We start from the raw sequence: 115,343 nt of genomic DNA on the forward strand, positions 1-115,343 counted from the left end.
CTGCAATCATTATAATTATTAAGGAAATTATAATTGACTTTCTTCTTTTTTTCACCTTACAAACCTCCATTTCTAAAATTATCAATTTTCTTTATACCATAAATCATAAATATGAATGCCACTATTGCAAATAAAACAGTAACTAACAAATTATTAATTTTAGGTATATACATAAATATAACTCCCATGGTATTAAATAATATATGTGAATACATACATAAGTATATTGATTTTGTCCTTACATAAATATACCCTAATAAAACACCTAATAAAAAACCATTAATAAATTGAATACCATTTAGATGCATTATTCCAAATAGTAGAGCTGAGATTATTATTGATTTTTTAACTGAATATTTCTTTAATAATCCAGTAAGGATTACCCCTCTAAATACAAACTCTTCCATAGCAGGTCCAATAATGCAAACATATATAAAAAATGATATTTCAATAGTTTCACTGACAGCTTTTAGCATAAATTTTGGCATCAATACTTTACTAAAAGGTGCTAATATGAAGATTGTTAAGTAACTAGAAATTATTCTAAATCCTAATAATGCTATAGTTATATAAAAAACATTTTTTATAGTAATTTTTTTAGGAGTTTTTTTACAAATATTTTTTTCATCTATTATAATTGAATACCAATAATAAAATAAATTTATAAGTACAGTAAATATAAGTAATATCTTAACTCCATTAAATATAAAAATCTTTAATGAAAATCCAGCTTTATCCTTCATAAATAAAACCGACATGAATATTGTGGCAATTACATAAAAAATCATAACTCCTATAGCATTTATAATATCCATCTTTTTGAACTCTGCTATTCCATTTTCAATATATGATATTCTTTTAAAAGGATTTATATTAAGCATAGTTGCCTCCCCCTAAACCTATATTAACAAATCGCTTAATAAATATTATATCATTCTAATATTGAAATTCTTACACTTAATGGTTATACTATACAAAAAAACAGTTTAAAAGTACAAATTTAATACTGAATTGCAAAGTTATTCCTAATGGTATTCCTCACAGGCAAACTTCATCTGAGTCTAAGAATCACTTGATTTTTGTGTAAAAAAATGCTGTTTTTACCTTATCAATTAATTCTTCATTATACTTATATAACTTGAAATAAAAAGTACCTTTAGTGCTTATATTTCAAAGCTTTAAAGGCACTTCTTAATAGTTTTTTGCTTCTTCTCTTGTCAGCCAAAAGTGAATGCCTGTAGTAGAATCCATCCATCGGTTCTCATTAAAATCTTTTACTTCTACCCACTCACCTACACGATAAACAAAATTATCATCTACTAAAGACCAAGCTTCCATATAACTTTCTTTGTAGTCAAAACTTTTGATTGTAAGAACTTTTGCTTTGCTGCAGCGGCAAGAAGGTAATGTAGCTGAAGTACGCTTTGCATCTTCTGGTATGAGAAGCTGTACTAAACGATTATTAAAACACTTCTTATATCCAAGAAAAGCTCCCTTCTCTGGACAACGCAGCCTAAACCATTTTGTATTTTCATCAGAAATAATACCTTCTAATTTAGCATACTCAAGCACTGCACCATATAAATTTGCATCCTCAATGTTGCAGCCCCGCATATCTGCATATCGAAGCGCTGAACATTCTAAATTTGCATGTCGAAAATCTGTGCTGCGTAAAGTACATTCATCAAACAATGCATTGCAAACACTACTGTACTCTAAATTTGCCTCATCAAACCTAATTCTATGAAATGCACTTAAAGAAAAATCAATGTTAGATAAATCCCAACCTGTAAAATCCATATCAAAAAGCTCTATCTCTCTTAAAACAAGTCTTTCTTTTGATTTCCTATTTTTTAATATATCCTTAAATTCCTCTTGCGATAATTTATACACAATATTTACCTCCCCAATTATAGATGGGTAATTCTATGTATTTCCACTCATTTAAAATACAAATAATCTTTATATTTCAAGTATACTATTGTACTATCTAATTTTCAAAGATCATTGTTCATATTCTTTTATCCGATAATATCAACAAATCCCATTCATATATTTTAACTCTGAATAAACCTCTTTGAATTATTGGATCTTTTTCAGCAATTGTTTTTGCCTCTTCTAAATCCTTAGCCTCGAACATAATCATCCCACCTGATTCATTGGCAAAGCCTCCTCCAACAAAATATCTTTCAGCAGCAACACCCTTTAAGTACTCTACGTGATCCTGAAAATCTTTTGAAGTGACTTCTTTTTCACTATTCTTATAATCAATTCTTACAAATAATTTATCACCTTTTTTCATATCAATTACTCCTCCATTTATATTTTTAACTATTTCAACAAATAATCTTTTAATATTTTAGAACACTTGTTCGTAATGATAATAGCATATATTTCTACTAATGTAAATAAGCTTTCATTTTTATTGAATATTACAAAAGCACTGCAAAATTCTAAATTGAGTACTGCAGTGCCTTTGTTATCTTATTTATTTCTATACCTACCATATGAATGGAATTAAGTGATATCTCACCTTTTCACAAAATTCATCATACCCTAATAAATTTTTAAATAAATATACAGTAATCAATATTGTTGAAACAGCAAAAGTAAGTAAATAAACCCATGCCTGAAAGTAAACAGGTGTCCATGCAGGTAAAAAAATCATTATTCCCATGATAACTATAAGCATTATAAAGCCAGATATAGTTTTTCCAATTATATTATCCATAAAATCACCCCAATCATCAACACTTTATTTATAATTATATATCATAGATAGCACTAAAATACATATAAAACTTTAACTTAATATAACAAGTAAAGTTCTAAAGATTTGATCTAACAACTTATCTAATGTGTCATATTATAGCCTATAAAAAATTGATTTGTCATAATAAAAATACCACATATCATTTAGAATGCGGTATTTTATTAGCTTTATATTTTGTTATGATTTAAGTTATTTATTATTAAATAACATAGTATATTCTATCTCATTTGTTTCTTCATTAAAATGTTCGTCCAAAACCTTAAAACCATTTTTATTATAAAAATTAACTGCATTTTTGTTTTTTATAAAAACATCTAATTTAAGAAACAAATATTTACACTTACAATAATCTATTAAATTCCTACCTATGCCTTCTCCTTGATATTCCTTTTTCACAAAAAGTCCTGCTATATAATTTCCTTCTGTAATTCCTATAAAGCCTTTTATAACATTATTTTCTTCAAATATATAAATATCAGCTGAAGGAAGCATTTGTTTAACCAAATCATAATTATTAATCCAGTACTCTTTTGGTATAAAATCATGTGCCTCTATATTAGTATCAATCCAAATTTTCATTACTGAATCTAATTTACTTAAATTAAAATTTTTAATCATACTCTTCTCCTTAATTTCTTAGAATATTAAAAATTAGAGCAGCATCCACTCATCAAGTTCACCCTTTCTTCTAAATACAATTATATTTTCCTTACTTATTCCACAAACTTTGTTTCAATATTTGAACTGTAAAAACTTAAGTACATACTATGTTAAAGTTCAACCACTGTAAAACTCAAACTGTGAAAAATTTTTTAAAAGTATTTCAATTTGCTTAGAAATAACACTTCCATTATAGATGTAGAAAGGTCTGTTATATTGCATCATCAATTTTTTAATAATATCTAAATTATTTTCCATTCACTAAATTTCCCTAAATTCACTATTTGTATGAATCTAAAAATATAAATTGTAATCACATTATCTTATAATTTATATGCAAATTATATCACAGCATCTAAATATATTCACTTAAATCTAATCCTGGAAAGTTTTCTTTAACAAGTTCTAATAGACTTATCCAACTCTCAAAATCACAGTTTTTGGCGTAATCTATTTTCACAACATCCACCTCTCTTTTTATATCTAATTCTTTTATTTTATCATAAATACTGTATTATTTAATTTTCAACCCTAAAATGAAAAACTAAATTCTTGTTTGAAAGGATAAATTCATATATGATGATTTTAACCCTACAAAATTATGCTTTCTCTAAAATCAAGAATTTAAATTTTCATTTAACGTTATTTTTAAATTGTAATATTAGTACAAAATTGTTTATATAATCCAGCTTTTAAGGAGGTAATCATATTAAATGAAAAATTAGATCGATATCATCTAATAATGCAACAGTTATAAATAAAAAAGTACTCTTAATGATTGTATACCAAAGCTTTAGGAGTACTTTATTTTGTAGGTTTATAATAATCAACTTAAAATTGAAACTTTATCTATTTTCATTTTACTCACAAGTTTTACATAACATGAAGATCCAAAAATTCTAAAGTTATGTTGTTCTCATAAATTTTTCTTATATAAAATCTGGCTGTTAAATCACTGAGTTCACCATTTAAGGGAACACAATCATAATGCACCATTCCTATAGTACTTTCATCTTTAAAGTTCCAATCATGACTTACTTCAATACTATTTATTATTTTATCTTTTTCTTTATTATCAAAAATAGAAGTAATTTTATAATCCTCAGGACCAAACATTTCTTTTATTTCTTCGCGAGTATAACCAACAACACCATAGCCATATACAGCTTGTTCTAATAGCTCAGGTGTCCATTTAACTTCCAAATTATCAGAAAGAAACATAGAAAGTGCTTCCTCATATTTCTCAGCAGCTAAAAGTTCATTCCACTCAATAACCAGATTTTTAATTTCTTCGTCACTTGCACCAATAGGTAATGTCTTCATTTTATAGCTCTCCCCTCAAAATATAAAAATCTTTGTGTAAAATTTACTATTTATAACTCTTAACCAAAAATTGAAATTTAATAATCACTTTCTATTTGGTTTTCTTTTGATAAATAACAATTTTTCCATGTCTACAAATAAGGACGTATCTGTTAATTCAAACATCATCCATTTTCCGTCATGGTAAGTCTTTGATTCATCATAGATTTTTTGCACTTCAATGGAATAGCTTTCTTTATCTTCCTCAAATTTTGCTCGTTCATTTTTTCCAAAAATAATCATAAAACCAACACAATTCTCTTTTGCATATAATGCACAAAGTGTTTTTCCACCTCTACGATATTTATACTCGTATTTCCATGCTTTACCTCCATTGTTCCATAAATATTCCATGTCATATTTTTCTTCAATCATGTCACATAATGCTGTCCAAACTTCAAATAATGGTTTTCCAATTAAATCAATTAAATCCTCGCTTGTAGGTACTTTATATAACATCTTTATGTCTCCTTTCAAATTAATATTTAAAATTCATCATAAAATTACTATTTGTTACATTGTTTTAAATATTTCATTGGTTTACTTGATTAATATCTAAGAATATAACAAACCAACTCCGCTTCATGTAATTCCTTATACTTCAATGTTATGGCTTTCTTGCCAAATACAAAACAATAGTATCATAAAGCTTTATATTATTACCAAAACTCAAAATAGCATCCTTGATGCCTGAATAAAATTTTGATTTATATGGTTCCTGTAGGGTTATATGATCAGCATGTGTACTTATCCATGAGACGTACTCATCAGCATTAAGTACTCTTGTTTTGTGATACTCATAGTATTCAACATTAGCAAATCCATATTTTTTGATATTCTTATAATTTAAATGGCATGTATATTCTGTTTCTGGATGAAAATATTCAGCATATACTTTCTGTATCTTCAAATATAAGGCTTCATTATCACTTTTTTCATCTGTTCGAGTTAACATCATTGCAAATGTTCCATTACTTTCTAACATATCATAAACTTTTGGAAAACCAATTTTCTCTGGTATCCATTGAATGGTAGCTGCTGAATAAACCAAATCAAATTGATTATTACCAAAATCATATGTTTCAAAATCATCATTTACAATTTGAAAATTATTATATGAACTAAATTTTTTCTTTGTATATTCCGCAAGGTTTTCACCTAGTTCAATGGCTAAATACGAACATCCCGTTTTCAATATTGGTTCGGTAGCCTGACCTGTTCCAGGACCAATTTCAAGAACTGTTTTGCTACAATCTAACTTTGAATACTCTATAACATCAGCGAAAAGTTCATCACAATAACGAGTTCTCCATTCATCAAACTTTTTAGGAATTCTATCAAAAACTTTCCTAAAGTCCATAATAATACCTCCCCAATATAAATAATCATTAGTTCATAGTAATTTACATTTCCGACTTAGTCATGTGAAAATTATATCATATTTGTAATGTTATTACATCTAATTTTGATTTCTAAAAATTCCAATAAAAAAGTGCTTTTAAAGCATATGTTTCAAAGCTTTAAAAGCACTTTATTTTTAAATGCGGCTGGTAAAATTGATGATTATGTTTTTCTATTTATTGCAATATATAAAACTAAAACGCCTTTAATTTTTTCATTAGCCATGCCATATTTTCACCCAAGTTTTTCATATTTTTCATACCTTCCTCATCTTTTAAAACATCGCCAATATCTTTTCCATAGACCATATTCCAGTAAGTAGATCCTACCAGTAAAACCTCTTTATTTAATAAAAAATGATTTAAAGTATCTACGGCGGTCATTCCACCACCGCGTCGAACTGCTGAAACAGAAGCACCTACTTTATATTTAATTAGTCCAGGATTAACTGAAATAATAACACCTGATCGTTCAAGAAAAGCTTTCATTTTGGATGATATATCAGCTGAATAAACTGGTGATCCCAAAATAATTCCATCTGCTTCAATCATTTTCTTAAAACATTCATTAAAGGCATCTTTCTGATGCATTGTCTAAAATAAAATTCTATAGTATTTCAATATCATACTTGTCACTAAATTTTACTTGAATATCTTCAGCCCATGTACATGCTTTTATATCTTTTAATGTCTGTCTAATATACTCTTCATAATTCTTTGGAATAGAAATTTTCAATATATTTATTTTTTCTTTTAAAGACAAATTTCTTTCAGATTTATAGCGTCTTACTTCACCTATGATTTTTTTAATATTTTCACCAAACTGCAAAATATTTTCATCGTTATTACCTAATTTCATGCTCCACTGCGTTTTATGAATTGAAATGCTGTTTTCAAAGTTTCTATAAAATGATTGATAAATTTCCTCTGTAATATGTGGAACATATATAGAATACAATTTCAAAATTTCCAAAAGAGTATTATATAAAGCATACTGTCCTGATAATTTCTCCTCTTTTCCATGTATTTCCGGTTTATAAAGCCTATCCTTTATTATTTCCAGATAATTATCACAAAAATCATTCCAGAAGAATTCGTCTATATCGTGCCTGGCAAGACCTATTTCATATTGATTTAAATTTTCTATAGTGTTTTTTTCTAAGATTTTAATTTTTTCAAGTATCCACTTATCTATTGGCAGCAATTTAATTGGGTTTGATCCATCATAATCTTCTAATTGCATAATACAAAATGATGCTGCATTCCAAAGTTTATTTAAAAATCTTTTGGATGTTTTCAATTCTGCTTCTGAAAACATGGTATCTGTTCCAAGTTTAGCACTAGAAGCCCAATATCTTAATGCATCTGCCGAATGTCTTTCTATAAGCTCCTTTGGAGAAGAAGGTGCATTATTTTTTGATTTACTTATCTTTTCTCCCTTTTTTGCTAAAACAAAACCACATAACATAATATCTTTCCATGGAATTTTTCCAGTGTGGAACAGACTTCTTACAATTGTATAAAATGTCCAAGTTCTTATTATCTCATGTGCCTGTGTTCTCATTCCCATAGGAAGAAGTTCTTCTGTCATATCCTTATCTGTATTCCACTTTGAATTTATAAGTGGAGTAAGTGAAGATGTGGCCCACGTATCAAAAACTGCTGTTTCTGGTATAAAGTCTGTACTTCCACAACTACATGGCTCAGAAGGATTTGTTTCAATAGGATTTATAGGAAGTTCTTCATCTTTTGCAAAAATAGGCTTTCCGCACTTTTTACAGTACCATATAGGAAATGGAACTCCAAAGTATCTTTGTCTTGAAATACACCAATCCCATTTTAGATTTTCTACCCATGTTATATATTTATTTTTCATAGATGCTGGGTACCAGTTTATTTCATCAGCAGCTTTAAGATATCTTTCTTTCTCACTTAAAATATCTATATACCACTGCTTTGAAGGTATTATCTCTATTGGCTTTCCACATCTTTCATGAATTGAAACCGAATGTGTTATAGTTTCACTCTTTATTAGGAGATTATTATCTTTAAGCAGTTGTATAATTTTTTCTCTTGCAGCTAAAATTCTAAGCACACCAACAAATGGTATACCTTCTAATATTTTACCATTTTCTTCTATAGTCTTCCTATATGGCAGCTTATATTTCTCGCACCATTCTGCATCTGTGGTATCTCCAAAAGTAGCACACATTACTATACCAGTTCCTTTATCCATGCTTACTTTTTCATCTGAAAGGATAGGTATTTCATAATTATATAATGGTACTGATGCTCTTTTTCCCAGGTATTTTAAATATCTCTCATCTTTTGGATTTATAAATAAGCATACACAACTGTTTAAAAGCTCAGGTCTTGTAGTTGCAATAATCAACTGACTATTTTCACACATAAAAGGTATATAGTTAAAAGTAGTTTCTTTATCTGCATTTTCAAGCTCTGCTTGGGCTATTGAAGTTCGGCATGTTGTACACCATAATACTGGCGATTCTTTTATATATGCTTTTCTGAGCTTTGCCATATCCAAAAATGCCTTTTGAGATATTTTTCTTGCCATAGGACCAATAGTCTTATATTGAAGGCTCCAATCTACACTAAAGCCCATTGACATCCATAAATTTTTAAAATCTTCTTCATACTTTTTAGTTGTAAGCATGCATTTTTCAGTAAACTCACTTCTTGGTATGGAATTTGCTCGTATATTTTCCTCTTTTTCTATTAGTCTTTCAGTAGGAAGACCATTGTCGTCAAAACCAAAAGGATAAAATACATTTTCACCTTGCATTCTATGAAATCTTGCAATTATTTCAGCCTGTGTATAGGAAAATATATGCCCTATATGAAGGCTTCCACTTATTGTTGGCGGCGGTGTGTCTATTGAAAAAGTCTTTTTGTCACTTGTAAAATCATATTTGTATATGTCATTTTCCTGCCAAAATTTTTGCCATTTCTTTTCATTTTCTATTAAATTATATTTTTTATCCAACATTTTTTTACCTCCTAAAAATTAAAATTTTTCTAACTACGCATTTAAGAAAATAAAAAAGCCTTCATCCTAATAAATAGGACGAAGACTGTAACTCCGTGGTACCACCTAAATTTGTACAAAAATACACACTCATTATAGTACGGGTATAGCTACCGATACTACTTCCCTTTTAATGGTGGGAACTCCATTAAAGCCTACTCATATATAATATTTTCGGTTTAAAGCTCCAAGGCTACCTTCATCGCATCCATCACGGAAAATTTCCACCATCATTCCCTCTCTTTATTTCAAGCCTGCAATTACTCTTCCTCATCATAACTAATTACTATATTTTATTTTATATATTATAATTTTTTCCATCTTGTGTCAATATAAATAATAAAAAAATTTATTTAACTTTGAATTCTTAATATTATTATATATATTTTTTCTTATAATATGTAATATCACTTAAAAAAATGACAAATTTAACAGAGTTATTTTCTAATACAGTAACACATGCTAAATAAAAAGGGCTTTCACACTAAAAAAATTAAATAAATATATCGGTTTTCATGTATACATCTTATATTAAAGTTTAACAGTATTTATAAAAAAAACTATTTCTTTTATATACTTTTCTGGTTCTTCATCAGGAATCATATTCCCAGATTTAGAAAACTCAACTACTTCACAAGATGGTATTTCTTTCTTATACAATTGTAAAGTTTCATCTGATATATCAGATGGTATTTTGGCTTCTTTATTTTTATCAACAAATAGAGTAACTGAAATGTTGTTCAACTTTGATATTTCAGAAGAAAAATCAACTTCTCTTGCTTCTTCTTCATCTCTGTCAACTAATACATTTAAAATGTGTCAGTAATTTATCCAACTAAATTTTCTCCATCCTTAAAGGCTCTTAAAGATAACTCCTCAAATTTTTCTAAATCAGGATTAACACTAGTTCCACAGTAATGAATACTATCCTCTATTTTCCAACCATATGTTTCAAAAATGTTAGTAACAAATTTAATGCCTTCTTCAGCTATTTGTGGATTGGAATTACCTTGAGCAAATATTGTTATTGCCTTTTTACCAGAATGTCTTGGTGCAAAATTTTCTCCAAGCATTGGAAAAGTACGATCTAACCAAACTCTTGCTTGACCTGTAACTTGATAATAGTAAATTGGAGAGCCAAATACAATAGCATCAGCTTCATCAATGGCCTTATACATTGGTTGAAGATAATCATTAACGGCACAACCATCATGAGTACGACAATAGTAACATCCTTGGCAGCCGCGAATACCAGGATCATTTAAATCAAATTCAATAACCTCGGCACCTTTAGATTTAGCACCCTTTGCCACTTGTTCTAATAGTTTTGAAGTATATCCATTCTTTCTTGGACTACCTTTAAAAATAACTACTTTTGACATTTCACATCTCTCCTTTAAATATCTATTTACTAACTTTATTATATTATGTATAAAATCCTACAAATACAGTTTAGGTTCCTTTATAATTCTATTTTTAATTGTTAATATTTTTGAAACCAAAAATTTCGGTTTATAAATAATTTTTCTTGCTTTTTTAGGACACCTTTTAACACAACAAAAACAACGTAGGCATTGTTCTTCATCTATTTTTAAAGTTTCCTTATCAATGGCACTCATAGGACATAATTTTGCACATACATTACAATGACTGCATTTACTCATATCTACAAAAGGAGTTTTGGTAAATAACCTAGCACTATTTTTAGGAACTATTTTTGCCATTAATGGTAGTTTACCTTGAGGAATTTTAAGCGAAATATCCTTTAAACTATCAATATTTTGTATTTTCTTCATTATGTTTTTTCCAAATTCTTCGGCCCTATTTAAATCATCATTGTTAGGACGATTTTGTGCAATAGGCATTTCTTCTGTGGAAAATGAGTGTTCTCCTATAAATGAGCCTGCTGCTACTACCTTAAGGCCTGACTTTTTAGCTATAAAATCAAGTTCATTTAGAACTATACCATCACCAATATTTCCATAAACACCAACGAGTACAACTGGATTTCCATTGCCTTTTAAGCTTACTAAAAAAGGATATACTATTTTGGGAATTCTTTCCTCATAAACAGGTACTCCAATTATCACTATGTCTCCATTAATTAATGGAACACCAGCTTCTCTTACTTTAGGCAAGGTTAAATTAATTATTTTATTATTAACTATTCCCATTCCTTTTACAATGGAATTAATAATTTTTTTAGTTGTACCTGTTGGTGAAAAATATATCGTTGTTACTGAACTAATTAACATAATTATTATACCTCTCATTTACCTAATATAATGCTTGTACAATATTTTAATCTTATATGCTCATAATAAAATTCTTAGCTAAATACAGGAACTATCAATTCCATCTAAAATAAATTTATCTTGAATTACCAAAACTATAATTTTCATTATAACATATAAATAAAGCTATGAGATGACAAAGGATTTTTACTAGTTTCCTTTCAAATTGTTAATTTTTAATTCCTACCATGATTCCAAAATATTAAACTACAAATCTTTTGGTACAGCATTAGCTATTGCTTAAAAGCAAGCTAATATTGGCTGTACCAATCAAACAGCAGTTACAATTATAAGATCATTCTATCTAACTATAGAAGATAAAATTGCTAACAATCTTCTGTGAAAACTTGGCTGTGCTTGCTCACGAAGCTGACGCCTAGCATAGAAGAAAATAGCTACCTGCCCTATTCCCGCCAATGCCCAGGTTACTGGATAGCAGGCAAAGAGCATAACCTCTGTGGGATACCACTTAAAGATTGTAGACAGCCAAAGAATTCTCATAAGGCAAGCTCCTACCAAGGTGGAAATCATAGGTAGTATAGAATATCCCATAGCACGTGTCAATCCAGGATACACATTCATCATTCCACAGGTAAAAAATGCAATCATCATGACATTGATACGCAGCATACCAAGCTTAATGACTTCCGGATCAGAGGTGTATATGCCAAGCAGTGACTTTCCAAAAAACATCGTCATACCACCCATGAGAATCCATGTAGCAAAGATCAATACTGTACATACCTTCGCAATGGTGTCAATTCTATCATATTTCTTCGCACCCATGTTCTGCCCAGTAAAAGAGATTGCTGCATTATAATATGCATTCATTGTGGTACCTATATAGTTTTCAACATTACTGGCAGCAGCACTGGCTGCCACCATTGTAGAACCAAAGGAGTTAACTGCTGACTGGATGAGCACATTAGAAATAGAGAACAATAATCCCTGCATTCCTGCTGGCAAACCAATCCTTACAATGTCCTTTAGCTTACATCTATCAATACGCATCTTACGTGGCATAAATCGTATGGCTCCATCGCATCTAGACAGACATATCATAATAAGCATCACCGAAAGATACTCAGAAATAACAGTAGCAAATGCAACGCCTGCCACTCCCATATGAAGTACAATTACAAAAAATAGGTTGAATATAACATGTAATATACCTGTAACAATAAGATAGTACATTGGACGACGGCTATCACCTGCAGCACGCAGAATAGCTGCTGCAAAGTTGTATACCATGTTAGCAGGCATACTAATAAAGTAGATTTCCATATACACTACAGACAATCCAATTATATCTTCTGGAGTCCCCATCATCTCCAGCAGAGGCTTACAAAGGAGTATACCCAGCACCATGACAATCAATCCACCAATAATGCTTATGGCAATTGATGTATGAACGGATCTACTTACAGCATCTGGTTTATCTGCGCCATAATCTTGAGCCACAACGACGGTAGTTCCTACTGATAACCCCATAAATAAAGTTATGATAAGGTTAATGAGTGAACCTGTAGCTCCAACTGCAGCCAATGCTTTGCTGCCTGAAAAATGTCCAACCACCACCATATCAGCAGTATTGAACAACAGTTGCAGAATATACATTGCCATAATGGGCAAAGCAAAAATAAACACCTTGCTGAACAAGGGGCCATTACACATATCTGTATTACGTTTTCGAGAACTCATATTAATATTCGCTTCCTTTTCATTCATTATTTTGATATAAATAATATCTTATAAAATTTTAATATGCTTATTTAAAGAAAATAAACTGCATGAATTTTATGCAGCGCTAAATATTATATCACAACTTCATAAAATGTAAATAGCAACAAAAACTGTTTGAAATTTCAATCAGTTTCTATTGCCATTAATAGTATTTTTCAATTTTTTACACGCACAATATCTAGGTAATAATATTAGTTACTCAACTTTCACCATTAATTCTTCATTCTTAACTATTAATTAAAAGCACCTCTACTTTATTTCTAAATCTTTTCCCTTTAATCTTATATACACCTCTTTACGAAGTAAAACGTAAGCTACTGAAAACATGGGAATGAATATAATCATTCCTGCCACCCCAGAGATTTTACCTCCTAAAGTAATTGCAACTAATACCCAAATGGCTGGAAGTCCTACAGACTCTCCCACAACCTTAGGATAAATAAAATTATCTTCTATCTGCTTAATCAATAAAAAAACTATTAAAAAAACACCTGCTTTTATAGGATTAACCATTAAAATTAATATTACACCTAAAGAACATCCAATAGCTGAGCCTAGCACAGGGATTATTGACAAGGAACAAATTAATACACTAATCATCAGAGCATATGGCATACTTAACAGCATCATTATTATAAAAAACATTATTCCTAAAATTGCAGCTACAATACATTGTCCTGTAATAAAATTTGAAAATGTAAGATTTGTAAGTTTTAATATTTCTAAAATTGAATCCACTTTTTCTTTTTTCATAAAAGCGTATAACAGCTTTTTAAACTGAATACCTAAGCTCCTCTTTTGGGCCAATATGTATATAGCAAATATAACTCCCAATATAAATTCTACAGTAGCACTTGCCAAGGTAGTTGCTGCTGCTAGGGTTGATAGTAACATTGAGCCTGCACCATTAAAAATAATTGACTTTGCCTTATTGAAAATGTTATTCCAATCTATACCCATGTTGTTGATCAAATTGACAACATTGTTAGATAGCTTAGTATTGCCATTCATCCATTTTTGAAATGCTCTTGCTGAATTATCAAAGGTCTTTGGCAATATTGCAGCAGTTTCAATAATATTAGGTATGATAATGGATGAAATTAAGACAAAGATTCCTACTATAGCAAAGAAAGAAATTACTATACTAATGCCTGTACTATGTTTTTTAATTATTTTTCCAATGCCTTTGTCACTACAGCTTAATAGTTTTTTGGATATAAATCTAGCTGGAATGTTAAGTATAAATGCTATACATCCTCCTAAAATAAATGGAAAAAGCAAATTATATACTTTAATAAATATTGCTACAATATTATTCCAATAATTAAATCCTATATAAAGTCCGAATGCCAAAACTATTAAAATGGCAGTTTTACCTCTGATTTTCTTTTCTAATTCCAATATACTGTCACCTCAACTTTTAATCTTTCATTAGTAGTACTAATTTATATTATAATCAAATTTCTAAACAACTGCACTAAATTTTTCTATAATTTTAGACAAACAAAAAATGGCTGTCGCACTAAAAAATTAATGCGACAGCTTTTTGCCTAAAAAAATAAATCTCCCACTCTGAAGAGTGAAAGATTTATGATAAAATTAATATATGAATAAATACATTAATTTATATAAAAACTATACTTCAAATCGTGGAAATTATTAATTAAAACTTCCACTAAATATTGAGTACACGATTCTAAATAAATTCTTCAATAATTTTTTGAACAAAATTAATATTATACTGCATATCAATTAGCGGTTTTCCACTAGATAAAACTATGTTTTTCTCGTGAAAAGTACGCTTTTGCTCTTGATAAATAACGCCAATTGGAATTCTATCACCATATTCCATTGATTTTTGTATGGCTACGGTTTTATTGTGATTATCATAGCTGTCATCCAATCTATAGACACGTTTTTTGTAATAAGCAAATGTATTTACTCTATTAAAACTCACGCATGGTTGTAAAATGTCAACTAATGCATACCCTTTGTAAAGTATGGCTTGTTTCATAATGGAAACTAAATGCTCCTTGTCTCCGCTAAATGCTCTTGCTACAAATCCAGCGCCAGCGGCAATAGCTAGAAGAACCGGATTAAGCGGCGCATTTATACTTCCTGTTGGTTGAACATCTGTAATTTGTCCCTCACTTGAAGTTGGGGAAGCCTGTCCTTTAGTTAAACCGTAAATCTGGTTGTCATGAACAAAATGTGTGATATCTACATTCCTTCTAATGTTGTGAATAAAATGATTTCCGCCTTCTCCATAGGAGTCACCATCTCCAGTATCTACAATAACTGTAAGGTTTTTATTGGCAATCTTTGCAGCCACAGCAGCGGGTAGGGATCTTCCGTGTAAGCCACAAAAACTGTTGGCGCTGATGTATTGAGGGGTTTTTGCTGCCTGTCCTATTCCAGCTACCATTAATACTTCATAAGGGTCCATATCCAATTCTTCCAACGCCTTTTTCAAGCATTCCAGAATGCTGAAATTTCCACAACCTGGGCACCATGCAGTTTCATAGGTGCAAAATTTATCTGTGCTCATAGTTCAACCCCCTCTGAATTTTTTCCACAATTTCTTCTCCAGAAATCTGTCTGCCATCATATTTCAATATGCTAGCTATACAAGTGATACCTGTCTGCTCTCGAATAAGATCCGCAAGCTGTCCTGTGGCGTTCTGTTCAATATTAATGATTTGTTTTACTGATGAAGCCTTTTCTTCTAAAAGCCTTCGTGGCAGTGGATAAACATCACCAAAAATCAAAGCGCCATATTTACCATGCTGTGCATTGTTAAGCAATTTCACTGCTTCAGCAATAGGTCCATAAGTTGAACCCCAACCTACAAACAGGGTGTCACAGGTTTCGGATCCCAAAAATTCTGGTTCTTGCAGCTCAAGCTTAAGTTTATCTAGTTTTCTCATACGTTTATCCATCATATTATTTCGTACTTCAGATGATTCTGTAATCCATCCTCTTTCATCATGTTCATCACTGTCAATACTTACAAAATGCTTAGTTTTCCCCGGAATTAGCATAGGGGATATTCCATCATCAGTAATTTTATATCTCAGATATTCGCCAGTTACATCTTCCGTCTGATGAAATTTATATTTTTCTATAAGGTTTAAATCATATGGCTTCACAGTTGCTGAAGAGTCACCCAGATATTGATCGCTTAAAATAATAACTGGAATCTGATACTTTTCTGATAAATAAAATGCTCTTACAGTCTGATAAAACGAGTCTTCATGGTTTCTTAATGCAATTACCATTCTAGGAAATTCTCCCTGTGAAGCTGAAATTACAAATTTCAGATCGCTCTGCTCTGTTCTTGTTGGAAATCCTGTTACAGGACCCGGTCTCTGAACATCTACCAAAACCAGTGGAATTTCTGCCATACCCGAAAGCCCCAAAGCCTCTACCATCAGTGAGAAACCTCCTCCAGAAGTTCCAGTCATGGACCTAGCACCTGCAAAGGAGGCCCCAATTGACATATTGATAGCTGCAATTTCATCCTCAGCCTGTTCTACAACAATATTTGCCTCATCGCCCTTGAAAGCAAGATACTCCATAATAGCTGTAGATGGAGACATTGGGTAAGCAGCGTAAAATTTCAGTCCTGCTGCTATTGCTCCTAGAGCCAATGCTTTACTTCCAGTAAGAATTATGTAATCACTAAAGTTTCCATCAAGATGAGGAAAGCGTTGTTCAACATTATTGTAACCTTCCTCAACAGCCTTCAAATTTATTTCAAGATATTGCTCCTTTACAAAATCCTTTAGTACATCTTTTACAAAATCCAGAGATTCACCAAATAACTTCAAAATAGCTCCTAAAGCTATACTGCCGGATACACGTGGATTTCCAAGTTTTTTTGCCATATTATCCATATTAATTTTGATTGCCCTAGGATCTTCTGTTTTTAAATTACTGTCACAAAGTATAAAACCATTTTCATTTAATTGTTTTTTATGCTCCTCCACGGTTTCATCATTTAACGCTATGATTCCATCAAATCTGTTACTATGTGAGCTAGTTTGCTCATTTCCAAAACGGATCACAGAAAAATTATGACCACCACGAACACGAGACATGAAATCTCTCATTGTAAAAATATTATAGCCAGATCTTTTAAGTAATTTTTCCAATATTGCAGCTGTTGTTTCAATACCCTGGCCGGCTGCTCCGCCTATTAAAATGTTGTACATGTTAAAGCCCTCCTTTGGGTTTAATAGTTTTCTGTGAACATTTCAAAATAGGCCTTTGGATGAGCGCATGCTGGACAAAATTCTGGTGCAGAAGTACCCTCATGTATATACCCACAATTACTGCACTTCCATAAAACTGTTTTATTTTTTTCAAACACAATTCCGTCCTCAATATTTTTAGCCAGTTTTCTATATCTAGCCTCATGTCTTTTTTCAACTTCAGCAATATTTCTATAAACAAATGCAATATCAGAAAAGCCCTCATCTTCTGCAACATTTGCAAAATGAGGATATAGAGTTGTCCACTCTTCATTCTCACCAGCAGCAGCTGCTAATAGATTTCCCTTTGTATCTCCTAAGAAAACAGGATAACCAGCATCATTAATAACAACAGCTTCACCATTTAGATTACTATCAGCTAAAAATTTAAAAAATCTCTTTGCATGTTCTTTTTCATTATCTGCAGTTTCTGTAAATATTTCTCCCATCTGAACGTAGCCTTCCTTTTTAGCTATTGAAGCATAATAGGTATACCTATTTCTTGCTTGAGATTCTCCTGCAAAGGATTTTAAAAGATTTTCAGCAGTTTTGGTTCCTTTTAAACTTTTCAATTTTAACCCTCCTTGTGAAATATTAATTTAAAATTTATTCAAATATTAATGGTTATAAAATGTCATATTTTATGATTTCCATAATCCGTGCATATTACAAAATTCTCTTGCATATAAAACTTCTTCCTCTAAAAGAAATAGAGCTTCAGGTTTATCTTCAGGTTTTAAATATTTTCTGTATATTTTATTTTTAGTTTGAATTTCTATCCACTCAATATAATGTTTTTCTAACATAGGATGTTCAATTTCACCAACTTTTACAAGAACTCCACCTTTTACTTTTTCTATAATTGGTACATGTTTTTCCTTTGCTGCATCCACATTATTTTCAACTTGTAATGTCATTGTCTGACCACAACAAACTAGAGTTCCACCACTTTCATGTAAAACCTCTACAATATTACCACAGAGTTCACATTTATAGACTTGCTTAAGCTTTGTCATAACAATACCTCCTAAATTTTTATTTTTTTATTTTATCTATTATTAATAATTATTATCTTTTTACAAATTTTAAACTAGGATTAAGGCAGTATTTATGAGGGGGATATATACCCTTGCCATTAGTTCATTATCAAGCATAAGAATGATTCTTCCATCATTCTCAAAATTATTTTATATTAAAATTCTTCTCTTATTCCAAATTCAGCAGATTCAACCCACTCATCAGCATGATTAATAAGTAAAACTAATTCATCAAGTATTGCAAAATGGTCTTCTTCTTCTTTAATTAGATATTCAAATATCTTTTTTTCTTTATCATCAGTTGTTTCAGATAAAAATTTTTTATAAAGCTCAATACTTTGTTTTTCCTTTTCTAAAGCATTCCTGTACAAATCTAATTGATTAGGAATTTTCTTGATTTCATTTTTAAAATCCCCAATTCCTTTAAACACATCTTTAAATTCAGAAAGTGTATTATTATCTTTTAGTTCATATGATAATTTATTTAGTTTATTTTGAAAAATTTTAGCATGATTTTTTTCATCTTTTGCCAACCTAATAAATATAGCATTTAACTCATTTCCTTTATTTATTTCTGCCTGTTCCATGTAATATTTTTCACCATCAAGTTCCATATTTATTGCAAATTCAAAACTATTCATAAATTGCTCTCCTTTATTTTAAATTTAGTCAAATATTAATAATTATAAATATTATGTTTTATATTTTATTTGTAGATGATTAATATTTGTAAATAATTAATATTTGTTAATATAATATAAGTATACCACATTAGTCAAAAATTACAAACAAAATTTAAAAATTTTTATTACTAAAAATAAAACAGCAATTTATCAATGTCATAATAATTCATAAAACAGTAGTTATACTCACTAATAATTTAATATAAGATTCAAATAATTGAAGATGAGGATAGACATATTATTTAAAATATTGTAATCATACACAGTATGAGATTATGTGATAAGTCTCAGCAATTGATACATAAGAGGTCATATTACAACTTACTAACAGTATGAGAAAACAGAGTGCTAATAAATGAAACTTTAGAGAAAATGCTTATAAAATCTCAAAGTTCTGGTACTAAGCTTGCAGTGAAATGCTTTGATTATACAGTAAAGAAGATTAGACAGCTTAAGAAGCTAGAAATATATACACTAATTCCTTCAGAAGTTCTTTTAACAAAACCTTTTATAGTTCCAATACTTTTGACTAAAACTCTTACCCCTACATTTTCAAGTTCTGTTCCATACAGAAATGTAGATTTAAACCAACTTATGAGATTATAGGTTATAAATACTATCCATAAAAATCCATAAAAATCCGTAAATGCCGTAAAACTTTGAAGTTTTCAGGTTTTTTATATGGTATACATTCCTGGGCATTTTAAAGAAAGCCTTTATGGTTTGACATTTGTTGTAAAAAGTAAATATCTCTACTGCGCTCATATCCTTGCTGTTTATATTGGTTATTAGTAGCGAATGTTTTAGATTTCCTTTTAAAGATAGGGTCTGAACTATAATATTTCTAACTTCATTGTTTTCTGGAAGTTCATAAACCCAATCAGCCTTATTGGCCTGAGTGTATTTTGAGTAAAGATAAAATTATTTATAGGATAAATACTTGCCTTTCTTAATTTTTATCGACAAAGAAAATTATACTTAAAGGCTTAATATTATCCATTATTTATTTTTGTGAAACTACAATATGGAAAATACTAAAGTTTTGTTTGTACAAAACTTAGGTAACTAAGAATTCGTAACAAAGACTGTAATCAGTTTGACAAAAAAATTAGATTTAATGGTAATAGCTGAAGTTGTAGAAACTGCAAACCAAGCTAGTTTTATAAAGAAGTGAAACTGTAATATGGAACAAGGATTTTTATTTATCAAACTTGTACCAGGAGAGGAGTTTGTAAGATTGGTCAGTAAGATACTGGCATAATATTATAAAGAGGTATCCCTATGATAGAAATACCTTTTTATAATATTATACTTTAAAAGTATTTATGCTTGTTCAAATTGGTCTTTACTCACACCGCATAAAGGACATACCCAGCTATCAGGTATGTTTTCGAAAGCTGTTCCAGGATTCACTCCGTTATCAGGGTCTCCTTGTTCTGGATCATAGATGTATCCACAAACTGAACATACATATTGCTTCATAATTCTTCCTCCTTAACAATTAAACTTATTAGTCGCTTGCGGAATTCCGCAAGCGTTGATTCGCCTAACTTTTTAGCCGTTAGACTTTTATATTTTCCTCCACTATGAAATAATAAATGTTACCACATAAAATAATAAAACACAGAGGAGGAGAACAAACTTGTTTTGGTTTAATAGAACTAAACAACTCATTGAATTTCTTGATTTGCTTGCTAATAATTTTAATATTAACACCTTTTCCAGCAAAAAAACAGTCCATATAAATTGGAAGGTTAGACAAATATTTTTGAATTTCTAAAATGACTTTATATAGGTTTCTTTTAGTTCTATTAAATCTTGTTATATCACCAATATTAGAAAATAAATCACTATAGTTCTTTTTAACAAAGTTAAACCATACTTTTTCAGTATTATAATAATTGAACTCTAACATAATTAATCATCTCCTTATTATAATTAGTTTGGTAATTTAATTATAACTGTGGATGATTAATTTTTGTTAGAATTTTTCTTATAAAGATTAACTAGCACACGCGTTAATATAATGAATAGCTATTTTTGAAGCACATTAAGCAACAATTTCTTCTTTTATATTATGAGTATTCCATGTAAATGACAAGAAAAATATTGCTAAAACACATGAAATAATTAACATTATAAATCCACCATCCCAAATGAATTTATCTACAATACATTACATGTCCATTTCAGCTAAAACTTCGCCACCCATGTATCCAAATAATCCTGTGAATCCAGCTGCTGTTCCTGCTGCCTTTTTCGGAACAAGGTCTAAAGCACTAACTCCTATTAGCATAACAGGACCGTATATTAAAGCACCAATTGATGCTAAAGCACAATTATAGCTAAGGGGGCTTGTACTCTTCCAATATACAGCAGTTGCTATTGGAGCATGTCTACCATGGAAAATATGGTCACTAATCAATCCAACTATTATGGTACCTGGGATTACAACATATTCAAATAATGCAAAGGCTATAGTTGAATTTTTTGTACTAAAGTGTCTTACTTCCTGAAGATATGTTGGAACCCAAATATCTCATAAGCAATCAATGTTTTATTTAGTTTGATGGTAACATGTATAGATAATTATGTCAATAATCATAACATTGGTTACTATTTAAGTTAAAATAGGGGAAATATAAATTTATTTATTAATTTCTGAAGTTGTACCTGCTAAAGTTACTATATTCAAATTGGGTGAATAATTGTAGTTTTAAAAATTCCATATTGACAATTGACATGATGAAACATAATTACTATGATTGTAATAATCTTATATGATAGTTACAATATATCTATATATTAAACATTTTAATATAATATATTCTTATCAATAGAGGTAGAGGGACTGGCCCTATGAAACCCAACAACCGGCATTTATATGTATCGGTGTTAATTCCAGCAGAATAGATTTTACTATTCTGGAAGATAAGAAAAATAAATAGTTTTGTGAAATCAATTTTTCTAAAATGGGCTGTCGTACTAAAAAAATAAATCTCCCACTCGGAAGAGTGAAAGATTTATAGCAAAATTAATATATGAGAAAATACATTAATTTACACAAAAAATCCATACTTGCGGTAACCGCAATAGTTATTCCAAGACAGATAAGGATGCAACATTTATGAGAATGAAAGAAGATGCCATGAAAAACGGTCAGTTAAAGCCAGGTTACAATATCCAGCATGGAGTAGATTCCGAATATATAGTATGGCTTACTGTTGGCGATCAGTTCGCAGATACAACAATATTGATTCCATTTATAAAAAGCATGGAGGATTTCTTGTATTTTAAAATTGTTGCAGATGCAGGTTATGAAAGTGAAAAAACAATTTATACTTCTGATGACTGCAGTAACTGTGTTCATAAGAGCAAATGCATAAAAGGACATAACTGCAAAACACCATTAGAAGAAAGAGTTAAAAATCTTGAAACTTCAAAGCTATTCAACATGCTTCGCAAAGAGAATCTTGAAAGAATTGTAAATGAAGAAGGCTACGAGTTGAGAATGAATCGAATTATTCAAGCCGAAAGCTCTTTTGCAGAGATAAAACAGGAACACATCTTTTCACACTTAAAAAGAGCGCTTAATTTTAAGATATTAAAAATTTGTAAGTTTAAAAAAATTAATATTTAGGGCTTATTAAAGTGCGCCATTTTTTAAGTATTAAACTCATGTGTACTTAAATCATCATGGCAACTTCTATGAAACACCTGAAAAAACGCTGTCGCGTTAGCATATTTTTTTATGCTAATGCGACAGCCCCTTTTTTTACTTACCTGGCAACGACCTACTCTTCCACAGAGCCTCCCCTGCAGTACCATCGGCACTATAAAGCTTAACCATCGTGTTCGGAATGGGAACGGGTGTTACCTTTATGTCATTATCACCAGATGACCAGATATCCAAAATATTCTATTTTGTGATAGTCGTTAAATATCATTTAGATATTTAACCTCCTCAGCTATGCTGTGGAGTTTCATTATTAGAGATTTTGTTATCTCAAAATTGCACAGTGAATTATTTGGTCAAGCCCTCGACCTATTAGTATCAGTCAGCTGAACATGTTACCATGCTTACACCTCTGACCTATCAACCTTGTGTTCTTCAAGGGGTCTTACTAGCTTACGCTATGGGAAATCTAATCTTGAGGTGGGTTTCACGCTTAGATGCTTTCAGCGTTTATCCCGTCCCGACATAGCTACCCAGCCATGCTCCTGGCGGAACAACTGGTACACCAGAGGTCAGTCCATCCCGGTCCTCTCGTACTAAGGACAGCTCCTCTCAAATTTCCTACGCCCGCGACGGATAGGGACCGAACTGTCTCACGACGTTCTGAACCCAGCTCGCGTGCCGCTTTAATGGGCGAACAGCCCAACCCTTGGGACCTACTTCAGCCCCAGGATGCGACGAGCCGACATCGAGGTGCCAAACCTCCCCGTCGATGTGGACTCTTGGGGGAGATCAGCCTGTTATCCCCGAGGTAGCTTTTATCCGTTGAGCGATGGCCCTCCCACGAGGAACCACCGGATCACTAAGCCCGACTTTCGTCCCTGCTCCACCTGTATGTGTCGCAGTCAGGCTCCCTTCTGCCTTTGCACTCTTCGAACGATTTCCAACCGTTCTGAGGGAACCTTTGGGCGCCTCCGTTACTTTTTTGGAGGCGACCGCCCCAGTCAAACTGCCCACCTAACAATGTCCCGTGACCAGTTTCATGGCCGCCGGTTAGAATCCCAATACTGTCAGGGTGGTATCCCAAGGATGACTCCACAGAAGCTGACGCCCCTGTTTCGCAGTCTCCCACCTATCCTGTACAGACAATATCGAAACTCAATGCTAAGCTGCAGTAAAGCTCTACGGGGTCTTTCCGTCCAATCGCGGGTAGCAAGCATCTTCACTTGCACTACAATTTCGCCGGATTTGTTGTCGAGACAGTGCCCAAGTCATTACGCCATTCGTGCGGGTCGGAACTTACCCGACAAGGAATTTCGCTACCTTAGGACCGTTATAGTTACGGCCGCCGTTTACTGGGGCTTAAGTTCATACCTTCGCTTGCGCTAAGTATTCCCCTTAACCTTCCAGCACCGGGCAGGCGTCAGCCCCTATACTTCAGCTTTCGCTTTAGCAGAGACCTGTGTTTTTGCTAAACAGTTGCTTGGGCCTATTCTCTGCGACCTACTTTCATAGGCACCCCTTCTCCCGAAGTTACGGGGTCAATTTGCCGAGTTCCTTGACAACAATTCTTCCGATGGTCTTAGGATTCTCTCCTCATCTACCTGTGTCGGTTTGCGGTACGGGCACCAACATCCTCCATAGAGACTTTTCTTGGCAGCGTGGAATCAGATACTTCGCGGCATAAAGCCACTCCCCATCACACCTCAACATTAACCAGACGGATTTGCCTGTCTGATCTGTCTAAGTGCTTAGACACACATCCAATAGTGTGCACATCCTATCCTCCTGCGTCATCCCATTTGTAATAACGTCAGTTGGTGGTATCGGAATATCAACCGATTGTCCATCACCTACGCCTTTCGGCCTCGGCTTAGGTCCCGACTAACCCTGAGCGGACGAGCCTTCCTCAGGAAACCTTAGATTTTCGACCAATAAGATTCTCACTTATTTCTCGCTACTTATGCCAGCATACTCACTCCTGTACAGTCCACCGCTCCTTTCGGTACGACTTCACTCCATACAGGAAGCTCCTCTACCGCTCTTTCGAGCCCATAGCTTCGGTGGTAAGTTTTAGCCCCGGACATCTTCGGCGCAGGATCTCTTGACTAGTGAGCTATTACGCACTCTTTAAATGAGTGGCTGCTTCTAAGCCAACATCCTAGTTGTCTTAGAAATCCCACATCCTTTTCCACTTAACTTACACTTTGGGACCTTAGCTGATGATCTGGGCTGTTTCCCTTTTGACTACGGATCTTATCATTCGCAGTCTGACTGCTGAGATACAAGTATATGGCATTCGGAGTTTGATAGGGTTCAGTAACTGTTGTCAGCCCCTAGCCCATTCAGTGCTCTACCTCCACTACTCAATCTCAACGCTAGCCCTAAAGCTATTTCGAGGAGAACCAGCTATCTCCGAGTTCGATTGGAATTTCTCCGCTATCCACAGCTCATCCCATGGTTTTTCAACACCAACGTGGTTCGGACCTCCACGGAATTTTACTTCCGCTTCATCCTGGCCATGGATAGGTCACCCGGTTTCGGGTCTACGACATGCAACTTTTCGCCCTATTCAGACTCGGTTTCCCTTCGGCTCCGTACCTTAAGTACTTAACCTTGCTACATACCGTAACTCGCTGGCTCGTTCTACAAAAAGCACGTCGTCGCACATAAAAGTGCTTCGACCGGTTGTGGACACACGGTTTCAGGTTCTATTTCACTCCCCTTCCGGGGTTCTTTTCACCTTTCCCTCACGGTACTGCTTCACTATCGGTCACCAGTTAGTATTTAGCCTTGGGAGGTGGTCCTCCCTGCTTCCCACAAGGTTTCACGTGTCTCGTGGTACTCTGGAGTAGATCTGACTGCTATTTCCTTTCACTTACAGGGCTGTTACCTTCTACGGCGGAGCCTTCCAGCTCTCTTCAATTAAGAAATCACAGTATTTATGATCTATCCGCAACCCCAGGAACAAGTTCCTGGTTTGGGCTCTTTCCCTTTCGCTCGCCGCTACTTAGAAAATCGATTTTTCTTTCTCTTCCTCCGGGTACTTAGATGTTTCAGTTCCCCGGGTTTACCTCCATAAACCTATGTATTCAGTTTACAGTACAATGCGTTAGCATTGTGGGTTTCCCCATTCGGAAATCTCTGGATCTCAGGCTATTTGCGCCTACCCAAAGCTTATCGCAGCTTATCACGTCCTTCTTCGGCTTCTGGTGCCAAGGCATTCACCATGCGCCCTTTGTAGCTTGACCATTCATGTGAAAATTATCTTTCAACAATTTTCTTAGTTAAAATCTACAAAGGTTTTTTTACTTATATAATAAGTAGTTTTACCTTTAGCTTTACTTTTAATTTAAAAGTTATATTCACTGTGCAATTTTCAAAGAACAATTTGAAGAATTAGATTCTTCAAAATTAAACAGAGCTATTAAATAAACCTTCAAAGTAGAATTACCTACTTTGTCGACTCCTTAGAAAGGAGGTGATCCAGCCGCAGGTTCTCCTACGGCTACCTTGTTACGACTTCACCCCAATTACTAACCCCACCTTCGGCCGCTGGCTCCTTACGGTTACCTCACGGACTTCGGGTGTTGCCAGCTCTCATGGTGTGACGGGCGGTGTGTACAAGGCCCGGGAACGTATTCACCGCGACATGCTGATTCGCGATTACTAGCAACTCCAGCTTCATGTAGGCGAGTTTCAGCCTACAATCCGAACTGAGATGAGTTTTAAAAGTTTTGCTCCACCTCACGGTCTTGCATCTTTCTGTACTCACCATTGTAGCACGTGTGTAGCCCTAGACATAAGGGGCATGATGATTTGACGTCATCCCCACCTTCCTCCCGGTTAACCCGGGCAGTCTCACTAGAGTGCTCAACTTAATGGTAGCAACTAATGATAAGGGTTGCGCTCGTTGCAGGACTTAACCTAACATCTCACGACACGAGCTGACGACAACCATGCACCACCTGTCTCCCTGCCCCGAAGGGCTTCCCTCATTACAGGTAATTCAGGGGATGTCAAGTCTAGGTAAGGTTCTTCGCGTTGCTTCGAATTAAACCACATGCTCCGCTGCTTGTGCGGGCCCCCGTCAATTCCTTTGAGTTTTAATCTTGCGATCGTACTTCCCAGGCGGAATACTTATTGCGTTAGCTGCGGCACAGAAGGAGTCGATACCTCCTACACCTAGTATTCATCGTTTACGGCGTGGACTACCAGGGTATCTAATCCTGTTTGCTACCCACGCTTTCATGCCTCAGCGTCAGTTACGGTCCAGAGAATCGCCTTCGCCACTGGTGTTCTTCCTAATCTCTACGCATTTCACCGCTACACTAGGAATTCCATTCTCCTCTCCCGCACTCTAGATATCCAGTTTCAAATGCAGTTCCCAAGTTAAGCTCGGGATTTTCACATCTGACTTAAACATCCGCCTACGCATCCTTTACGCCCAGTAAATCCGGACAACGCTCGCCACCTACGTATTACCGCGGCTGCTGGCACGTAGTTAGCCGTGGCTTCCTCCTTGGGTACCGTCATTATCGTCCCCAAAGACAGAGCTTTACAACCCGAAGGCCTTCATCACTCACGCGGCGTTGCTGCATCAGGCTTTCGCCCATTGTGCAATATTCCCCACTGCTGCCTCCCGTAGGAGTCTGGACCGTGTCTCAGTTCCAATGTGGCCGATCACCCTCTCAGGTCGGCTACGCATCGTGGCCTTGGTGAGCCGTTACCTCACCAACTAGCTAATGCGCCGCGGGCCCATCTCAAAGCGGATTACTCCTTTAATTAGTATTTCATGTGAAAAACTAATGTTATGCGGTATTAATCTCCCTTTCGGAAGGCTATCCCCCACTTTGAGGCAGGTTGCCCACGTGTTACTCACCCGTCCGCCGCTAATCCATCCCCGAAGGGATTTCATCGCTCGACTTGCATGTGTTAAGCACGCCGCCAGCGTTCGTCCTGAGCCAGGATCAAACTCTCAATTTAAAAGTTTAATCTGTACTCAAATTCTTGACGTTAAACTTGTTAGTTTAACTAATACTGGCTTATTTAAAATAAGATTTATATCTTACTTTCACTCTGTTTAATTTTCAAGGATCTTGCCGCATCTCAGCGACTTTTATATCTTATCATGTTTACCTTAGCTTGTCAACTAGTAATTTATTACCAATTTAACAGCAATAAACTTAATATAAAGATATATAATGAAGATTAAAAATAATATCAAGCAAATTAAATCGCCATCTATACTTTTTGGTTGCGGAGACAGGACTTGAACCTGTGACCTTCGGGTTATGAGCCCGACGAGCTACCAACTGCTCCACCCCGCGTCATCATTCATTACATTGAATCATACTTTGTTTCTGTTTACCGCTCCTTCAAGCGACAAGTAGTATCTTACCATGTATATGAATATAAATAATTATCCTAGTACATGTTCATTGTAGATTAATCAGTTAATGCTCAAGTATCCTCTAGCATACTACTTATTTAGCATAATGACACACCTGACTATGTTTCTTTTGTTTTATATTAAAAAGTTTTCTAATAACCTCAAAATTCAAACATGAATACCGAGGTGTTCTAGTAAATTATTTGATTTTTATCATTTAGTTGCCAAATGCGAGTTTTGTGACATTCTTCCAAGCATATACCCAAACATTAATGTTGTATAATTATTTCCACCCATCATACTGTTTAAGCCCAAAAATCCATTATACATGGAATCAATACCATTTCCATTTAATGCTGAAATCATACTCTGTTCTGCAGAAATTCTCATCATTCTTGCCATCTGCTGAGGCTGTAATGAAAGGCTCTCAAGACCATCTGTTGATTTAGCATTGCCATTATCTTTTACTTTACTCTTTTTTGGTCTATTTTTAACAACACTACTATTATTATCCTTCAGCATATTATCTAACATACTTGAAAACAAGACTTCTGAACTATTACTAAATAATCCTTCGTTCATATTGGATAGATTTTGTAAGGCATTATATCTCATAATTTGAGACATATTGTCAATCTTTATACTCATTCCTCCCTTATTTGTAATTATAACCCAACAGATAATGCATGTCTACATTTACAATTATATATATTTTAAAACACCACATAATGTCATGAGTTAAAACGCTGTCCATAAAGGTTAAAACCTTAATACTAATAAACCGAATTAATCCATATATTAACAATACTTATAAACTAATAACCAATTGTCAGCAACCAGATTTGATGAAAAGTATAAATAGCAAAAGATGCTTTAGAAAAATAGCCAAAACTATAATCCAAGTAGTTAAATTATTAAATACTGAAAATAATAAATCAATTCCAAAGAAAATATTCTTAAAACTTATCATATAAATCATAATCATTCATACAATAAAAAATGTAACTGCTAAAATTATTAAAATCAATCGTTTATTTTCTAATAATTTCACAGTCCTATTAGTGCTTAAAATTAGATATCATAATACAAATGGGTATTTACTATTTTTCCTTTTTAAAGATATTAACAATACTTGTTCTTTTAGCTAATGAAACTTTGAGTTTATTGCTTCTATATCCTTTATCTCCTAATATTTTTACTGTGGCATTGCTTCAACCAGTTTGAATAACAACTGCTTTATCATCAACATTTTCTTTCACTAGTTACAATAAATCATATCCTTATTATAATTTCTTTTGTTAATTTAATTATAATTCAGATGATATTAATTTTTGTTATGTTTTTTTATAAAATATTAACTGACACAATGCATTAATTTAATATGTATATCTGTTGATGATAGTATGCTAAAACTATTAATATAGTTTTAGAAATTTTATGTTATTTGCGCTTATGCTATAATATAAATATTAAATCACTTACTATACTTCCATAAATTTTAGGTAAATGTAAATTAGAAAACAAATGTTCTATAAGCTTAAAGAAACTTCCCAATAAAAACTTACATCAACTAAAACTAGATTTCTATTAAAAGAAAAATCAACTAAAAAAATCGCAATATTTTATAATCATGTAAATTTACATTATAAATGATATAAATTCTATTACCTTAATTAATATTTATACATAAGTATCTATTGATTTTTCCATTTCATCTTTTCTATTAGTTTTATCATTGTCTTGAGTATCTTGTTTATTTGATACATCTGAATGGTTATGTTTGCTACCTGTTTGCTTAATGTTATCATTTATTTGGGCAGTTTCTTTATTTATTATTGTTTCTATAGAATTGGCACGACCTTCATCACTTGCAGCTTCATTTAGTTTCTTTTTTATAATAAAGGCAGCATTTCCAAGTTTATCTCTATCTTTATCTAGTTTAGCCTCTTCAGTTATAATATTAGCCGAATTTTTGCTTGATTTCATGATTATATTTAATCTTTGAATATTGTTACAGTTGTTACAGTTTTCTAATATCAATTGATCTTTATTTTTAGTTTCTGAGCTGTTGTTATTATTCGAAGATGTAGATTTTTTGTTAGTATTTCGATTGGTATTTTTTTCAATTTTTTTCATCTGTATTTGCTGAATATTTGAATCAATTTGTTCTATTTGCTGTTTTAGTTGCTCAGTTAATTCATCTTTATCTTTTTGCGACGCCTTCCCACTGTTTATTTCTCCAATTTGCTTTTCAATTTGAGATTTTTGTCCCTGAAGAGTCTTTATTTCTGCATCTAGTGCATCTGTATTATTCGAATTACTTGCCTTTGAATTTACATTATTATAATAATAAGTTGAGTTAGGTGAAACTGAATTTACCATTTTATATTGTACCTCCTAATACATTCATATCCAAAAATAATAATGCAAAAGTATTTTTATATTACTTTTGGAATAAATTTTCTTGCTTTATATTATCGTATTTTATTGGCAAGATATTACCCTAAAATATAAAATGTGGATAAAATTTAAAGTTCCAAAGCCTAATATGATAATTCAATCTCTAGTCCATATATCTCTAGCATTCTATACAATAAAATTTTCACAACATACGTTAAAGCATTAGCAAACTATATTAATAATTTTTCCTAGATTAGGAGACACATTATTACTTTTACAATCTTTTAATATTTTATCTTCAGTAATTTTTTAGACTTTGCTACAAACTTACTTATTCTTAAATTGTTATAATCCAATTTTTACACATTTTAGCAAACTCCATATTACAAAATATTAAATTCTAAAAAAGCAAAAAGTTTATTATAAAACCATTTGTTGAAATTAAGGAGTGAAGCTTTAGATCAAAATAAGTTTCTTTTTTAAATCAAAATAATTATATCTTGATATATATTTAAACATCTTGCCAAAATAAGATAGATCAAATTTGTATACAAGTACAGGCATACTATCAATTATTCTCATATCATCATTTTTAAATATTGGAAGATTAGATAAACATTTTTGAATTTCTAAAATAACTTTCTATAGATTTTTTCTTGTTATATTATTAATCTAAGTAAATAAGTCACCATGCTTTTCCAAAGGCTATTGTAGCAGCTTCACTCACAATACTAATTGTTATAATTTCTGAATTTGAAAGTTTGAAATCAAAAATGTTTCTCCTGTTTTTTATAGAATCAAATATTCTTTCATTGTAAATATCATCTATCAAAACAAAATCAACTCTAAAAAAGTCTTTTTAATTATCAATTTTTTCTGTATTATAATAAGCAATTTCTAACATAATTAATCATCTCCTTATTATAATTTCTTTTGGTAATTTAATCATAATCCAGATGATTGATTTTTATTATGTTTATTCTTATAAAATATTAACTAGCACAATGCGTTAATACACTCATTTTGCTTATTTCATATTATTGTGATATTGACAAAATGTACTGACCAGTTTATTATGAAATAAATATATCAATGAAAGGACTAATTGCAATGAACTTGACAAAAGGAGAACAAACAAAACAAAATCTAATAGAAACAGCTGCTAAACTCTTTTTAAAAAAGGGGTATTCCAATACAGGAATAAATGACATATTACAAGAAGCAAAAATCTCAAAGGGGTCCTTTTACTTTTATTTTTCTAGTAAAAAGGAACTTGGATTTGAAGTAGCAAATTATTATGGAGAGATAGTATTACATAATTGGCTGGAACCTCTTTCAAATAACCCCTGGGATGTATTTATAAATAAGATGGTATCCTTTATAAAAAGAACTGATAAAGCAGGCAAGTACTTCGGATGCCCAATAGCTACATTAGGTTTAGATATAGTATTTGTTGATAATGACCTTTCAAATGTATATGCAAATGGAATTAAGAAATTAATTGATATTTTTTCCAACTCTCTGCAAATATCTGGCTTAACAAAAGATAATGCAGATATAGTTGCCAGAAAAGCTTTTGCTCTTTACGAGGGTCATACACTTTATTATAGAATAAGTAAAGATAAAAGTGCATTTGATTATATGCTTAAAGACTTATTATCATTAGTATAATCTAAATTTATATTTACTTTCATTAAATTGTTTTTGTTAATATTGAAGCTTAAGAAATTTTTTTGCTTTTAATAAACCAACTGGTCTATTATGTAAAAAATTAACTTATAATATCAAATAATGAGGAGTGTAAAATTATGAGTTTAATAACATTAAATAAAGAAAAATGTATAAAATGTGGAGCATGCGTAATGGAATGTCCTATAAGCATTTTAAGAATGGGAGAAAATGGTCCTGAGGAAATTTATGAAGACAGATGTATGAGCTGCGGCCATTGCGTAGCTGTTTGCCCTAAAGAAGCTATTGATAATAAAAAATCTCCACTATCAATGCAAGTGAATGCAAAAAATTTAACTAGATTAAATGCAGAGGAAGCAGAAAATTTTATAAGATCTCGAAGGTCTATTCGCTCATTTAAAGAAACAAAAGTTCCTAGAGAAAAGTTGATAAAGCTTACTGATATTGCTCATTTTGCACCAACTGCCAGTAATCTTCAAGGTATATCTTATATGATAATTGATGATAATGAAGTAATAAAATTAGCAGCTGAAGCCTCAATGAACTGGTTACAAAATCATCCTTTATATAAGAGAGCTTTTTTCGGAATGATTAAAACATATAAAGAAACTGGTATAAACAATATTTTAAGAAATGCGCCTAGCATTATTTTAGCTATGTCAAATAAAAGATTTAGATTGGGAAGAGAAAATACCATTCTATCATTATCATATCTTGAACTATTTGCACCTTCACTTGGTCTTGGATCCTGTTGGGCTGGTGTATTCGAGCGATGTGCATTAGATGAGAGTTCACCAATACCTGAAATATTTAAGGTACCTGAAGGCAAAAAAATAACAGGAGTTGTTATGGTGGGATATCCTAGATATAAGTTTAATAGATTAACAGATAGAAACCCATTAGATGTTGCTTTTTATGAAAAGTAACAAATGACGCAACTGAAATTTTAATGTGCATCTTTTGCTTTAGTGGTAAAACTGATATTGAAGAATACTTAGAATATGGCAAACAACTTTTAGAAAGATATGCTAATGGAAAAGATATTAAAATGAAAATAATTGAATAGAATTTTAATATGTACAAACTAGGAACTGCTGCATTAAGAGTAAATAACAAAATATTTAATGCAGCAGTTCCTACAGTATTAAATCAATTTTATTAACACATATATACTGGAATTACTTATTTTTAATGATATTATCTAATGAAAATGCACTATTCAAAATAGAAGATGGAACTGCGCCTTCCCCGCCAAGTACATTAAACTTACTTACTAAAGAAGTTTTATTTTTCATGTAATTATTCACTAGAGTTGAAGAATCATTGCTAACTAAAATAATTGGTGAAGCACTTCTAGCTGCAATGGCTGTACCAGCTAATGCATCAGGGAAGTTTTCTCCACTTGATATAAAAACAGTACTCCAATCTGCATATTTACCAAATTCGCTTATTACAGCTTGATTTCTCCCGTATTTTGTTGAACCCAATATTCTGTAAACATTAGGAAACTGATTTCCAACATTATCACTTACTATTTCAGAGCCTCCAACTATATATGTCTTTTTTATATTTTTATTTGTCAAATAAGTTTTAATGCTATCTGGAATGTTATCTTTAGGTACAAGCAATATTGGCATTCCTTTATTTGCTGCAAAAGGTGCAATTGATAAACCATCTGAGTAATCATCGCCAGTTACCACAGCTAATTCTGTTGGTGTTCCTAGCTGTTCTGCTATCTTTACTGAGGTTTCATATCTATCTTTGCCTTGAAGCCTTACATAGCTTATTCCTATTTTACTCAATTCATTCTCAATATTTGAGGATATAACTCCTGTGCCTCCAACAATATATACACTCTCCACCTTCAGTCTTTTTAACTCTGAAACTGTTGCCTCAGTCATTTTATCCTTGTCTGTAAGTAAAATAGGCGCATTATATTTCTTAGCTAAAGGTGCAGCACTAAGTGCATCAGGAAAACTGTTACCCGAAGCTAAAACAGCATATTTAGATTGGTCACTGCATGCATATTTACTAATCTCAACTGCAGTGCTGTAACGATCATTACCTGCTAGTCTATTTAATACAGCCTTTTCATTAGGTTTATCTGTCATATACCCTTCATATAATTTCATATATGCCACAATATTATCTATTGCTTCTTGTTTCATATCTTTTGCAAGTGTTTTATCATTTAAAACGTTTTCTGTATTGAACCAAATCATTCCCCAACTTCCATTATCCAGAACAGCTTGTCCTTTTAAAACACTTCTAATTATTGCAATTGTGAAACTAGTATTATTTTTTTCATAAGCTTTATCCATTAATGTCAATGCCTTGTCAACATGAAAATAATCATCTAGAGCCATCATATAGCTTATGCAAAAAGTTTCATCTCCGGATAATGAGTCTATATCCAATTTGTCCATATCCTTTGAATACACTAACTTAACATAACTTTCTGCATTGCTTTTACCCTCAATTTTCCATCCCAATGCATTAATAACTGCTGCTTTAACGTCAATAGGATTTTTACTTGAGTGCAAATAATCAGCTATTTGTTGATCTATAACTCCTTTTTCTGAAGCTGTTTTTACAATATTGACATCAGTATAAGCCTTATAAAAGTCAGTAGATGTTACTGGTGAATCCGCAAATACAGTAGTTGGACCCATTAAAAAAAATATTGCTCCCATGACAAATAGACTAAAAATATACTTTTTAATACGCATTTATTTCCCCCTCTTTATACCTATTTTACATATATTATACATTGCAAATAGTAATACTACAATCTTTTTTTAATTAAAAAAGTTAGTGATTCCAATGGTATCCAAATCATCCATAAATGATCACAGATATTAGAAATTTATGGGTACCCCCCCTAAAAATATTAATAGCTTACGTATGATAAATACGTATGATTAAAATTCCATTTTATTTTTTAATTCATTTATAAAGTGAACCTTTTACCCAACTGACGGAATAAATCATCAAATAAAAAATATATCAGTCATAATGTGTTAGGAGAGATTAAATTTATGAAAAATACAAAACATCTATTGATAGTAGCATCAATGGCAGCTGGAATAACTTTAGCAGGGGAATCTGTACATGCTCAGCAATTAACAACTACTAAAATATCCAAGATAACTACATATAACTATGCTGAATGCTCTACAGTAACTATTAAATTAAACAATAAAAGCGATATTGTTAAACATATACAAGTCACTTTAAATTTATATTTCGGATCTGGACTTGCAGAAGATGGAGTATATGGAAACTTTACAGAAGATGCTGTTAAAAGTGTACAGAAAAAATTAGGCATAAATGTTGATGGCATCTTTGGACCTAAAACGGCTAAAGCCTTACTAAAGTATGTTAATAACACTTCTATTGACGACAAAAATGGGTTTACTCCAGTGTCTGTTAATATTCAAAAGCAACTTATAGATTTAGGTTATAAAATAAATGCAAATGGGAATTTATCTAGTTATGATACAATGCTAGCTATAAGACAGTTTCAAAAAACAAATAATTTATCTGTAACTGGAAAAGTGGATATTAATCTATTAAATAAACTTAATAAACAATATAACATAAAACCTGATGAAACAGAAAAGTTCAAATCTGATACTGATTATTATATATCAGTAAACTCTTCTGATAATTTATGTAGAATTTATCAAAAAATAAGTGGTAAATGGAAGGAAATTAAATGTTTTGATATTCTTTCAGGAAAGGTTGTTACGGGGGATTATGTATCCGGGCTCCGAGGTGAAGAAATAAAATTTAACATAGTATCAATGAAGAATTTTACTCAAATAGATGGTCTACATGTTTTTTATTCATCCGAAAAGGACTCAGGATTTGGTTTAAGAATTTCTGACGAAAGTGCTAAATTTTTAAGTAATATACCATATAAAACGGCTATTAAAGTATTTTAAAACTTATAGTTTTCATTGCAACTTCTGAGCATATCAAGTGATTCTTAGACTCAGATGGAGTTTACTTATAGGGAATACCTCTTACCTGAGCAAAAGCTCGTAAAATGCCATTTAGGCATTTTACCCATCTGAATCTTAGAAGAACTTATCCAGGGGCGTGTCAGCCGTTATGCACAGCATAAGAACTCTAAATCGCCGAAGCTCAAGAGTTCTAATATCTCCCACCTTAAGAAAAGCAGATATCCCAAATCTATGATTTGGAGATAGTCGCTTTCACAGAGTGTGATGGGAGTGTTACGGATGGTAGCCATCGGATAAATGATTTTTTGGCAAACTGAAGAGCAGAAATAAACTGCTCTTGAAGTTGCACAATATATTACTAAGTCATTAACTTGTCTCCTAATTTCAGTAGTTATGTGTAACTTAAAATCTTAGTCTTTGTACCACTATAATGACAATTCAGATTTAAATGCTATTACTGCATTTCCAGAAACTTTAACTTCTATAGGCTCCATATTTTCTATTCTCACCTCAACTTCAATAACACCTGCTCTTTTTATTGCTTCACCCTGTAAAGCCTTGAATTTAAATGAAGAATTGTTATGGTGAACAAGATTATGATGAATAAGGTATGCTCCAAGAGGACCATTTGCATTACCAGTTACAGGGTCTTCATTAATACCTATTGCAGGAGCAAACATTCTGCCATGTACCAAAATATCACTATCTTCTTCATTAACTGTAAAAACATAATATCCATTACACTTAATGCTCGCACTTAATTTAGAAAGTGCAGTATAATCTGGCTGCAGTTCATTTAAAGTTTCGATACTCTTTATACCCACCATAACCTTAGAATGGCCTGTTGAAACAATCTGGATTTTATAGTTTTCCAGTAAATCACTGTTTTTCACATTAAGCGCTTTTAAGAGTTCTTCTTTATTTATACCATCAATAATATCGCTAAATTCAATTTTCCCCTGTGTCATGACAATTTTATAATCCTGATTTTCCTTTATTATATCAACAGGCAAAATTCCAGCTCCTGTTTTATGATAAACCCTTGAAGTATCAAGATTATTTTCAATAGCACGTGCATAATGAGCAGCAATAGTAGCATGTCCACAAATTGGAACTTCATTTGTTGGAGTAAAAAATCGCACATGAACATCGTATTCATCATCATTATTTGAAGAAAATATAAAGGCTGTCTCTGAATTGTTAAGTTCCCTAGCTATTTTCTGCATTTCACAGTCAGTTAATCCATCTGCATTTGTTATTACCCCTGCTGGGTTTCCTGTAAATTTTTCCTTTGCAAATGAATCAATTTGATATAAATTGTATTCTTTCATTGTCTTTGCCTCCTAATATATATCAACTTTCACAGTTTAAAAATATTGCAAGACAACCTTTTCAGAGGACAGAGAACAATTGACAGAGGACAGTGAAGGATGATTTTTCTTCGCTTCACTGCGAAAAATCTTTAATTTTAAAAAAACTCACATTTTTTTGTTTTTAAAAAATGATTTCTAAACAAGCAAAGTTATCTGAAAATCATAGATTTTAGCTTCCTGCTAAAGCGATATTTTGCTTTAGCAAAACAAGCGTAAAAATAAATTAGTTTTCTGACATAAGGAGGAAAACTCACCTTCATTGTCCTCTGTCCTCTGTCAAATGTCCTCTGAAAAGTTGTGTCTGCAAGATTGATCTTGTAATCAATTATAATATTATTGGAAGCTAAACACTAGTATGCACTTTTTAGTTAGATACTTACCATTTGGAAAGAAAAATCAGTGTTAAAAGGATATGAAAAATAAATCTAATAAGATTTCGTCAGTAATCTGTTGAACTTATTTTAAGGGATGTGCTAATAAATTATGTTTTTATTCATTTTTCTCAATGATATAATCAAAATATAATTTATGAAATTCTGTAATCCTATACCTCTCCAGATCCATTAAAGCTTTTTTAATTTGTTTATCAAAATTATTTTCAACTAACCAAGTTAAAGAATCTCCGGTAAATACATGTTCACCATTTTTATATACATGGATATAATATTGACAATCAATTAAGTCATCTATATCATTTGGTTCACACTGGAAGCAAACGCCTTCTGTAATTATCTCATATTTTCTTTTATTTATGTCTGTAGTATATGTCATATGATATTCTTTTACCTTTGTCATATAAATACACCTCATTTTATTTAAATTTTACAAACATATTGTATTATTTACAGAATATTCTTGCTTTTTATATTGTTAAAATCATATCACAGCTTTTTATGTTTGTCAATATAATCCTATTTTTCAATTTATATTTTATTTTGTGTAAAAGTTCATGTAAAAATGTATAAAATTGCAATAAATAAGCTGATAAAGTACTTTTACCCATCAGCTTATTATCTTTATTTTATCAAAATATACATTAAATATCATGTAATTATATTTTGATTATTTTTACTTAAAAAGTAATTCATAAATATTTTCATAGTTTGATTTATTTTTGTGTCTTTTTTTACAATAAATCCTATATCCCAAACGGCAGTTGAAGTATTGATTGGAACACAGCATAATTCATTATAGTTAGCCACGTTAGCCAAAGAATTCACAAAAACAAATACTCCTTTATTTAAAGCTACAAAATCATATGCTATTAATAAATCAAAAGCACATTTTGTATAAACATTAGGTTCAAAGCCTGCCTCTAAAAAATGCTCCATTATTAAGGATTGTATTCGAAAGGTTTCATCTAATAAAATAAGTTTTTCATTTCTTAAATCTATAAAACTTATGCTTTCTTTTTTAGCAATAGGATTATTTTTATTTACTACAGCTACAAAGTAATCCTTTTTTAAATGATAATATGAGAAATCAATTGCATTTCTTGGATTTATAGTACATGCTATATCAAGATTTCCATTTAATACACTAGCTTCACATTCCATATCCTTATACTCATATATAACAATATCTATCCCTAAACAATCTTTACTGAACTCAACTATTTCTTTAGTGCCTAGTGTACGTAAGGTTCCTGGTGCAAAGCCTACCTTTAATTTTCTCTTTTTCTTTTTTACCCTGTTGTAAATATCATCTTGAAAGATATTAAACTCTTCTATAAGCTTATCAGCTTTAGGATAAACATATTCAGCTAGTTCAGTTAATTCAACGCCGCGAGAAGTTCTTTTAAAAAGCGAAGCGCCTAACTCCTTCTCCAAGTTGCTAATTATCCTGCTAAGTGCCTGCTGCGTTATAAAAAGTTCTTTAGCTGATTTAGTAAAATTTTTATCCTGACATACTTTTATAAAATATTTTAAAGAAGTTATATCCATAATACCTCCAAAATGATTAAATTTTATATAGGATAGTAATTTTATTATACATTTCTATCCTATATAAATAAAGATTTTATGTTATCACTACTATTTGCAAATCAAAGCTTCACAAGTTAATAATGAAGGATGATTTTTTGTAGTGTAACGGAGAAAAATCCACATTAACTATTAACTCTTCATTATTACTTAGTAACTAAACATATTGCTTACTTATAATTATCATAAATATCTGCAAGAATCACTTGAATTTCTTCTTTAGTTAGTTGCTTTGGTACAAAATTATAACATGCATCAGTTAATACCATATCTGCTATACTTATTAAACCTTCTTTTGCTATTCCTTGTTCCTCTAAAGATTTAATACCTACTTTTTTAGCTAACTTACGTATTTCTGCTGCTACTATTTCACCAATTTCTAAATCTGTTTCTTTTCCATTAAAGCTGATACCCATAGCTTCTCCAACAACTTTAACTTTATCTGCTTTAATTCCTGAAACATATTTCATAACTTCTGGTAATCCAAGTGCACATACCGCTCCATGAGGAATATGAAATTTAGCACCAACTGAATGAGCAATAGCATGTCCTAAATGTACTAAGGAATCATTAAAAGCTAATCCTGCAAAATTACTTGCTAACAATAGATTTTCTCTTGCTTCAATATTTTTACCATCCTTCATAGCTGTTTCAAGAGAAGCAAATACTTTCTTTATAGCATCTGATGCTAAAAGTTCTGACTTAGGATTAGGGTATTGTGCTGTGATTGATTCTGCTGCATGTGAAATTGTATCCATACCAGTGTTGGCTGTTACATCTGCAGGAACAGATGTAGTTATTTCTGGATCTAGTATACCTAAAGTAGAATTACAAATAACAGAATTTTTAGCATTATTGATTGTATCTGTTATTACTCCAATAGATGTACTTTCACTTCCTGTTCCAGCTGTTGTAACTACCATTATTACAGGAACTCCCGGAGTATAAAAAGGATTTCCAAAATATTGATTTACAGGTGCTGGATTATTAATTAATACATTTATACCTTTAGCTGCATCCATTGGACTTCCTCCACCAATGGCAACTATACCATTTATTTTTTCTGTTTTAGCAATTTCTCCACCCTCATTTATAATATAATCTGGTGGATCAGCAATTACTTTTTTAAATTCCACTATTTCTATACCTGCATTTGTTAAGCTTTCTTTTGCTTTAGAATATCCATCTAATTTTGCAACAGTTTCATCTGATACTATCATTACTTTTGTACAACCTAATTTTTTTGTTTCTTCACCTAATAAACTAATTGTTCCTGCTCCACAAATAATTGGACATGTTTGTGCGTATCTTCCCATAATATTACTCCTCCATTTGTTTATTTTTATAGATTGTATGCATTTACAAAACCAGTTTCCATTGCATTTCTAATTTTACCTGGCTTGCATGCATCACCTAATATTTTAACTATGTCAAAATTAGCATTAACATCTTCTAATAACTCAGCATTAGGTCTAGTTCCTAAAGAAACTACTATATTATCAAAGGAATAATCCTTAATTTCATTACTTTCCATAAGTTCAAAGGTTGCTTTTCCATTTTCAATTTTAATCAATTTGTGCTTAGGATAAAGCTTTACACCATACTGTGAAACTCTGCCCATTATATCAATTAGGTTTTGGAAAAATAATCCCGGTCCTATATTATCAGCCATTTCAAATACAGTAACTTCATTACCCATTTCAGCTAATAATTCTGATGTTTCAAGTCCTGTCATACCAGATCCTACTACACCAATCTTCTTTCCTTTTAATTTAACTTTTCCACTTAATATATCTACAGTTGATAAAACTTCTTTTCCATCAATACCTGATATAGATTTTGGCATTATTGGGTTTGAACCTTGAGCAACAAATACTGCATAAGGATTTAATTTCTTTAAATCAGCTATGGTAGGAGTTGTATTCAATCTTATCTCTATTCCTAATTTTTCAGCCTGTATTCTTAAATAATCTATAAGCCAAGTTATTTTTTCTTTCTTTGGAGGCTTATTTGCAAATTCTAATTGTCCCCCTATTTTATCTGATTTTTCAAATACTACAGGTTTAAATTTTCTCATTGCAAGAACTCTTGCTGCTTCTAAACCTGATGGACCTGCACCTATTATAGCTACAACTCTTCCGTTTCCATCTTCTCTAAAATTGCTGTAATCTAATTCTCTACCACTTTGAATGTTAATACCACACTGACAAGGTGATTGAGTAATATCTGCAGACATTAGTGTTTCCATACAATGAAGACAGGATATACATTTTCTGCATTCATCTGCTCTTCCTTCTTTAGCCTTAATTGACCATTCTGAATCACTTAGATGTTGTCTTGCAGATCCAGCAAAATCTACTTTTCCTTCTGCTATAATACGATCTGCATACTCTGGTTCTCTAATAACTGATACCCCAATTACAGGAATACTAACTGCTTTTTTTATGGTTTCAGGTAAATATATTTTCCAACCTTGATCAAAGGAAGTAGGTTCCCATGCTGTATTCATAGTTTCATAGGTACCTGAACTAACATCTATTGCATCTACCCCTAATTTTTCTAAGTGCTGTGCTATCTTAACACCATCTTCAAGATGTAAACCTTCTTCTGGAAGACCTATCTTTTCATAAAATTCATCAACTGATAATCTTACAATTAGTGAAAAATCCTTTCCACATCTTTCTCTTATTCCAATTATTATTTCATCTAGAAATCTTAATCTATTTTCAAAGCTTCCACCATATTTATCATTTCTATGGTTTGTATGTGGACTTAAAAATTGATTTACCAAGTATCCATGTGCTCCATGTACTTCAACTCCATCTATTCCAGCCTTTTGAACTCTTACTGCTGCAGCTACAAAGTTTCCAACCATTTCTTCAACTTCTTTTGTTGTCATCGCTACTGTTTCCTGATGTACACATTGACATTCAATTGCACTTGGTGCAAGCATTGGCAAGTTTCCATTGATGATACTTATACCTTGTCTTCCTGGATGATATAGTTGAATTACTATTTTACTATTATACTTATGAATCTCATCTGCTAATTTTTTTAATCCAGGTATATGTTTGTCATGAGCTGCAGACATTTGCTTACAATTCCCTCTACCTCTGGATTCTTCAACCATTGTAACCTCTGTAAATATAACCCCTACTCCACCTTTTGCTCTTGCAGCATAAAAGGCAACGGTTTCATCTGACATAGAACCATCTTCATTGCCCAAATGAATTCCCATAGGTGTCATCACAATCCTGTTTTCTGTTTCCATAGAACCTATTTTTCCTTTTGAAAATAAATTATCAAACATATAAATTCCTCCTACTACACAAATTAAAATATTCTGATTACTTTCACTTCTTGTTAACATTTTAACAGCTGTCCTTATATTTATAAAACGCCTATTCATTGTAGGAGCCACAATAAAAATTGATGAAGGAATTAATAATTTAATTATTGGAATATGTATACAAGTATCTATAAAATATATAAACAAGTACGTTAATTCTTATTGAACCACTGTGTACTAAACAGTATACACAGTAATATGAGAATAGCTGAATAAAATAATTATTCAGCTTCTACTCAATTTAGCTTGCTGAAGCATTATCTGTGCTTTCAACAAACTGTCTATTTTTTAATTCATTTTTTCTCTTCTTATCACTGAATAATGCAAAAAGTATACCTGGTAAAAGAATCACAGCGCTCACTTTAAATGTAAAACTAAAAGATTTAACGGTATAGGTCAAAAAGGTATCTTGGATATAAGGTACTATTTTCTTTGTTTCTTTCTTTTGAGCTTCAAAACTTTCTTTGATGCTATCTTTATAAATCGCTGAAGATGAGTCTAACACAGCAGCTTCTTTTTCATCAATTGTGTTTAATATTTCTGATAGACTAACATTTTTAGCACTACCTGCTTTAACAGAAGAAATCATGTTCAGCTTGGTTTTATTATCAAATACAGTGTCATTTTGTATTGTTTGTACAGCAGAGTCTTTAGCATAAGACATCTGGGTAGTCATATTTGATGTAAATATAGTTAAAAACAAGGCAACCCCAAGTACAGTTCCAAGTGTTCTTGTCATGTTATTTATTCCAGAAGCTATTCCTATTTTATCTACAGGAACATTAGCCACTATAGAACCTATTATTGTTGCCATACTTAAGCCCGTACCAGAACCAGCAACAATTAATCTTAAAATAATATCTATATTTGAAGAATTCTGAGTAAGAGAACTATTTAAGTAGCAAGAGGTAGAAAGTAAAAGAATACCCAATGCACTAGTAACTCTGCTGCCTAATTTTTTTGTCAAAATAGTAGCTAATAATGAAAAAAACATTGAAGTTAAGGACATAGTTGAAATGATAAGTCCTGCTGACAGTTGTTCTAATCCTTTAACCTGAATTAGGAAAAAAGATAGCAAATAAGTACCAGACATCATACCAAGTCCCAGTAAGAATAGAGCAATGGAACCATTCGTAAATGGTGAAGATTTAAATAAGCTAAGTGGAACCATGGGCTCCTTAACTTTTAGTTCAATAATAATAAATAGTATAAGGGCTATAGCAGAAACTGCAAACAAGGAAAGGATAAAGCTTGAGGTCCAGCCTTTTTCAGTAGCCTTCATTAATGCGAAAGTTAAACAAAACATAGCAATTGAAATTGTTATAATTCCCCCAAAGTCTATACTTTTACTTGCAGTTGGGTCATATGATTCCTTTATGAATTTCATAGTTAATAGTATACAAATGCAACCTATAGGTACATTAATAAAGAAAATATATCTCCAATTAAAAAATTGAGTTACTATCCCCCCAATGGATGGTCCACTTGCAGCAGCAAGACCAGAAAAAGCTCCCCAAAGTGCCATAATATTTCTTCTCTTTTCTGGTGGGAATATTTCAAGAGAAAGAGGCGCTGAAATAGTCACAACAAAAGCTGCAGCTAGCCCTTGAATTGTTCTAAATAATATAAGTGCTTGAAGTGAATTTGAAATACCACATAGTAGTGAAGATATAGTAAATAAAAATACTCCTGCAATAAACAGTTTTTTTCTGCCAAATTGATCCGCTAACCTCGAAACAGTTACTAGAATAACTGCAGTAGCTAGATTATAGGAATTTACTACCCAAGAAATATGATCCATAGTAGTATTAAAGTATTCAGCCATTTTAGGCAAAGTGATATTTACTACAGTTGTATCTAACAATGCCATAAAAAACCCTAAAATAATAGCTAGAAAAGAAATGATTTGATGTTTTTTGTTCATAATACAAACCTCCTAAATAGTACAAAATATATTAGTGTATAATAAACTACTATAAGTTATAGTAGTTGGGCGAAAAAAATGTCTCTCAATATAAAGACTTATTTAGAGACATTAAATTATTAATTATAATAATCAAAAACTTTTTCAGCCCATTTTTCTAAAATGGTATAGAATTCGTTATATAGATCTAATATAAGAACTTCAGAACCAGATTTTTCATTGTGCTGTTTTGTGTAATTATAAATTGGCTCCACATATGCCCTACGTTCTGCCGCCTTATCTTTGAAGTTTTTAAGGTATTCTTTCCTTTTTTCTTCTGGTAAATTTTCTATATTGACTAAAAATGCATTAAAATCCAAATAAAGATTTCCTATATGCTTTGAACTTTCTTCCATTAATTCATTGAAATATGCATTTCCTTTTTCATTCAGTGAATATAATGTTTTTTCGGGCATTTCACCTTCTTTAACAGTTCTTGAATTTAAATATCCATTTTCACATAATTTAATTATATTTTTATAAATTGACGGGTTACTGATTTTTAGCCACTTAGTAAGATTCCAGACATCAAATTCTTTAACCATTTCATAGGCACTTTTCTCTTTGTTCTTCAAATAGCCAAGTATTATTAAATTTATTGAAGACAATTTAATCACCACCATTTATTATACTACTATAAAGTATAGTAGTATATGATATATTTGTCAACATAGAATTTGGTAAAACTATTTTCTTTTGTTAATTGTAAAGTAACTTAATAAAGTTTAAAGAATAAATATTGTAAATCTACCTAGCCCCTAAAGCATTTAAACTATAAAATACTCATTGTTTACATCATCTTCCTTATATTTTACAAACCCACATTTTTGCAGCACTTTTTCAGATGCAAAATTATCTTTTTCAGTTAAAGCTATAATTCTTGAAATGCCTTGCTCTCTTAATGCCCATTTAGAAATTATCCCTACTGCTTCTGTCATATATCCATTACATCTATATTTTTCATTAATACCATAGCCAATTTCAACAGCACCGCTTTCATCAGCCTGTCCCATAAAGCAGGCACTTCCTATAGAAACATTCTCTTTCTTCAATATTATTTGCCAATTTGTATACCATAGATAATTTTCCTTATGTTTTTCGGCTTCTTTATAAAGCCACTCCATTGCCTTTTGAGTATGATCATCTAAAATTTCATATGAATTATTTAACCCCAATACATTCTCCATTTTATCCATACCCTTTAACATCAAATTAAATTGTTCCAAATTTAGCGGTATTATAGTTAGTCTTTTAGTTTCCAATTTCATCATTAAACCTTTCTCCTTAATATCAATATTTTAACTATGAAAATTATACTATTTATATTTGCATTAAATAACCGCCAAAACCTTTCATAATTAAAAATTCGCCATAAAGCATTTTCCTGCTAAATGACGAATTTTAATTAATCTATTTTCAATTTGACCTTTGATAATATTTTTTCTATACTTTTAGGACACAAGTAATACATTTCAGAAAGAGAGTCTATAGATACTCCTTTTTTATATTCATTATAAATTTCTAAGTTTCTATTGGAATTCTCATCTCTGCTTCCTGTCAATTCTCCCCATGCTTTCTTATTACATTGTTTTCTTGGTATATAAACATATTCACCATCAATATAATCCTGAATTGCAGATATAAGTTCTGCTGGTAATATATCTAATGCTCTTTTATAGCCCAACTCTGTGCTCCTCCTAATTTAAAACTTATTTTAGGATTTGCAAAGGCTATTTATATTACTAATTTGTAATGTATATACAATAGCCTTTGCTATGCACATACAATCAACATTAACACAAAAATAATCTCCCTTCATTTTTAGATTTAAATTAGGTTAACACCATAATATTACTTTCATTATAAGCTTTAACTTATTTAAAATAAAGGAATTTATCAAAAATATCCTTAAGACAAAATGTAAGCTTTTTAATTTTATTCTACCAATTCATAATAAGGAATGATAAAAGTTTCTTTAAATCCTAAACTCTTTGCTAATTTATACGAGCCAGTGTTTTCTCTTTTACAAGCCCATATTGGTAGATATCCACTTGCTTTGCAATAATTCAACATAGTACTGCAAACAGCTTTTGCAAAGCCCTTGCCTCTGTATTTTTCTGATGTTTCTATACCAATTTCTAATTCATTTTCAATCTTCCATGAGGAAAATGCTGCAGATACTATATTATTGTCCTTCATTAACGCATATCCTTCTCCATTTGCTAAAAAATCTTCCTTGGACTTCCAAAAATATTTCGGGATCACAGTACCTTCTATGCCATCGTAAATATCAGAATTTATTAATTTTATGCTATATTCAGGTTCAAGCTTCATATTTTCATCAGTGTTTTTGTATGCAAAATTTACTCTAGTCCACTGAATTATATGGTTCTTTTTATTTTTTTTAAGAAAAATTTCAAGTTCTGATTGAGAATACTGCTTTGATACCTTTGAATACTCTATTATTTTATTATTTAATATCTCTCTCAACTTATCATTCCATTTTTCAGGATAGACCTGCAACCATTCAGATTTCAATCTACGACCATCTGTATTTAACATATAATCAGCAAGGCTTGTATTAAACTCTAAATTTTCAGTATCTCCAAAAAGTAGAGACATACCATATAGAGTAGAAATAAGAACAGTTCTAGGTTTATCTAGGTTATCAACAAACACTTTTCCAGGAGCCTTTAATTGCAGCACACACCTTGCAAATAAAGTATTATATGGAATCCCATGTATTTTTTTCAATACTTGTCTATATTTATTTTCTTTTAATAATTTCATTATATCCCAGCTTTCATAAAACTAATTTTTCAAATTAAAGAGTTGTATTGTATTCTGCAGAACACATTAAATAATGTTTAAACTATTATAAATTAAGTATATAATTAAATAATTAGTAGTTCAATTTTGATATATTTAATCTGTACTACTACAAAATTAGTCTGAGGTGTATTATGAAAAAAATAAATAAGACTGATATAGTAAAAAAATATATATTTAAAGAGATTAAAGATGGAAACATAAAAAAGGGTAATCGTCTTCCTAGCTGCAGAAAAATAGCATCTGAACTTTCTATTAACAAAATCACTGTAAATAAAGCCTACAATGAACTTGAAAGAGAACATAAATTATTTAGTATTCCCCGAGGAGGCTTTTATCTAGTTGATTACGAAGAAGATTTAAAGATAATTCAAAAGGAAGTGGATTTTAATACAGTAAAACCTGATGATAAACTAATTCCTTATAAAGAGTTTACTCACGTAATCAATAAGGCTGTAGATCAATATAAAAACACTTTGTTTGGCTATGGGACAACAGCTGGATTATCACCCTTTAGGGATACTCTTAAATCCATGTTTGAAAAGGATGGTATTTATACAACTTCTAAAAATATTGTTGTAACACATGGTGCTCAACAAGCCATAACTCTTGTACTTCAAGCAATTTTTCAAAACAATAAAGGAAATTTACTTGTTGAAGTGCCTACATACAATCTTGCATTAGAATTTGCAAAGTTCTTAAAGATAGAAACTATAGGTATTGAAAGGAAATTTAACGGATATGATTTTAATGAATTAGAAAGAATCTTTAAAAACCAAAATGTTACTGCATTTTATATAATTCCAAGACATCATAATCCCACTGGATATACACTTTCTGAAAACAGTAAAAGAAAAATCTGTGAGCTTTGTAATAAATATAATGTACTTATTATAGAAGATGATTATTTAGCAGATTTGGGCAATGAAAATAGGTCCATGCCTATTCATTATTATGATATTAATAAAAGTTCTATTTACATACGGAGTTTTTCAAAAACTTTTATGCCAGGAATAAGAATAGGTGCAGCTGTATTTCCTGAATCCATTATTAAATCTGTATTAAATTTTAAGTATCTAAGTGATCTTAGTACCTCCCAGCTTACGCAGGCAGCTTTAGATATTTTCATAAAATCAGGCATGTATGAAAAACATATAAAAAAAGTGAAAAAATCTTATGAAATAAAGCTAGCAAAAGCTAAAGAAATTTTTAAAACATTGAGTCCTGAAGAACTTGTATGGCATGTTCCAAAGCATGGAATATTCATGTGGCTAGAGCTGCCAGAGTATGTACATGCTATGGAACTTGAGAAGAAACTCTATAACCACGGAATTTTGATAAAAACTGCTGAAGAATTTTTTCTAAAAGAATATAATACAAAGCATACCAATTGTTTACGGCTGTGTATATCTGGTGTCTCAGAAAAAAATATAAGTAGTATTGCTGATGTAATTTTAGCAATTAGAAGCTTCAAATATTAGTAAAAAGGATATACTATTTATACCCAACATATCCTTCTTACTAATATTTTTAATTCATGTACTATTTAAAACTTTAAAAAATTGGTTTACTATCTAAATTATCCCCTTCGCTGCCATTGGGATTGCTTCTCAAATACTCCCTACCATTTTTTGCTTTTCCAACATTCACTCCCTCTATTAAATCGTCCTTTGCCATCATTATTGCTTCATCTATTGAATATACATTGCCATTTTCAAGCATTACATCGGTTATATCACCTTGAGGATTTTTCTTTACCTTCATAACTTTTGATTTATCATTCATAAATAACACCTCAACTATATTTTCACATCACTTTGTGAATTTTTTCTTAGATATTATTTGTAATAATATTATAAATTATTCTCATAGATTAAAGCACATCAGTTCAACACTATAAATTGAAATTTATAGTCCATCAAACCTAATTAAATTAGCTTAGCCTAAAAGAGTTATCATAATATCACATAAAATTAACCTCACATATTCTGATAAACTCATTTATTATTTTGCTTTTCCATTTATTTTTATGCATAAGTAACTTTAAAAACAATTTTTCTTCATTTTCTTTATCTTTCAAATGCAGGCGTTTTATCCTTGGATTTTCATTCACTACTAGTTCAGGCAAATATGTTATTCCAAGGCCATTAGCTACAATTTTAATAATGGCCTCTGTTGATGAACTTTCCATTAATATGTCTGGCTCAATTCCATTTCTTTCAAAAAATGATTCTACTATTTTTCGATATTGACAATTTGATTCTGTCAAAACAAATCTCTGTTTCTTTAAATCCTCCAAACATACATCCATAGATTTCAGTGGCGCATCCGCTGCTATGTAAAAACCAAGTTCAACTTTTTTTTCTAATAAAGAATGTAATTCATCGGATGGTTTGTTAAAATCTAATACAAATGCAATGTCAGCCAGTCCATTTGTGAGAAAATGCTTCAATTCATTAGCAGTACCCGATATAATTTTAATATTAACTTTAGGATAAGCTTGTATAAATTGATTTAAAATATTTGGCAGAATTGTCATGCAGACAGAATCTACTGCCGCAATCCTTATAGAACCTGATATATCTTTTTCTTCATTCATTTCATCTAAAAATCTTTCTGTAATTCTAAAAATCTCATTACTATACTCTAATAATTTTTTACCCACATCTGTAATATGAATCATATTTCCATATCGTTCAAATAATTTTACTCCAAGTTCATTTTCTAACAGCTTAATCTGTGTAGTAACTGTTGATTGAGCATATCCAAGCTGTTCTGCAGCTTTTGTAATACTATTTAATTCACATACTCTTTTAAATGTATAAAGATTCCTATTTTCCATACACACCTCATCAATAATTTTGATATCTTCTTTCAAATATATCAATTATACAAATATCTAATACCATGGTAACATATAGTAAATAAAACAACAATATGAAAAGTGAGGAGATTTAACATGAAAAAAATATTAGTGCTAACTGGAAGTGGACGTAGACATGGAAATTCCGAAAAACTTGCTGATGCTTTTATTAAAGGAGCAACACTACATAACAAAATTACAAAAATTACATTAGCTAATAAGAAGATTGCACCATGCTGCAACTGCAACTACTGTCAAGATCATAATGGTGAATGCGCCATCCATGATGACATGTCTGAAATTATTACTGCATTACAAAATAATGATATCCTTGTGCTTTGTTCACCAGTCTATTACTTAGGTTTCAGTGCACAACTCAAAACTGTCATCGATCGAACTTATGCTGAAAGTGCAATAGGAAGAAAGATTAAAAACACCATTCTTTTATCTGTTGCCGGGAAAGAAGATGTATTTGTTTCAAATTGTATGATTAATGCTTATCAACAATTATGTGATTATCTTGGTTTTGAAAATTTAGGAATTATCTCTGCCAAAGGATTTGAAAATCCTAATGACATTGAAAATTCCAAAATACTAATTGATGCATTTGAACTTGGGAAATCTATCATTTAACTAAATAAAATCTATTATAATACCAATATATTTTTAGATGGAATTCTTTTTACTTCATTACCCGCCATATTTATCTCCTCTACAAATTACTACAATTTGTAGAGGATATGCAATCTTACGACTTAAATATATCTTCTAAATTTATAGACATATCTAGAAAAGCCGTACTTATATAGTTATCATTATTTTCAAAAATTATTCCCATCTAAAAAATCTGACAGAAACAAATATACAGATTATAGCAAGTACAACCATTATAACTATAGGAAAAATAACACCATTCACAGGCAAACCAAGAGAAGCAGCTTTTAAAAGTTTTATTCCCTGCGTCAGAGGCAATATGTCAGCTGATTTTTGAAGTGCTTTCGGCATTACTTCATAGGGTAATGTGGCTCCAGAAAAGATTAGCATTGGAAAATACAAAATACTCGCTATAACACTTGCCATTTTTGTATTCGGCGCAATACCTCCGACCATAATACCAATGCTAAACATAGAGAGCATTACTAAAAAATATCCACCTGTAAATTGAAGCCATGAACCGTTTAACTTATAACCAAAGAAAATTGCTGCAACAGCATAAACAAGCACTAATGAAATAAGTGAATAAAGAGTATAAATGACTACCTGAACTGCTAAAATTAACGCTGGACTTGTTGGCGTTACCTTAAATCGCTTTAAAATCTTCTTATTGCGATAATCTGATACTACTAATGGAAGTCCCATAACCCCACCTGCACAAATAGCTATGGTGGATATGGCTCCAAAGGATTGAGCTAAAAAAGTATATTCTGCTCCATAAAAAGCAGGCTTATTCCCATAGATAATACCTAAAATAATCATTACTACCACTGGCATACATATTGCAAAAATAAACATATCCATTCCTCGCAGAGATAATTTCAATTCAGTTTTAAGCATTGTACTAAATGTTTTCATATCTTTTTTCCTCCTCTGTGTACCAAAGATAAGTATCCTCAAATTTTTCAAAAGGACTTGAAGCAACTGCTTCTTGTACTGTTCCATTAAATATCATTTTCCCATTTTTAAGAATACAAATTTTATCGCATAAAGCTTCAACTTCATCCATAAAATGAGAACTTAAAAAGATAGTAAGACCTTTCTCCTTCAATCGTAAAAGACATTTCCAAACATCACGCCTTGCTTTTGTGTCAAGCCCTGTGGTTAGCTCATCTAAAAATACAACCTCAGGCTTTGGAATCAATGCAAGTATAATAAATAACCTTTGTTTTTGTCCTCCCGAAAGCTTGCTAACAAGACTTTTTGCTTTATCAGAAAATCCAAATTGATTTAGCAAAGCTTTATAATCCTCAGACGACTTATAAAGTGACTGCGTAACCTGACACAATTCAGCCACTGTTATATTCTCCTGATAATTTGTTTCTTGAAATTGAACACCTACCTTTTCAAACAGCTCTTTACGTTCTGTTTGTGGATTCATATTCAAAATAGATACTGTTCCACTATCTGGCTTTTTCGTTCCTAAAATGCACTCAATGGTTGTACTTTTACCTGCACCATTTGCTCCCAAAAGGCCAAATACCATACCACGAGAAATTGTAATATTGAAGTTTTCAATTGCCACCACTTCTTCATAATATTTGCTTAAATTTTCAACCTTAATGATGGTTTCCATGACTTTATCCTCCTTTGAACTCATTTACACAAAAAGAATAACACCAATACAAAGATTGGTGTTAAAGTGTAGGCTTTACCCCATCACATTTCTTTTTTCATTTTTTCAATGTGAAGCAACATTGTATGAGCATTTTTTTCAGCAGATTTCAAAGAAGTAATCAATTTATCACATACAGATATGATTTCATCACTTTCATCTGGAGTATCAAGCACCTTTTTAATATTCACATTTGGGTTTTTAGATAATGCTCCAAGCATTCTCAAGATAGCTTCAAGAGAGTAATTTGCACAACGAAGAGAACGAATAATTCTTAATCGTCTAATATCTTCGTCTCTATACACACGATAACCATTTTGCTTTCTCTTTACACTTAATAATCCATTCATCTCCCAATTTCTCAAAGCATCCATGGAAACTTGTAAATATTCAGCAGCCTCTTTCCTTTTAAGAGATAATGTATCTGTTGTTTCATTAGATAATAATTGTTTTACACTTTCTATGGCTTCTTCTGCATTACTCTGTTCTTTTTGTATTTGTTCTATATAATCATGTGTAAGCGAAATGGCCTTATTAAAGTTTCCTGCTGCAGATAACTTTACAATCTCAACAACCTTTTTACGCAGACCATTTTGAAGCACTTCAATTTTAAAAGCAACTCTTGCAAGCTTAAACTGCTTAATATGAAGATCTGTAAAAACACGATAACCGTTAGATTGTCTATGAGGTTTAGGAATAAGGCTAAGTTCTTCATAAAGCCGCACTGTGTTAGGATGTATCCCTATTATTTTTGCCACTTCTGCCGTCCTATAGGTATTCATTTTTTAATTCACCTCTATTCTATAATACCATCAATAAAAAGTCTGGTGTTATAGTGGAGAGTTTAATTATGTTAGTTGCCTTTTTCTTTACTGGTTAGCATTAAGTCCCTATATAGAAATATCATAGTAATAAAAAAACTTAATACAGCAAAACCAATATTCAGAGTTTTATTATGTATAAATTCTCCTATTAAAGGCATTATTATAAAAAAATAAATTGTAATTATAGGATATGCTAATTTTCTAAGTTTACGAGTTTCCACAAATTCGGACATACTAGCAACAAATAAAAATATTATAATTATTGTTATTATGATTTCTGGTAATTCCAGTCTCATAAGCATTGCTGCCACTTCAGCTATACTCATAATAAACGCTAGTATTGCTAGAATATTTGCTATAGATTTAAATTTCGTAAATACCATCTCCTAATATAAATCACTACTAGATATATATAATGAAATGGCTTGCTTTATGCTTCAAGTAAATTAGCCTATATGGATTTTATTTAATACAAAGTGCTTGAAAGCATAATGTATCATCACTATAACCTTTGATTATATTTTCTTCATGCTTTATGTATACTGGATTACCGCCATAAACAGGATGAATATATTTCACTTCTATTTCATTACTTTGAGTAGTATCACAAAGTTCTTTAAGAATAAATAACCCTTGTACAACAGGGTTTTCTGTTAGATGAATAGAATTTGTATCTCCTGTTACATGACTAAAATTTGAAATTTCCTCTTTTGAAAAACTACGCCATAAAGTTCCACAGTCTTTAACATTTTCTTTTTGAACAGATTCTTTAACCTTTACATTCATCATTAAATAAACTGTTAATGTTTCTGCAATTTCATTATTAACATATCCACTACAGCTAATTACACAAAGCTTTCTGCTGTTTTTTACAATTTCATTTTTATAAGTTTCATTATCTAGTTTTGATTGAAATCGTTGATATTTTACTTTGGCAATAAATGCACCCTCGTAAAAAAAATCTTCTTTCATAGTAAATGCTTTAAATAAATCTATCATTTAACTTTCCACCTTAATATCAATATAATAGTTAAAAATTCTTATTTTCTAAATCTCCTAATGGTTTTACTGCATTACCATACCACCATCAACATTTATAACTTGCCCTGTAATGTATTCTGACATGTTTGAAACCAGAAACAAAACAGCACTAGCTACTGCTTCAGGCCTGCCGTAAGCTTTCATTGGAATTTTGGATAACATTTCTTCAGTTACTTTTTGTGGAAGTGATGCTGTCATATCTGTTGCTATATATCCTGGAGCAACAGCATTTACCTTTATGCCGCGATCTGCTAATTCTCTTGCTACTGTTTTAGTAAAACCTATAAGTCCAGCCTTAGAAGCAGCATAATTTGCCTGACCAACATTTCCTGTTATACCTACAACACTAGCCATATTAACTATACTTCCAGATTTTTGTCTTAACATCTGCTTTGATACAAATTTAGTGCAGTTAAATGCTCCTGTGAGATTTGTACTTATCACCTTATCCCAGTTTTCTTTTTTCATGGTCATCATTATACCGTCACTTGTAACCCCTGCATTATTTACTAATATATCTATTCTTTTGAACCTTGCAATTATAGCTTTTACAACTTCTTTCGTTGATTCCTCTGAACTCACATCATGTTTTAAGCCTAAAGCTTCAACATCATAAGCTGATGATATTTCATTTGCTGCTTGTTTTGCTCTTTCTTCGTTAGTTCCCGTTACCACTATTTTTACTTTTTCTGCTGCTAATTTCTCTGCAATAGCTCTACCAAGTCCTCGTGTTCCCCCTGTTACTAACGCCACTTTATCAGTTAAACCTAAATCAATCATATTGAACCTCCAATTTATGAAATAGTTTTATTTAATATATTCTCTAAGCAACCTTTTGAATCCATTCAGATTATATTCATAAGAAAATCTTACTACGTTCCTTCGTTCATTAACTTCCATATCACCTTCCAATGAATCCAATAATAGATTAAGCATATTATCAAATACCATTCTTATAATTTTGTAACTTTGAACCATATCACAATTATTCAACCCACACTTCTGTAAAAATGCAATTTCATGTTGTGTCATATTTTCCATTATTTCTTCTTTCAAATTCTCATATCTTGTTCCGTTACTATATCTAAGTAAAATTAATAATCTCTTTCTCTTTCCTATTAAATCATCTATTCTTCTATGAGTTGGAAGATACCTTTCTAAGTTTTGCTGATTTTTCAAAAAAGCTTTTGTTAATATTGGAAATATTCTAGAATTATAATCTCTCAATATATCTGCAAAAGATTGCGGTAAAACAGTATAAAATAACTCTTCTTTGTTCTTAAAATAAATATAAATATTGCCTACAGAAATATTTGCTTTTGCAGCAATATGACTCATTTTCGTATTTAAGTATCCTTTTTCTAAAAATATATCTATTGCTGCATTTTCAATTGCTTTTTTGACCTCATCTTTTTTTACTTGAACCATTTTACTCTCCATTATCTTAAAACTGAATTTATAATTCATTTTTATATTAGTACTAAATAATCCAATTGTCAATTATAAATAAAAAAAGTACCCTTAAGGCTTATGTTTTAAAGCTTTAGGAGTGCTCCGTTTAGATTTTATTTAATTAGTACCTAAATTTTCTTTAAAGATATTTAAATATTTCATAACTAATGAATTGTCAAATCCAACTCCATGGTTAATACTATTTGCCATATCCAACATTTCATCCGCAAAATTACAATAAGAAAAATTTGTTTTTTGCATATCCTTGTCTATTTGTTCATTATTATATCTTATAGTACCCATAACAGCTATAATACCTGTTTCAAATTCTTTTCTCTGCTGCAGTGGCATTTGTTCCAGCATCTCTCTCCATGCTTTTCTTACATATGATGGTGCTGAAGGTGGTGGAAAACCAAGAGTTCTCATATCACGTCTATAATAATCCAATGAATGATGGACCATATCTAGCCCTGCTTTTTCAAATTCTTTAAATTGAAGCTTATCTTCATCATCCAATTTACCATTTAAAGCTTCATTATACTCATCATACTCATCTACTTTTTCATCTAACACTTTACTGAAGCTTTGTTGTTTATTTTCTTTTTTCTTATTATTAGTAATATTATTGTTTTGAATATTTGATGTATTAATTTGTATTGACATAGATATCTCCTTTCAAAAAGTTGTTACACTTTTGTTATCGAAATAAATATCCTATACTTAACAATTTTGGTTTAAATTATATTAATACACAAATATACTTCCATATACACTATACAATTCTTCAAGATTGTGCTATTAGCTTAACTCAATATAAGGCTCCAAATAGGCACGGACAATAAAGTCATAACAGTAGAAAACACCACCAATTTTGTACCAAATACATAGTCTCCATCATATTTAGCTGCTAAAATAGCTGTAGTGCTCCCTGCTGGCATTCCTGTTAAAATAACTGCTACACCAATAATAAGCTTATCAATTCCAGCTAGTTTACATCCAAGAAACACCAATCCAGGAATAATTACAAGTCTGATTACAGTAAAATATATAACGTCCTTATTAATCATAGTTTTTAAATCATCAACTTCTGCTATAATACAGCCTATCAATATCATGGTAAGTGCTGTAGTACACTGCCCTAAATTACTTATAGTTTTCTCCATAAATGCAGGTAGATGTATTCTTGTAATCATTAACAAAAATCCAATGTAAACAGCTATCATACAAGGATGCAGTACTACTTTTTTAATTGCTGATTTTTTGTCAGTTTCATTTGTAAACTGTGATAATCCAGCTGACCACATAGCAATTCTATTGGGAATGCAAAAAATAGACGAATACATAAGCCCTGTTGCTCCAAATATACCTTGTGCAATAGGATTACCTAAAAAACCTGAATTGGATACAAGTGTTCCATATTTGAAAATCTTTCTTTTTCTTATATCATAACTATTAAAAGCAAACTTACAGATAATATAAGAAAGGATTTGTGCAAGTGTAGCAATCACTATGATAACTACAAATTTTTTTAGTACTGCCATATTGAAATCAATTCTGAAGGAAGTAATTATATTACAGGGTAAAATAAGATTTAAAACCAATTCAGTTAATACTGATTTCGCCTTTTCTGTAAGTACTCCCTTTTTCCTCATAAACACTCCAATAATCACAATTAAAAACATTGTACCTTGGAGTGTCCACATTACATTAAAATCCATTAATTTTGCTTCCTTTCCTTTTGTCAGGTGCTCATAAAGTTGAGTTATAATAAATCCTGCTTTAACATTTCCCTATAAATGTGTTTTATGGCTACGAATTGGCCACCAATAAAGTATCCCTCATCATATAAATTAATATGAACTACTTTAACAATAGCAGGTATAGTCATTTTATTATACTTAAATATCACTTCTAGTATATCATCTATCTCAAACTTTGTGATTGATATAAATCCTATACCTGAAATAGAAATATCCACAGTTATTCTTTCCAAATTAACATGTTTAGAATTTACACTCATAATTCTTAAAATATCGTCATAGCTATGCCTCTTATTTATTCTACGATCTTTTTTAAATATCTGGTCTCTATCAAACAAGTAACTAAAATTATTCTTTTTCATACTATCACTCGCTTTTCCATAAATATTAAAATAACGACATGATGATACTCTTCATACATTATGTTTTTAAAAATATTATATCATATTGTAGAAATTTGGTACAATATTTAATCCATAATTAATCTATGAAATCAAAATTTTCCACTATCAACTCTAGACAATTGGAAAAGGAAGGAGTATAATGCAATCAAAAGCGAATTTATAATTCTCTTTTGTAGGAGGTACAAATATGGTTCAATATAAAAAAGACGATATTAAAGAAAAAATCGATAATGCAGCATTAAAAATCTTTGTAGAGAAAGGTTATGAAAAAACAAAAATTTCTAACATTGCAACAGAATCAAATGTTTCAGTTGGAAATATATATAGGTACTACAAGAGCAAAGAAGAAATATTTTATTCAATAGCTCCTGAAAGTGTCTTAGAAAACTTGAAAAGTATCTTGATTAATAAACTTACATTTGCAAAGGACAAAACGGCAAATGAACTAAACTCAAAGAATGATTTTCAACTTGTAAATGAAGAATTTATTGATTATATGATTAAAAACAGAGAACAAATTTTAATAATGTTTAATGGAAGCAAAGGTACAAGATATGAAAGTATAAAGGATGAAGCTATAAATTATATGATAAAAAATATAAAGGAAAACTATTCAAAAGAAAATAATAAAATTATCTATAATTCCATGAATTATAATATCATTAAAATCATATATGAAAATTTGATTTCAATGATGATACAAGTTCTTAAGGAGTCACATTCTCCTGAAGACATAAAAAAGTCATTTAAAATTATAAATCTTTATCATCTATTTGGAGTTACTAATTTATTTAAATAATTAATGAAAAGTAAGGAGTGTTATGAAATGAAAACCACAATATATTATTTTACCGCTACAGGAAACAGCTTGGACGTTGCTAGAAGTATTGAAGAATCCCTTGAGGAAACTGAACTTATATCTATACCTAAATTAAGTAATCATGAAATTGTAACACCTGCCACAAAAAAAGTAGGCTTTGTATTTCCAGTATATGACTATAGTATTCCCCTTGTAGTAAAAGATTTTTTAAGCAAATTGGATTTATCTAATACAAGCTATATTTTTGCTGCAGTAACCTGCAATTTCTTACCTGGCCTTGCACTTGACAAAGTTGGTTCTATATTAAAAGAAAAGAAAAAGAAATTAAATAGTGGATTTGTCATAAAAATGCCTGGAACTTATATAGCTATGTATGGTGCAAATTCAGAAAAAACTCAAATAAAAAAATTCAAACAAAAGGATAAAAAAGTTATTACAATTATAGATTGCATAAAAAACTGCAAGGATCATGGTATTGAAAAAAGTAAATTAATTATTGATAGACTTTTAGCACCAAAGTTTGAAAAATCTATGGACAACTTTTCTACTAAAGACAGCAGCTTTTGTGTTGATGACAATTGTATAGGATGTGGAATTTGCAGCAAAGTTTGTGCCTTTGACAATATTAAAATCATAGATGGCAAACCTAATTGGCAGCATAAATGTCAGCAATGTTTTGCCTGCATACACTTATGTCCAAAAACTTCTATACAAATAGGAAAGAATACAGTAAATAAAAAAAGGTACAAGAATCCTAATGTTTCCATGCAGGATATTATAAGTGCAAATAGTTCACTTAAATAAAATGGAGGTAAAAAATGAATAAAGACTACACTCTAAATAACAGCTGTCAAAAATTATTGAAAGCAGTTCACATTATTTTAGCTGCAAGTGTACTAGGAGGACTAATTTCAATCTTAAGTCTTCTTTTACTAAAACAAACTAAAAATTTTCAAGGAAACACTTTTCCAATAGATTTAGGAATACTTAAAATATTTACTTGGGCAGTAAACTATGCTTTTTTAATTTTACTCATAACTGCATTTGTATATAGTCTATTTACAGAATGGGGATTTGTTAAGTATAGATGGATAACTTTAAAATGGTTCCTTGTGCTCATTATATTTGCAATGACTTGGGTGGGATTTGGACCTTCTATTAATGGAATGACCTCTATATCAGATATAGGTTTAAACAATTCTGTTATGAAAAGTGAATATTTAAACTTTCAAAACAAAGCATTAATTTATACATCTATAGAATTGTGTATAATGATACTCATTGCTTTAATTTCTATTTTCAAACCTTTTGGAAAAAGAGAAATAAAACACCCTGTAAAGCAGAAAACTATTATAATGATTGTGCTTCCTATATTTATAATTGGTATTGGATTTGTAGCTGTAAGTGATATTAATTTGAATAAAATTAGACATATGCCTATAGAAAATGTAAACCTCTCAAAAATTAATGATGGTACATATAAAGGAAAAGCAGACGTTGGTAATTCCATATATAAAGTAGAAGTAAAAGTTGTAAATCATAAAATTGTTAATATTAAAAGTATAGATAATCGCAAAAGCCCCTATGTAACTTATGCAGAAGGAGTATTTCCCAAAATCATTAAAGAACAAAAAATAAATGTTGATGCTGTTACTGGAGCCACCACTACTAGTAAGGCATTTATGAAATCCGTTGAAAATGCTCTAAAATAGAAAAACTACAGAAAGTGGACTCTCACCTTCTGTAGTTTTTTTCATAATATCTAACAATATCTTTTATTTAATACAACCGTATAATAGCCAAACAGTTTAACTAAGCAATTTAGTAGCTTCCTTTTTATTTAATCCACATCCATACCAAGCTGCAATTAAAAGTAGTATCCATATAACTCCAACTATAGCTGGAATTCTTGTATCTGCTCCCATGCACATTGAAACAAATACCCCAACTAAGAATATCATAGTGATGATGCCTGAAGCTGGATAAAGTACTGTTTTGAACTTCAAATTTTTAACCTGTTCAGGTGTAAGACTCTTTCTAAATTTAATCTGAGTGTAAACAATCATGAACCAAGCAAATATACCTGCAAATGTTCCTACACTTGTAACATAAGTAAATGCTTTACCAGGAGCAACGTAGTTTAATATAACTCCGATTAACATAAATGCTACTGAAGTAAGTATTCCATTCTTAGGAACGTTAGTTGAACTAAGCTTTGCAAAGCACTTAGGTGCTTGTCCCTGTAATGAAAGATTGTATAGCATACGTCCAGTTGTAAATATACCTGAATTACATGATGATGATGCTGCTGTAAGTACAACGAAGTTTATTATACCAGCTGCTGCACCTATACCAAGTTTAGCAAATGTAAGAACAAACGGACTTCCTGTTGTTCCTATGCTGTCCCAAGCATAAAGTGACATTATAACAAATAATGCACCAATATAGAAAATCATTACTCGCATGAAAACACTGTTTATAGCTGTTGGTATTACTTTTTCAGGATTTTTTGCCTCTCCAGCTGTAACACCTATAAGCTCAACTCCTACGAAAGCAAAGGAAACCATAGTCAAAGTTGATATAGGTCCCATAATTCCTTTAGGGAAGAAACCGCCGTGAGCAGTCAAGTTTGAAATGCCAATTGGAACTCCTTTATTTCCTAAACCAAATGCTATCATAGCTATACCAACTATAATCATAATAACTATTGTAGCAACTTTTATAAGTGCAAACCAAAATTCAATTTCTCCAAATGCTTTTGCTGCAGTTAAATTTACACCTGTAAGTATGCAAATAGCAACAAGTGCTGATACCCATTGTGGCACATTTGGAAACCAAAAGTTAATATAAATACCTACTGCTGTAACTTCTGCCATACAAGTTACCACCCACATTATCCAGTATGTCCATCCTGTTAGATAGCCTGCAAGAGGGCTTACGTAGTCGTTTGCATATGCACTGAATGATCCTGCAACTGGATGTTCAACAGCCATTTCACCAAGAGCACGCATGATAAAAAATATAATTATTCCTGCAACACCATAAGTAATTAATATAGCTGGACCTGCAGCTTTAATAGCTGTTGCTGACCCTAGGAACAAACCAACTCCGATAGCTCCACCAATTGCCATCATTTTAATGTGTCTTTCTTCAAGACCACGTTCTAGGTTTTCGCCTGTTTGAGCTTGAACTTCGTTATTCATTTTACTTACTCCTTCCTTAACAAGAAAAAATTGGTACCTTCAAAACCATAAATCTACTAAGATTTCAGTTTTTTCAAGTTATATCAAAAAGAATTTGCCTCACTTGCTATTGAATATGAATTGTCATATCTAAAATATATATTGTGAAGTAATCTTTATGAACGAATTAAAACTCATGACAAATAAAATAATTCCGTCTTTTTAAAATATTCAATTTCAAGTAAATTGTCTATTTTATACTTTTCTGTTTTCAAATTATTCAATTTATACAATATTCTTTCTTCATTTTATATAATCATTCCAATATTGTCAATAACGACATAAACAATAAAAAGTATCCTCTCCTACAGAATTATGCGAAAAAACCTCAACTAGCTACAACTAACTACAAATAACTACAACTTTAAAGCTAATTTTACCTAGTATAGATTTTCTTTATCTATTTTTATAAAATCTAATTTGAAAATTTTATGATGCCTATTTGATTTTTTTCCAACAACTTATAATGAAATTGTGAAACGTTTAACCTTTGTGTAATCATTTGTTTCATAAAATAAACAATTTCGAAATTTAACGTTATATCATTAACTAAGTCGAAATAACTAACCTTTCTTATGTAACTTTCTTATATCTTTTAATACTTGTTCGATCTCATATTTTTAAAAATTACACTTGAGAAATTTAGCATCTTATACTTGCTAAGTTCTTAATAGAAAAATACTGTAGAATACGCTAATAAGCAACTTTTAACTGTATATTAGATATAATACAGTTGAAAGTTGCTTCTCTTACTTTCACTTACATTGTTTCATTTTTAAATAAAAAACTTTTCTCTTTCAAAACTTCTAACACATTACAATAATTTTATATGGTGTGGTTTGTGCTGGTATACTCATTGTAGTAAAACCATAAACAACAAGTAGATTGTGATTGGCAGGATTTTTAGTAAAAGCTTGATCATTTTTAAGTATTATCTTAGTACATTGTGAAATATTTAATTTTAATTTATTATCATTGCTCACCAACTGTCTGTTAAAATATGACACTTTCACTTTTTGATATTGTGTATCTCTTGCCATAACAATTGCTCTAAATTGAGGTGGAAAAATCATAGGAACTGGTGCATTTGCATCATAAAATCCAGTTACCATATCCCCTATTCTAAGCATTACATGATCTACAAAATAAGTATCTGGTGATACCACAAATTTTACTAAGTCTCCATATCTATTTTGTACAGATATTAATTTATAGCATCCTAATTGCTCTCCATTTGGTTGTACCCAAAAGTCATCAATCATAATAACTTTACCATGAAAAGATTGAAAATTTATCATTTTCCCACTCCTATTTAAACTCATATCTTATATAAATTATGCATTTTTTAAGCACTTTGTTACATAATACCCTTCATATTTTTAAAGGAAATAATAAATATATATATATAAGTGAATAAATTAACCATCTGATTAACAGTAGGAAATCATCTTTAACAAAAAATGCCAAGAAGTTTATCGCATACTTTTTAATATACGATAAACTTCTGAAACAAATTATATCATTAATCATTCAATATATTCTTACCTGTATTCTTACAAAATCCTGCTTTGCTAATTAACAACTTTTCAATTTTAATATAAAATTCTTGAATTTTGTTTCTTAATAGAAAATTATATAAATAGTTTGTAACAAATACCATAATATATGCACCAATGACATCTAAAGGATAGTGATTTCCGACATATACTCGTGAAAAACCTACTATTATTGATACTACTGCCATTATTCTTCCAAGTATTCTATTATACTTTCCAAGGCCTAAAGCTACACTCATAGTTCCTGCCGCATGATCGCTTGGAAAAGATGCATTTTTTGCATGTATTATAAGTAAATTAACTTTGTTATTCACAAAAGGCCTATCTTCATAATATATTATTCCAATTATAAAGCTTAATATTAAATTAATTGCTGAAATAATGCATGTGCTTATAGATACTTTTCTATACTCCTCATTTTTCTTAATAACACCTAAAACAAATACTAATGCAGTAATCGCCATAAATATATATGGTACATCTTTTGAAAAGAAAACCATTATCTTATCCAAAACTGCATTTTTGTTTGCTAAATCATTTATTAGTCTAAAAAACTCCATATTCATAATAAAAATATCCTTCCTGCTAAATATTGACGCAATACTACATTAACACTACTTTACAACAAAATCAAATAATGCCTTGGATTCTAATAATAGCAAATAATGGGAGTACCTTTCTCAATATTATCAAATATTGTCTTTGCCAAATAGTATGGTGAATTTATACAACCGTGAGAACCATTGGTCTTATATATATCCCCTCCAAACTCATCTCTCCAACTTGCATCGTGAATTCCAATTCCTCCATTAAAAGGCATCCAGCATTCAACAGGAGTACTATAATCTTCACCAGTTAAAGTTGCATTTTTTTCTTTATATTTCAAACTATAAATACCTTGTGGTGTTAAATCATTATTACTTTCATTACCTGTAACCACATCTCCTTGTGCTATTATTGCTCCATTTTTATAAAACCATAAATGTTGATTTGTCATATCTATTTCCACATAGGTATTCCCAATGTCATTACTATCATGAGAAAAGGCAGTTTGGATATAGACAGGTTCTTTTACTACAGTTTTTCCTTCTTTAATTGTTTTATTTAAATTTTGTATTTCCTTAGCAGTATTAATTGACCAGCCATAATCGCCTCCACTGATATTTATTGTTTTTCCTGAAGTTGTAACAAAACTTCTTGCCTTTCCTACCGTATTATAAGTATTAAACAATGAATTAATATAACTTTTTTCTTTTTGATCATCAAGCACAACTCCAAAATTTCCATCAATTTTAAGCCAATTATTTATTATTGAGCCATCTATAATTTCTTTATGATTTCCAAAAGTATATGTAATCTTTGAAGATATATATTTATTAAGAAGGTTTTTATTATCAATAGTTCTTTCAGATTTTGAAGTATATTTTGGATTTACATAGCAATTAGCTGCCTCTAAATCTATTGTATCTTCTCCACTAAATATTGCCTTTATTACCTTGTCACATAAAATATCTTTATTAACCTTATTTCCATTCACTTCATCTATAATCATATAACCCTTATCTGTATATTTAAAACCAGGTTCTCTAGGTTCAACTACATTACTGATATTGACACAAGAAAGCTTCCCAACCTTTTCTTTTAACAATTCTTCATTATATATAACTACATCTGTCATTTTCAAATTTTTTGTGCTAAAAAAAGCTGAAATCCAATTTAAAGGATTTTGTATATGTTTAAATTTGTCATATTTTCCTCCTGAATTATATCTTAAACCAATATCAACAGATTTAATTTGTTCTGTTTTACCACCACGCTCCTTTATATTTACTGTATATACTTTCAACTTTGATGTCATTTGTTCTTTTACTTCTTCAACAGTTTTGCCTGAAACATTGATATGATTAATTTCAGAACCAAAATAGAAATGATTTTTAAAATACATTGCTATGACAAGATATATACAAAGCGAAATAGCAAAGCCTATTACAATTTTATTATGCTTATTTTTTTCTTTTACCATAGTATTCCTCTTATAACTGCAACAAAAATTTTAAATTAATAGTTATTTTTAAAGTTAACAAACTCTCTTATAAATAATAGATAAACCCGATTTCATATGTTAATATTTATAGTCATTATATAACTCTAAAATTATTTTTAGCAATTAGAGCTGTTTAATACAAAAAAACTATCAGTTTTATTTTTACAAAACTGATAGTTTTTATACAATTTAATATTTTATCAATCCAATACACAACTTACTTATACATTTAATATCAGCATTAAGTTTAAAATTGTTATTATAACTGCAATTATTCCCAAAACGATTTTAGAAAATACATCATTAGAATATTTACCCATCACCTTTTTAGATGAAGTTAAATATATTTGCAGAAATACTGTAATAGGTAATTGTATGCTTAAAAACATTTGTGAATAAATCAAGCCTTTAAATGGATCTTCTATGAAAAATATAATTAAAATTGCAGTAATTAGCGTTGCTCCAACTCCTATTTTTGTATGTGGATCATTTATGTCATAAGGCTCCTTATATATACCAGCAAAAATACTTCCTGCTGCCATCCCTGCAGTTATTGTAGAAGATATACCAGCAAATAATAGTGCAATTGCAAATATCACTGCTGCTCCCCTACCTAACAATGGTTCCAGCATCTGTCTAGCCTGTCCAAGATCTGTTATGTTTATTTTATTAGAAAAAAATGTAGCTGCTGCAATCAAAACCATAGCACTATTAATAGCCCAGCCTACTATCATGGAAAATAAGGTATCTGCAAATTCATATTTTAATTGCTTTTCAATTATTGCTTCATCCTTTAAATTCCACTGCCTGCTTTGTATTATTTCTGAATGAAGAAATAGATTATGAGGCATAACCACAGCACCAATAACACTCATTATTATAGGCATAGCACCTTTAGGAAAATTAGGTGTAACCCAGCTTACCACAGCCTTCCCCCAATCTACACTAATAAATGCAAGTTCAATAATAAAAGAGATACCTATAAGAGAGACAAATCCAATTATCCATTTTTCAAGCTTTTTATAGGAATTAGTAAACAGCATCCATACAATTAATATTAAAGCCATGACACTACCAAGCTTTATGGGTATTTTAAATAACATATTAAGTGCTATTGCTGAACCAAGTATCTCCGCCATTGCAGTTGAAGCAGCTGCAAGTGTTGCTGTTATCAAAATACTTCTACTAAGCCAAGGCTTTAAATAAATCGAGGCTGCCTCAGATAGACAATACCCTGTAGCTATACCAAGATGTGCTGCATTATGCTGCAATATAATAAGCATTATTGTTGAAAGTGTAATAGTAAATAAAAGTGCATATCCATAAGCTGATCCAGCCATAAGGTTAGATGCCCAATTTCCTGGATCAATGAAACCAACTGTAACTATTAATCCTGGACCTATGTATTTAATAAAATCCAGCGCCATAAACTTAGCTTTATGTTCTCCAGTAAATAATCCTTTTTTCTTCTTTCTATTCATCACTTGCCTCCTCCTTCAATGTTATTAATCTTCTATAAATAAATATTATCACAATTAATAAATATTATCATCTGATATTGACTATTTAAATCATTTGTTGTAAAATTATTATAAAAATTAGTCGAATATACTTATTATGTATCTTCAAAAGTCACTTTTTATAAAATACTTTTTAGTATGGAGTATTTTATTATTTAATATATAAAATGAAAAAGGAGAGGATTATATGTTTAGTGAAAATTTAGCTCAAGCTTTAAATGACCAAATCAATTTTGAATTTTATTCTGCGCATCTTTACTTATCAATTGCTGCTTACTTTTCATCTATTGATTTAGACGGCTTCGCAAACTTTTTTACAGTTCAAGCTGAAGAAGAAAAATTTCATGCAATGAAATTTTATAATTACGTAAATGAAATGGACGGAAGAGTATTACTAAAAGGATTTGAAAATCCTCCTGTATATTTTGACTCACCTTTAGATGCTTTTGAAAAATCATTAGCACATGAAAAAACTGTGACTAAGAGAATTTATAATCTTTCTGATATTGCATTGGAAGAAAGAGAACATGCTACTTTAAGCCTACTAAGGTGGTTTATAGACGAACAAGTTGAAGAAGAGAAAAATTTAAATACAGTTATTAAGAAATTGAAAAGGATAGAAAACGACATGGCAGCCCTATATATGCTGGACTCTGAACTGGCTGCAAGGGTATTTGTTCCACCAGTTAACTAAAAATACCTTTGATAAATCTGCTTTTAACTATGGATATAAATAAAAAGGTTCTATCTCAAAATACATATAACATGATTTTTGAGATAGAACTTGATTATCTTAAAATCCTATAAATAACTATTAAGTTCTATTTGCTCTTTGAACACTTCTAGTCCTACTCTGTCTATGTAATCTCCTAATCTTTCTCTTGTGCCTGCATTTTCACTATATACTTGAATAACTTTTTCTATTAAATCATATATTTTTTCTTCTGATACAGAAAGTGCTATTCTATCTGCTATTCTTGGCTTGGCTCCACCTTTTCCGCCAACATAGAGCATCCAGCCTTTTCCGCCACCTATTAATCCTATATCCTTAAAGGCGCTATCAGCACAGCTATTAGGACAACCACTTACACCCATCTTTAACTTATTAGGTAATTCTTTTCCATGATATAAACTATCTAACTTTGCTCCAACTGTTACTGAATCTTGAAGACCTCTTTTACAAAAAGTAGTGCCTGGACATATTTTTATACTTCTTACACATAGCCCAATTGCTGCACCTGGGTCCATGTCTAAATCTTTCCAAACATTATCTAAATCTTCTTCTTTTAAGCCAACTAGTGCAATTCTTTGAGCTCCTGTAACCTTAACAGCTGCTGCATTGTATTTTTCAGCTACATCTGCAATAGTTCTTAAAACATCTGGTGTCACAATTCCTGCAGTTAAATGTGGTGCAATACTGTATGTTTCCTTATCTCTTTGCAATATTGCCCCTTTTTCTAGTAAATCCTTTTTCATTTTGTAACCTCCTGAATTTTGTTTTTAATAATATAATACACTATTTATTAGATTACTTCTATTTCTACATCAACATTTCCTCTAATGGCTTTGGAATAAGGACAGTTCTTATGAGCTATATTTGCATATTTTAAAGCTTTTTCTCTTTCTAATCCATCAATTGATACTTGCAATTTTACAGCTATTTTTAGTCCCTTATCCTCTGGATCTTCTTTTAAAGATACAATTGCTGAAACAGTAGTTTTTTCAAATTTTGTTCTAGTTTTTTGCAAAACAACTTCCAATGCACCATTAAAACAAGTGCTATACGCAGCTGCAAAAAGCTGCTCCGGATTTGTTAATTTTGTGTCTTCTCCACCTAATTCCTTTGGCATAGCTACATCTAAATTAAAAGACATATCTGGTGAATAAACTCTACCTTTTCTTGCTCCTACATTAATCATTGTTGTTTCATATAAAGTTTTCACAATTTTATCTCCTTTCAATGGCTTTTATTAAAATTTATCTTTTATTCAATAATTTATATTGTTTAATAATATTTATCCTAAAATTAGAATAACATAGTTTTACCATTAAATCAACTTATTTTTGTCATTTTCAACTCAACTTTCTCATCTACAAAATATAAAAATAATACTTACAATGTGCTCAAATTGCCAAACAGGAAATATTAAAAATTAGTATTCCATGGTTTTGCCTATAAATTGTCACGGCATTGTCACAAATAACCTTTATAATAAAAAAAGTAAAAAAACTTAGTGGATAACGTATTGTTATTAAATATGTGGATTATAATAGGAGTTTCCTTAAAAAAAGAATGTAAAGGATGGTAATATTAATGAAAAAACATAATTTTTTAAGTAAAACAACAGCTTGTTTACTTGTAATTGGTGTATCAATGGCCTTGTTTGCAGGTTGTCAAAGCAGCAGCAGTAATAGTGGAACAGCTAGTAATACTACACAAAGTAGCAGCAAACAAAATGGCAATAAACCCTCTACAGAGCAGATGAAGAAAAGAGTACAAGATAGTATTCAACCTCTAGTAACAGCAGGAACTATAACGCAAGCTCAAGCAGATAAAATTATAGCAGCATATGAATCACGTCCTGCAGGAAATGGACAGAAGAATAAACCACAGGATAATCAACAAAGTAGTCAACAGGGAAGTACTGAAAATAATGGCCAAAATAAACAAAGATTTAATCCTTTAAGTAAATTAGTAAGTGATGGCACTATTACACAAGCTCAGGCTGATGCTGTTACTCAAAAGATGAAGGAAAATTCTACACATAAAAACAACGGACAAAGTTCTCAAAATAATAATGGACAATCTTCTAACTAAATAATTTAAAATAACATAGATATCAAATAGTTAATTATAGATAATTTTTTATAATTAAAACTCAAGTAAGTATGGCAAAAAAATAATAAGGTGAACAGAACTTTTTCTTTCACCTTATATTCTCTATTGATTGAATACTTATATAAATTTATTATTTCAAACTGTTAATTTATTGGCTTTTCTTACCTTAATCTCAGCTAAAATCCATATAATAACGGGTAATATCACTTGGAAGGGAAAAGCATAATAAGAATAAACTTTAAAAGCCCAATATTCCATGGTCATAATATTATCATAAACTATGTAAGAAAAATAAATCATTAATAATCCAGTCTGTATCACTATTGATCTATAGTCACTTAGTTTAAATAATTTTCCAATACCTTTACATGAAACTAATAAGCATATTGAACTTTTTATAAGAGCTCCAAAAACAAATGTCATAGCCACAGTTACTTCTGCTCTTTGTATAAAATCTCCAACCCTAATCATGCTTACAGCTTCATAGGATGGAAAATAAAAATTGCCTACCTTATTGCCTAATATGGCAATATTCCTAATTGTAACAATAATTATAATGCTTGCTGAAATCAATACTCCGTAAAGATAAACCTTTAAAGGTGACTTTTTTGTTTTTAATGAATTAAATATACCTATAAATAAAACAGTTTCAGCAAAAGGAAATGAAAAAGCAGAAAATCCTCCCTTTAGAATTGAAATTATACCGTTCCCCAAAATAGGTTTAATATAATTTAAATGAAGCTGATGTATTGATATCAATTGTATCACTATAAAAGTAAAAAATATTAGTGGAATAAAATATGCAATAGTCCTTCCTATTACCTCTATTCCTAATTTAACAGCAACAATACACACTAATCCCAAACAAAATAAAGATACAAACATTGGTGTTTCCGGCATAGCCAATACATTTATAAATTCACCAAAGTTGCGAAGCACCAGTGCACCTAAATGAAAAGCATACCATATATATAGAAGAGAAATAATTTTACCCAGAGTATTTCCAAAAATTATACACAAAATATCAAATAAATCTTTACCTTGAAAAAGCACCAGTATTCTTGAATATACAAGTAACATAGGAATAAACATGATAATACTCGCTATTCCACTAATCCATGCATCATTTTTTGCTTCTCCACCAATGCCGATAATGAGTGTACTTCCAATAATATATATAATTAAAATGCATATACCTTCTTTGTCTGTAATTTGTTCCTTTTTCATCATAAACCTACTTTCCAAATATAGAAATAATAAACTCCCGGATTGGCTTTTCAGGGCTTGGAATATGCACATTTAAGCACAATAATATAGTAATTATAAATGAAAAAAACCCTAATGCCGCATTTGTCCAAAAGTCATACCAGAGCTTTTGCTTGTATAATGGCACAAATTCATAGATAGCCAGAAATGTATATCCTATAATTGCTAATACAAGCATACTGTTAATCACCCTCTTTAATATTTTTGGACAATGAAGCACTATTTTTTATATGTATTGTGGTTTTAACGTTTACTTTCAAATGTTTAAAAATTTCATTCCAATTATCATCAACACTATTCCATACCTGTATTTCATTTTCCCTGAGCTTTGCTCCAAATCCAAATATGTCTACATCATATTGCCCTTGCACTTTGGAAATTACAGTCTCAATTCGTTTTTTCAAATTACTTTCTGCAAATTTCTCTAATTTTTTTCGCTCTTCATCATCAATAAAGCTCTCCGATCCCTGTACTTCATCAATAGCAGCTATTGTATCTATCTCCAAATTAACTTTAATATCTTTACCATCTATAACAGGCTTAATTTTTGTCTTATTTTTGAATATTTCAAGAGAAACTACTTTGGAAGCTTCATTTTCTCCCATTTCCACATTTAGTATTCCTCCCTTAACTTCATTTCTAATAAAAAGCAACGCTTGTGTTTCCTCAGAATTTAGAAATCCTACCATCCTATCTTTTTTAATAATTGCAGCACCCATTACTTGAGGTACTGCTTTCCCATTAGTTTCCCCTATGTTTACTGCAGGAATTACTGCTGAAATTCCTTTAGCTGTTGATTCAATATCAAATTTCATAATATCCGTTGTAGGTGCCTTACTTAAGCTTTTTTGATTTTGTATCATTTCGTTCAATGCAAAAGATTTAATCTGCTCTGTATAATTTAATTCATTAAATATTTCCTTAGCAGAATTTCTTTGAGAAATCAACATATAAACATCCTCTCGTGTTTCAGCATCACGATTGTACCAATCAATAACTTTTGTTAAATCTTCACTGGCAATCTGATGACTTACTATAATAACCTTTGTATGACTCCAATAAAGTCTTTTTCCGTTTAAAGCTATTATATTTCTTGCAGCATCAAACATAGACTTTCCCTCACCAGTTATAATCTTTGATGCCATTTTTGATTGCTTACCTGGAGTAATCTGTACAATTTCAACGGTTATTTGAAATTGATCCTTACTTCCTTTATCAACTGCTACACCTGCAACAATTGACATTTTTTCTATTTCCCTATAATTCCAGCAGCCTTCAGCTAATATTGAATTTATAAAAATTATAAATGTTAGTACAATAATTTTTATTTTTTTCATTTAGCTTTTCTTCCCTTGTTTCTCACTGGTGATTCTCTTACTAGATTTTTAGCTGCTACTATTTTAGGTCTTAAAGTCATAGTCCACCATGGTGCACGAATCCACGCGTCCTGCCCATCATGATCTTTAGCTCTAGTCACATTCATCATATAAGGTACTCCAAAAGAGCGAACACTCATTAAGTTCATATATAAAACAATAAGAACCATAAGGAATCCGTAAATTCCCAAAAATGAAGCTCCAATTAGTAAAAGATTTCTCCAAATAATAGTTGCACCTATAAAATTCATATTAATCAATGTAGTCATTCCTGTTAAAGCAGTTATAATTATAACAGGAGCACTTACCAAATTTGCTTCTACAGCAGCCTGCCCTAACACAAGGGTACCAACAATATTTACTGCCTGACCTATTGGAGTCGGCATCCTAACACCAGCCTCACGCAAAATGTCAAATATAAAAAGCATTACAAATAATGATACTGATGTTGGAATTGGAACATTCTCCCTTGAAGCTGAGATACTTAATAACATAGGTGTTGGCAGCATTTCTTGATGGTAGGTTACAAGTGACAAAAATATTGCAGGAATTGCAACGGAGGTTACTGCAGTAATACCTCTAATAAGTCTATTCATGGTGGAAAAAATGTAATTATTATAATAATCCTCATTTGCTTGAAAATTTTCAACAACTAAATATGGAACAGTTAATACAAAAGGACTTCCATCAACAAAAAGCGCTATTCGTCCTTCCAAAAGTTTTGCTGCAATAACATCCGGTCTTTCGCTTGAGCCTACAGTTTCAAAAGGTGTGTAAGGTGCATCTCGTATAAGTTCTTGAATATACCCAGAATCAATAATTCCATCAATTTTTATATTGTTAAGTCGCTTTATAAGTTCATTTAATATATCCTCTGAAGCCAAATCTTCAATATAGCAAATACAAGTTTTTGTATTTGTTCTTTCTCCTATTTCCTTAAACTTAAATTTTAAATCAGGATTTTTTATTTTACGCCGTACCAGTGACAAATTCACCATAATTGATTCAGTAAAACCTTCCCTTGGTCCTCGAACAACCCTTGCAGAACTGGGTTCGGTAATTTGCCTTGACTCCCATCCTTGTGAACTTATAACTAAAGCTTTATCATATCCTTGAAGCAAAAAAAGAGTGTCTCCATAAATAACTGAATTTACTATTTTATTAACTTCAGTTTCCATATTCACATTATTTGAAACAATAACCTTTTTCTTTAATTCTTCTAATAGATTATTCCTTTCAATATCCTCTGATAAATCACTTCGCAGAACAGGTTGTATAATATTTTCGTTAACAATTTCTCTATTTACCATTCCATCAATATAAATAATGCAGCACTCTGCCGCTTTTAATCGTTTATTTTGAAATTCTCTAACAATTAGCATTTCATCATTTTTAAAAATATTTTTAAACAAAGATATATTGTTGTATAATGATTTATCTAAAACTCTATTTTCTATCTTGTTATTTTCTTGCACATTATTTGTGATTTCATAATTTCCACTCATAATATCACCCAAATAAATTATTTGCGTAATTTATGTTATATATGCACAAAATTCAATTTTCTGTTATACCATGATTTCTATAGTAATTTAACTTTATCATATTCCATATTATCTATTCAAAATTAAAATTGAATTAAAAAATTATAGTTGTAAAATTCAGTAAAGAAATTACCATTTTCCGTTTAATTATTACAAGCAATACTTGCAAGAATTATATATCATTAAATATATAAGTAAATAAGCTTAAAAAGGTGGTCTTAATTATGCATTTGATTTATACACTTTTCATTGCTCTAATTAACAATCTAGATAACATAAGCGTTAGAATTGCCTATAGTATTAGAGGTATAAAAATATCTACATCAAAGAACTTATGGATTTCTGTTATAACTTTTATTATTTCTTCTCTTGCTGCATTTTCTGGAAACTTTTTGACAAAAGTTCTTAGCAGTCGCATATCTTCAATATTAAGTATGCTATTACTTATAATTATTGGTTCATGGATTATAGTAGAGCCTTATTTTAATAAGGATTCTGAAGATAAAGTCAAACAAGACCCTTCTATATACAATGTTTTAAAAAAGCCAGAAATTGCAGATTTAGATAACTCCAAAGATATCGATTACAAAGAAGCAACCTTACTAGGTATTGCCATGTCTGTCAACAACATTGGCGGAGGTATAAGTGCAGGCATGATTGGTTTAAATTCAGTTTTAGTAGGATTGTTTTCAGCTATAATAAGCTTTTTAGCTCTATGGACCGGAAACTACATTACAGAGTTTTTTAATAAGAGGAACCTAGGAAAAAAAGCTACTTTTGCATCAGGAATTATATTAATTTTAATTGGAATAAAGCAAGTTATATGATTAAAAATTATGCTATGTAAGGATACAGTTGAAGTTTGGATTTTAACTTTCATTCCATGATATATGATAAGGGTGTCATCACGGCTAAATGTTTTAATTATTCTAAAGCTCGAAATTTTTGAAAACCTAAGAACTTTGTCAAACTCGGTTCCCTCAAACAGGACTAAAGTTCTAAGGCTTTCAAAAATTTTGAACTAAGAATAATACTAAAACAATTTAGCTAATGTGATGACACCCTTATCATATATCACTGCATAAAAGTTAAAATTCAAACTAGTAACTCCAAACGTACAAATATAATTAAATTATAATAAGTTATTTTAGTAATTCAAAATTATGTTTATAAATACCTTATAATGATTAAAAATCAAGGCAAATAATAAGTATTGAAAGCTGCAATTTTTTATATTAAAATTACAATAGTTACTACACAAATTTCTTTTCCATCTCTTGAACTTTTTCATACAGCCATTGATTTGTAGGAGTTGGCACATGATATTCTTTTCCTAGCTCAATTACTGTTCCAGCAAAAAGACCTACTTCTGTATTCCTGTGAGCCTCCATATCCTGAGCCATAGAAGGTAATCCTAATGGATTTAGTGTTGAAAGTACCTTTAACCAATATGTTAAATCAGATTCATCTAGGTTTGTACCTGCTTTTTGAGAAAGAGCAATAACCTCCCTCATAGCTGATATCATAACATTTCTAGGTTCGCCTTCTGCTTGTACACCACCATAATTTGTTGAAAATACTGCCACTGTCTGATTTACCCCTGTATTCATCATAAATTTCCCCCACATTTTATGCTTCATATCTTTGGGAATTTCATAAGGAAAATCTATAGTATCAAAAAATTTTGCAACAGAAGTAACCTTTTCAGACATTACATTATTATCTTTCTCACCAAAGCACAGCATTCCCATATTCTCATAATTCAGCTCATTTTCAAGCTTTACTGCATCCATTCCTTGTGCAACACAATAAAGCATTTTTTCCATTCCAAAGGTTTTTCCTATGATTTCTTCACTGGAAATTCCATTTAATACTGAAATAATAATTGTATTTTTTCCTACTTGTTTCCTTGCATCCTCCATAGCTTGCTGAAGCTGATTAAATTTTACAGAAAAAATTAATAAATCTACAGGCTCTTGCTGACTTTCTGGTAAAACATAATTAAAATCACAAGGCTCACCATTACAATAAATACCCTGCTTTTTGTATTTTTGTATACGATTTTGGCTTGCAATAATTCGAACTTGATCTTTGGATAATTTATCTGAAAAATACTTTGCATACATAGTTCCCAAAGCACCCAATCCAACAATTGAAACAGTTCTAATGTTCATTATTTAACATCTCTTTTCTTCTAACTTATTATTTTTCTCACATTATAACATATATAATAATAAAATAGTTGTGTCAAAAGTATACTTGGCACAACTATTTCTATTTAATAATATTTGCTTTATTAGTTCTTAAATCAAATTCTTCAATTGGTTTTGGACCTCTTAATACTTTTTTTCTTATATGGAGATCCCCTGATGGATCATATCGAATACTCCATTCAATTAACGTTATTTTTCCATCTACTATTTCAATACCTTGTATTCCACTTGCTCGTACGCAGGAGCCGTCATTGAAATATGGTAGTTCTTCAACTTTTGGAAAATGGGGCCTATGCGTATGTCCACAGATAACCATAATTTTGTTCATTTCAATCCAATTACTATAAATGCGTTCAATTTTATGAATCTTTTCAGCATTTCTTACAGGACTTGCAGGATTTATAAAGCCTATTGAGTGAAGATATCTCCAAAAATATCTTACCGTAAGCCTAGTAAAGTGCCATAACTTATCATTCATCCTGTCTCCTTGATGACCATGAACAGCCAATATTTCCTGTCCTGTATTTTTATGTTTAAAAACCACTGCCTCATATGGTGTAATCCCAGGAAATAATTCTACATCTTCCTGGTTATAATCATCATAGAATTTATAATAATTCTTTTTTACAAAATTCTTATACTTTAAATATATATTGTGGTTACCATATAACATAATCAATCTATTAGAATCAAAGAACTTTTTTAATAGAGAATATACCTCATCATGTGCCAACCTTATTGCTTTAAAATTAGAACTTTCCCAAAGTTCATCTCCATCTCCAGCTTCCACATAAGTATATCCATTATTAAAATAGAATTCTAATGCAAATAAAAAGATATTTTGATTTTTTGCAAATTCATCAGATGGTGTAGAATCTCCTCTATGACAGTCACTAAAAAATATATATTTAGAATTGTTATCAAAGTATTCAATTTTGGCATTTTTATAGGCTTCCGTCAACCTTTTTTCCGCTAGTTTCTTTTCCGATATCATAACGCACCTCTTTTAGGACTAATAAAAAACTTTCATATTGACATAAAAACAAAACTCCAATCTACTTCTTATTATTTCAGACTTTCCAACAATATATGCATCTTACATACTTCAATATTTTTAGTCTACGAATTGCAGTTAATAATGGCATACAACTGGAGTTCCTGCTTCAATATTATCAAATATGGTTTTTGCTAAATAGTATGGACAATTTACGCAACCATGAGAGCCATCACCCCTATATATGCTTCCTCCAAACTCACTTCTCCAGCTTGCATCATGAATGCCAATTCCCCCATTAAATGGCATCCAAAAGTTAACAGGAGACCTATAACCCGGACCAACTAATACAGCATTTCTATCTTTGTATTTTAAACTATAAATGCCTTCTGGCGTGCCATGATTGCTTGCATTACCCGTAACAACGTCCCCTTGTACTATAAGTGATCCATTTTTATAAAACCATAAATGTTGTCTTGATATATTTATTTCCACATAGGTATTCCCTATGTCATTACTATCATGAGAAAAAGCAGTTTTAGCATAGGAAGGTTCCTTTACTACAGCTTTTCCTTGTTTAATCACCTCGTTTAATTCTTGTGTTTCCTTATCAATATCAACTAACCAACCGTAATCGCCACCGCCAATACTTATTGTATTTCCTGACGCTGCAACAAAACTTCTCGTTTTCCCTACAGTATTATAATTTTTAAACAATGCTTCCATATAATTGTTTTCTTTTTGCTTATCAACTACAATTTCAAAATTTTCATTAACTTTAAGCCATTTATTTATTATGGAACCATCTATGGTTTCTTTATGATTTCTAAAAGTATAGGTAATTTTAGAAGATACATATTTATTGAGAATGTTTTTATTATCAGTAGTCTTTTGAGATTTTGAAGTATATTTTGGATTTATATAGCAATTATCTGCTTCTAAATCTATTGTAGTTTCTCCACTCTGTATTGCCTTTGTCACTCTATTATATAAAATATCCTTATTAATCTTATTCCCACTTATTTCATCTAAAATCACATAACCTTTATCTGTGTACCTGAAGTCTGGATTTTTAGGTTCAACTATATTATGCTTATCAAGACAAGAAAGCTTCTCCATCTTTTCTTTCAACAAATTACTATCATATGTAACTGCATCTGTCATTTTCAAATTTTCTGCATTAAAAAATCCTGAGATCCACTTTAAAGGCTTCTGTGCAGCTTTTAAATTTTTATATTCTCCTCCTAAATTATGCTTCAAAGCAATGTCTGTACCTTTGATTTGTTCACTTTTACTACCACGCTCTTTTAAATTCAGTGTATAGTTTGCTAGTTCAGCTTCCACTTGTTGTTTTGCTTCATCTACAGTTTTACAAGAAACATTGATATGGTTGATTTGAGAGCCAAAATAAAAATGATTAATAAAATATGCTGCCATACCCAAATATATAGCAAGTAAAGCGCAAAGAGAAATTACAATACCCATGACAATTTTATTGTGTTTGTCCTCTTCTCTTTTTATAATACCCATCCCCTTATAATAACAATTAAAAACCGAAACACATTACCATAATATGTAATTCACCTCAATTTTGTTACATACAATACTACAAAAAACTTAACTAAAAATGTGTATATTGTTTTACGGACATGGGATTATGCTTCCTTTATATAAAGCTTAAAGTCAAAAATAATAGGCTATAACACTGAAATAATACTTAATTTAGTGTTATAACCTAATTTTAAACTTTTTTATTATAATCAATTGCCTTTAATAAAGCTTCTTATCCACTGCACTAACAGCGCAATAATTGGTATAAACACTGCTAATGGCAGATGAACATATGTTAATGTTAACACTTGACCTATATATATATGTTGAGGATAGTTTTTCGCTATTAATAATGAAGTAATAAAAATCAATATGCTGAAGGGTATTGCTAGGTGTTTAGTATCTTTTAATTTTGTAAGCTGCGCAGTACCTAGCATTGCCCCATATGTAAATAAGCTTATTTTAATAAATCCACCTAATACCATAATAAGTATTAAAAATATATCTACTCTACTAAAAGATTCTCCTATATGCATCATACGCATAGTGTGCAGAAGGGGAAAAAGTGAGGCTGATGCAAAATTTACTCCAAGCACAGATATAAACATTATAGATTTTAATGTAAGAAGCATTCCTAGAAAAATAATAGCTAGTACTGCAGTTTTCCTCACCTTTGATTTTTCAACAACAGATGGATATAACATGGTTAATAATACAGCCTCACCATAAGGAAAGGTTATAAGCTTCCAGCCTTCTTTTAGGACAAACATTATTCCATTCTCAAGTACAGGCTTTAAGTTATAAAACTTTAAAGCACCTGGTGTAGTAAATAAAAATATCCATTGTAATACAAAAAATAATGTCAAAATAGGTAATATAAATTCTGATGCTCTGCACAAATCTTCCATACCTAAACGAACACTATATCCAACCATTAATGTAAGTAATAATGTAGTTAGATTAAAGGACATTTTTGGCATAGCAGTAATTGTTATAAGAGAGGCAATATCTCTTAGTACTCTTGCAGCTTCATATGCAAAAAAAACTATATACAATATGCTTAAAGTAATCCCTATAACTTTTCCAAAAACTTTAGGCATATATGTAACAATAGTATCCCCAGGATGTTTATTCCAGAGAGCTGTATACACAATTTGTAATATAATTGCTGGCAGCATATAAATAAACACTGCTATCCATGCATCCTGTTTTGCATTTGGAGTTACAAGAAAAAGCATTGCACTACCATAAGGTGCTAATACAATGGTGCAAAATAGTTGACTAGCTGATATTCGCATTTTCATAATATTACCTCTCATGAAATTATTTTCATTATCATTTTAACTGTTTAGAAATCATACCTGGAGCCTTTATAGTAGAATTTACTACTACTTCTACTTTTATATTTGGAAAAATTTTATTCCAATTACCTTCTAATTTACTCCAAGTTTTAGGATATTCTCTATGAATCACACCTCCAAAATCAAATATGTCTGCACTAAGTTTCTTTTGTGCTGCATTTAAGGCAAGCTTAACTTCTTTTTCTATGGCTTCATTTTGTAATTTAGCTAAATTATCCATTATCTTTGGATTCTTCATAGGATCTAATTTGCCAGGCATCTCCAATATACTTGATTCTGTTTTTATAGTTATTTGCATTGTTACACTATCATTTTCTACTATAGGTTTTATTTTGCTAGCTGCATTTAATAAAAAGAAGGTTATTTTGCTACTATCTAAAGCTGCTGTTATACTTCCATCTTTAACCTTACCTCTTATCCACTGCATACCGCGAGTTTCATTCATATTTAGATATCCAATAAGTTTATCTTTTTCAAATACACCAGTTCCAGCCATCTTAAAGGTAGTTCCATTATTATTCTCTTTATCTATATCAATAACACCCATAATAGGTGCAGCTGTCTTGCTTGATAATGCACTTATAAAATCTAATCTAGAAACTGCTGGTGAATATCCCTTAATTGATTGAAGTTTTATTAAGTCTCTTACTGAATGAGCAGGTATATTCTCCCCAACAGGTTGAAATTTCAATATTTCTGAAGCTGTACCTTTTGTTATAAGCAAAATACTATCTGGCTGTGTTTGTTGACCTCTAAGTATAGTGTCAGATGCTAAAGATAAACCAGCTTCGGCTAACTTACTACTAATAACCAAATATTCATTGTGACCAAGGAATAAATTTCTACCATAATCTGTAGACAAATGACTTAGAGCATCATATGGAGTATCTCCCTCAGAACTAAAAACCATAACATCTTTGGAAACTTGCTGACCGCTTTTACTTGCATTCTTGCTTTGTGATGACTCCTTTTCTGGATTTAATACTTGAAATGTTAATTTATATTTATTTTGTGGTGTAAGATCGTAACCTATTGCAAGTACTAATCCTAATTTTTCAACCTCCTGTTTTGTGCCCTTGCATCCTGCAGCAGAAAATACAGTTATAATTGACATGAAAATGCAAATTAATTTTTTCATAAACTACTCCTTATTTTTTTCTTCCTCAGCTTTTTTTTGCTCTTCCTTTATTGACTTTCTATGTGATTTAGTTTTTCTTTTAATTGATGATCTTCCTGTTATAAGCCAAGATCTCTTAAATTTAGTCCAAATAGGACGCCTCATAAGTAAATCTGGAAATTCCTCTGATATAAAAGGTGCTAAAGGTGCCATATAAGGTACCCCAAAAGAACGTTTAGATATAAGCTTCATAAATAATAATATTATTCCACAAGTTAAACCTAATAATCCGAAAGTTCCTCCCAGCATCATAAATATAAATCTGGGAGCAACAACCGCTGCATACATGTCTGTAGCTGGAATAGAAAAGGAGCATATAGCTGTAGTGGATACTACAATTACCATTGGTGTACTTACAATACCTGCCTCTACTGCAGCCTGACCTAATACTAAAGCACCAACCACACTCAGAGCCTGACCTACAGCTCGCGGCATTCTAACTCCAGCTTCTCTCAATATTTCATACATTAACAGCATTAGAAAACATTCAAGTAACTCTGAATAAGGAACTCTAGATCTAGCTCTTATAAAAGTAATTAATAAAGGTGTTGGAATAACTTCCTGATGAAAGGTTGTTATTGCCAGATAAGTTCCTGGTAAAGTAATAGTGAGAATAAAAGATAAATATCTAATCCATCTGTTAATTGTACCTGGAACAAATTTCAGATAATAATCCTCATTAGTTATCAAAAATTCTATAAAAAGAGACGGAACTGTTATAACTAAAGGGGTTCCATCAACAATAACGGCAATTCGTCCTTCTAATATTTTAGTTGCCACTACATCTGGTCTTTCCGTAGAAAAAATAGTGGGGAAAATACTTATAGGATCATCCTCCATATATTCCTTTATATAATTAGCAGCAATAATTGCATCTACATCAATTTTATTTAATCGTTCTTTTACTTCATTTACTATCCTAGGATTTGCCACAGTATCAAGATAAGCAATAGTAATGTCCGTTCTTGTTTCTCTCCCTATTTTGATAGTTTCCATTTTAAGCTTTGTACTTTTGATTTTTTTTCGTATAAGAGTTATATTAGTGGTCATAGATTCATTAAAGCCTTCACGTGGACCACGAATTACAGTTTCTACTTGAGGTTCCTCAATACTTCTGGCAGGTGCCTTATTAATATTAATTACCATTGCTTCATTTAATCCATCTATGAATAAAATAAGCTTTCCACTTAATATTGAATCAATAACTTTGTCCATATCTATATGTATATCTTCATCTCTTATTCCGAATAAGTACTTAGAATATTCCTTAGTTCCTGGATTATAGGTATATTCTTCACGCTTACTTGTGATTTTTTCAATAATAGATTCTTCTATGAGTCCTGCTTCCATCATATTATTTAAGTATACAAGCATTGCACCAAACTTAGGGTTATTTGTAATTTTAACTTCCCTAATAACCAAATCTGAGAAGTCACTAAGTATATCCTTTACAGCTATTTTGTTTTCTTGCAATATATGTGAAACTTTAGTTTTTTCATATTCATATGTATCAGTATCTTTATTTAAATCAGGTTTATCAGTATTTTTGCTCTTCAGTGAAAAGATATTTTTTAGGAAATTTAGCATTCAATTCACCTTCCCTAAACTTTATTATGTGACAGGGTAATATAATTATTCATAAGCACTGTATGATCATTAAAGCCAAAAAAATCAAGCTACAATTTTTATAGCTTGATTTTTCTCTTATAATAATTTATTTAATTAAATCCAGTAACCTATCACCTTTTATTTCTTTTTCTTTCCACTCAATAACTGCAAAATTTCCATCAGAAATTTCACTTACTTTATTTATCCAGGCTATCTCATTACTTGCTTTTGCTCTAAGAATATCATTGGTGGTATCCGTTGCAAACAAGCTTGAATTTATAACCCACCATTTACTATTAATGCCTGCTCTCTCTAAATCAGCCTCTAATCTCATAGCTTCATATACAGGTGTGGCTTCGGCTAAAGTAACAATTATAACTTCTGTTTCATCAGCATTTCTAAGCTTAGGTAAAAGCTTTTTAACTGATTCTGGTATATCCCCTTGTGAACGCTCAATTTCTTTATTGTAACTTTGGGTAGAATCTAACAGCAGCAATGTATGTCCTGTTGGTGCAGTATCTATAACAACTATTTCATTTTCAGATCTATCAACTATTTCTGCAAAAGCTCTAAATACTGCAATTTCTTGAGTACATGGAGATCTTAAATCTTCTTCTACATAAGCTAAGTCTTCTTCTCCCATAGTTTCTCTAGCCTTACTTAAAACTTCTTCTTTATATTTCTCTAATTCCTTCTTTTCATCAATATGACTTAAAGTAATGCCATAGCTATCATCTAAAACAAATTTCAAATGTGATGCTGGATCTGTAGTGGTTAAGTGCACCTTTTTATCTCTTTCTGCAAGACCTAACGCAATAGCTGCTGCTATGGTGGTTTTTCCAACTCCACCTTTCCCCATTGTGAAAATTACTTTTTTATTTGTACTATATAAATCATCAATGACTGTTTTTAATTTTAGCATCTTTTCATTATTTAAGGTTTCATCACTATATTTAATATTATCTTCCTTTAAAAAAGCTCTTACATTTTCAAGACCTGTTACATTATAAGGTCTTAATGGAATTTTATATGTGTTTAACTTTCTTAAATGTTTTGGAATATTTTTCAAAGCTTCTTCCTGCTTTTTATAAATTGAGCTTGAAAGACGGTCATCATGAATTTTTAAAACTCCATTAATAAGTAATATTTGATTATTCACTCCTATATCTTGTAGTTCCTTAGATGCCCTTTCTGCCTCCTTTAAAGGTGTTCTTTGTGGTCGTGATACAAGTATAAGTGTAGTCTTTTCTCCATCTGCTAAGGTTTTTACAGCATTTTTATATACTTCTTTTTTACTTTCAAGTCCTGCCAATTGTCCTAAACAGGATGCTCCATGTGTATTTTCACTTATAAAATTACTCCAAGCTGATGGAAGCTGCAGCATTCTTAAAGTGTGACCCGTTGGTGCAGTATCAAATATAATGTGTTCAAATCCTTTTTCTACTTTTTTATCAGTTATAAAATTAGAAAATTCATTGAAGGCTGCAATTTCTACAGTACAAGACCCTGAAAGTTGTTCCTCCATATTTTTTATTACTGCATCTGGAAGCTTTCCTTTATATGGCGAGATAACACTTTCTCTATATTCTCTAGCAGCTTGCTCTGGATCAAAATTTGCTACTACTAAATTTGGTACTTCTTTAATAGCAATTCCTTTATTATTTAACTCTGTATTAAATACATCCTGAAGGTTTGAAGCTGGATCTGTACTTATAAGCATAATTTTTTTTCCTTCATCTGCTAAAGCAACTGCAGTTGCACATGCTGCTGATGTTTTCCCTACTCCACCTTTTCCAGTAAAAAATATATATTTAGTTAACTCTAAATTTTCCAAGGAAAAATTCTTTACCATAGTTATCCCTCTTTTCTTTAATTAGCAGCAGCCACCATTACAACCACATCCACCAGATTTCTTTTTAAACTTAAGTCCAGCTTTTAAATAATCTTCTGATATTCCAAGCAATTTACAAAACTCTTCATTAGTTGGATATGAACCTTTCTTTACTACAGCATTATCAACTATAGTAACTGGTAATACATCTATTCCTTCAGTATTTAAAATTTCATTAATAACTTTGTTGTCAACAAAAGCCTGCGGACTACTTGTTAAATTGTATCTTTCAACTACTATACCTTTTCTTTTTAAATTATCCAGTACTGTAGCTACCCTTAATAATTCTGGATTAACTCCTGGTCCACATACTCCTGTTGAACAGCACATAGCTGGGTCGAAAATAATCATCTTTTTCATAGTCTATCTCTCCTTTATTTAAAATAATATTTTTTAATGTTCGCTACAATTACATTTATTTTTTTGTTTACAAATGCAATCCTCTGTATCAGTAAAGATTCCCATTAAAAACAGCACTAATTTATTTGTATTGTTGTTATCCAAACAATAATGACTCCATAAACCTTCTTTTCTAGATTTTACAAGTCCACATTCCATTAATACCTTCATATGATGTGATAATGTAGGCTGTGTAAAATCAAAACTTTCCAGTATCTCACAAGCACATTTTTCGCCACAAGACAGCATATCAAGAATTTTTAATCTGCTTGGATCTGATAAAGCTTTAAATATTTTAGCATTAATTTCATATTTCTTATCCATTGCATCACCTCATATATAGACAGTTATCTATATATAGTATAAGCCACAATCCATATATAGTCAATATTGTACAAGTATGTTAATTGAATTGATAATTAATATATATAGTTATCTATATTTAATATTTTATGTATTTACCTTTAAAAAGCTACTATTTTTCTTTATCAAATTCCTTGTGAAATTTCACAAATCAATTAACCTTTACATTATCAATATTAATAATGTAAAAATTAAGCAATACCTTATGAACAATTCACTATTTAGATAATTACTTAGTCTGTGCTTTATAATTTTTATGACCTCCGGATATGTTATAGACTTTCTTAAATCCTTTGTTTATTAATATGTTTTGTGCTGCATTTCCAGTTACACCTTTATTGCAATATGTTACAATGATTTTTTCCTTATTTAGTTCATCAGCCTTTTCTCTAATCTGATCATGAGGTATGTTTATTGCATTATTTACATGTACTTCTTCATATTGTTTATTCACTCTTGCATCTATTATTGTAACATCGCTTTTATTTTCTATTAATTTATTAAGTTCATCAGGAGTTATAAGTTTTCTACCTCTATTTATTGCATTATCTAAAATCATTCCTGTATACATTACAGGATCTTTAGTTGTTGAAAACGGTGGTGCATAAGCCAAATCTAGGTGGAATAAGTCTTCAACCTTTGCTCCAAAAGTTATTGCTGTGATAAATACATCTATTCTCTTATCCACTCCAGTGTATCCAACAATTTGAACACCAAGAAGTTTTCCTGTATTTTTATCTGCAATAGCTTTAATAATCATCTCTTTTCCATGATAATATTCTGGTTTATCAGTCTTAATATTGTGACATATAACTGGCTCATATCCTTCACTAATAGCTTCTCTTTCTGTAATACCTGTCTGAGCAACAGTCATGTCAAAGATCTTAAAAATCCCTGTACCAAGAATACCTCTAAACTCAAGATTACCTCCTGAAAGCTGATCTCCAGCTATTCTACCCATTTTATTTGCTGTTGACCCTAACGGCCTGTATAAAGGTTTTCCAGTTATAATAGAGTAACTTTCAGCACAATCGCCACATGCATATACATCTTTTATATTGGTCATCATTTTTTTGTTTACTTTTATTGATCCGTTAATACCAAGTTCTATTCCGGCCTCTTTAGCAAGTTCTGTATTTGGCTTTACTCCAATAGACATTACTACAAAATCTGTATCTATAGTCTTACCACTTTGTAAAACTACTTGATTAACTATCTCTTCTCCCTTTAACCTAACTACTGAATCCCCTAGAATCATGTTTATGTCTTTACTTTTTAAGTACTTTTCTACATAAACGGCCATGTCTTCATCTAATCCAGGAGTAACTTGATTAAAACGCTCTACAAGAGTAACTTTAATTCCGATATTTTTCAAATTTTCTGTCATTTCTAATCCTATAAAACCAGTTCCTACTATAACTACAGATTTAGGTTTGTTCTTCATTATATATTCTTTGATTTTGTCAGCCTGTTTAACATTTCTTAAATAAAATACATTACTTTTTTCCACCCCTGGTATGTTTAGTATTATAGACCTTGCCCCTGATGCAATAACTAGTTTATCATATTTTTCATTAAATACATTATTAGTATCTAAATTCTTTATAGTTAAAACTTTATCTTCAGAATTTATTTTTAGAACCTCATGTCTTCTAAACACATCTACATTATATTTTTTCTTAAAAAATTCTGCATTTCTTGGTGTCAATTCATCTCTATTCCCTATTTCTTCACCTATGTAATAAGGTAAGCCACATCCTGAGTAAGATATATCATAATCCATATCAAAGATTTTAATTTCAACATTTTCATCATTTCTTCTAACCTTTGCAGCAGCAGATGTTCCACCAGCTACAGCGCCTATTATAACAACCTTCATAAACATTATCGCCTCTCGTAATCATTATTATTTAAGCTCTGTAAACATTAAGACTTTTATTAATATGGTTTTTGTCAATTTTTTTAATTTTATACATATAAAAATACTTTATTTAACTAATTACTAACTATGATAATTAATATTCCAATTTATATAGCATTAAAATCAACAAAAACCAATCAATAATTATATAACTTGCTTTTATTCAACAATAAATTGGCATTGTATACTATTTTTCTTTTTCCAATCCAAAATACTTTCTTCCCCACAATAAGGCTACATTAACAAGTGCAATCATGACAGGTACTTCAATTAATGGTCCTATAACAGCAGTGAAAGCCTCTTGAGATTGAATGCCAAAAACTGCTACTGCTACAGCAATTGCCAGTTCAAAATTATTACTTGCAGCTGTAAATGATAAGCTAACTGTTTTATGATAATCTATTTTTGATTTATAACTTATAAAGAAAGATACTGAGAACATAATTAAGAAGTATATAAGTAAAGGAATAGCAATTCTTAACACATCCATTGGTAACTCAATAATGTATTTTCCTTTAAACATGAACATTATAACTATAGTAAATAGTAGTGCTATTAAAGCTAAAGGACTTATCTTAGGTACAAAAGTTTTAGTATACCATTCAGTTCCTTTCTTAGGTTCCAAAAACAGTCTTGTAAGCATACCTCCAATAAATGGAATACCTAAATAGATAGCTACTGAAGAAGCTACTTGACCCATAGAAACATGAACCTGCATTCCTTCCAATCCTATGGCTTTTGGTAATACGGTGATAAATATATAAGCAAATATTGAATAAAATACTACCTGAAATATTGAGTTAAATGCCACTAATGCTGCTGCATATTCGCTATCTCCATCTGCAAGACTATTCCATACAATAACCATAGCAATACATCTTGCAAGTCCTATGAGAATTAACCCTACCATAAGATGTGGATACCCTCTAAGGAATATAACTGCTAAAGAAAACATTAATAATGGTCCTATAACCCAATTTTGAACTAGTGAAAGAGTTAATACCTTTGGATTACGAAAAACCTTTCCAAGCTCCTTATAGTTAACTTTGGCAAGTGGCGGATACATCATAACTATGAGTCCTATTGCTATGGGAATAGAGGTTGTTCCAATTGATAATCTTGATAATGCATCAGATAAACCTGGCATGGCCCATCCTAAAAATATTCCCAGTGCCATTGCTATAAAGATCCATAATGTTAAATAACGATCAAGCCATGACAATTTTGATGATTGATTACTCATACTAATTCCCCCCTATAATTAAAATACTATTTACTATGTCTACTGGAATCTGATAAAGTATTTATTTTGTAATTTTTGTCCATTTTACCGTCTCCAATATAGACATTTATCTATATATAGTATAAATAATTATCTATATGTAGTCAATATTATATAATTTTTTGAGTATTATATTATCAATTATATTCATGACAATCTATATTTAACATTTTATGCATTTGTATATAAAGTGTTACTATTACTCTTCAAAACAATATAACTTATAATATTTATTTATCTAAAAACCAAATTCTATTAGTATAAAGAATACTTCTTGCAAAATCGAATTATTAAATTTAATATAATAGTATACTCGAAATAAATTAAACTTTATAATTATAAATTATATTAAGTTACAACTTACTTTTAAAATAGCCAAGTTAATATTGTACAAGTACTTTTTTATGAAACAAAATTAATTAAAGAATACTATTTAAATAAAATAATTTGTATAAGGAGAGATTAAGTTGAATAAAATTATTGACTTACATAAAATAAAAACTACAGCAGAAAATTATTATCGTAATGGAGATTTTTATTGTTCTGAAGCAATAGTAAAAACAATAAAAGATGAATTTGATTTACCAGTATCTGATGATATCATAAAAATGGCCTCAGGCTTTCCAGTTGGTATGGGTAATTCCGGATGTACCTGCGGTGCAGTAGTTGGTGGTATTATGGCAATAGGTTTATTCTTTGGTAGATGTGAACCTAAAGATACAAAGGTCAATAAAACTATGGCATTATCTAAAGAATTACATGATATTTTTAAAGAAAGACATAAATGTTTATGCTGCAGGATTTTAACAAAAGATATGACACTGGGTTCTCCAGAGCACATGGATCAATGCATTTATTTTACTGGAGAAGTTGCAGAAGAATGCGCAAAGATAATATCTAGAGAATTAAATCTGCAAACAAAATAATCAACATTATTCAATATAAAACTCCCATATTGATATGGGAGTTTTAATAATTTTTCAAAAGCTTGATATACAACTTCGTTTATGAAATGCAACATTAGAAATATTATAATTTCTCTATAACATAGTTTCTAAAACATCAATAGAATCTTCAACAAACTTAGGACACTTTTTAAACAATCCCTTTTCTCTTGCCATAATTCTATTTTCTTTTTTGATTAAATCAATTCCAAGCAAATCTCTGCATATAATTGAATCATTAATTTCTGTAAATTTCTCTTTGAATTCTCTTACCATTTCATATACTTTTTCCTTTGATTCAATATCATCTAATATGCTATTTCCATATTTAAGACTTAATACCATAACAGCACCAGTTACAGCACCACAGACTTCACCATGGCACATTCCCCCTCCAAAACCTAATGCAATTTTTATGGCTGCTTTCTTATCTAACCCTAACTCCTCACTAAAGGCTAATAAAACACATTGACAACAATTCAATCCATTATTAAAATTAGCAATAACATTTTGTGATCTACTCATATTGAACCCCCCCTTTGTTATTTATTATAATTTTAACAAAATAACTAATTAACTCCAACCACCTTACTTCTACGTTCCATTAAAACTACATCATGCCATACACCATTACTCATTTTACTGATTTTTTCTCTCACTCCAATTTCTCTAAATCCACAACTTTTATGTAATGCTATACTAGCCAAGTTTTCCTTTATAATTCCTGATTGCAAAGTCCAAAATCCATCTTTTTCTGATAGATCAATTAAATTTGTCAATAAAGCTTTTCCTATACCTTTTCCCCTATATTCTTCTCCTATATATATGCTAACTTCTGCAACACCTGAATAAACACATCTGCTTGAAGTTGGACTTAAAGCCACCCAACCTAAAACCTTGTTTTCGAAATGGGCTACCAACCTACATGATTTAGTATGACTGCTATCCCAATTTTCCCAAGTTGGAATTTCTGTCTGGAATGTAGCTTTGCCTGTATTAATACCTTCTAAATATATTTTTGAAACTTCTTCCCAATCTTCTTTTTTCATTTCTTCAATTTTATAATCCATTTTCATTTCCCCCTATTTAAAACTTTTTAAAGTTTATATGCTTTTACATGTGCTCCAGCAAAAGCACCATCAATAAGCTCTGCATCCATTTTGCTATATAAATCCCCTAAATTTTTTTGTTTTGCTATTTCTTCTATAATTTCTTTTGTATAAACATTTACTGGTGTTATTTCAATATTTTTAAAGCCAACCCTTTGAAGTATTTCTTTATATTCTTCAACTGGTAAGGCACCTGCAATACAACCTACCCACATTTCTACACTATGTCTTATTTCATCAGGTACATTCTTAAGCACTACAACATCAGCTATTGCCAATCTACCACCATTTTTAAGAACTCTATATGCCTCTTTTAATGCAGCTTCCTTGCTTTCACATAAGTTTATTACACAATTTGATGTAATAACATCTATGCTTTCATTGCCAAGAGGAATGTCTTCTATATATCCTTTTAGAAATTCCACATTTTTAACTTTCATTTTCTCTTTATTTTTATTTGCTAGTTCAAGCATTTCATCAGTCATATCAAGGCCATAGACCTTTCCACTATCTCCAACATACTTGGATGAAATAAAGACATCTATTCCTCCACCGCTTCCTAAATCTAAAACAACTTCACCCTTTTGTGGATTTGCAAGTACAACAGGATTAGCACATCCAAGAGAAGCATTTATAGCTTCTTTTGGTAAACCTTCTATAAATTCTTTCGTGTACAAATTGGAATTATTTGAAGTATCACCACAACAAGATGTGCCACAACCACAGCTAGCTTTGGATTTAGCACTTACTTTTTTTGCAATACCTCCATAATATGCTTTAACTTTTCCCTTAATGTTATTTTCCATAATAAATATTCCTCCTAACAACATTTATTTTTATTTACAGCCTCAGTAAGTAACTTCAAGCTTTCAAGTACCTGTTCCCTTTTTTCTTCTGGAATTGCTCTAAAAATATTTTTATAATACTCCTGCATTCCACATTCAACATTTTTAAATGCCTTCATGCCTTCATCAGTAAGTTTTATCGTTACATAACGTCTATCCTCTGGATGCAGCTCTCTAATTACTAACTGATTTTTTACAAGATTATTTATAGTTCTGCTCATTGTACTTTTGTCCACTGTTAGTATTTTAGCAAGTTCATTTAGTGATATTTCTTCTGCTCTTCCAATTTCCACAATAGCATGGCATTGTGAAATTGTTACACCACAACAACTCGTATCTTCTTTTTCCAATATGCCTAAATTTCTCACTAATATTCTTATTAATTCACGTAAATAGCTACTTCCTTGACTTTCCATTTAACCACCTCAAATTAATTGTAGCACAAAACTGTTGTAATATGCAACTATTTTAAATTACAACTAAAGAAGAATTTTTATTATAAAAAGCTTTCTTTAGTTAATCTAAATTCATAACTAAAGAAAGCCTTTAACAGTTGACTTTACTATATAAAATTTTAACCTATTATAAAATTGAACAAATATCCAGTAAACACTATTCCAAGTGCTGCTACTCCAAAGAATACTGCCAATAATTTAGGTTTTAAAACCCTTCTCAAAAGAATTGCCTCCGGCAAACTAAGAGCTGTAACGGCCATCATAAATGCCAAAGCTGTTCCCATTGCAACTCCAGCTCTTGTAAGTTCACTAACTAGTGGAATTACTCCAGCAGCATTAGAATACAATGGAACTCCAATTACAACGGCTACAAATACTGCAAATGGATTATTCTTTCCTGCATATTTTGCCAGTGCTCCTGCTGGAATCCATCCATGTATAAAGCCGCCTATAGCAATACCAATTATAACATACAACCATATTTTCTTTATCAATTCCTTTGTGAAATTCCATGAATCCATTAATCTTTCTTTTGTAGTTGGATCAGGCAATTCCAAATCCGAATTCATCTGCATTTCATAAACATATCCTTCCACATGCTTTTCCATTTTCAATTTTCCAATTATAATACCACTTACTATTGCAATTATCTCACCAGAAATTACATAAATAACAGCTATTTTTATTCCAAACAGACCATAAAGAAGTCCTAATGCAACTTCATTTACCATTGGTGCAGCTATTAAAAAAGAAAAGGTAACTCCAAGTGGCACTCCTGCTTCCACAAAACCAATAAAAAGTGGCACTGCAGAACAAGAGCAAAATGGTGTAACAATTCCAAGTAAAGCTGCAAGAACATGTCCAATAAACGTACTTCCTTTACTCTTTGCAAGTATCTTTCTCGTTTTTTCTGGTGGAAAGAAACTTCTTATAAAGGTAATTGCATAAATAATAATTAGTAGTAAAATAAATATCTTTATAGTATCAAATACAAAGAAATTTAAAGCACTGCCAATTCTACTTTCTTTAGCAATTCCAAATACATTATAAATAAGCCAATCAGCAAAAATTTGTACAGGTGTAAACATATTACCCCTCCATTCATGTTATAACTTTATAATTAAATACTTATGTACTGTTTTAATTTAATGGACTTCAATTCTATTAAATTAGGATTAAAGTCCTTTTTTAATATATATTATATTTACATTTCCTCATTAATATATTTTTTAATTTCATCAACAGTACAAACTTTACCAAACATTTTAACTTTTTCATTAATAACTATAGCAGGCGTTCTCATAACTCCGTACTTCATAATATCTTTAATATCCTCTACTTTTGTAACATCGGCTTCTACATTTAGCTCCTTAACAGCTTCCTTTGCATTCACCTCAAGTTTTTTACACTTTGAACAACCTGAACCTAAAATCTTTATTTCCATAATTTAACCCTCCTGAATTTATATATAATTATTTTATTTAGAATCATTAAAATAACTCATAACAAACTTATCTACACTATCAACTATATTTTTTATTTCTTCACCACTAATTCTGTAATGAGTATTCATACCAACCTTCTCAGATGATAGTATACCAGCTTCCTTAAGTATTCTTAAATGCTGAGACAAATTTGCCTGACTAAATTCTATATCTTCATTTAACTTGCATACACACTTTGGTCCATCATACAAAAACTTAACTATTTTATATCTTATAGGATGTCCTAAAGCTTTAAAAATTTTAACGCTTATTTCTTCCTTACTCATAATTATCCTCCACAGAATGATAACTTTATAATTAAATACTTATATACTTATAATATTACTTTATACTCTACTTTGTCAATATTATATTGATTATTTTTTTCTTCTTTTATCCTTTGTATTTAACAAGTTAGGTCGGTGTTCAGTTTCAACCACATTACTTGAAATATAGTTTTTCATATCTTCATAATTAAATGGAGCTATTGGTTCAGTATATGGTATTCCAAAGCTTGTAATAGATGCTATTTTAATAACTATGATAGTTAATGCCATGCAAAATCCAAATAATCCAAATATGCTTGAAAGAAAAATCATAAAAAATTTTAATAATCTCATAGAATTCATAAAAGTATAATCTGCAATAGCATAAGATGCCATAGAAGACAATGATACAATTATAACCATAAGAGGACTTACAATCCCTGCAAAAACTGCTGCTTGACCAATAACAATAGTTCCAACTATACTTACAGAAGATCCAATTTGTTTTGGAAGTCTTAAACTTGCTTCTCTAAGTAACTCCAATATACCTTCCATCATTAGAGCTTCTGTAACAGCGTTTATAGGGACCTGCACTCTAGAAGCTGCAAGCAGTAAAATATATTGTGATGGAAGAAATTCTGGATGGAAGGCAACAATTATAACATATACTGATGACAATGTAAGATTCATAATTAAAGCCATAAACCTCAAACCTTTTAGAAACATCCCTAAATAAGTATTGTCATAATGATCATCTCCAATGTCCAGATATTCAATAAAAGTTTTAGGTACTATTAATGCTAAATTACTTCCATCTACTAAAATACAAATACGCCCTTCTAATATACTTGCACATGCTGAATCCGATCTCTCACTAATACCTATTTCTGAAAACAAAGTAGATTTTTTATTTGATAAAAATTTTTGTACATATCCGGATTCTAAAATACCATCAACTTTTATTTTTGCTAACCTTTTTTTAGTTTCTATTATATGTTTGGGATTTGCAACATCTTGAAGATATACTAACACTACAGATGTTTTTGTCCTTACACCTACAGTGCAATAGTCTGCTTTTAGGGATGAATCCTTTATTCTATAACGTATTAGTGATAAATTTGAATCTATATTTTCATTAAAAGCATCCCTTGGTGATCTGACTGCAGCTTCTACTTCTGGAGACTGAATATTTCTTTTTTCAATCTTCAAGGTATTGGCTACTATATATTCGCCGCTGTCACATACAATAATCACCGATTTCCCTTGCAAAACATAATCAGTGATTTTATTTGTATCTTCTTCTAAAAAGACATCATCTGTGTAAATTATAGAGCTTATAATTAGCTGTGCTGTTAATGTCTGCTCATCACTATACTGTAATAGCGGCTTTATAACATTTTCAGACAAACTATTCCTATCTGTAATTTGAGGAATATATAGTATATATATTTTCTTATCTTTAACATTTAATTTTCTTGATAACATTCCCGTGATATTCTTTTTAAGTTCTTCCACTTTATTTTCCCATATCATATTCCTCTCCCTCACTTTGTTTACTTTCCTTTCGCATTAGGGTCTAAAAAGTTGGTGTTTACAATGTTTGTATCTACATTTACATGAAAAATCGCCTTAGGATATTCTTCTTTCCAATTTATTTGCCTATAGATCTTTATATTTTCTCCTTTAAAATATCTGGCAAAACCAAAAACATCAGATTTAAATTCCTTTTGTGAACGTATTACAGAAGATAAAATATCTTCTTTTATTTTATTTTCAATTATTTTCTTTACTTCTTCCATGTCTTGTTTATTTATTGGTTCAACATTTTCTTCATATTGCATTTGTGATTTTAACTTTAAGTTTATATAAATATTAATTTTATTATCCTTATAACTAGTTTTTATGCTTCGTTTTGCTAAATTACTTTTAATTGAAATTAAAGTCTTGGGATTTTTAAGATGGTTAATAGACCTTACATCAGTAACTTTTTTTGATAACACAAATAAGAAACCTTTGCCCTCTTCACGCTTAACAGTGCCAACTAGCTTATTGCCATTAAATGCTGCAAACCCCAAATATTCAATAGTGTCATCCTCCTCTGTAACATATGGAAGCAAAAATCCTATACTTCCAAACTCCATATCTGATTCTATATTCTGAACTGTTTTATACAAAGCACTCCCATTTAAATCTAAATACCTAATTGTGTCTTCTATTGCATATCCTGTGGATATATCATTCTTAACTTTTTTACTATAAAGCTCATCTACCGACTCCTTACTTACAGCCAGCATTATAGAACTTCTAAGTCCAATAAGATAATAGAGTCTTTTCATATAAGGTTCTATGCCTCTTTCCTCAGCATATCTCTTGCTAAATACAAATACCCTTGTTGATCCTGGAAACTCAGGATTAGGAGTTTTAGCATCAAAACTTGACCTTACCTCGTCAAAATTCTTACCTTTTCCTTGGAATTTATAAGTTTCTATCATTTGATTAGTATTTCCCTTTTCTAAAGAACTTGATGAAAGTTTTGCTTTCTCACCTACATTCACTATGTTGTCATTTAAGACATCTGCTCCAATTGAAATAGTAATAGTTCTTCTATTAATGTCTCTATAATCCCAACAGCCTGTTAAAAATAAACATAACATCAATGTGCATACTATTTTACTATATCTTCTGCTTATCATATTTTTTCACCTTTGTAATTATAAATAGAATAATCGGTATCACCCAGCATACAACAATTCCTAAATATGAATTGTATTTAATTATCGCTCTTATTTGATCTACTGTTTTAGGTATTTGAGATGCTATAAAAGATATAAAAATCATAATAATTACTATATAATTGTATTTGATACTTTTAAATTTTTTACTTATAATAAAGCTTACCCCATATCCCCACAAGGATATAGCACAAACTATATTTATTGTCCAGATAATTATATAAAAACCATCAAGCCTTCTAATAATATCAAGGCTATATATGTCAACACCTTTTAATGTAGAAAGTACTGTTGATCTTATCAATACTACTAATTCTACTCCAACTACGGATATAGTGGATTCCACTATATATGTATATAAAATTCCTATAAATCCAACCATTAGCATTGTATATCTAAAAACATTCTTATTTTTCACACGATTAACTGGCATAAAAAGTAAAATCTCTATTCCCATAAAAGGAAGAATTGTACTTGACAATGCTTGAATATAAGTCTTTATATCTTCAACAAAAAATAGTGGTTTTAAATTTACTACTCTACCTTTTGAAATCAAGAGATAGTTAATTAATATACTACCTATTATGTTAATAGGTACATATATTTCACACATTCTTGCAATAACATTAATTCCTTTTGTCATTCCATAACCTATAACTATATAGAACAATATAATTATAAATATTGATGGTGTTTTATTGAGGAGAACTGCTTTAATGGTTTCAGCATATCGTCTTGTAATCATAGTAAAAAACCCAAAAAAGTATACTAAATATATGATTAAAAATAAATTTGTTATGAATTTACCAACTAGCATTTCACTATATTCACAAAGCGTCTTTTCTTCATAGGTGTATTGAAGATATGTAATTATATAGGTAGTTAAAACGAATATTATTGTTGCAATTAATAATGAAAACCAAGCACCAGTACCAGCAACTTCTGCTACATCCTTGGGTATGTTTATAATACTATATCCAATAACTATGCTGTATAACATTACTGAGATCTGCCTATTTGTAAAAAAATTATTCACATACTATCTCTCCTTAGAATATGTAATAATAGCATTCCCATTTGGTTATGAAAGATACATACAGACTGTACATGATTAACTTTATTAACAAATAAAAAGCACATTACAATACAACTTTTTTGAGAGGACAAAGGACAATTGACAAAGGACAGTGAAGGATGATTTTTCTCCGCTACACTACGAAAAATCTTTAATTAAATTTTCAATTACTCATTTTACTAAAGTGAAATATTGTTGACTTATACAAAATTAAAGCTTATTTTGTATTTGCAAAATAAGCTTTAAAAATAAATTAGTTTTCCGACGTAAGGAGGAAAACTCACCTTCATTGTCCTCTGTCCTCTGTCAATTGTCCTCTCAAAAAAGTTGCGTTACACTAATTCTTTCTACTGCTTTAGTGTTTTGTTTATACCAAATCATTATTACTTGTCCTTTTTTCAAGTCTGATACCTTTGTAGATGATTTTGAGTTGTCATTTCTATTTTGACCAGGCATAGCAGTTCTTTCTGATATTTTAACATCACTATTAACTGTAATTGTTTTTGCCTCACCAGTATAGCTTAATTCAAGCTTACCATCTGGGAATCCACCTTGAGGCGGCTTCCTACTATCATTATTATTGTTACTTTGGTTACCATTCACATTCGAGCTGCCATTTGTATTTGACATTCCCTTGGAAGCTTGATTATCATTCATATTTGGAGTTCCATTAGCATTTTGATTACCTTTCATATCAGGTGCTGCATTGCCATTTGAATCTTGCTTTGCTACCTCTATTTTTATAGTATTTCCATCCACAGATACTATTTTACCAATAAGATCAGCATTAGACATTCTGTTACCATCCATACCTGGACCACCGTTCATTCCGCCGCCATTCATCCCTTGACCAGAACCCATATTGGTTATATTTTGAGCCGTAATTGCTTTACAGGAAGTAAGTGACATGGAACAAACAAATAATGCTGCAACTATAAATATACTACATACTATTCTTCTCATATTTTACGACCTCCTTCCAAACAGCGGCAGACACTCCAAAAACTTTCTTTTTGACATAAAATCATATGCATCCTTAAATCCCATGTATGATAAAACTATCAATAAAGGATATACTGGGTAAATATATCTAGACTTAATTTCCCATAAAACATGGAATCCAACAAACCCTAAAATCACTAAAATTAAGAACACTTCATCAAACCTTTTAGCTTTTATTCCACATATCAATCTAACCAAAATAGAACAATACATTAAGAAATTCATTACATATAATACCCAAGTCAACCCACTTCTATATTGTGAATTTCCCTTAAATAAATCAGTGGCAAAGGTAGTATAACTATAGCCACCCATCACCATGCCTTTTCCTCTCTCCCCTGAACTGGATGCTGATTGAACACCAAGACCGTACCTTTCAATTTGATATGTCCCTTCTGTCCAGGTCCATACAATTTTCTTATAATACATTTTTGTTAAATCCACAAAGGTCAAGCTGGATAACTTATTTTTTATTTCTTCCTTAAATAATTCCGTACTTTTTTCTTTATTGTAATTTCCTTGCCTTTCATATATATTGTAACTTTGCATGTTGTCCCAAAAACCGAATCTTTCTTTATTTATACCCATGTTCAGCCACATATATATAGGTGCAGAATTTTTATTAACAGATTGACTTACAGTATGAGTAGCTTGTAAAACAGCATTTTGAGTAAATCCTGGAACATTAAATAGTAAAGCCATTATGCATAAAGAGGTTATTCCTTTTTTAATTCCAATTTTCTTTATACATAATAAAATGTAAATAACCGCAGCTATGAAAATAATAACTCCTACACTTCTAAAGTAATTTCCAATTGCTAAAAAAATTGAAGAAATAACAATGTACTTAATTGACTTTTCCTTTATAAATCTTATTAAAAAGTATATTGCATTGGTAAAAAATGCTGTAGCTATAACGTCATTATATATATAATTACACATAAACAATGATGGTACATAAGTTGCAGCAAATATTAATACACCATAATCATTTTCCTTTGATTTGTAATTTATCTCTTTATATATTAAGTAAATCATTAAAGTTGTAACAAGAGTAAATAGTATATTAAAAATCTTTATAACTAAATAGTTATCTGGAAATATAGCTAACAAAGTTTTTAAATATAATACCATAGAAAAATTAAAAGGAAACATATGAAGATATCCACCATTTTGAAATGAAGAATAATCTTTATTATATAACATGTTTAAAGCCAGTGAAACTACCGTTTGAGAGTCATCTGTAGGTAACCTGGTAAATAAAAATATAATAACTATTTGAATAATAAATGAGAATAACAGCGTTACTGGAATTACAATTTTTTTACTGTACTTATTGAATTTTAAGCACAACTTGTACAAAACTATACTTAATAAAATTAATAATATTATAAGTAAAATAAAAATGCCAAGCTTTTGATTTTGTAAAATAGGAGTATCCCCATATACAAAGTAATTGTACTGAGCTCTGACAAAAAATGATGATGCTATAAAAAGTGATATGAAAAAAGTAAATATTAAATATATTGTTTTTTTAATCAATCCTAACATATAAAAAACTCCTTTGCAGTAATTTATCCGATCGCTACCATTGCTAATACCCCTGATTTCTTTATATGAAACTCCTTCTCCTATTGTCGAAGGAGTAAGTGATTCGCACAAAATCATAGATTTTGGCTCTCTACTTAACTGAAGGATAAGCACTGCTACGCGCCTGGATAAGTTCTTCTAAGACTCAGATGGGTAAAATACCTAAATGGTATTTTACGAGCTTTTGCCCAGATAAGAGGTATTCCTCACAAGCAAACTCCACCTGAGTCTAAGAATCACTTGATTATCCATTAACTATTCTCCTCTATTTAAACTATTTGATGAGTCTATTTTAACCTTCGACTTTCACCGTTTCTTAACAAATATATGAACAATTTATTAAGTTTTTCATAAAGTTTCTGAATATTATATAATAGAACAGCAATTAAATATTGAATCAAATAAAAAGGCTATTTTTTATCCCTAAGGCTTCTTCAAAAAAAAACACGATCTCAAGGTTGTTCACTTGAGATCGTATCCGTTAATCTACAGGTCTTTTCTTTTTTTTAGGTGTTTCCCCATCATCAATAGGTCTCTTTTTCTTTTTCTTTTTAGGTGCTTCTTCTTCGTCTTCATCTTCATCTTCGCTGTGATCGGCTTTTGACATTGAATCTAAAAGAGATTCTAAAACTTGAAAAGGATCTTCTTCTCCACGTTTAATAGATTTTAATATATCCTTATCTTCTTCATCAAATTCTTCATCCATTTTCAAAATTGCTTCAACAAGAGATATTGCATCTTTCTTGCTGACATCATCTACATCCATTTGAATAAAATCACCAAAAGTTTTAAGTTCATATTCTTCGAATAACTCCAAATATGTTTCATCTAAATTAAAATCTTCTAATTTTACTCTCATAAGTTGTCTATCCATTATTAACCCTCCCAATTTTAAAGTATTTTTGTTTGCTTTTTCACATTATCTCACATATAACTTAAAAAACAATATAAAAGTGATAGAACGGATTTGCAGATGGTAGAAAGGATTAATTGTTTCTGAACAGTGATCAAATAGAATGTAATTGGCTCTCCATAAAATCCATGCAGTTGATGGTTCTTATTATTATAAAAAATCTCCACACAAAGGGATATTCCTTCCCAATATGTGGAGATTTCTTAATTTTCTAAAATGTCCTGATCTCTAAATAAACTGAAAACTGCTGCATCATAATCGTACAATCTTTCCGATTTTCTAATTTTTTTTGCATATTTTTCATTACTGGAAAACCTAGGCAGCATATAAAACCACAATTCTTTCATTCTAAACAATACATTTTTATCTCCAAAAAGTACTTCTTTATAATCTTCATAAATTTTATCATGAAAATCTTTTAATAATTTCTTTTCAGGTTTAGTATTATTTTTAATATCACCAATCAGTCCAGGATTAGCTAATAATCCCCTACCAAGCATTAAAGTTTGTACACTAGTAAAATCCTTAGAAAAATTTTCATAATCTTTAACTTTAAAAATGTCACCATTATAGCAAATAGGATTTTTACTCAAAATCAAAGCCTCTTTGAAAATTTCCATATTAGGCTTATTTTTATAAAAATCTTTTTGAATCCTAGGATGAATGATAAGCTCTTCCATAGGATATTTGTTAAATATCTCAATTAAATTATAAAATTCTTCTGGACTGTCCTTTCCTATCCTAGTTTTTATTGAAATTTTTGTTACAGCTTCTGAAAAAATTTCCTCTAAAAATTCATCAAGTTCTTTTGTCTTTGAGAGAAATCCAGATCCTCTATTTTTTGAAACCACAGTTCCAGAAGGACATCCTAAATTTAAGTTAACCTCATTATATCCCAACTGTTTTAATTTCTTTGACATATGCGTAAAATCTTTTGCATTGTTTGTCAATAGTTGTGGAATCAAAACCAATCCTTGGTTGTTTTCAGGTAATACGTCTCTTAATTCCTTTGTTTTAAAACTATTGCTTTGATTTGCAACAATAAAAGGTGAAAAATATTTGTCTACATTATTGAAAAAGGCATTATGTGCATTTCTATAAATATAGCCTGTTAAGCCTTCCATAGGTGCGAAATAAAAATTCATATATTTAAAAACTCCTTTATAAAAGTAATAATATTGCTCCATTCATATACTTATAACAAATATTATACTTCATTGCCGCTTATCATTTCAAATCTATTTTCATACAACTCATGTTGTATTTTTTATCCATAAACATTAATATTAATCTATTAAATACTCAACTTTCAAAGTTTAGTTAGATAATATTGATATTTCTTAGTTGCAGCTTAAGTCAATAAATAAGTTTAATATTGAATCTTCCTGACTTTGTGTTATAGTTTTTGCTGTTACTAAAACATCCAGTTCATTTTTCATATCCTTTTTTGTTGTTATTTCATCATTATAGTATATGTCTATTATTGCTGATGCTTGAGCTTCAGATATAGTTCCTGATTCTACTAAAGTACCTAATCTGGTTTCAATGCTTTGAGAATAGAAATTATAAGTATAAGGCATATTGTCATTGGAAGATGCACTAACTGTTGTAGTAACTCCTATAGTTAATAATAATGATCCTGTAATTAATAAAGCTGTAAATATTTTATTTTTCATTTTTAACGCCTCCCAAATTGTGTAAAGTATAAAAGTTTAAAGTTTGAACTTCTGTACCATATCAGTTAATCTTTGTGCAAGTTCTGCCTGACATTGTGCTGATTTTGCAATATCACTAATGGCAAAAGTTACTTCATTGACACTTTTTGATATTTCTTCTGAACTTGCAGCTGATTCTTCTGCAGTTGCAGATACACTCTGCATAGCATCACTTATCTGATCAATAACTTCATTCATTTGTTTAGAAGAAGCCGAAATATCTTCTGCCATATTATCCATAAATTCCGAATCCTTTTCGTATTGAACACCTGTATTTTGAAGGAATTCATAATTCGGAGTTACATTACTTTCCATAAATTTAAGTACTTCTTGTCCACTTTGTGAAAGTTCATTCACTGATTTTTGTACCTGACAAACCATACTTTGAATATTCTCAACTGATTGCTTAGATTGCTCTGCCAGCTTTCTTACTTCATCTGCAACTACTGCAAAGCCTTTTCCTTGTTCTCCAGCCCTTGCTGCCTCTATTGCAGCATTTAAAGCTAATAAATTTGTCTGCTGTGCTATACTGCTAATGGAATCAGCCATAAGCTTAACCTCTTCTACAATTTTAGCATCTTCAATTGCATTTAAAATATTTGAGCGATTCTGATTATACATTACTGTACTCTCTTTTATATTTTTTGAAGCTTTGACTTTTATAGTAATAGCACGTTCTTTTATCTCATCAACGGATATTTTTGAATTATTTGCTTTATTTACAAGTTCATTTGTATTAGCATTCATTTCCTCCGTTGATGCACTTACTTCTTCTGTAGTTGCACTTAAATCTTGAACTCCTCTGGATATTTGTTCTACTGATTCATTTACTAATTCCATTTTAGATGACACTTCTTCAACAGTTGCTGACAACTCTTCACTTGTTGCACTCATATCACTAGCATCATTCATTATTTCATTTACCATGCCTCTTATATTTTCCCTAGACTGATTTAATGCTATAGCAACATTTCCTATTTCATCCTTTGAATCAATATCAATTGTTGCTGTAAGATCTCCTTGGCCTATAGCTTGAGAAAAAGCTAAAATTTTACTTAATCGCTTTGATATCACAATAGATATCAGTATACCTAAAATAATTGCAACTATAATAGCTAATCCTATGATACTCATAGAAACTATTGTACAGCTTTTAAAAATTGCATTGCTGTTATTATAATCATTAGCAGCAAGTTTTGTATCTAAATCTATTTCTTTATCCAATACAGCAAACATATCTTCTCTAATTTTTGAAACTTCAGGAAAAATAGCATTAGCACCATTGTAATCTGAAGCTTTAACTCTATCTATAAGTTTTACACGATGATTTCTATAATCCTCCAATAATTTTTCAAACTCAGCAAACTGCTCCTTATCAGTGTCAGTAGTAATTGTAGTTTTATATTCTTCAACTAACTTTTTGTTTATATCCTGAAATTTATTAATATCATCAACTAAACTAGAAATTTTGTCACTATTTTTGGGATCTAAAATTTGTAAAACATCTGCTTTAACAGTTGTAAGGTTTGTTTTAAGCATATTTATATCCTTTACGCCTTTTAAGTCAACATTGTACAAATTGGAAACATTTGAATTGATTTTCTTCATATTTGATATTCCTACAAAACCAACAATTCCAATAAATACAACCATTATTATAAAAGCTGTCATTAGCTTATATAACATTTTTAAATTGTTAAAAATTCTCATTGCATTCCTCCTTAGTAAAAAAGTACATTTCTTATTTTTTTAAAAACAAAGGCCAATAATTAGTTGTTAAACTAATTATTGGCCGGTTGCACTACTAACTCTAAATTCTCCAAGTGCCCAAGTAAAGAGAATTTTTCACAGTTTCCATTTTTTAATATATAAATAATCTACCATATTTTTAACTATTTCTAATTTTACTTACTATATACTAGACATATCTAATATATACCATATTATCATCTTTAATAAACTTTTTCAACATTTTTTGCATATAACCAAAATATGTCATTCATTTCGCAAAAATAGTTACTTTATTTCTGCTTTTTTTGCTTATGTATAGAGCCTTGTCCGCAAAATCTATCAATTCATCTATAGAATACGTATCCTTTGGAAATTTAGCTGCACCAATACTAACAGTACATCCGTTTAAAGCTGCTTCACCTTTTAATCGAATTTCTTCTGCAATAGACAATAATCTTTCATCTGAAACATTACGAATTACAACAGCAAATTCATCTCCACCAAAGCGAAATACAGAACGCTTTCCCACAGCAGCTTTCATTATTTCAGCAAGTTTTTTAAGTACATTATCTCCAGCTAAATGCCCTGATGTATCATTCAGTTCTTTAAAATGATCAATATCCAGTAAAAGAACTCCTAAACTCTCCAAACTACGATTATTTATTTCTTGTTTCACAGTACTTAAAAGATTGTTAAAGGCACGTCTATTATAAGCTCCTGTCAAAGAATCAATGTCAGCAGCTTCTTCAAGATCATTATGCGTTTCTTTAAGCATTTCAATTGTATTATTATAAACTCTAACCATTTCATGAAATTCTTCTTCATAATTATGTGGGTCAATCTTTTTGTATTTTCCATCTTTCAAAGCGTTAAATGAAAAGATTAACTGATTTAGCGGCTTACTATATCGTCTTATTGTATATACCCCAATTAAAATAATCAAAACACTCACTACAACTGAACCCAATAATGTTTCGTAAACTATAATATTTCTACTTGTCATTATATCAGCAGTAGGAGTAATAACAGCTACATACCAGTTTAAATTTGAAACTTTACTAAACCCAACAAACTGTTCCTTCTCTGAATAGTCTTTCATGATCTTCGAACCCGATTTTCCCTGCAATTTATCAAAAATTACAGATTTCTTACCAATTCGTTCTTTATTAGGATGATAAACAACATAGCCATGGCTGTCCAAAACACAAATATAACCTTTTCTTCCAAATTCCTTATTATCAAACATGGATGCTAAAGAATTTCCTTGTAATTTAACAGTCCCAACAACTACCCCATCAATGCTGCCATTTTTCAAAATTGGAACTGATATTACAACTATCTCAGTTCCACCAGTACTTGTGAAAACATCACTAATATAAGTTTTTCCATGAATTGCCTTCTGAAAATAATCTCTGTATGCCAAATTTGAAACACTAGGAGCATGCACATTTCCAGACATACGTAAAATGTCTCCCTTGGAATTAAGGATTGTTACTACATCTAATTCAGGTATAATTCCATTAAATTTATTAAGAAGTTCCTGATTTTCTCTAATTTCATCATCTGCAGCAACTGACTTTAAAAAATTCTGCACTTTTTTAAAATTTTCCTTAAGCTGCATACTAACATTTTCTGCAGCTTTTTCATTAGTACTCAACAATAAAGAATTAGTATCAGAAATAAAAAATTTATTAAATACTACAAATTGAACAAAGCAGCTTAAAACAATTAAAATACCAAGCAATACTGTAACTTTATATAAAAACTTCATTTAATCAATCCAATCCTTGATTTTTCAACTTAATCTAAATTTAAGATGTAGGTTTATTATATCATATAGTATATTTTTAATTAACTTCTATATCTAAATATATATTTTTTAAAAATAAAGGCCAATAATTAGTTTCTAAACTAATTATTGGCCGGCTGCACTACTAACTCTAAATTCTCCAAGTGCCCAAATAAAGATAATTTTTCACAGTTTGCACTTTTTTTAATATGTAAATAAAAATTTATATATTAAACCAATTAAGTCATAACTGCATTTTTTAAATAACGCATTCATTTTCGTATTTATGGAATATGTATCTGTTTTTAAATATCTTATACTGACTAATTCTATTTTAAATTCCTTTTTAAAAAATTTAATGTTTCTGTTATTATTTCACGTGTCCTATCATTATCATTAAATAAATCAAATGCATGTCCACCCGTAGAATGATTACAAATATCAATAGTTAAGTTATTTTTCAAGGCTTTCATAATAAATTTGTCAATTGATTCATTAATTATTGAATTGTCAAGCCCTGCTCTTGCAATAAACAAAGGAGGAATCTTACTTGAATTTTCATCAATAAGGCTTATTGGTGAATACTTTGTGACATCTTCATCTTGTATATTAAAGTTAAGAAGCTTTTTTACAGATGTAAGATCTCCAAAGCCATAATAAGCAATATTGCACTTAATATAGTTAGAACAATCGTGCATGCCTTCATATAACCCAAATGGAACACCACCAGAAAAGCTCCAAATAGCAATTTTATCTTTATCTATATTGAGATTATCAGCATTTTCTATTAAGTAATTGACAAGTGCATCTATATCATCAATAACTTCTTTAATACTAAAACCATCAGATAAAACTTTATGATTAAAAGTTACTGCATTTAATCCACTAGCTGCTATTAATTTTCCGTAGGAAATATATTGTCCACTTTCTTTGAAATTTATAGCTGCAGCTTCTCCATGTATTAAAATTACTACAGGCAGCTTTTCACTTTTGCCATGAGCAAAAGGAGTATACAAATCCATCAATAGTTCTTCTTTATATATCATATTTTTTTTCACATTTACATTTTCCATGTTGTCAATTTTGTAAACTATCTCTTTTTTTAAAATTTCTTCAATACTTAACATATTAACTTCTCCCTCTTAAATAAAATTATTACTTAATGATCTCAAATGATAGAAATCAATTATGCTATAATTTTAAATCACTAAATTGTTATTTACATTACTTGTATTTCTTAATAGGAATCCAAATTTCACAGCTATAATTTCTAGAAAACATATCTCCTATTGGATAGATTTCAAGATCTGGTGCACAATCATGCTGATACCCCATGGAAGGCATCCACTCTGAATATATCCTTCTAAGAAGATCATGCAAAACTTCAGGCACTGGTCCTACTGCTTCAAATGCAGCCCAAGTTGCTGCTGGTATGTTTGCTGAAACATATCCTTTAGGAATGGTACTCTGTATTTTTTCAATTGCCATCATATAATTAAATTCATCTTTATACTTATCAAAATCTTTAGATATACCTAGAATACCAAGTTTGCCTGCTTTTGAAGACATCCACTGATATGAACCTTCCTTCATACAACCCCTCCAAAATTTAGGTACCTGACTAAAATTTTGTTCATCTATCATGGATATTTTTGCTTGTTTGCCTACTACCATAAAACTTTCTTTATCAAAAATTCTATAATTCATGTCTTTATCTCCCTTTATTGAAAGATGAAAAGATAATTTTGGATATGCCTTAAGATTTACCCCTGACTCTCGTGCTGCAGTAGGGCTTACTCCATACATTTTTCTAAAAGCTTTTGTAAATGCTTCAGGAGTTTCATAACCATACTTATGTGATATATTAATGATTTTCTCACCAGATATAATATCCTGTACAGCCAGAGTAAGTCTTCTCCTCCTTATATATTCACCTACTGTAATACCTGTTATCATATGATACATTCTCTGAAAGTGAAATGTAGAGGATAAAGCAATTTTCGCCACTTCCTCAATATCAATTTTGTTGGTAATATTAGCCTCTACATATTCCACTGCCTTATTCATTGCATTAAGCCAATCCATAAAACTTGTTCCTCTCTTTTTCTATAATAAATAATTTTCACTTATTTGTCCTGTCTTTAAATGCTTTTTAATGACATGGTTGAATTATGAATTTATAAACTAAACTCTATTTTATTGATTTATAGAAATTAATGTCTATGTATAATATAATAGTTTTATTGGAATACACATACAAGTAGGCACTTTTTAGTTAGATAGTTACCATTTTGAAAGAAGGATAAGATATGAATAAAGACACTGTTGAAAAATTCCCCAATCAAAAGGAAAGACAAAAGGATTTTAAATGTTCATTAGGTTTTGCCATGACTGTAATTGGAAGCAAGTGGAGGGCAATAATATTATGGCATATATTAAAAACTGATCCTATAAGATATGGGGAACTTAAAAAATCTATTCCTAATATAAGCCACAAAATATTATCTCAAGAATTAAAAATTATGGAAATGGATGGTCTTATTGAAAGAATTGCTTATGCCACTATTCCACCTAAAGTAGAATATATTACTACAGATAGAGGAAAATCCTTGAAACATATTTTAACTGAGCTGTGCCTTTGGGGAAAAAAATATATGGATTAATTTTAAAAGCAGTAGTTATAATTTTTTCTTAAATTACAATGCGCACTATCTATTTCTAAAATTTAAATTTGAAATCTGTTTTAATCCTACACTAATTAATACCAATATAATAATCCAGGCAATTGCTGTAAGCATTATTTGAACCAAATGTATATCACTGCCAATATCTATAGGCATGTCCCAAATTGCATGTAATCCAATTGCAATTACAAAAAATTTGAAAAATTGAGCATTCATTATATGGTCCATTGTTAATATATTACCTTTCTTTACCATTGCTAATGCTGCTCCAGACATAGCTGCCCAAACAATATGGCTTCCAAAAGCAAAAATTCCTCTTAAATAAATTGTTGACATCATTGCAGAGTAATTGCCCACAATTAAAGACCTAAATCCATATCCTGCTGTTTCAAATACTGCAAATCCTGCTCCAACTGCTGCTCCTAACAAAAGTCCATTTAAAATGTACTTTTCTTTTCTTCCTTTTAAAAAATATGCAACTACAACTAACTTTCCAATCTCTTCTATAATTCCTGTTAAAATTGCTCCAGAATAATCCAATTGACCAGTGCTAAACATACTATCCAATATCAACGTTACAAGTAAAGAAAACACTCCTCCAATAAAAAATATTTTGGTTACATCAAAAATATTAATATTTCTTGGTGCATTAACTTCCCAAAAAAAGACAAGTAATGAGAAAGGAACTGCTAAAGCTCCTATAAATATAATTCCTGGATAAGCATTAATATTATGAAAAAGTTTTAATAATGATACCAATACGATAAAAGTAACTGCAAACACCATAAATACTCTTGAATACAACCAAGGCCTAGGCCATTCTGAAGAAATTTCTTGTTCCCTTGGGGTTGTTCGCGCTGTTCCACAAATAAAAATATTCTCTCTTTCCTCTACAGAGTGTTTCTCAAATACATTAGTTACTAGATCCCTTAATTTTAATTCTACTTGTCCACTTCCTCCGGCCATGGTATTTACTTTATTTACAAAGCCATCAAATGTATTCTTCGCTTGTTCTCCTATAGTTTTGGAATTCTGCTGTTCTCTATAATAATTTCTATTATTATAAAATTGAAAACCACAATTACCACAAAACCTAGCTGATGTATCCGAATTTTTTGCTCCACAATTTGGGCAATAGTTTATGTCTTCACTCATTTGCCAACCTCTCCTCACTTTTAAATAATTTACTTTTTATATTATACTATATACTTTTTATTCTCACTAGAGATTAAACTAAAGAGCTGCCTCATTTTAGAAATTATTCTACTTGAAGCAGCTCACTATTTCTATATTCTTATATTAACCTCTAAATTTAGCTATTCCATAATCTGTTAGTAACCTTGAATTTTAAACTCTGCTAATTAAATCTTAAAACGTTGTACCATTTCATTAAATTTTTCAGCAACCTCAGCTTGATTTTCTGCTGTTTGTGATAAATTCTGAATAGATTGTACTGTTTCATTAATACTATCTTTTATTGTTTCTGTATTTTCCGCTGACTTTTGTGCAATTTGGGCTGTACTTTGTACTGCTTCACTTACTTGATTTATTGTAGCCATAAGCTCCTCTGACATGGCTGCTATTTCACTGGACATGCTAGTTATAAATTCTGCATCCTTATAATAATGATTTCCAACCTCTCCCATAATTTCAAACTGGGGATCTACATTGTTGTGTATAAAGGATAATACATCTTCATTATTATCAGAAAGATTTTTAAATGCATCTTGTACTTTTGTTATTGTATCTTGTATATTAGCTACTGCTTGTGATGATTCTTCTGCAAGTTTTCTTACTTCTTCAGCCACTACCGCAAATCCTTTTCCTTGTTCACCAGCTCTTGCTGCCTCTATAGCTGCATTTAGTGCAAGTAAGTTTGTTTGTTCTGATATACTTGCAATAGTATCTGCCATAACTTTTATATTTTCAACTATCTTGCCATCTTCAATAGCTCTTAATCCCTTTTGTTTTTTCTCATCATACATCTTCCTTGTTTCTTGTATAGATAATTTTCCCTTTTCTTGAACATCCTTTGCTCTCACCTTAGATAGATTTGCATTGTTACTTCCCTCAGCAGCTTTATTTGATAATATATTAATACTTGAATCAACATCCTGTATAGATGACTTTATTTCTTCTGCTGACACACTCGTTTCATGAACATCATTTGCTATATTGTTTACTGCTTTTTCAATATTTTCTGTTTTTATTGTAAGCTTTTCTGCTGTAGCAGAAAGTTCCTTGCTAGATATGCCCATATCCTGTGATCTCATTACTATCTCTTTTACAAAGGTTTCAAATTCTCTCCTCATATTGTTAAATGCATTAGAAAGCTGGCCTATCTCATCTTTATGCTTTAGCAAATTATTCAAATTATTATCATAAGTCAAATCAAGATTTCCTGCTCTCTTTATAATATTAGTGATTATAACTATAGGCTTTGAAATAATATTACCCAAATAAAATGCCACTATTCCAGATAAAATTAATCCAATTATAATGAAAATACCTATTATTTTAATAAGACCATTAGATTGTTTTAAAATTTCGCTTGTAGGTGCTGTTAACACAAATACCCACCCATTTGAAAGATGACCATAACTTAAATTTTTATCTATACCTTTATACGTATAGGAATATAGTTTATTAGAAGATGTATTTTTTATAATTTCATCTTTGATTGATTTTAGAGATCCGTTTTCTATAGTTGATAAATTATCCTTTGTATTAATTTTAGGATGATATATGATATCGCATTTCTCATTAAGTAAAAAGGCATATCCTGAATCATAAATTTTTGTACCTTTTACTATGTTTTGAATGTTTTTAAAATCAATATCCATACCAACTATACCAATAGATTTGCCATTTTTGAATATAGGTACTACGTAGGAAATCATGTATACATTAATATTAGAATTTAAATATGGATCCATCCATGTAGCCTTTTTTGCATTTACAGGTATATAGTACCATCCTACATGTTCCATATCGCTAGGGTCATATTTACTAAAATCTGTTGGAATTAACTTTTTAAAATTGCTCTTTTCATTTTCTTTGGAATAAAAGATTCCGGAAGTTGGAGGCGTGATTTTAGGATTAAATCTTATATAAAACGTCATTGCTCCATCTGTATTTTCACCAAATTTTTTTGCTACAGATTCTATTCGATTTTGATAATCTTGTAGATATTGTGCATCACTTGAAAACCTATCTACATCATCTAAATCTTCCAATACTATTTGAGAAAGAGTGTTTACTGATGTTTCTATTTTAGAAATTTTTGAATTGATTTCATTTGTTTTATCCTCACAAATTAAAGTTAATTTTTCTTTGGAATTTGTTTTAGCTACATTGGTTGAATTAAAAATACTTATACTTCCAATTAATATTGCAGTAAAAACAGAACATATTACAATAGCTAAAAATATCTTGCTTTTTAAACTTTTCATTGATCATCCTCCTGTATTTATTATTTATGTAAAATATATAAAGACAATTGAAATCAGCAATCCTAAAGGTTTTATTAATACTTTTAGTTATAGTACTTATATGTTTATATACAACATTGCCACTTTATGCATATATGTGTAATATTATCACGAAAAATATAAATTCTCAATATATTCTAACAAAATTAACACTATCTTATGAAGAAATTAACTAATCCAATTCTTCAACTTGCACAGAAATTTTTGATAAATATTTATCTGGATTTTTAGTTATTATTTCATCTGATATATTTTCTATATAAACATTTCCGCAAACACTAAGACGATTCTTCTCTATAAACTTGTTCACCTTATCAAAAATTTTCATATCTTCAGCTAAATAACTATTATCATAAGTTATAACATAAAGTCCCTCTGGCTTTACGGTCTTTTCTATTAAATCTGTATCTGGAGAAACCTTATAAAAATATCTATAAGTCCTAATATTATCACTAAGTAAACCATCATGATTAGTGTAAACCCCTAAAGGATACCCATATAATACTTTTTTACTTTCACAATAATCCAAAAAACTAATAAAATCATCTTCAAAATCATTAGGATCATACAAATATTCAGGTCCTAAAAGCAGCACTTCTTCCTCACAATATTCCAATAATATTTCCCCACAATTGATGTTAGATATTACTGGAGCATTATTAATTCTCTGCTCTATAATATAATTCATTTGATTTAATCTATTAAGTTCTTCTAATATTTTCTTCTTCTGTGCAGCAATTAAATGAATTAAATTATCTGGAGATACATTTTTCATGTAATTTTTTATTTTTTTTAATGGAACATCTAAATCTTTTAGAGCAAGAATTATGCTTACCTCATCTATTTGACTATAGGAATAGTACCTGTATCCATTTTCCTTCACAAATGCAGGCTTCAATATTCCTACCTCATCATAATATATTAAGTTTTTTCTACTTATACCGACCAATTTAGAAAAAGCACCTATTGATAAATACTTTTTTGAACTTATAAAATCATTCATAAACTATCCCACCTATTCTTTAAACCATTCTATTTATAAAAGTATTGACTGTCAAGTTACTGTACAGTTTATCATATGATTTGTGGATACAATCATATATAAAGGAGAATATTATGCTAAAACTATTTAAACACTTTAAAACTAACAAAGTACTTTTAATTTCACTATTTATAATCATACTAATGAAAACTATAGGTATATTATATATTCCAACACTAACTGCAAAAATAATAAATAATGGAGTAATAAAAGGTGATATAGATTATGTATTGAAAACTGGTGGAATAATGATAAGTGTTGCCATATTTACTGGTATACTTGCCATACTTTCTACCTATTTATCTGCAAATTTATCGGGAGCACTTTCTAGGGATATTAGAAGCAAAATGTTTTCACATGCACAAAAATTATCAATACATGATTTTAAACATTTTTCCACTTCCTCTTTGATTACAAGATGTACAAGTGATGTAAATCAAATTGAAAATATAGTAACCATGTTTTTTGAAATGATTATTCCAGTTCCCTTCATAACCATAGTGGGAATGTTTTTTGCCTTTTCTAAGGATAAATATATGGCTTTCATAATCTTTATAACAGGAGTAATTTTTATAGTATTTAATATACTCATAAGCAAAAAAGTTATAAATTTGTCCCTTAAAATACAGGTTCAGTTAGATAAAATAAATTCTAGAGTGAGGCAGTATATCTCAGGAATAAGAATTATACGTGCTTTTAATCGTGAGAAACATGAAAAAAAATTAATGGATGCTACCTTCACAGATTATGCAAATATCAATATAGAAATGAATAAAATATTAGCTGTGGCTATGCCTGGAGTAATGGCAATAATGAATGTTTGCGCTGTTGCTATTTTATGGTTTGGATCAATGAGAGTAAGCAAAGGTGCTATGCTTATAGGAGACATTATGGCTGTTATTGAATATTCAATAATTATATTTGTCTTCTTAGTAATGGCTATAATTGTACTACTTAGTGTACC

107 protein-coding genes, 1 tRNA gene, 3 rRNA genes, 3 pseudogenes, 3 riboswitches and 1 other annotated feature (2 of these 118 only partly in view) are annotated in these 115,343 nt (G+C 30.5%); of the genes and pseudogenes, 16 read left to right on the forward strand and 98 right to left on the reverse strand.

The genetic code is table 11. The features are described from left to right. From Ccar_RS10805 to Ccar_RS10905, 21 genes and pseudogenes are all read right to left on the reverse strand, one after another. Positions 1-55, reverse strand: partial view of a hypothetical protein gene (locus Ccar_RS10805; RefSeq protein WP_007064756.1) — the 5' portion only. Its footprint begins 437 nt before the window's first position; 55 of the gene's 492 nt are visible here — the first part of the coding sequence; it begins with the start codon at positions 53-55; its stop codon lies beyond the left edge, outside the window. Position 56: 1 nt separating this feature from the next. Beyond that, positions 57-881 carry a CPBP family intramembrane glutamic endopeptidase gene (locus Ccar_RS26080; RefSeq protein ID WP_053075336.1) on the reverse strand — a complete coding sequence of 275 codons (825 nt, stop codon included), beginning with the start codon at positions 879-881 and terminating at the stop codon, positions 57-59. 310 nt (positions 882-1,191) lie between these two features. Next, positions 1,192-1,893 (reverse strand): pentapeptide repeat-containing protein, encoded by a 702-nt coding sequence (locus tag Ccar_RS10815; RefSeq protein WP_007062912.1) that lies wholly within the window; start codon positions 1,891-1,893, stop codon positions 1,192-1,194. Positions 1,894-2,011: 118 nt separating this feature from the next. Continuing rightward, positions 2,012-2,302: a YciI family protein gene (locus tag Ccar_RS10820; RefSeq protein WP_007062911.1), complete on the reverse strand. Its 291-nt coding sequence runs from the start codon at positions 2,300-2,302 to the stop codon at positions 2,012-2,014. A 198-nt stretch (positions 2,303-2,500) separates the two neighbouring features. Further along, positions 2,501-2,731, reverse strand: coding sequence for a hypothetical protein (locus Ccar_RS10825; protein WP_007062910.1), 231 nt, complete (start codon positions 2,729-2,731; stop codon positions 2,501-2,503). A gap of 231 nt (positions 2,732-2,962) precedes the next feature. Beyond that, a complete protein-coding gene (locus tag Ccar_RS10830; RefSeq protein WP_007062909.1) occupies positions 2,963-3,391 on the reverse strand; it encodes an N-acetyltransferase in 429 nt (142 codons plus the stop codon). A gap of 915 nt (positions 3,392-4,306) precedes the next feature. Then, positions 4,307-4,756, reverse strand: coding sequence for a hypothetical protein (locus Ccar_RS10835; RefSeq protein ID WP_007062907.1), 450 nt, complete (start codon positions 4,754-4,756; stop codon positions 4,307-4,309). Between the two features lie 84 nt (positions 4,757-4,840). Further along, positions 4,841-5,254, reverse strand: coding sequence for a DUF3788 domain-containing protein (locus Ccar_RS10840; RefSeq protein ID WP_007062906.1), 414 nt, complete (start codon positions 5,252-5,254; stop codon positions 4,841-4,843). 148 nt (positions 5,255-5,402) lie between these two features. After that, positions 5,403-6,155, reverse strand: coding sequence for a methyltransferase domain-containing protein (locus Ccar_RS10845; protein WP_007062905.1), 753 nt, complete (start codon positions 6,153-6,155; stop codon positions 5,403-5,405). Positions 6,156-6,390: 235 nt separating this feature from the next. Then, positions 6,391-6,780 (reverse strand): annotated as a pseudogene (locus tag Ccar_RS10850) (flavodoxin family protein); the annotation flags it as partial. A 22-nt stretch (positions 6,781-6,802) separates the two neighbouring features. Continuing rightward, entirely contained in the window at positions 6,803-9,202 is a 2,400-nt protein-coding gene (locus tag Ccar_RS10855; protein ID WP_007062903.1) for a valine--tRNA ligase, read from the reverse strand. 71 nt (positions 9,203-9,273) lie between these two features. After that, positions 9,274-9,527 (reverse strand) — a binding site (T-box leader). Positions 9,528-9,772: 245 nt separating this feature from the next. After that, positions 9,773-9,985, reverse strand: a complete 213-nt coding sequence (locus Ccar_RS10860; RefSeq protein ID WP_007062902.1) for a hypothetical protein — start codon at positions 9,983-9,985, stop codon at positions 9,773-9,775. Between the two features lie 83 nt (positions 9,986-10,068). After that, the gene (locus tag Ccar_RS10865; protein WP_007062901.1) at positions 10,069-10,623 is read right to left on the reverse strand and encodes a flavodoxin family protein; all 555 of its coding nucleotides are present in this window, start codon (positions 10,621-10,623) and stop codon (positions 10,069-10,071) included. A 57-nt stretch (positions 10,624-10,680) separates the two neighbouring features. Next, positions 10,681-11,496 (reverse strand): EFR1 family ferrodoxin, encoded by an 816-nt coding sequence (locus Ccar_RS10870; RefSeq protein WP_007062900.1) that lies wholly within the window; start codon positions 11,494-11,496, stop codon positions 10,681-10,683. Positions 11,497-11,835: 339 nt separating this feature from the next. Next, a complete protein-coding gene (locus tag Ccar_RS10875) occupies positions 11,836-13,236 on the reverse strand; it encodes an MATE family efflux transporter (protein WP_242852194.1) in 1,401 nt (466 codons plus the stop codon). A 291-nt stretch (positions 13,237-13,527) separates the two neighbouring features. Further along, positions 13,528-14,679 carry an AI-2E family transporter gene (locus Ccar_RS10880; protein WP_007062898.1) on the reverse strand — a complete coding sequence of 384 codons (1,152 nt, stop codon included), beginning with the start codon at positions 14,677-14,679 and terminating at the stop codon, positions 13,528-13,530. Between the two features lie 295 nt (positions 14,680-14,974). Further along, a complete protein-coding gene (locus Ccar_RS10885; protein ID WP_007062897.1) occupies positions 14,975-15,826 on the reverse strand; it encodes a 2-oxoacid:ferredoxin oxidoreductase subunit beta in 852 nt (283 codons plus the stop codon). Next, positions 15,813-17,492 (reverse strand): 2-oxoacid:acceptor oxidoreductase subunit alpha, encoded by a 1,680-nt coding sequence (locus tag Ccar_RS10890; RefSeq protein ID WP_007062896.1) that lies wholly within the window; start codon positions 17,490-17,492, stop codon positions 15,813-15,815. Before Ccar_RS10890 ends, Ccar_RS10885 begins: the two co-directional genes overlap by 14 nt. A 20-nt stretch (positions 17,493-17,512) precedes the next feature. Beyond that, positions 17,513-18,103: a rubrerythrin gene (rbr, locus tag Ccar_RS10895; protein WP_007062895.1), complete on the reverse strand. Its 591-nt coding sequence runs from the start codon at positions 18,101-18,103 to the stop codon at positions 17,513-17,515. Positions 18,104-18,172: 69 nt separating this feature from the next. Then, the gene (locus Ccar_RS10900) at positions 18,173-18,547 is read right to left on the reverse strand and encodes a desulfoferrodoxin (protein WP_007062894.1); all 375 of its coding nucleotides are present in this window, start codon (positions 18,545-18,547) and stop codon (positions 18,173-18,175) included. 176 nt (positions 18,548-18,723) lie between these two features. Beyond that, positions 18,724-19,209, reverse strand: coding sequence for a ferritin-like domain-containing protein (locus Ccar_RS10905; RefSeq protein WP_007062893.1), 486 nt, complete (start codon positions 19,207-19,209; stop codon positions 18,724-18,726). A 387-nt stretch (positions 19,210-19,596) separates the two neighbouring features. Between Ccar_RS10905 and Ccar_RS10910 the strand changes: the two genes are divergently transcribed. Further along, the gene (locus Ccar_RS10910; protein ID WP_007062892.1) at positions 19,597-19,857 is read left to right on the forward strand and encodes a hypothetical protein; all 261 of its coding nucleotides are present in this window, start codon (positions 19,597-19,599) and stop codon (positions 19,855-19,857) included. 717 nt (positions 19,858-20,574) lie between these two features. On the opposite strand, the gene rd is transcribed toward Ccar_RS10910, so the two are convergent. The 3 genes and pseudogenes from rd to Ccar_RS26350 all read right to left on the reverse strand — a co-directional run. Continuing rightward, on the reverse strand, positions 20,575-20,733 hold the full coding sequence (gene rd, locus Ccar_RS10915; RefSeq protein WP_007062891.1) for a rubredoxin: 159 nt from the start codon (positions 20,731-20,733) through the stop codon (positions 20,575-20,577). Between the two features lie 79 nt (positions 20,734-20,812). Then, complete coding sequence (locus Ccar_RS27715; RefSeq protein ID WP_007062890.1) at positions 20,813-21,166, reverse strand: hypothetical protein; 354 nt, start codon at positions 21,164-21,166, stop codon at positions 20,813-20,815. 135 nt (positions 21,167-21,301) lie between these two features. After that, positions 21,302-21,784 (reverse strand): annotated as a pseudogene (locus Ccar_RS26350) (MFS transporter); the annotation flags it as partial. Positions 21,785-22,078: 294 nt separating this feature from the next. Next, positions 22,079-22,189, forward strand: a riboswitch (SAM riboswitch). A gap of 120 nt (positions 22,190-22,309) precedes the next feature. Between Ccar_RS26350 and Ccar_RS10930 the strand changes: the two are divergent. Next, positions 22,310-22,813, forward strand: a pseudogene (locus tag Ccar_RS10930) (transposase); the annotation flags it as partial. Positions 22,814-23,032: 219 nt separating this feature from the next. Here the strand turns inward: Ccar_RS10930 and rrf are convergent. The 7 genes from rrf to Ccar_RS26725 all read right to left on the reverse strand — a co-directional run bounded on the left by rrf (position 23,033) and on the right by Ccar_RS26725 (position 31,551). After that, positions 23,033-23,149 (reverse strand): 5S ribosomal RNA (rrf, locus tag Ccar_RS10935). 130 nt (positions 23,150-23,279) lie between these two features. Beyond that, positions 23,280-26,178: ribosomal RNA gene (locus tag Ccar_RS10940) — 23S ribosomal RNA — on the reverse strand. A 223-nt stretch (positions 26,179-26,401) separates the two neighbouring features. Beyond that, a 16S ribosomal RNA gene (locus Ccar_RS10945) occupies positions 26,402-27,913 on the reverse strand. Together the 16S, 23S and 5S rRNA genes with 1 tRNA gene alongside form the textbook arrangement of a ribosomal RNA operon. A 268-nt stretch (positions 27,914-28,181) precedes the next feature. Continuing rightward, positions 28,182-28,257 (reverse strand) — tRNA-Met (locus tag Ccar_RS10950). A gap of 275 nt (positions 28,258-28,532) precedes the next feature. Continuing rightward, the gene (locus Ccar_RS10955; protein WP_007061267.1) at positions 28,533-28,967 is read right to left on the reverse strand and encodes a hypothetical protein; all 435 of its coding nucleotides are present in this window, start codon (positions 28,965-28,967) and stop codon (positions 28,533-28,535) included. Positions 28,968-29,999: 1,032 nt separating this feature from the next. Beyond that, positions 30,000-30,701 (reverse strand): FlxA-like family protein, encoded by a 702-nt coding sequence (locus tag Ccar_RS10960; RefSeq protein ID WP_007065028.1) that lies wholly within the window; start codon positions 30,699-30,701, stop codon positions 30,000-30,002. 703 nt (positions 30,702-31,404) lie between these two features. Then, positions 31,405-31,551 carry a hypothetical protein gene (locus Ccar_RS26725; protein ID WP_007065026.1) on the reverse strand — a complete coding sequence of 49 codons (147 nt, stop codon included), beginning with the start codon at positions 31,549-31,551 and terminating at the stop codon, positions 31,405-31,407. A gap of 278 nt (positions 31,552-31,829) precedes the next feature. Here Ccar_RS26725 and Ccar_RS10970 point away from each other — a divergent pair, with 278 nt between their 5' ends. Together Ccar_RS10970 and Ccar_RS10975 are read left to right on the forward strand one after the other, a co-directional pair. After that, a complete protein-coding gene (locus Ccar_RS10970) occupies positions 31,830-32,390 on the forward strand; it encodes a TetR/AcrR family transcriptional regulator (protein WP_007061264.1) in 561 nt (186 codons plus the stop codon). Between the two features lie 137 nt (positions 32,391-32,527). Further along, positions 32,528-33,334 carry a nitroreductase family protein gene (locus tag Ccar_RS10975; RefSeq protein ID WP_007061263.1) on the forward strand — a complete coding sequence of 269 codons (807 nt, stop codon included), beginning with the start codon at positions 32,528-32,530 and terminating at the stop codon, positions 33,332-33,334. A 252-nt stretch (positions 33,335-33,586) separates the two neighbouring features. Here Ccar_RS10975 and Ccar_RS10980 read toward each other — a convergent pair whose 3' ends face one another. Then, positions 33,587-35,137 carry a cell wall-binding repeat-containing protein gene (locus Ccar_RS10980; protein ID WP_007061262.1) on the reverse strand — a complete coding sequence of 517 codons (1,551 nt, stop codon included), beginning with the start codon at positions 35,135-35,137 and terminating at the stop codon, positions 33,587-33,589. A gap of 309 nt (positions 35,138-35,446) precedes the next feature. Here Ccar_RS10980 and Ccar_RS10985 point away from each other — a divergent pair, with 309 nt between their 5' ends. Beyond that, positions 35,447-36,355, forward strand: coding sequence for a peptidoglycan-binding domain-containing protein (locus Ccar_RS10985; RefSeq protein WP_007061261.1), 909 nt, complete (start codon positions 35,447-35,449; stop codon positions 36,353-36,355). A 446-nt stretch (positions 36,356-36,801) separates the two neighbouring features. Here Ccar_RS10985 and Ccar_RS10990 read toward each other — a convergent pair whose 3' ends face one another. From Ccar_RS10990 to Ccar_RS11035, 10 genes are all read right to left on the reverse strand, one after another. Beyond that, positions 36,802-37,707 (reverse strand): PhzF family isomerase, encoded by a 906-nt coding sequence (locus Ccar_RS10990; protein WP_007061260.1) that lies wholly within the window; start codon positions 37,705-37,707, stop codon positions 36,802-36,804. 531 nt (positions 37,708-38,238) lie between these two features. Further along, positions 38,239-38,544, reverse strand: coding sequence for a hypothetical protein (locus Ccar_RS10995; protein ID WP_007061259.1), 306 nt, complete (start codon positions 38,542-38,544; stop codon positions 38,239-38,241). Between the two features lie 248 nt (positions 38,545-38,792). Then, on the reverse strand, positions 38,793-39,692 hold the full coding sequence (locus Ccar_RS11000; protein ID WP_007061258.1) for a LysR family transcriptional regulator: 900 nt from the start codon (positions 39,690-39,692) through the stop codon (positions 38,793-38,795). 209 nt (positions 39,693-39,901) lie between these two features. Then, positions 39,902-41,047, reverse strand: coding sequence for an iron-containing alcohol dehydrogenase (locus Ccar_RS11005; RefSeq protein ID WP_007061257.1), 1,146 nt, complete (start codon positions 41,045-41,047; stop codon positions 39,902-39,904). Between the two features lie 26 nt (positions 41,048-41,073). Continuing rightward, the gene (locus Ccar_RS11010) at positions 41,074-43,041 is read right to left on the reverse strand and encodes an oxidoreductase (protein ID WP_007065023.1); all 1,968 of its coding nucleotides are present in this window, start codon (positions 43,039-43,041) and stop codon (positions 41,074-41,076) included. A gap of 280 nt (positions 43,042-43,321) precedes the next feature. Next, positions 43,322-45,004: an MFS transporter gene (locus tag Ccar_RS11015; protein ID WP_007061255.1), complete on the reverse strand. Its 1,683-nt coding sequence runs from the start codon at positions 45,002-45,004 to the stop codon at positions 43,322-43,324. 119 nt (positions 45,005-45,123) lie between these two features. Then, positions 45,124-45,651 (reverse strand): PadR family transcriptional regulator, encoded by a 528-nt coding sequence (locus Ccar_RS11020; RefSeq protein ID WP_007061254.1) that lies wholly within the window; start codon positions 45,649-45,651, stop codon positions 45,124-45,126. A 159-nt stretch (positions 45,652-45,810) separates the two neighbouring features. Further along, positions 45,811-46,314 carry a GNAT family N-acetyltransferase gene (locus tag Ccar_RS11025; RefSeq protein ID WP_007061253.1) on the reverse strand — a complete coding sequence of 168 codons (504 nt, stop codon included), beginning with the start codon at positions 46,312-46,314 and terminating at the stop codon, positions 45,811-45,813. Positions 46,315-46,448: 134 nt separating this feature from the next. Further along, a complete protein-coding gene (locus Ccar_RS11030; RefSeq protein ID WP_007061252.1) occupies positions 46,449-46,727 on the reverse strand; it encodes a CD3324 family protein in 279 nt (92 codons plus the stop codon). Positions 46,728-46,978: 251 nt separating this feature from the next. Beyond that, positions 46,979-47,833: a GNAT family N-acetyltransferase gene (locus Ccar_RS11035; protein ID WP_007061251.1), complete on the reverse strand. Its 855-nt coding sequence runs from the start codon at positions 47,831-47,833 to the stop codon at positions 46,979-46,981. Between the two features lie 173 nt (positions 47,834-48,006). Here Ccar_RS11035 and Ccar_RS11040 point away from each other — a divergent pair, with 173 nt between their 5' ends. Further along, entirely contained in the window at positions 48,007-49,353 is a 1,347-nt protein-coding gene (locus Ccar_RS11040) for an aminotransferase-like domain-containing protein (RefSeq protein WP_007061250.1), read from the forward strand. 73 nt (positions 49,354-49,426) lie between these two features. Here Ccar_RS11040 and Ccar_RS11045 read toward each other — a convergent pair whose 3' ends face one another. Both Ccar_RS11045 and Ccar_RS11050 read right to left on the reverse strand, forming a co-directional pair. Continuing rightward, positions 49,427-49,657, reverse strand: coding sequence for a DUF3892 domain-containing protein (locus Ccar_RS11045; protein ID WP_007061249.1), 231 nt, complete (start codon positions 49,655-49,657; stop codon positions 49,427-49,429). A gap of 178 nt (positions 49,658-49,835) precedes the next feature. Next, the gene (locus tag Ccar_RS11050; RefSeq protein ID WP_007061248.1) at positions 49,836-50,714 is read right to left on the reverse strand and encodes a LysR family transcriptional regulator; all 879 of its coding nucleotides are present in this window, start codon (positions 50,712-50,714) and stop codon (positions 49,836-49,838) included. Between the two features lie 117 nt (positions 50,715-50,831). Here Ccar_RS11050 and Ccar_RS11055 point away from each other — a divergent pair, with 117 nt between their 5' ends. Beyond that, a complete protein-coding gene (locus tag Ccar_RS11055) occupies positions 50,832-51,368 on the forward strand; it encodes a flavodoxin family protein (RefSeq protein ID WP_007061247.1) in 537 nt (178 codons plus the stop codon). Positions 51,369-51,563: 195 nt separating this feature from the next. On the opposite strand, the gene Ccar_RS11060 is transcribed toward Ccar_RS11055, so the two are convergent. The 10 genes from Ccar_RS11060 to Ccar_RS11105 all read right to left on the reverse strand — a co-directional run bounded on the left by Ccar_RS11060 (position 51,564) and on the right by Ccar_RS11105 (position 58,503). Then, complete coding sequence (locus Ccar_RS11060) at positions 51,564-52,307, reverse strand: ABC transporter permease (RefSeq protein ID WP_007061246.1); 744 nt, start codon at positions 52,305-52,307, stop codon at positions 51,564-51,566. Further along, the gene (locus Ccar_RS11065) at positions 52,294-53,025 is read right to left on the reverse strand and encodes an ABC transporter ATP-binding protein (protein ID WP_007061245.1); all 732 of its coding nucleotides are present in this window, start codon (positions 53,023-53,025) and stop codon (positions 52,294-52,296) included. The genes Ccar_RS11060 and Ccar_RS11065 overlap by 14 nt, the downstream gene beginning before the upstream one ends. Before the next feature lie 83 nt (positions 53,026-53,108). Continuing rightward, on the reverse strand, positions 53,109-53,846 hold the full coding sequence (locus Ccar_RS11070; RefSeq protein WP_007061244.1) for a MerR family transcriptional regulator: 738 nt from the start codon (positions 53,844-53,846) through the stop codon (positions 53,109-53,111). Between the two features lie 71 nt (positions 53,847-53,917). Continuing rightward, positions 53,918-54,271 carry a hypothetical protein gene (locus Ccar_RS11075; RefSeq protein WP_007061243.1) on the reverse strand — a complete coding sequence of 118 codons (354 nt, stop codon included), beginning with the start codon at positions 54,269-54,271 and terminating at the stop codon, positions 53,918-53,920. Positions 54,272-54,350: 79 nt separating this feature from the next. Continuing rightward, complete coding sequence (locus Ccar_RS11080) at positions 54,351-54,887, reverse strand: MaoC family dehydratase (protein WP_007061242.1); 537 nt, start codon at positions 54,885-54,887, stop codon at positions 54,351-54,353. A 66-nt stretch (positions 54,888-54,953) separates the two neighbouring features. Beyond that, a complete protein-coding gene (gene fabG / locus Ccar_RS11085; RefSeq protein ID WP_007061241.1) occupies positions 54,954-55,709 on the reverse strand; it encodes a 3-oxoacyl-[acyl-carrier-protein] reductase in 756 nt (251 codons plus the stop codon). A 27-nt stretch (positions 55,710-55,736) separates the two neighbouring features. Further along, positions 55,737-56,357, reverse strand: coding sequence for a TetR/AcrR family transcriptional regulator (locus tag Ccar_RS11090; protein WP_007061240.1), 621 nt, complete (start codon positions 56,355-56,357; stop codon positions 55,737-55,739). A gap of 141 nt (positions 56,358-56,498) precedes the next feature. Next, a complete protein-coding gene (locus tag Ccar_RS11095; protein ID WP_007061239.1) occupies positions 56,499-57,044 on the reverse strand; it encodes a hypothetical protein in 546 nt (181 codons plus the stop codon). Positions 57,045-57,184: 140 nt separating this feature from the next. Beyond that, positions 57,185-58,099, reverse strand: a complete 915-nt coding sequence (locus tag Ccar_RS11100) for an AEC family transporter (RefSeq protein ID WP_007061238.1) — start codon at positions 58,097-58,099, stop codon at positions 57,185-57,187. A 44-nt stretch (positions 58,100-58,143) separates the two neighbouring features. Continuing rightward, positions 58,144-58,503: a PilZ domain-containing protein gene (locus Ccar_RS11105; RefSeq protein ID WP_007061237.1), complete on the reverse strand. Its 360-nt coding sequence runs from the start codon at positions 58,501-58,503 to the stop codon at positions 58,144-58,146. Between the two features lie 229 nt (positions 58,504-58,732). Here Ccar_RS11105 and Ccar_RS11110 point away from each other — a divergent pair, with 229 nt between their 5' ends. The 3 genes from Ccar_RS11110 to Ccar_RS11120 are packed head-to-tail and all read left to right on the forward strand — an operon-like array spanning position 58,733 to position 61,077. Continuing rightward, positions 58,733-59,344 (forward strand): TetR/AcrR family transcriptional regulator, encoded by a 612-nt coding sequence (locus Ccar_RS11110; RefSeq protein ID WP_007065021.1) that lies wholly within the window; start codon positions 58,733-58,735, stop codon positions 59,342-59,344. A gap of 27 nt (positions 59,345-59,371) precedes the next feature. After that, a complete protein-coding gene (locus Ccar_RS11115) occupies positions 59,372-60,169 on the forward strand; it encodes an EFR1 family ferrodoxin (RefSeq protein ID WP_007061234.1) in 798 nt (265 codons plus the stop codon). A gap of 14 nt (positions 60,170-60,183) precedes the next feature. Beyond that, positions 60,184-61,077, forward strand: a complete 894-nt coding sequence (locus tag Ccar_RS11120; protein WP_007061233.1) for an FMN-binding protein — start codon at positions 60,184-60,186, stop codon at positions 61,075-61,077. A 96-nt stretch (positions 61,078-61,173) separates the two neighbouring features. Here the strand turns inward: Ccar_RS11120 and Ccar_RS11125 are convergent, their stop codons facing one another. From Ccar_RS11125 to Ccar_RS11145, 5 genes are all read right to left on the reverse strand, one after another. Next, the gene (locus Ccar_RS11125) at positions 61,174-62,568 is read right to left on the reverse strand and encodes an amino acid permease (protein ID WP_007061232.1); all 1,395 of its coding nucleotides are present in this window, start codon (positions 62,566-62,568) and stop codon (positions 61,174-61,176) included. Positions 62,569-63,413: 845 nt separating this feature from the next. Next, on the reverse strand, positions 63,414-63,905 hold the full coding sequence (locus Ccar_RS11130) for a hypothetical protein (RefSeq protein ID WP_007061231.1): 492 nt from the start codon (positions 63,903-63,905) through the stop codon (positions 63,414-63,416). Between the two features lie 224 nt (positions 63,906-64,129). Then, positions 64,130-64,729 (reverse strand): undecaprenyl-diphosphatase, encoded by a 600-nt coding sequence (locus Ccar_RS11135; RefSeq protein WP_007061230.1) that lies wholly within the window; start codon positions 64,727-64,729, stop codon positions 64,130-64,132. Positions 64,730-64,812: 83 nt separating this feature from the next. Next, the gene (locus Ccar_RS11140) at positions 64,813-66,186 is read right to left on the reverse strand and encodes a L,D-transpeptidase family protein (RefSeq protein WP_007061229.1); all 1,374 of its coding nucleotides are present in this window, start codon (positions 66,184-66,186) and stop codon (positions 64,813-64,815) included. 242 nt (positions 66,187-66,428) lie between these two features. Continuing rightward, positions 66,429-67,688: an Nramp family divalent metal transporter gene (locus Ccar_RS11145; protein WP_007061228.1), complete on the reverse strand. Its 1,260-nt coding sequence runs from the start codon at positions 67,686-67,688 to the stop codon at positions 66,429-66,431. 226 nt (positions 67,689-67,914) lie between these two features. Here Ccar_RS11145 and Ccar_RS11150 point away from each other — a divergent pair, with 226 nt between their 5' ends. Then, positions 67,915-68,421, forward strand: coding sequence for a ferritin (locus Ccar_RS11150; protein WP_007061227.1), 507 nt, complete (start codon positions 67,915-67,917; stop codon positions 68,419-68,421). A gap of 107 nt (positions 68,422-68,528) precedes the next feature. Here Ccar_RS11150 and Ccar_RS11155 read toward each other — a convergent pair whose 3' ends face one another. Beyond that, positions 68,529-69,203 (reverse strand): nitrite/sulfite reductase domain-containing protein, encoded by a 675-nt coding sequence (locus Ccar_RS11155; protein WP_007061226.1) that lies wholly within the window; start codon positions 69,201-69,203, stop codon positions 68,529-68,531. A 47-nt stretch (positions 69,204-69,250) separates the two neighbouring features. Then, complete coding sequence (locus Ccar_RS11160; RefSeq protein ID WP_007061225.1) at positions 69,251-69,670, reverse strand: organic hydroperoxide resistance protein; 420 nt, start codon at positions 69,668-69,670, stop codon at positions 69,251-69,253. Between the two features lie 371 nt (positions 69,671-70,041). Here Ccar_RS11160 and Ccar_RS11165 point away from each other — a divergent pair, with 371 nt between their 5' ends. Beyond that, complete coding sequence (locus tag Ccar_RS11165) at positions 70,042-70,545, forward strand: hypothetical protein (RefSeq protein WP_007061224.1); 504 nt, start codon at positions 70,042-70,044, stop codon at positions 70,543-70,545. A 156-nt stretch (positions 70,546-70,701) separates the two neighbouring features. Here the strand turns inward: Ccar_RS11165 and Ccar_RS11170 are convergent, their stop codons facing one another. From Ccar_RS11170 to Ccar_RS11185, 4 genes are read right to left on the reverse strand one after another with little or no spacing between them, the layout of a single operon-like run. Next, the gene (locus Ccar_RS11170) at positions 70,702-71,793 is read right to left on the reverse strand and encodes a GerAB/ArcD/ProY family transporter (protein WP_007061223.1); all 1,092 of its coding nucleotides are present in this window, start codon (positions 71,791-71,793) and stop codon (positions 70,702-70,704) included. Positions 71,794-71,800: 7 nt separating this feature from the next. Next, a complete protein-coding gene (locus Ccar_RS11175) occupies positions 71,801-72,010 on the reverse strand; it encodes a hypothetical protein (protein WP_034826554.1) in 210 nt (69 codons plus the stop codon). 4 nt (positions 72,011-72,014) lie between these two features. Next, a complete protein-coding gene (locus tag Ccar_RS11180; protein ID WP_007061222.1) occupies positions 72,015-73,169 on the reverse strand; it encodes a Ger(x)C family spore germination protein in 1,155 nt (384 codons plus the stop codon). Next, on the reverse strand, positions 73,166-74,713 hold the full coding sequence (locus Ccar_RS11185; RefSeq protein ID WP_007061221.1) for a spore germination protein: 1,548 nt from the start codon (positions 74,711-74,713) through the stop codon (positions 73,166-73,168). Before Ccar_RS11185 ends, Ccar_RS11180 begins: the two co-directional genes overlap by 4 nt. A gap of 263 nt (positions 74,714-74,976) precedes the next feature. Here Ccar_RS11185 and ytaF point away from each other — a divergent pair, with 263 nt between their 5' ends. After that, the gene (gene ytaF, locus Ccar_RS11190) at positions 74,977-75,579 is read left to right on the forward strand and encodes a sporulation membrane protein YtaF (protein ID WP_007061220.1); all 603 of its coding nucleotides are present in this window, start codon (positions 74,977-74,979) and stop codon (positions 75,577-75,579) included. A gap of 426 nt (positions 75,580-76,005) precedes the next feature. On the opposite strand, the gene Ccar_RS11195 is transcribed toward ytaF, so the two are convergent. The 11 genes from Ccar_RS11195 to arsB form a co-directional block, all read right to left on the reverse strand. Then, positions 76,006-76,926 (reverse strand): ketopantoate reductase family protein, encoded by a 921-nt coding sequence (locus Ccar_RS11195; protein WP_007062935.1) that lies wholly within the window; start codon positions 76,924-76,926, stop codon positions 76,006-76,008. Between the two features lie 100 nt (positions 76,927-77,026). Then, a complete protein-coding gene (locus tag Ccar_RS11200) occupies positions 77,027-77,959 on the reverse strand; it encodes a metallophosphoesterase (protein ID WP_007062934.1) in 933 nt (310 codons plus the stop codon). Positions 77,960-78,097: 138 nt separating this feature from the next. Next, the gene (locus tag Ccar_RS11205; protein ID WP_007062933.1) at positions 78,098-79,489 is read right to left on the reverse strand and encodes a L,D-transpeptidase family protein; all 1,392 of its coding nucleotides are present in this window, start codon (positions 79,487-79,489) and stop codon (positions 78,098-78,100) included. A 230-nt stretch (positions 79,490-79,719) separates the two neighbouring features. Next, the gene (locus Ccar_RS11210) at positions 79,720-80,814 is read right to left on the reverse strand and encodes a GerAB/ArcD/ProY family transporter (protein ID WP_007062932.1); all 1,095 of its coding nucleotides are present in this window, start codon (positions 80,812-80,814) and stop codon (positions 79,720-79,722) included. A gap of 31 nt (positions 80,815-80,845) precedes the next feature. Next, positions 80,846-82,009 carry a Ger(x)C family spore germination protein gene (locus Ccar_RS11215; RefSeq protein ID WP_007062931.1) on the reverse strand — a complete coding sequence of 388 codons (1,164 nt, stop codon included), beginning with the start codon at positions 82,007-82,009 and terminating at the stop codon, positions 80,846-80,848. Positions 82,010-82,012: 3 nt separating this feature from the next. After that, a complete protein-coding gene (locus tag Ccar_RS11220; RefSeq protein ID WP_007062930.1) occupies positions 82,013-83,635 on the reverse strand; it encodes a spore germination protein in 1,623 nt (540 codons plus the stop codon). Positions 83,636-83,762: 127 nt separating this feature from the next. Continuing rightward, a complete protein-coding gene (arsA, locus tag Ccar_RS11225) occupies positions 83,763-85,508 on the reverse strand; it encodes an arsenical pump-driving ATPase (RefSeq protein WP_007062929.1) in 1,746 nt (581 codons plus the stop codon). A 21-nt stretch (positions 85,509-85,529) separates the two neighbouring features. Beyond that, a complete protein-coding gene (gene arsD / locus Ccar_RS11230; protein ID WP_007062928.1) occupies positions 85,530-85,907 on the reverse strand; it encodes an arsenite efflux transporter metallochaperone ArsD in 378 nt (125 codons plus the stop codon). Positions 85,908-85,940: 33 nt separating this feature from the next. Beyond that, positions 85,941-86,270, reverse strand: a complete 330-nt coding sequence (locus tag Ccar_RS11235) for an ArsR/SmtB family transcription factor (protein ID WP_007062927.1) — start codon at positions 86,268-86,270, stop codon at positions 85,941-85,943. Positions 86,271-86,538: 268 nt separating this feature from the next. Next, positions 86,539-88,188, reverse strand: a complete 1,650-nt coding sequence (locus Ccar_RS11240; RefSeq protein WP_179945234.1) for an FAD-dependent oxidoreductase — start codon at positions 88,186-88,188, stop codon at positions 86,539-86,541. 229 nt (positions 88,189-88,417) lie between these two features. Then, positions 88,418-89,473 (reverse strand): ACR3 family arsenite efflux transporter, encoded by a 1,056-nt coding sequence (gene arsB, locus Ccar_RS11245; RefSeq protein WP_007062925.1) that lies wholly within the window; start codon positions 89,471-89,473, stop codon positions 88,418-88,420. A 506-nt stretch (positions 89,474-89,979) separates the two neighbouring features. Between arsB and Ccar_RS11250 the strand changes: the two genes are divergently transcribed. Then, complete coding sequence (locus Ccar_RS11250) at positions 89,980-90,438, forward strand: C-GCAxxG-C-C family protein (RefSeq protein WP_007062924.1); 459 nt, start codon at positions 89,980-89,982, stop codon at positions 90,436-90,438. A 114-nt stretch (positions 90,439-90,552) separates the two neighbouring features. Here the strand turns inward: Ccar_RS11250 and Ccar_RS11255 are convergent, their stop codons facing one another. The 19 genes from Ccar_RS11255 to Ccar_RS11345 form a co-directional block, all read right to left on the reverse strand. Continuing rightward, the gene (locus Ccar_RS11255) at positions 90,553-90,981 is read right to left on the reverse strand and encodes a C-GCAxxG-C-C family protein (protein ID WP_007062923.1); all 429 of its coding nucleotides are present in this window, start codon (positions 90,979-90,981) and stop codon (positions 90,553-90,555) included. Positions 90,982-91,025: 44 nt separating this feature from the next. Next, positions 91,026-91,526, reverse strand: coding sequence for a GNAT family N-acetyltransferase (locus Ccar_RS11260; protein WP_007062922.1), 501 nt, complete (start codon positions 91,524-91,526; stop codon positions 91,026-91,028). A 26-nt stretch (positions 91,527-91,552) separates the two neighbouring features. Continuing rightward, positions 91,553-92,371, reverse strand: a complete 819-nt coding sequence (gene arsM / locus Ccar_RS11265) for an arsenite methyltransferase (RefSeq protein WP_007062921.1) — start codon at positions 92,369-92,371, stop codon at positions 91,553-91,555. Between the two features lie 14 nt (positions 92,372-92,385). Then, the gene (locus Ccar_RS11270) at positions 92,386-92,826 is read right to left on the reverse strand and encodes a MarR family winged helix-turn-helix transcriptional regulator (protein WP_007062920.1); all 441 of its coding nucleotides are present in this window, start codon (positions 92,824-92,826) and stop codon (positions 92,386-92,388) included. 158 nt (positions 92,827-92,984) lie between these two features. Beyond that, positions 92,985-93,953 (reverse strand): permease, encoded by a 969-nt coding sequence (locus tag Ccar_RS11275; RefSeq protein ID WP_007062919.1) that lies wholly within the window; start codon positions 93,951-93,953, stop codon positions 92,985-92,987. A gap of 116 nt (positions 93,954-94,069) precedes the next feature. Further along, the gene (locus Ccar_RS11280) at positions 94,070-94,309 is read right to left on the reverse strand and encodes a thioredoxin family protein (RefSeq protein WP_007062918.1); all 240 of its coding nucleotides are present in this window, start codon (positions 94,307-94,309) and stop codon (positions 94,070-94,072) included. A 33-nt stretch (positions 94,310-94,342) separates the two neighbouring features. Further along, the gene (locus Ccar_RS11285; protein ID WP_007062917.1) at positions 94,343-94,636 is read right to left on the reverse strand and encodes an ArsR/SmtB family transcription factor; all 294 of its coding nucleotides are present in this window, start codon (positions 94,634-94,636) and stop codon (positions 94,343-94,345) included. Between the two features lie 90 nt (positions 94,637-94,726). Continuing rightward, positions 94,727-96,148 (reverse strand): spore germination protein, encoded by a 1,422-nt coding sequence (locus Ccar_RS11290; RefSeq protein WP_007062916.1) that lies wholly within the window; start codon positions 96,146-96,148, stop codon positions 94,727-94,729. 20 nt (positions 96,149-96,168) lie between these two features. Then, positions 96,169-97,308 carry a Ger(x)C family spore germination protein gene (locus Ccar_RS11295; RefSeq protein ID WP_007062915.1) on the reverse strand — a complete coding sequence of 380 codons (1,140 nt, stop codon included), beginning with the start codon at positions 97,306-97,308 and terminating at the stop codon, positions 96,169-96,171. Continuing rightward, positions 97,289-98,383: a GerAB/ArcD/ProY family transporter gene (locus Ccar_RS11300; protein WP_007062914.1), complete on the reverse strand. Its 1,095-nt coding sequence runs from the start codon at positions 98,381-98,383 to the stop codon at positions 97,289-97,291. Before Ccar_RS11300 ends, Ccar_RS11295 begins: the two co-directional genes overlap by 20 nt. Before the next feature lie 357 nt (positions 98,384-98,740). Further along, positions 98,741-99,385: a hypothetical protein gene (locus tag Ccar_RS11305; RefSeq protein WP_007064329.1), complete on the reverse strand. Its 645-nt coding sequence runs from the start codon at positions 99,383-99,385 to the stop codon at positions 98,741-98,743. A 3-nt stretch (positions 99,386-99,388) separates the two neighbouring features. Next, a complete protein-coding gene (locus Ccar_RS11310) occupies positions 99,389-100,975 on the reverse strand; it encodes a glycosyltransferase family 39 protein (protein ID WP_048030057.1) in 1,587 nt (528 codons plus the stop codon). A gap of 520 nt (positions 100,976-101,495) precedes the next feature. After that, the gene (locus Ccar_RS11315; RefSeq protein ID WP_007061119.1) at positions 101,496-101,888 is read right to left on the reverse strand and encodes a hypothetical protein; all 393 of its coding nucleotides are present in this window, start codon (positions 101,886-101,888) and stop codon (positions 101,496-101,498) included. Between the two features lie 242 nt (positions 101,889-102,130). Next, entirely contained in the window at positions 102,131-103,072 is a 942-nt protein-coding gene (locus Ccar_RS11320) for a tRNA dihydrouridine synthase (RefSeq protein WP_007061118.1), read from the reverse strand. A 195-nt stretch (positions 103,073-103,267) separates the two neighbouring features. Then, positions 103,268-103,603, reverse strand: coding sequence for a hypothetical protein (locus tag Ccar_RS11325; protein ID WP_007061117.1), 336 nt, complete (start codon positions 103,601-103,603; stop codon positions 103,268-103,270). 36 nt (positions 103,604-103,639) lie between these two features. Further along, positions 103,640-105,352 carry a methyl-accepting chemotaxis protein gene (locus Ccar_RS11330; RefSeq protein ID WP_007061116.1) on the reverse strand — a complete coding sequence of 571 codons (1,713 nt, stop codon included), beginning with the start codon at positions 105,350-105,352 and terminating at the stop codon, positions 103,640-103,642. Between the two features lie 71 nt (positions 105,353-105,423). Further along, positions 105,424-105,507: riboswitch (cyclic di-GMP riboswitch) on the reverse strand. Positions 105,508-105,641: 134 nt separating this feature from the next. Next, positions 105,642-107,144 carry a sensor domain-containing diguanylate cyclase gene (locus Ccar_RS11335; RefSeq protein WP_007061115.1) on the reverse strand — a complete coding sequence of 501 codons (1,503 nt, stop codon included), beginning with the start codon at positions 107,142-107,144 and terminating at the stop codon, positions 105,642-105,644. Between the two features lie 140 nt (positions 107,145-107,284). After that, a riboswitch (cyclic di-GMP riboswitch) is annotated at positions 107,285-107,368 on the reverse strand. 123 nt (positions 107,369-107,491) lie between these two features. Continuing rightward, positions 107,492-108,289 carry a dienelactone hydrolase family protein gene (locus Ccar_RS11340; protein ID WP_007061114.1) on the reverse strand — a complete coding sequence of 266 codons (798 nt, stop codon included), beginning with the start codon at positions 108,287-108,289 and terminating at the stop codon, positions 107,492-107,494. Between the two features lie 97 nt (positions 108,290-108,386). Next, positions 108,387-109,247: an AraC family transcriptional regulator gene (locus tag Ccar_RS11345; protein ID WP_007061113.1), complete on the reverse strand. Its 861-nt coding sequence runs from the start codon at positions 109,245-109,247 to the stop codon at positions 108,387-108,389. 224 nt (positions 109,248-109,471) lie between these two features. Between Ccar_RS11345 and Ccar_RS11350 the strand changes: the two genes are divergently transcribed. Next, a complete protein-coding gene (locus tag Ccar_RS11350) occupies positions 109,472-109,825 on the forward strand; it encodes a winged helix-turn-helix transcriptional regulator (protein ID WP_007061112.1) in 354 nt (117 codons plus the stop codon). Between the two features lie 45 nt (positions 109,826-109,870). On the opposite strand, the gene Ccar_RS11355 is transcribed toward Ccar_RS11350, so the two are convergent. From Ccar_RS11355 to Ccar_RS11365, 3 genes are all read right to left on the reverse strand, one after another. After that, complete coding sequence (locus Ccar_RS11355) at positions 109,871-111,001, reverse strand: PrsW family glutamic-type intramembrane protease (protein WP_007061111.1); 1,131 nt, start codon at positions 110,999-111,001, stop codon at positions 109,871-109,873. 206 nt (positions 111,002-111,207) lie between these two features. Continuing rightward, positions 111,208-113,298 (reverse strand): methyl-accepting chemotaxis protein, encoded by a 2,091-nt coding sequence (locus Ccar_RS11360; RefSeq protein WP_007061110.1) that lies wholly within the window; start codon positions 113,296-113,298, stop codon positions 111,208-111,210. 211 nt (positions 113,299-113,509) lie between these two features. Further along, positions 113,510-114,340: a MerR family transcriptional regulator gene (locus Ccar_RS11365; protein ID WP_007065016.1), complete on the reverse strand. Its 831-nt coding sequence runs from the start codon at positions 114,338-114,340 to the stop codon at positions 113,510-113,512. Between the two features lie 113 nt (positions 114,341-114,453). On the opposite strand from Ccar_RS11365, the gene Ccar_RS11370 reads away from it, so the two are divergent. Continuing rightward, positions 114,454-115,343, forward strand: partial view of an ABC transporter ATP-binding protein gene (locus Ccar_RS11370; RefSeq protein ID WP_007061107.1) — the 5' portion only. The gene runs 838 nt beyond the window's last position; the window shows 890 of its 1,728 coding nt (coding positions 1-890); it begins with the start codon at positions 114,454-114,456; the stop codon falls past the right edge of the window.

The sequence above is a fragment of the Clostridium carboxidivorans P7 genome, from assembly GCF_001038625.1.
GTDB lineage: Bacteria > Bacillota > Clostridia > Clostridiales > Clostridiaceae > Clostridium_AM > Clostridium_AM carboxidivorans.

What these genes read in the sequence shown, in the direction of transcription:
- Ccar_RS10885 (WP_007062897.1), bottom strand. Translation starts at nt 15,826, where the DNA reads ATGAGCACAGATAAATTTTGCACCTATGAAACTGCATGGTGCCCAGGT.
- Ccar_RS10960 (WP_007065028.1), bottom strand. Translation starts at nt 30,701, where the DNA reads ATGGTAAATTCAGTTTCACCTAACTCAACTTATTATTATAATAATGTA.
- arsM (WP_007062921.1), bottom strand. Translation starts at nt 92,371, where the DNA reads ATGGAAAATAACATTAAGGGAAAAGTTAAAGCATATTATGGAGGTATT.
- Ccar_RS11215 (WP_007062931.1), bottom strand. Translation starts at nt 82,009, where the DNA reads ATGAAAAAATTAATTTGCATTTTCATGTCAATTATAACTGTATTTTCT.
- Ccar_RS11155 (WP_007061226.1), bottom strand. Translation starts at nt 69,203, where the DNA reads ATGAAAAAGGATTTACTAGAAAAAGGGGCAATATTGCAAAGAGATAAG.
- rd (WP_007062891.1), bottom strand. Translation starts at nt 20,733, where the DNA reads ATGAAGCAATATGTATGTTCAGTTTGTGGATACATCTATGATCCAGAA.
- Ccar_RS11355 (WP_007061111.1), bottom strand. Translation starts at nt 111,001, where the DNA reads ATGAGTGAAGACATAAACTATTGCCCAAATTGTGGAGCAAAAAATTCG.
- Ccar_RS11130 (WP_007061231.1), bottom strand. Translation starts at nt 63,905, where the DNA reads ATGATAAATTTTCAATCTTTTCATGGTAAAGTTATTATGATTGATGAC.
- Ccar_RS10980 (WP_007061262.1), bottom strand. Translation starts at nt 35,137, where the DNA reads ATGCGTATTAAAAAGTATATTTTTAGTCTATTTGTCATGGGAGCAATA.
- Ccar_RS10900 (WP_007062894.1), bottom strand. Translation starts at nt 18,547, where the DNA reads ATGACAAAGCTTAAGCAAGTCTATAAATGTGAACTCTGTGGTAATATT.
- Ccar_RS10905 (WP_007062893.1), bottom strand. Translation starts at nt 19,209, where the DNA reads ATGAATAGTTTTGAATTTGCAATAAATATGGAACTTGATGGTGAAAAA.
- ytaF (WP_007061220.1), top strand. Translation starts at nt 74,977, where the DNA reads ATGCATTTGATTTATACACTTTTCATTGCTCTAATTAACAATCTAGAT.
- Ccar_RS11260 (WP_007062922.1), bottom strand. Translation starts at nt 91,526, where the DNA reads ATGGATTATAAAATTGAAGAAATGAAAAAAGAAGATTGGGAAGAAGTT.
- Ccar_RS11140 (WP_007061229.1), bottom strand. Translation starts at nt 66,186, where the DNA reads ATGGTAAAAGAAAAAAATAAGCATAATAAAATTGTAATAGGCTTTGCT.
- arsA (WP_007062929.1), bottom strand. Translation starts at nt 85,508, where the DNA reads ATGGTAAAGAATTTTTCCTTGGAAAATTTAGAGTTAACTAAATATATA.
- Ccar_RS11165 (WP_007061224.1), top strand. Translation starts at nt 70,042, where the DNA reads ATGAAAAAACATAATTTTTTAAGTAAAACAACAGCTTGTTTACTTGTA.
- Ccar_RS11285 (WP_007062917.1), bottom strand. Translation starts at nt 94,636, where the DNA reads ATGAGTAAGGAAGAAATAAGCGTTAAAATTTTTAAAGCTTTAGGACAT.
- Ccar_RS11135 (WP_007061230.1), bottom strand. Translation starts at nt 64,729, where the DNA reads ATGAATATGGAGTTTTTTAGACTAATAAATGATTTAGCAAACAAAAAT.
- Ccar_RS10855 (WP_007062903.1), bottom strand. Translation starts at nt 9,202, where the DNA reads ATGTTGGATAAAAAATATAATTTAATAGAAAATGAAAAGAAATGGCAA.
- Ccar_RS11110 (WP_007065021.1), top strand. Translation starts at nt 58,733, where the DNA reads ATGGTTCAATATAAAAAAGACGATATTAAAGAAAAAATCGATAATGCA.
- Ccar_RS11345 (WP_007061113.1), bottom strand. Translation starts at nt 109,247, where the DNA reads ATGGATTGGCTTAATGCAATGAATAAGGCAGTGGAATATGTAGAGGCT.
- Ccar_RS11305 (WP_007064329.1), bottom strand. Translation starts at nt 99,385, where the DNA reads ATGAGAAGAATAGTATGTAGTATATTTATAGTTGCAGCATTATTTGTT.
- Ccar_RS10985 (WP_007061261.1), top strand. Translation starts at nt 35,447, where the DNA reads ATGAAAAATACAAAACATCTATTGATAGTAGCATCAATGGCAGCTGGA.
- Ccar_RS11175 (WP_034826554.1), bottom strand. Translation starts at nt 72,010, where the DNA reads ATGCTTGTATTAGCAATTATAGGATATACATTTCTGGCTATCTATGAA.
- Ccar_RS11280 (WP_007062918.1), bottom strand. Translation starts at nt 94,309, where the DNA reads ATGGAAATAAAGATTTTAGGTTCAGGTTGTTCAAAGTGTAAAAAACTT.
- Ccar_RS10820 (WP_007062911.1), bottom strand. Translation starts at nt 2,302, where the DNA reads ATGAAAAAAGGTGATAAATTATTTGTAAGAATTGATTATAAGAATAGT.
- Ccar_RS11235 (WP_007062927.1), bottom strand. Translation starts at nt 86,270, where the DNA reads ATGGATAAGAAATATGAAATTAATGCTAAAATATTTAAAGCTTTATCA.
- Ccar_RS11050 (WP_007061248.1), bottom strand. Translation starts at nt 50,714, where the DNA reads ATGGAAAATAGGAATCTTTATACATTTAAAAGAGTATGTGAATTAAAT.
- Ccar_RS11275 (WP_007062919.1), bottom strand. Translation starts at nt 93,953, where the DNA reads ATGTTTACACCTGTACAAATTTTTGCTGATTGGCTTATTTATAATGTA.
- Ccar_RS11060 (WP_007061246.1), bottom strand. Translation starts at nt 52,307, where the DNA reads ATGAAAACATTTAGTACAATGCTTAAAACTGAATTGAAATTATCTCTG.
- Ccar_RS11015 (WP_007061255.1), bottom strand. Translation starts at nt 45,004, where the DNA reads ATGAACAAAAAACATCAAATCATTTCTTTTCTAGCTATTATTTTAGGG.
- Ccar_RS11270 (WP_007062920.1), bottom strand. Translation starts at nt 92,826, where the DNA reads ATGGAAAGTCAAGGAAGTAGCTATTTACGTGAATTAATAAGAATATTA.
- Ccar_RS10870 (WP_007062900.1), bottom strand. Translation starts at nt 11,496, where the DNA reads ATGTTAATTAGTTCAGTAACAACGATATATTTTTCACCAACAGGTACA.
- Ccar_RS11240 (WP_179945234.1), bottom strand. Translation starts at nt 88,188, where the DNA reads ATGAAGGTTGTTATAATAGGCGCTGTAGCTGGTGGAACATCTGCTGCT.
- Ccar_RS11100 (WP_007061238.1), bottom strand. Translation starts at nt 58,099, where the DNA reads ATGGATTTTAATGTAATGTGGACACTCCAAGGTACAATGTTTTTAATT.
- Ccar_RS26080 (WP_053075336.1), bottom strand. Translation starts at nt 881, where the DNA reads ATGCTTAATATAAATCCTTTTAAAAGAATATCATATATTGAAAATGGA.
- Ccar_RS11010 (WP_007065023.1), bottom strand. Translation starts at nt 43,041, where the DNA reads ATGTTTGATAATTTATTTTCAAAAGGAAAAATAGGTTCTATGGAAACA.
- Ccar_RS11150 (WP_007061227.1), top strand. Translation starts at nt 67,915, where the DNA reads ATGTTTAGTGAAAATTTAGCTCAAGCTTTAAATGACCAAATCAATTTT.
- Ccar_RS11075 (WP_007061243.1), bottom strand. Translation starts at nt 54,271, where the DNA reads ATGGTATTTACGAAATTTAAATCTATAGCAAATATTCTAGCAATACTA.
- Ccar_RS10995 (WP_007061259.1), bottom strand. Translation starts at nt 38,544, where the DNA reads ATGACAAAGGTAAAAGAATATCATATGACATATACTACAGACATAAAT.
- Ccar_RS11295 (WP_007062915.1), bottom strand. Translation starts at nt 97,308, where the DNA reads ATGATAAGCAGAAGATATAGTAAAATAGTATGCACATTGATGTTATGT.
- Ccar_RS10875 (WP_242852194.1), bottom strand. Translation starts at nt 13,236, where the DNA reads ATGAGTTCTCGAAAACGTAATACAGATATGTGTAATGGCCCCTTGTTC.
- Ccar_RS11340 (WP_007061114.1), bottom strand. Translation starts at nt 108,289, where the DNA reads ATGTTAAGTATTGAAGAAATTTTAAAAAAAGAGATAGTTTACAAAATT.
- arsB (WP_007062925.1), bottom strand. Translation starts at nt 89,473, where the DNA reads ATGAGTAATCAATCATCAAAATTGTCATGGCTTGATCGTTATTTAACA.
- Ccar_RS10975 (WP_007061263.1), top strand. Translation starts at nt 32,528, where the DNA reads ATGAGTTTAATAACATTAAATAAAGAAAAATGTATAAAATGTGGAGCA.
- Ccar_RS11040 (WP_007061250.1), top strand. Translation starts at nt 48,007, where the DNA reads ATGAAAAAAATAAATAAGACTGATATAGTAAAAAAATATATATTTAAA.
- arsD (WP_007062928.1), bottom strand. Translation starts at nt 85,907, where the DNA reads ATGAAAAAGATGATTATTTTCGACCCAGCTATGTGCTGTTCAACAGGA.
- Ccar_RS11330 (WP_007061116.1), bottom strand. Translation starts at nt 105,352, where the DNA reads ATGAGAATTTTTAACAATTTAAAAATGTTATATAAGCTAATGACAGCT.
- Ccar_RS10825 (WP_007062910.1), bottom strand. Translation starts at nt 2,731, where the DNA reads ATGGATAATATAATTGGAAAAACTATATCTGGCTTTATAATGCTTATA.
- Ccar_RS11095 (WP_007061239.1), bottom strand. Translation starts at nt 57,044, where the DNA reads ATGTCAATACAAATTAATACATCAAATATTCAAAACAATAATATTACT.
- Ccar_RS11120 (WP_007061233.1), top strand. Translation starts at nt 60,184, where the DNA reads ATGAATAAAGACTACACTCTAAATAACAGCTGTCAAAAATTATTGAAA.
- Ccar_RS10830 (WP_007062909.1), bottom strand. Translation starts at nt 3,391, where the DNA reads ATGATTAAAAATTTTAATTTAAGTAAATTAGATTCAGTAATGAAAATT.
- Ccar_RS10835 (WP_007062907.1), bottom strand. Translation starts at nt 4,756, where the DNA reads ATGAAGACATTACCTATTGGTGCAAGTGACGAAGAAATTAAAAATCTG.
- Ccar_RS11310 (WP_048030057.1), bottom strand. Translation starts at nt 100,975, where the DNA reads ATGTTAGGATTGATTAAAAAAACAATATATTTAATATTTACTTTTTTC.
- Ccar_RS11005 (WP_007061257.1), bottom strand. Translation starts at nt 41,047, where the DNA reads ATGGGAAGATACGCACAAACATGTCCAATTATTTGTGGAGCAGGAACA.
- Ccar_RS11170 (WP_007061223.1), bottom strand. Translation starts at nt 71,793, where the DNA reads ATGAAAAAGGAACAAATTACAGACAAAGAAGGTATATGCATTTTAATT.
- Ccar_RS10845 (WP_007062905.1), bottom strand. Translation starts at nt 6,155, where the DNA reads ATGGACTTTAGGAAAGTTTTTGATAGAATTCCTAAAAAGTTTGATGAA.
- Ccar_RS11105 (WP_007061237.1), bottom strand. Translation starts at nt 58,503, where the DNA reads ATGAAAAAGAATAATTTTAGTTACTTGTTTGATAGAGACCAGATATTT.
- Ccar_RS11335 (WP_007061115.1), bottom strand. Translation starts at nt 107,144, where the DNA reads ATGAAGTTTTTATATAAAGTTACAGTATTGCTTGGTATTTTAATTGTT.
- Ccar_RS11055 (WP_007061247.1), top strand. Translation starts at nt 50,832, where the DNA reads ATGAAAAAAATATTAGTGCTAACTGGAAGTGGACGTAGACATGGAAAT.
- Ccar_RS11185 (WP_007061221.1), bottom strand. Translation starts at nt 74,713, where the DNA reads ATGAGTGGAAATTATGAAATCACAAATAATGTGCAAGAAAATAACAAG.
- Ccar_RS11045 (WP_007061249.1), bottom strand. Translation starts at nt 49,657, where the DNA reads ATGAATGATAAATCAAAAGTTATGAAGGTAAAGAAAAATCCTCAAGGT.
- Ccar_RS11205 (WP_007062933.1), bottom strand. Translation starts at nt 79,489, where the DNA reads ATGGGTATTATAAAAAGAGAAGAGGACAAACACAATAAAATTGTCATG.
- Ccar_RS11145 (WP_007061228.1), bottom strand. Translation starts at nt 67,688, where the DNA reads ATGAATAGAAAGAAGAAAAAAGGATTATTTACTGGAGAACATAAAGCT.
- Ccar_RS11350 (WP_007061112.1), top strand. Translation starts at nt 109,472, where the DNA reads ATGAATAAAGACACTGTTGAAAAATTCCCCAATCAAAAGGAAAGACAA.
- Ccar_RS11255 (WP_007062923.1), bottom strand. Translation starts at nt 90,981, where the DNA reads ATGAGTAGATCACAAAATGTTATTGCTAATTTTAATAATGGATTGAAT.
- Ccar_RS11220 (WP_007062930.1), bottom strand. Translation starts at nt 83,635, where the DNA reads ATGCTAAATTTCCTAAAAAATATCTTTTCACTGAAGAGCAAAAATACT.
- Ccar_RS10970 (WP_007061264.1), top strand. Translation starts at nt 31,830, where the DNA reads ATGAACTTGACAAAAGGAGAACAAACAAAACAAAATCTAATAGAAACA.
- Ccar_RS11210 (WP_007062932.1), bottom strand. Translation starts at nt 80,814, where the DNA reads ATGAAAATGCGAATATCAGCTAGTCAACTATTTTGCACCATTGTATTA.
- Ccar_RS10955 (WP_007061267.1), bottom strand. Translation starts at nt 28,967, where the DNA reads ATGAGTATAAAGATTGACAATATGTCTCAAATTATGAGATATAATGCC.
- Ccar_RS11115 (WP_007061234.1), top strand. Translation starts at nt 59,372, where the DNA reads ATGAAAACCACAATATATTATTTTACCGCTACAGGAAACAGCTTGGAC.
- Ccar_RS11090 (WP_007061240.1), bottom strand. Translation starts at nt 56,357, where the DNA reads ATGGTTCAAGTAAAAAAAGATGAGGTCAAAAAAGCAATTGAAAATGCA.
- Ccar_RS11080 (WP_007061242.1), bottom strand. Translation starts at nt 54,887, where the DNA reads ATGATAGATTTATTTAAAGCATTTACTATGAAAGAAGATTTTTTTTAC.
- Ccar_RS11290 (WP_007062916.1), bottom strand. Translation starts at nt 96,148, where the DNA reads ATGATATGGGAAAATAAAGTGGAAGAACTTAAAAAGAATATCACGGGA.
- fabG (WP_007061241.1), bottom strand. Translation starts at nt 55,709, where the DNA reads ATGATTGATTTAGGTTTAACTGATAAAGTGGCGTTAGTAACAGGGGGA.
- Ccar_RS10840 (WP_007062906.1), bottom strand. Translation starts at nt 5,254, where the DNA reads ATGTTATATAAAGTACCTACAAGCGAGGATTTAATTGATTTAATTGGA.
- Ccar_RS11320 (WP_007061118.1), bottom strand. Translation starts at nt 103,072, where the DNA reads ATGAATTTTTATTTCGCACCTATGGAAGGCTTAACAGGCTATATTTAT.
- Ccar_RS11195 (WP_007062935.1), bottom strand. Translation starts at nt 76,926, where the DNA reads ATGAACATTAGAACTGTTTCAATTGTTGGATTGGGTGCTTTGGGAACT.
- Ccar_RS11325 (WP_007061117.1), bottom strand. Translation starts at nt 103,603, where the DNA reads ATGAAAAATAAAATATTTACAGCTTTATTAATTACAGGATCATTATTA.
- Ccar_RS11360 (WP_007061110.1), bottom strand. Translation starts at nt 113,298, where the DNA reads ATGAAAAGTTTAAAAAGCAAGATATTTTTAGCTATTGTAATATGTTCT.
- Ccar_RS11200 (WP_007062934.1), bottom strand. Translation starts at nt 77,959, where the DNA reads ATGATATCGGAAAAGAAACTAGCGGAAAAAAGGTTGACGGAAGCCTAT.
- Ccar_RS11025 (WP_007061253.1), bottom strand. Translation starts at nt 46,314, where the DNA reads ATGATGAAATTGGAAACTAAAAGACTAACTATAATACCGCTAAATTTG.
- Ccar_RS11125 (WP_007061232.1), bottom strand. Translation starts at nt 62,568, where the DNA reads ATGAATAACGAAGTTCAAGCTCAAACAGGCGAAAACCTAGAACGTGGT.
- Ccar_RS11000 (WP_007061258.1), bottom strand. Translation starts at nt 39,692, where the DNA reads ATGGATATAACTTCTTTAAAATATTTTATAAAAGTATGTCAGGATAAA.
- Ccar_RS11315 (WP_007061119.1), bottom strand. Translation starts at nt 101,888, where the DNA reads ATGGATAGACAACTTATGAGAGTAAAATTAGAAGATTTTAATTTAGAT.
- Ccar_RS11180 (WP_007061222.1), bottom strand. Translation starts at nt 73,169, where the DNA reads ATGAAAAAAATAAAAATTATTGTACTAACATTTATAATTTTTATAAAT.
- Ccar_RS10990 (WP_007061260.1), bottom strand. Translation starts at nt 37,707, where the DNA reads ATGAAAGAATACAATTTATATCAAATTGATTCATTTGCAAAGGAAAAA.
- Ccar_RS27715 (WP_007062890.1), bottom strand. Translation starts at nt 21,166, where the DNA reads ATGTTAGAGTTCAATTATTATAATACTGAAAAAGTATGGTTTAACTTT.
- Ccar_RS10890 (WP_007062896.1), bottom strand. Translation starts at nt 17,492, where the DNA reads ATGTACAACATTTTAATAGGCGGAGCAGCCGGCCAGGGTATTGAAACA.
- Ccar_RS11035 (WP_007061251.1), bottom strand. Translation starts at nt 47,833, where the DNA reads ATGAAATTATTAAAAGAAAATAAATATAGACAAGTATTGAAAAAAATA.
- Ccar_RS10865 (WP_007062901.1), bottom strand. Translation starts at nt 10,623, where the DNA reads ATGTCAAAAGTAGTTATTTTTAAAGGTAGTCCAAGAAAGAATGGATAT.
- Ccar_RS11365 (WP_007065016.1), bottom strand. Translation starts at nt 114,340, where the DNA reads ATGAATGATTTTATAAGTTCAAAAAAGTATTTATCAATAGGTGCTTTT.
- Ccar_RS11065 (WP_007061245.1), bottom strand. Translation starts at nt 53,025, where the DNA reads ATGGAAACCATCATTAAGGTTGAAAATTTAAGCAAATATTATGAAGAA.
- Ccar_RS11070 (WP_007061244.1), bottom strand. Translation starts at nt 53,846, where the DNA reads ATGAATACCTATAGGACGGCAGAAGTGGCAAAAATAATAGGGATACAT.